At 66.0% G+C, this 112,120-nt stretch carries 103 protein-coding genes, 2 tRNA genes and 3 pseudogenes (1 of these 108 only partly in view); 56 read left to right on the forward strand and 52 right to left on the reverse strand.

All coding sequences use genetic code 11. The features are described from left to right. Window positions 1–859: 859 nt before the first annotated feature. The 5 genes and pseudogenes from ACYP5B_RS16070 to ACYP5B_RS16090 all read right to left on the reverse strand — a co-directional run bounded on the left by ACYP5B_RS16070 (window position 860) and on the right by ACYP5B_RS16090 (window position 7,476). Complete coding sequence (locus ACYP5B_RS16070) at window positions 860–1,390, reverse strand: chromate transporter (RefSeq protein ID WP_459570372.1); 531 nt, start codon at window positions 1,388–1,390, stop codon at window positions 860–862. Window positions 1,391–1,527: 137 nt separating this feature from the next. Further along, a pseudogene (locus ACYP5B_RS16075) lies at window positions 1,528–2,100 on the reverse strand (chromate transporter); the annotation flags it as partial. A gap of 102 nt (window positions 2,101–2,202) precedes the next feature. Beyond that, window positions 2,203–4,554 (reverse strand): DNA topoisomerase IV subunit A, encoded by a 2,352-nt coding sequence (gene parC, locus ACYP5B_RS16080; RefSeq protein ID WP_267603859.1) that lies wholly within the window; start codon window positions 4,552–4,554, stop codon window positions 2,203–2,205. An 80-nt stretch (window positions 4,555–4,634) separates the two neighbouring features. Continuing rightward, on the reverse strand, window positions 4,635–5,426 hold the full coding sequence (locus ACYP5B_RS16085; RefSeq protein ID WP_400095532.1) for a lytic transglycosylase domain-containing protein: 792 nt from the start codon (window positions 5,424–5,426) through the stop codon (window positions 4,635–4,637). A gap of 58 nt (window positions 5,427–5,484) precedes the next feature. After that, a complete protein-coding gene (locus tag ACYP5B_RS16090) occupies window positions 5,485–7,476 on the reverse strand; it encodes a DNA topoisomerase IV subunit B (protein ID WP_400095534.1) in 1,992 nt (663 codons plus the stop codon). A 315-nt stretch (window positions 7,477–7,791) separates the two neighbouring features. Between ACYP5B_RS16090 and ACYP5B_RS16095 the strand changes: the two genes are divergently transcribed. Together ACYP5B_RS16095 and ACYP5B_RS16100 are read left to right on the forward strand one after the other, a co-directional pair. Then, entirely contained in the window at window positions 7,792–9,024 is a 1,233-nt protein-coding gene (locus tag ACYP5B_RS16095) for an MFS transporter (RefSeq protein WP_459570373.1), read from the forward strand. Beyond that, window positions 9,021–9,167, forward strand: coding sequence for a hypothetical protein (locus tag ACYP5B_RS16100; RefSeq protein WP_459570374.1), 147 nt, complete (start codon window positions 9,021–9,023; stop codon window positions 9,165–9,167). The genes ACYP5B_RS16095 and ACYP5B_RS16100 overlap by 4 nt, the downstream gene beginning before the upstream one ends. A 91-nt stretch (window positions 9,168–9,258) precedes the next feature. On the opposite strand, the gene ACYP5B_RS16105 is transcribed toward ACYP5B_RS16100, so the two are convergent. Beyond that, complete coding sequence (locus tag ACYP5B_RS16105; protein ID WP_459570375.1) at window positions 9,259–11,181, reverse strand: ATP-binding cassette domain-containing protein; 1,923 nt, start codon at window positions 11,179–11,181, stop codon at window positions 9,259–9,261. Window positions 11,182–11,692: 511 nt separating this feature from the next. On the opposite strand from ACYP5B_RS16105, the gene ACYP5B_RS16110 reads away from it, so the two are divergent. Beyond that, the gene (locus ACYP5B_RS16110; RefSeq protein WP_459570376.1) at window positions 11,693–12,619 is read left to right on the forward strand and encodes an amino acid ABC transporter substrate-binding protein; all 927 of its coding nucleotides are present in this window, start codon (window positions 11,693–11,695) and stop codon (window positions 12,617–12,619) included. A 95-nt stretch (window positions 12,620–12,714) separates the two neighbouring features. Further along, window positions 12,715–13,905, forward strand: a complete 1,191-nt coding sequence (locus ACYP5B_RS16115; RefSeq protein WP_459570377.1) for a benzoate/H(+) symporter BenE family transporter — start codon at window positions 12,715–12,717, stop codon at window positions 13,903–13,905. A gap of 10 nt (window positions 13,906–13,915) precedes the next feature. On the opposite strand, the gene ACYP5B_RS16120 is transcribed toward ACYP5B_RS16115, so the two are convergent. Then, a complete protein-coding gene (locus tag ACYP5B_RS16120; RefSeq protein ID WP_440938138.1) occupies window positions 13,916–14,410 on the reverse strand; it encodes a hypothetical protein in 495 nt (164 codons plus the stop codon). A gap of 288 nt (window positions 14,411–14,698) precedes the next feature. On the opposite strand from ACYP5B_RS16120, the gene ACYP5B_RS16125 reads away from it, so the two are divergent. Beyond that, a complete protein-coding gene (locus ACYP5B_RS16125) occupies window positions 14,699–15,031 on the forward strand; it encodes a DMT family transporter (RefSeq protein ID WP_459570378.1) in 333 nt (110 codons plus the stop codon). 506 nt (window positions 15,032–15,537) lie between these two features. Here the strand turns inward: ACYP5B_RS16125 and ACYP5B_RS16130 are convergent. Next, window positions 15,538–16,038 (reverse strand): RcnB family protein, encoded by a 501-nt coding sequence (locus ACYP5B_RS16130; protein WP_459570379.1) that lies wholly within the window; start codon window positions 16,036–16,038, stop codon window positions 15,538–15,540. 725 nt (window positions 16,039–16,763) lie between these two features. Between ACYP5B_RS16130 and ACYP5B_RS16135 the strand changes: the two genes are divergently transcribed. Both ACYP5B_RS16135 and ACYP5B_RS16140 read left to right on the forward strand, forming a co-directional pair. Further along, window positions 16,764–17,459, forward strand: a complete 696-nt coding sequence (locus ACYP5B_RS16135; RefSeq protein ID WP_459570380.1) for a S24 family peptidase — start codon at window positions 16,764–16,766, stop codon at window positions 17,457–17,459. Window positions 17,460–17,471: 12 nt separating this feature from the next. Continuing rightward, the gene (locus ACYP5B_RS16140; protein WP_459570381.1) at window positions 17,472–17,801 is read left to right on the forward strand and encodes a hypothetical protein; all 330 of its coding nucleotides are present in this window, start codon (window positions 17,472–17,474) and stop codon (window positions 17,799–17,801) included. On the opposite strand, the gene ACYP5B_RS16145 is transcribed toward ACYP5B_RS16140, so the two are convergent. Then, window positions 17,795–17,917 carry a hypothetical protein gene (locus ACYP5B_RS16145; protein WP_459570382.1) on the reverse strand — a complete coding sequence of 41 codons (123 nt, stop codon included), beginning with the start codon at window positions 17,915–17,917 and terminating at the stop codon, window positions 17,795–17,797. The genes ACYP5B_RS16140 and ACYP5B_RS16145 overlap by 7 nt on opposite strands. A gap of 179 nt (window positions 17,918–18,096) precedes the next feature. On the opposite strand from ACYP5B_RS16145, the gene ACYP5B_RS16150 reads away from it, so the two are divergent. The 11 genes and pseudogenes from ACYP5B_RS16150 (at window position 18,097) to ACYP5B_RS16200 (ending at window position 22,765) form a co-directional block, all read left to right on the forward strand. After that, window positions 18,097–18,408: a hypothetical protein gene (locus ACYP5B_RS16150; RefSeq protein WP_459570383.1), complete on the forward strand. Its 312-nt coding sequence runs from the start codon at window positions 18,097–18,099 to the stop codon at window positions 18,406–18,408. Window positions 18,409–18,437: 29 nt separating this feature from the next. Next, a complete protein-coding gene (locus ACYP5B_RS16155) occupies window positions 18,438–18,611 on the forward strand; it encodes a hypothetical protein (RefSeq protein WP_267603872.1) in 174 nt (57 codons plus the stop codon). Between the two features lie 210 nt (window positions 18,612–18,821). Then, a complete protein-coding gene (locus tag ACYP5B_RS16160; protein WP_459570384.1) occupies window positions 18,822–19,178 on the forward strand; it encodes a hypothetical protein in 357 nt (118 codons plus the stop codon). Continuing rightward, window positions 19,175–19,438: a hypothetical protein gene (locus tag ACYP5B_RS16165; protein ID WP_459570385.1), complete on the forward strand. Its 264-nt coding sequence runs from the start codon at window positions 19,175–19,177 to the stop codon at window positions 19,436–19,438. The genes ACYP5B_RS16160 and ACYP5B_RS16165 overlap by 4 nt, the downstream gene beginning before the upstream one ends. Then, window positions 19,435–19,857, forward strand: a complete 423-nt coding sequence (locus ACYP5B_RS16170) for a hypothetical protein (RefSeq protein ID WP_459570386.1) — start codon at window positions 19,435–19,437, stop codon at window positions 19,855–19,857. The genes ACYP5B_RS16165 and ACYP5B_RS16170 overlap by 4 nt, the downstream gene beginning before the upstream one ends. A 118-nt stretch (window positions 19,858–19,975) precedes the next feature. Further along, complete coding sequence (locus ACYP5B_RS16175; RefSeq protein ID WP_459570387.1) at window positions 19,976–20,371, forward strand: hypothetical protein; 396 nt, start codon at window positions 19,976–19,978, stop codon at window positions 20,369–20,371. A gap of 175 nt (window positions 20,372–20,546) precedes the next feature. Continuing rightward, a complete protein-coding gene (locus ACYP5B_RS16180) occupies window positions 20,547–21,014 on the forward strand; it encodes a hypothetical protein (protein WP_459570388.1) in 468 nt (155 codons plus the stop codon). After that, entirely contained in the window at window positions 21,011–21,358 is a 348-nt protein-coding gene (locus ACYP5B_RS16185; RefSeq protein ID WP_459570389.1) for a hypothetical protein, read from the forward strand. The genes ACYP5B_RS16180 and ACYP5B_RS16185 overlap by 4 nt, the downstream gene beginning before the upstream one ends. Continuing rightward, the gene (locus tag ACYP5B_RS16190; protein ID WP_459570390.1) at window positions 21,355–21,603 is read left to right on the forward strand and encodes a hypothetical protein; all 249 of its coding nucleotides are present in this window, start codon (window positions 21,355–21,357) and stop codon (window positions 21,601–21,603) included. Before ACYP5B_RS16185 ends, ACYP5B_RS16190 begins: the two co-directional genes overlap by 4 nt. Continuing rightward, window positions 21,600–22,118: pseudogene (locus tag ACYP5B_RS16195) on the forward strand (tyrosine-type recombinase/integrase); the annotation flags it as partial. The gene ACYP5B_RS16190 and the pseudogene ACYP5B_RS16195, both read left to right, overlap by 4 nt. Further along, entirely contained in the window at window positions 22,115–22,765 is a 651-nt protein-coding gene (locus ACYP5B_RS16200) for a hypothetical protein (RefSeq protein ID WP_459570391.1), read from the forward strand. The pseudogene ACYP5B_RS16195 and the gene ACYP5B_RS16200, both read left to right, overlap by 4 nt. A gap of 23 nt (window positions 22,766–22,788) precedes the next feature. Here the strand turns inward: ACYP5B_RS16200 and ACYP5B_RS16205 are convergent, their stop codons facing one another. The 6 genes and pseudogenes from ACYP5B_RS16205 to ACYP5B_RS16230 form a co-directional block, all read right to left on the reverse strand. After that, entirely contained in the window at window positions 22,789–23,715 is a 927-nt protein-coding gene (locus tag ACYP5B_RS16205; RefSeq protein ID WP_459570392.1) for a phage Gp37/Gp68 family protein, read from the reverse strand. A 377-nt stretch (window positions 23,716–24,092) separates the two neighbouring features. Beyond that, window positions 24,093–25,607 (reverse strand): annotated as a pseudogene (locus ACYP5B_RS16210) (DNA cytosine methyltransferase); the annotation flags it as partial. Further along, window positions 25,561–25,974, reverse strand: a complete 414-nt coding sequence (locus ACYP5B_RS16215; protein WP_459570393.1) for a tyrosine-type recombinase/integrase — start codon at window positions 25,972–25,974, stop codon at window positions 25,561–25,563. The pseudogene ACYP5B_RS16210 and the gene ACYP5B_RS16215, both read right to left, overlap by 47 nt. Next, window positions 25,923–26,309 carry an integrase arm-type DNA-binding domain-containing protein gene (locus ACYP5B_RS16220; RefSeq protein ID WP_459570394.1) on the reverse strand — a complete coding sequence of 129 codons (387 nt, stop codon included), beginning with the start codon at window positions 26,307–26,309 and terminating at the stop codon, window positions 25,923–25,925. The genes ACYP5B_RS16215 and ACYP5B_RS16220 overlap by 52 nt, the downstream gene beginning before the upstream one ends. A 155-nt stretch (window positions 26,310–26,464) precedes the next feature. Then, window positions 26,465–26,539: transfer RNA gene (locus tag ACYP5B_RS16225), tRNA-Arg, on the reverse strand. Window positions 26,540–26,648: 109 nt separating this feature from the next. Then, window positions 26,649–27,044: a YXWGXW repeat-containing protein gene (locus ACYP5B_RS16230; RefSeq protein ID WP_459570430.1), complete on the reverse strand. Its 396-nt coding sequence runs from the start codon at window positions 27,042–27,044 to the stop codon at window positions 26,649–26,651. Window positions 27,045–28,043: 999 nt separating this feature from the next. On the opposite strand from ACYP5B_RS16230, the gene ACYP5B_RS16235 reads away from it, so the two are divergent. Continuing rightward, complete coding sequence (locus ACYP5B_RS16235; protein WP_459570395.1) at window positions 28,044–30,023, forward strand: DEAD/DEAH box helicase; 1,980 nt, start codon at window positions 28,044–28,046, stop codon at window positions 30,021–30,023. A gap of 160 nt (window positions 30,024–30,183) precedes the next feature. Here the strand turns inward: ACYP5B_RS16235 and ACYP5B_RS16240 are convergent, their stop codons facing one another. Further along, complete coding sequence (locus ACYP5B_RS16240; protein ID WP_459570396.1) at window positions 30,184–31,443, reverse strand: SUMF1/EgtB/PvdO family nonheme iron enzyme; 1,260 nt, start codon at window positions 31,441–31,443, stop codon at window positions 30,184–30,186. Window positions 31,444–31,586: 143 nt separating this feature from the next. After that, entirely contained in the window at window positions 31,587–32,687 is a 1,101-nt protein-coding gene (gene egtD / locus ACYP5B_RS16245) for an L-histidine N(alpha)-methyltransferase (protein ID WP_400095547.1), read from the reverse strand. Window positions 32,688–33,218: 531 nt separating this feature from the next. On the opposite strand from egtD, the gene ACYP5B_RS16250 reads away from it, so the two are divergent. The 3 genes from ACYP5B_RS16250 to ACYP5B_RS16260 all read left to right on the forward strand — a co-directional run bounded on the left by ACYP5B_RS16250 (window position 33,219) and on the right by ACYP5B_RS16260 (window position 35,385). Next, window positions 33,219–33,917, forward strand: a complete 699-nt coding sequence (locus tag ACYP5B_RS16250; RefSeq protein WP_400095548.1) for a TerC family protein — start codon at window positions 33,219–33,221, stop codon at window positions 33,915–33,917. 176 nt (window positions 33,918–34,093) lie between these two features. Beyond that, complete coding sequence (locus ACYP5B_RS16255) at window positions 34,094–34,888, forward strand: thymidylate synthase (protein WP_459570397.1); 795 nt, start codon at window positions 34,094–34,096, stop codon at window positions 34,886–34,888. Continuing rightward, complete coding sequence (locus ACYP5B_RS16260; protein WP_267603898.1) at window positions 34,885–35,385, forward strand: dihydrofolate reductase; 501 nt, start codon at window positions 34,885–34,887, stop codon at window positions 35,383–35,385. The genes ACYP5B_RS16255 and ACYP5B_RS16260 overlap by 4 nt, the downstream gene beginning before the upstream one ends. Before the next feature lie 82 nt (window positions 35,386–35,467). Here ACYP5B_RS16260 and pmbA read toward each other — a convergent pair whose 3' ends face one another. Further along, window positions 35,468–36,835 carry a metalloprotease PmbA gene (pmbA, locus tag ACYP5B_RS16265; protein ID WP_400095551.1) on the reverse strand — a complete coding sequence of 456 codons (1,368 nt, stop codon included), beginning with the start codon at window positions 36,833–36,835 and terminating at the stop codon, window positions 35,468–35,470. A 57-nt stretch (window positions 36,836–36,892) separates the two neighbouring features. Between pmbA and yjgA the strand changes: the two genes are divergently transcribed. Together yjgA and mog are read left to right on the forward strand one after the other, a co-directional pair. Further along, window positions 36,893–37,510, forward strand: coding sequence for a ribosome biogenesis factor YjgA (gene yjgA / locus ACYP5B_RS16270; protein WP_400095552.1), 618 nt, complete (start codon window positions 36,893–36,895; stop codon window positions 37,508–37,510). Between the two features lie 40 nt (window positions 37,511–37,550). Next, the gene (mog, locus tag ACYP5B_RS16275) at window positions 37,551–38,204 is read left to right on the forward strand and encodes a molybdopterin adenylyltransferase (protein WP_459570398.1); all 654 of its coding nucleotides are present in this window, start codon (window positions 37,551–37,553) and stop codon (window positions 38,202–38,204) included. Between the two features lie 39 nt (window positions 38,205–38,243). Here mog and ACYP5B_RS16280 read toward each other — a convergent pair whose 3' ends face one another. Next, window positions 38,244–39,125: an AEC family transporter gene (locus ACYP5B_RS16280; protein WP_400095555.1), complete on the reverse strand. Its 882-nt coding sequence runs from the start codon at window positions 39,123–39,125 to the stop codon at window positions 38,244–38,246. A gap of 67 nt (window positions 39,126–39,192) precedes the next feature. Then, a complete protein-coding gene (gene orn, locus ACYP5B_RS16285) occupies window positions 39,193–39,837 on the reverse strand; it encodes an oligoribonuclease (RefSeq protein WP_400095557.1) in 645 nt (214 codons plus the stop codon). Between the two features lie 195 nt (window positions 39,838–40,032). Between orn and ACYP5B_RS16290 the strand changes: the two genes are divergently transcribed. Genes ACYP5B_RS16290 through ACYP5B_RS16300 form a run of 3 tightly spaced genes read left to right on the forward strand, consistent with a single transcriptional unit; the run spans window position 40,033 to window position 42,671 of the window. Beyond that, window positions 40,033–41,280, forward strand: a complete 1,248-nt coding sequence (locus ACYP5B_RS16290) for a M48 family metallopeptidase (RefSeq protein ID WP_459570399.1) — start codon at window positions 40,033–40,035, stop codon at window positions 41,278–41,280. Continuing rightward, window positions 41,277–42,308 (forward strand): ribosome small subunit-dependent GTPase A, encoded by a 1,032-nt coding sequence (rsgA, locus tag ACYP5B_RS16295; protein WP_459570400.1) that lies wholly within the window; start codon window positions 41,277–41,279, stop codon window positions 42,306–42,308. The genes ACYP5B_RS16290 and rsgA overlap by 4 nt, the downstream gene beginning before the upstream one ends. Before the next feature lie 54 nt (window positions 42,309–42,362). Then, entirely contained in the window at window positions 42,363–42,671 is a 309-nt protein-coding gene (locus tag ACYP5B_RS16300) for a putative signal transducing protein (RefSeq protein ID WP_459570401.1), read from the forward strand. A 58-nt stretch (window positions 42,672–42,729) separates the two neighbouring features. On the opposite strand, the gene ACYP5B_RS16305 is transcribed toward ACYP5B_RS16300, so the two are convergent. Together ACYP5B_RS16305 and ACYP5B_RS16310 are read right to left on the reverse strand one after the other, a co-directional pair. Beyond that, window positions 42,730–43,722: a CobD/CbiB family protein gene (locus ACYP5B_RS16305; RefSeq protein ID WP_459570402.1), complete on the reverse strand. Its 993-nt coding sequence runs from the start codon at window positions 43,720–43,722 to the stop codon at window positions 42,730–42,732. A gap of 159 nt (window positions 43,723–43,881) precedes the next feature. Then, window positions 43,882–44,580: a pirin family protein gene (locus ACYP5B_RS16310; protein WP_459570403.1), complete on the reverse strand. Its 699-nt coding sequence runs from the start codon at window positions 44,578–44,580 to the stop codon at window positions 43,882–43,884. A gap of 151 nt (window positions 44,581–44,731) precedes the next feature. Between ACYP5B_RS16310 and ACYP5B_RS16315 the strand changes: the two genes are divergently transcribed. Both ACYP5B_RS16315 and gluQRS read left to right on the forward strand, forming a co-directional pair. After that, window positions 44,732–45,655, forward strand: coding sequence for a LysR family transcriptional regulator (locus ACYP5B_RS16315; RefSeq protein ID WP_400095563.1), 924 nt, complete (start codon window positions 44,732–44,734; stop codon window positions 45,653–45,655). Between the two features lie 26 nt (window positions 45,656–45,681). Continuing rightward, entirely contained in the window at window positions 45,682–46,614 is a 933-nt protein-coding gene (gluQRS, locus tag ACYP5B_RS16320; protein WP_459570404.1) for a tRNA glutamyl-Q(34) synthetase GluQRS, read from the forward strand. Between the two features lie 92 nt (window positions 46,615–46,706). Here gluQRS and ACYP5B_RS16325 read toward each other — a convergent pair whose 3' ends face one another. Beyond that, complete coding sequence (locus ACYP5B_RS16325) at window positions 46,707–48,200, reverse strand: DEAD/DEAH box helicase (RefSeq protein WP_459570405.1); 1,494 nt, start codon at window positions 48,198–48,200, stop codon at window positions 46,707–46,709. Between the two features lie 472 nt (window positions 48,201–48,672). On the opposite strand from ACYP5B_RS16325, the gene ACYP5B_RS16330 reads away from it, so the two are divergent. Both ACYP5B_RS16330 and ACYP5B_RS16335 read left to right on the forward strand, forming a co-directional pair. Next, window positions 48,673–49,167, forward strand: a complete 495-nt coding sequence (locus tag ACYP5B_RS16330; protein WP_400095567.1) for a hypothetical protein — start codon at window positions 48,673–48,675, stop codon at window positions 49,165–49,167. 61 nt (window positions 49,168–49,228) lie between these two features. Then, window positions 49,229–50,014, forward strand: coding sequence for a flotillin domain-containing protein (locus ACYP5B_RS16335; protein ID WP_459570406.1), 786 nt, complete (start codon window positions 49,229–49,231; stop codon window positions 50,012–50,014). Window positions 50,015–50,312: 298 nt separating this feature from the next. On the opposite strand, the gene ACYP5B_RS16340 is transcribed toward ACYP5B_RS16335, so the two are convergent. After that, window positions 50,313–51,311, reverse strand: a complete 999-nt coding sequence (locus ACYP5B_RS16340; RefSeq protein WP_267603913.1) for a Bug family tripartite tricarboxylate transporter substrate binding protein — start codon at window positions 51,309–51,311, stop codon at window positions 50,313–50,315. A 211-nt stretch (window positions 51,312–51,522) separates the two neighbouring features. Next, complete coding sequence (locus tag ACYP5B_RS16345) at window positions 51,523–53,151, reverse strand: acyl CoA:acetate/3-ketoacid CoA transferase (RefSeq protein WP_400095600.1); 1,629 nt, start codon at window positions 53,149–53,151, stop codon at window positions 51,523–51,525. Window positions 53,152–53,319: 168 nt separating this feature from the next. Here ACYP5B_RS16345 and ACYP5B_RS16350 point away from each other — a divergent pair, with 168 nt between their 5' ends. Further along, a complete protein-coding gene (locus ACYP5B_RS16350; protein ID WP_400095571.1) occupies window positions 53,320–54,114 on the forward strand; it encodes an IclR family transcriptional regulator domain-containing protein in 795 nt (264 codons plus the stop codon). A 107-nt stretch (window positions 54,115–54,221) separates the two neighbouring features. Beyond that, window positions 54,222–54,767 carry a GNAT family N-acetyltransferase gene (locus tag ACYP5B_RS16355; protein WP_400095573.1) on the forward strand — a complete coding sequence of 182 codons (546 nt, stop codon included), beginning with the start codon at window positions 54,222–54,224 and terminating at the stop codon, window positions 54,765–54,767. Window positions 54,768–54,774: 7 nt separating this feature from the next. On the opposite strand, the gene ACYP5B_RS16360 is transcribed toward ACYP5B_RS16355, so the two are convergent. Both ACYP5B_RS16360 and ACYP5B_RS16365 read right to left on the reverse strand, forming a co-directional pair. Beyond that, complete coding sequence (locus tag ACYP5B_RS16360; protein WP_459570407.1) at window positions 54,775–55,605, reverse strand: aldo/keto reductase; 831 nt, start codon at window positions 55,603–55,605, stop codon at window positions 54,775–54,777. A gap of 238 nt (window positions 55,606–55,843) precedes the next feature. Then, window positions 55,844–56,722: an NmrA family NAD(P)-binding protein gene (locus ACYP5B_RS16365; RefSeq protein ID WP_459570408.1), complete on the reverse strand. Its 879-nt coding sequence runs from the start codon at window positions 56,720–56,722 to the stop codon at window positions 55,844–55,846. 111 nt (window positions 56,723–56,833) lie between these two features. Here ACYP5B_RS16365 and ACYP5B_RS16370 point away from each other — a divergent pair, with 111 nt between their 5' ends. Beyond that, a complete protein-coding gene (locus ACYP5B_RS16370; RefSeq protein WP_459570409.1) occupies window positions 56,834–57,742 on the forward strand; it encodes a LysR family transcriptional regulator in 909 nt (302 codons plus the stop codon). A 126-nt stretch (window positions 57,743–57,868) separates the two neighbouring features. Further along, on the forward strand, window positions 57,869–58,336 hold the full coding sequence (locus ACYP5B_RS16375; protein WP_400095579.1) for a hypothetical protein: 468 nt from the start codon (window positions 57,869–57,871) through the stop codon (window positions 58,334–58,336). Between the two features lie 82 nt (window positions 58,337–58,418). Here the strand turns inward: ACYP5B_RS16375 and ACYP5B_RS16380 are convergent, their stop codons facing one another. Then, entirely contained in the window at window positions 58,419–58,946 is a 528-nt protein-coding gene (locus tag ACYP5B_RS16380; protein ID WP_459570410.1) for a DUF3455 domain-containing protein, read from the reverse strand. Between the two features lie 267 nt (window positions 58,947–59,213). On the opposite strand from ACYP5B_RS16380, the gene ACYP5B_RS16385 reads away from it, so the two are divergent. After that, entirely contained in the window at window positions 59,214–59,537 is a 324-nt protein-coding gene (locus ACYP5B_RS16385; protein ID WP_400095583.1) for a hypothetical protein, read from the forward strand. 124 nt (window positions 59,538–59,661) lie between these two features. Here ACYP5B_RS16385 and ACYP5B_RS16390 read toward each other — a convergent pair. From ACYP5B_RS16390 to ACYP5B_RS16415, 6 genes are all read right to left on the reverse strand, one after another. Further along, window positions 59,662–59,740 (reverse strand) — tRNA-Ile (locus ACYP5B_RS16390). A 27-nt stretch (window positions 59,741–59,767) separates the two neighbouring features. Next, window positions 59,768–62,044 carry an RNA polymerase sigma factor RpoD gene (gene rpoD, locus ACYP5B_RS16395; RefSeq protein WP_400095584.1) on the reverse strand — a complete coding sequence of 759 codons (2,277 nt, stop codon included), beginning with the start codon at window positions 62,042–62,044 and terminating at the stop codon, window positions 59,768–59,770. A gap of 476 nt (window positions 62,045–62,520) precedes the next feature. Next, window positions 62,521–64,335 carry a DNA primase gene (dnaG, locus tag ACYP5B_RS16400; protein WP_267603924.1) on the reverse strand — a complete coding sequence of 605 codons (1,815 nt, stop codon included), beginning with the start codon at window positions 64,333–64,335 and terminating at the stop codon, window positions 62,521–62,523. Window positions 64,336–64,559: 224 nt separating this feature from the next. After that, the gene (locus ACYP5B_RS16405) at window positions 64,560–65,009 is read right to left on the reverse strand and encodes a GatB/YqeY domain-containing protein (protein ID WP_267603925.1); all 450 of its coding nucleotides are present in this window, start codon (window positions 65,007–65,009) and stop codon (window positions 64,560–64,562) included. Window positions 65,010–65,139: 130 nt separating this feature from the next. After that, window positions 65,140–65,352, reverse strand: a complete 213-nt coding sequence (gene rpsU / locus ACYP5B_RS16410; protein WP_043348281.1) for a 30S ribosomal protein S21 — start codon at window positions 65,350–65,352, stop codon at window positions 65,140–65,142. A 110-nt stretch (window positions 65,353–65,462) separates the two neighbouring features. Beyond that, complete coding sequence (locus tag ACYP5B_RS16415; RefSeq protein WP_400095602.1) at window positions 65,463–66,737, reverse strand: NAD(P)/FAD-dependent oxidoreductase; 1,275 nt, start codon at window positions 66,735–66,737, stop codon at window positions 65,463–65,465. A 173-nt stretch (window positions 66,738–66,910) separates the two neighbouring features. On the opposite strand from ACYP5B_RS16415, the gene tsaD reads away from it, so the two are divergent. After that, window positions 66,911–67,951 carry a tRNA (adenosine(37)-N6)-threonylcarbamoyltransferase complex transferase subunit TsaD gene (tsaD, locus tag ACYP5B_RS16420; protein ID WP_267606466.1) on the forward strand — a complete coding sequence of 347 codons (1,041 nt, stop codon included), beginning with the start codon at window positions 66,911–66,913 and terminating at the stop codon, window positions 67,949–67,951. Window positions 67,952–68,022: 71 nt separating this feature from the next. Here the strand turns inward: tsaD and folE2 are convergent, their stop codons facing one another. The 4 genes from folE2 to ACYP5B_RS16440 all read right to left on the reverse strand — a co-directional run bounded on the left by folE2 (window position 68,023) and on the right by ACYP5B_RS16440 (window position 72,243). Continuing rightward, on the reverse strand, window positions 68,023–68,826 hold the full coding sequence (folE2, locus tag ACYP5B_RS16425; protein WP_400095587.1) for a GTP cyclohydrolase FolE2: 804 nt from the start codon (window positions 68,824–68,826) through the stop codon (window positions 68,023–68,025). A gap of 239 nt (window positions 68,827–69,065) precedes the next feature. After that, entirely contained in the window at window positions 69,066–70,976 is a 1,911-nt protein-coding gene (gene dxs / locus ACYP5B_RS16430; RefSeq protein WP_459570411.1) for a 1-deoxy-D-xylulose-5-phosphate synthase, read from the reverse strand. A 59-nt stretch (window positions 70,977–71,035) separates the two neighbouring features. Next, window positions 71,036–71,956: a polyprenyl synthetase family protein gene (locus ACYP5B_RS16435; protein ID WP_318232010.1), complete on the reverse strand. Its 921-nt coding sequence runs from the start codon at window positions 71,954–71,956 to the stop codon at window positions 71,036–71,038. Further along, window positions 71,953–72,243 carry an exodeoxyribonuclease VII small subunit gene (locus ACYP5B_RS16440; protein WP_267603927.1) on the reverse strand — a complete coding sequence of 97 codons (291 nt, stop codon included), beginning with the start codon at window positions 72,241–72,243 and terminating at the stop codon, window positions 71,953–71,955. Before ACYP5B_RS16440 ends, ACYP5B_RS16435 begins: the two co-directional genes overlap by 4 nt. A gap of 358 nt (window positions 72,244–72,601) precedes the next feature. Between ACYP5B_RS16440 and ACYP5B_RS16445 the strand changes: the two genes are divergently transcribed. From ACYP5B_RS16445 to ACYP5B_RS16455, 3 genes are all read left to right on the forward strand, one after another. Continuing rightward, window positions 72,602–73,705, forward strand: coding sequence for an aromatic ring-hydroxylating oxygenase subunit alpha (locus ACYP5B_RS16445; RefSeq protein ID WP_400095591.1), 1,104 nt, complete (start codon window positions 72,602–72,604; stop codon window positions 73,703–73,705). A gap of 256 nt (window positions 73,706–73,961) precedes the next feature. Further along, window positions 73,962–74,882, forward strand: a complete 921-nt coding sequence (locus ACYP5B_RS16450; RefSeq protein WP_400095593.1) for a DMT family transporter — start codon at window positions 73,962–73,964, stop codon at window positions 74,880–74,882. Window positions 74,883–74,968: 86 nt separating this feature from the next. Next, on the forward strand, window positions 74,969–75,826 hold the full coding sequence (locus tag ACYP5B_RS16455; RefSeq protein ID WP_459570412.1) for a sulfurtransferase: 858 nt from the start codon (window positions 74,969–74,971) through the stop codon (window positions 75,824–75,826). A 52-nt stretch (window positions 75,827–75,878) separates the two neighbouring features. On the opposite strand, the gene ACYP5B_RS16460 is transcribed toward ACYP5B_RS16455, so the two are convergent. From ACYP5B_RS16460 to polA, 4 genes are all read right to left on the reverse strand, one after another. Continuing rightward, window positions 75,879–76,670 (reverse strand): ZIP family metal transporter, encoded by a 792-nt coding sequence (locus ACYP5B_RS16460; protein WP_400095603.1) that lies wholly within the window; start codon window positions 76,668–76,670, stop codon window positions 75,879–75,881. A 234-nt stretch (window positions 76,671–76,904) separates the two neighbouring features. Continuing rightward, window positions 76,905–77,777 (reverse strand): dienelactone hydrolase family protein, encoded by an 873-nt coding sequence (locus ACYP5B_RS16465; RefSeq protein ID WP_459570413.1) that lies wholly within the window; start codon window positions 77,775–77,777, stop codon window positions 76,905–76,907. A gap of 192 nt (window positions 77,778–77,969) precedes the next feature. Then, window positions 77,970–79,298, reverse strand: coding sequence for an NAD(P)/FAD-dependent oxidoreductase (locus ACYP5B_RS16470; RefSeq protein ID WP_318232016.1), 1,329 nt, complete (start codon window positions 79,296–79,298; stop codon window positions 77,970–77,972). 200 nt (window positions 79,299–79,498) lie between these two features. After that, window positions 79,499–82,321 (reverse strand): DNA polymerase I, encoded by a 2,823-nt coding sequence (gene polA / locus ACYP5B_RS16475; protein WP_459570414.1) that lies wholly within the window; start codon window positions 82,319–82,321, stop codon window positions 79,499–79,501. Window positions 82,322–82,325: 4 nt separating this feature from the next. Between polA and ACYP5B_RS16480 the strand changes: the two genes are divergently transcribed. From ACYP5B_RS16480 to ACYP5B_RS16495, 4 genes are all read left to right on the forward strand, one after another. Further along, on the forward strand, window positions 82,326–83,264 hold the full coding sequence (locus ACYP5B_RS16480) for an LOG family protein (RefSeq protein WP_318232018.1): 939 nt from the start codon (window positions 82,326–82,328) through the stop codon (window positions 83,262–83,264). 201 nt (window positions 83,265–83,465) lie between these two features. Next, window positions 83,466–83,891: a hypothetical protein gene (locus ACYP5B_RS16485; RefSeq protein ID WP_318232019.1), complete on the forward strand. Its 426-nt coding sequence runs from the start codon at window positions 83,466–83,468 to the stop codon at window positions 83,889–83,891. Between the two features lie 198 nt (window positions 83,892–84,089). Beyond that, a complete protein-coding gene (locus tag ACYP5B_RS16490; RefSeq protein WP_318232020.1) occupies window positions 84,090–85,073 on the forward strand; it encodes a homoserine kinase in 984 nt (327 codons plus the stop codon). Window positions 85,074–85,078: 5 nt separating this feature from the next. Further along, window positions 85,079–85,879 carry a BPSS1780 family membrane protein gene (locus ACYP5B_RS16495; RefSeq protein WP_400099866.1) on the forward strand — a complete coding sequence of 267 codons (801 nt, stop codon included), beginning with the start codon at window positions 85,079–85,081 and terminating at the stop codon, window positions 85,877–85,879. 42 nt (window positions 85,880–85,921) lie between these two features. Here ACYP5B_RS16495 and ACYP5B_RS16500 read toward each other — a convergent pair whose 3' ends face one another. Beyond that, window positions 85,922–86,731, reverse strand: coding sequence for an amidohydrolase family protein (locus ACYP5B_RS16500; RefSeq protein ID WP_459570415.1), 810 nt, complete (start codon window positions 86,729–86,731; stop codon window positions 85,922–85,924). Between the two features lie 147 nt (window positions 86,732–86,878). Here ACYP5B_RS16500 and ACYP5B_RS16505 point away from each other — a divergent pair, with 147 nt between their 5' ends. Beyond that, on the forward strand, window positions 86,879–87,646 hold the full coding sequence (locus ACYP5B_RS16505; protein WP_459570416.1) for a GntR family transcriptional regulator: 768 nt from the start codon (window positions 86,879–86,881) through the stop codon (window positions 87,644–87,646). 72 nt (window positions 87,647–87,718) lie between these two features. After that, window positions 87,719–88,696: a tripartite tricarboxylate transporter substrate binding protein gene (locus ACYP5B_RS16510; protein WP_459570417.1), complete on the forward strand. Its 978-nt coding sequence runs from the start codon at window positions 87,719–87,721 to the stop codon at window positions 88,694–88,696. A gap of 32 nt (window positions 88,697–88,728) precedes the next feature. Here the strand turns inward: ACYP5B_RS16510 and ACYP5B_RS16515 are convergent, their stop codons facing one another. Further along, the gene (locus tag ACYP5B_RS16515) at window positions 88,729–91,098 is read right to left on the reverse strand and encodes a UvrD-helicase domain-containing protein (protein WP_267603940.1); all 2,370 of its coding nucleotides are present in this window, start codon (window positions 91,096–91,098) and stop codon (window positions 88,729–88,731) included. A 310-nt stretch (window positions 91,099–91,408) separates the two neighbouring features. Between ACYP5B_RS16515 and ACYP5B_RS16520 the strand changes: the two genes are divergently transcribed. After that, entirely contained in the window at window positions 91,409–94,276 is a 2,868-nt protein-coding gene (locus ACYP5B_RS16520) for a valine--tRNA ligase (protein ID WP_400099870.1), read from the forward strand. Between the two features lie 53 nt (window positions 94,277–94,329). After that, the gene (galU, locus tag ACYP5B_RS16525; RefSeq protein ID WP_459570418.1) at window positions 94,330–95,208 is read left to right on the forward strand and encodes a UTP--glucose-1-phosphate uridylyltransferase GalU; all 879 of its coding nucleotides are present in this window, start codon (window positions 94,330–94,332) and stop codon (window positions 95,206–95,208) included. A gap of 99 nt (window positions 95,209–95,307) precedes the next feature. Here the strand turns inward: galU and ACYP5B_RS16530 are convergent, their stop codons facing one another. The 6 genes from ACYP5B_RS16530 to ACYP5B_RS16555 form a co-directional block, all read right to left on the reverse strand. Then, window positions 95,308–95,535, reverse strand: coding sequence for a sulfurtransferase TusA family protein (locus tag ACYP5B_RS16530; RefSeq protein WP_043348346.1), 228 nt, complete (start codon window positions 95,533–95,535; stop codon window positions 95,308–95,310). Between the two features lie 83 nt (window positions 95,536–95,618). Then, on the reverse strand, window positions 95,619–96,206 hold the full coding sequence (locus ACYP5B_RS16535) for an NUDIX domain-containing protein (RefSeq protein WP_459570419.1): 588 nt from the start codon (window positions 96,204–96,206) through the stop codon (window positions 95,619–95,621). 58 nt (window positions 96,207–96,264) lie between these two features. Then, window positions 96,265–97,296, reverse strand: a complete 1,032-nt coding sequence (locus ACYP5B_RS16540) for a threonine aldolase family protein (protein WP_318232029.1) — start codon at window positions 97,294–97,296, stop codon at window positions 96,265–96,267. A gap of 111 nt (window positions 97,297–97,407) precedes the next feature. Beyond that, on the reverse strand, window positions 97,408–97,713 hold the full coding sequence (locus tag ACYP5B_RS16545; protein ID WP_459570420.1) for a 4-oxalocrotonate tautomerase: 306 nt from the start codon (window positions 97,711–97,713) through the stop codon (window positions 97,408–97,410). After that, the gene (locus ACYP5B_RS16550; RefSeq protein WP_267603945.1) at window positions 97,694–98,467 is read right to left on the reverse strand and encodes a class II aldolase/adducin family protein; all 774 of its coding nucleotides are present in this window, start codon (window positions 98,465–98,467) and stop codon (window positions 97,694–97,696) included. Before ACYP5B_RS16550 ends, ACYP5B_RS16545 begins: the two co-directional genes overlap by 20 nt. A gap of 130 nt (window positions 98,468–98,597) precedes the next feature. After that, window positions 98,598–99,809 (reverse strand): YbfB/YjiJ family MFS transporter, encoded by a 1,212-nt coding sequence (locus ACYP5B_RS16555; RefSeq protein ID WP_459570421.1) that lies wholly within the window; start codon window positions 99,807–99,809, stop codon window positions 98,598–98,600. 144 nt (window positions 99,810–99,953) lie between these two features. Here ACYP5B_RS16555 and ACYP5B_RS16560 point away from each other — a divergent pair, with 144 nt between their 5' ends. The 3 genes from ACYP5B_RS16560 to ACYP5B_RS16570 all read left to right on the forward strand — a co-directional run bounded on the left by ACYP5B_RS16560 (window position 99,954) and on the right by ACYP5B_RS16570 (window position 103,130). Further along, window positions 99,954–100,832 (forward strand): LysR family transcriptional regulator, encoded by an 879-nt coding sequence (locus tag ACYP5B_RS16560; RefSeq protein WP_459570422.1) that lies wholly within the window; start codon window positions 99,954–99,956, stop codon window positions 100,830–100,832. A gap of 94 nt (window positions 100,833–100,926) precedes the next feature. Further along, on the forward strand, window positions 100,927–102,372 hold the full coding sequence (locus ACYP5B_RS16565) for an NfeD family protein (protein ID WP_459570423.1): 1,446 nt from the start codon (window positions 100,927–100,929) through the stop codon (window positions 102,370–102,372). Between the two features lie 2 nt (window positions 102,373–102,374). Continuing rightward, window positions 102,375–103,130, forward strand: a complete 756-nt coding sequence (locus tag ACYP5B_RS16570; RefSeq protein WP_267603947.1) for a slipin family protein — start codon at window positions 102,375–102,377, stop codon at window positions 103,128–103,130. Between the two features lie 83 nt (window positions 103,131–103,213). Here the strand turns inward: ACYP5B_RS16570 and alaS are convergent, their stop codons facing one another. After that, a complete protein-coding gene (gene alaS, locus ACYP5B_RS16575) occupies window positions 103,214–105,838 on the reverse strand; it encodes an alanine--tRNA ligase (RefSeq protein WP_459570424.1) in 2,625 nt (874 codons plus the stop codon). A gap of 328 nt (window positions 105,839–106,166) precedes the next feature. On the opposite strand from alaS, the gene ACYP5B_RS16580 reads away from it, so the two are divergent. From ACYP5B_RS16580 to ACYP5B_RS16590, 3 genes are all read left to right on the forward strand, one after another. Beyond that, window positions 106,167–107,387: a CaiB/BaiF CoA transferase family protein gene (locus ACYP5B_RS16580; RefSeq protein WP_267603948.1), complete on the forward strand. Its 1,221-nt coding sequence runs from the start codon at window positions 106,167–106,169 to the stop codon at window positions 107,385–107,387. A gap of 167 nt (window positions 107,388–107,554) precedes the next feature. Continuing rightward, window positions 107,555–108,010 carry a DUF2214 family protein gene (locus ACYP5B_RS16585; protein WP_267603949.1) on the forward strand — a complete coding sequence of 152 codons (456 nt, stop codon included), beginning with the start codon at window positions 107,555–107,557 and terminating at the stop codon, window positions 108,008–108,010. A gap of 77 nt (window positions 108,011–108,087) precedes the next feature. Next, complete coding sequence (locus ACYP5B_RS16590) at window positions 108,088–109,107, forward strand: tripartite tricarboxylate transporter substrate binding protein (RefSeq protein WP_459570425.1); 1,020 nt, start codon at window positions 108,088–108,090, stop codon at window positions 109,105–109,107. A gap of 249 nt (window positions 109,108–109,356) precedes the next feature. Here ACYP5B_RS16590 and ACYP5B_RS16595 read toward each other — a convergent pair whose 3' ends face one another. Further along, window positions 109,357–111,081 (reverse strand): potassium/proton antiporter, encoded by a 1,725-nt coding sequence (locus ACYP5B_RS16595; RefSeq protein WP_459570426.1) that lies wholly within the window; start codon window positions 111,079–111,081, stop codon window positions 109,357–109,359. A 339-nt stretch (window positions 111,082–111,420) separates the two neighbouring features. On the opposite strand from ACYP5B_RS16595, the gene ACYP5B_RS16600 reads away from it, so the two are divergent. Together ACYP5B_RS16600 and ACYP5B_RS16605 are read left to right on the forward strand one after the other, a co-directional pair. Then, window positions 111,421–111,882, forward strand: coding sequence for a tripartite tricarboxylate transporter TctB family protein (locus ACYP5B_RS16600; protein ID WP_043348382.1), 462 nt, complete (start codon window positions 111,421–111,423; stop codon window positions 111,880–111,882). 12 nt (window positions 111,883–111,894) lie between these two features. Further along, window positions 111,895–112,120, forward strand: the start of a protein-coding gene (locus tag ACYP5B_RS16605) for a tripartite tricarboxylate transporter permease (RefSeq protein ID WP_174422528.1). It continues 1,277 nt past the right edge of the window; 226 of the gene's 1,503 nt are visible here — the first part of the coding sequence; the start codon lies at window positions 111,895–111,897; its stop codon lies beyond the right edge, outside the window.

The raw sequence follows: 112,120 nt of genomic DNA on the forward strand, positions 1-112,120 counted from the left end.
GACATCCCCCTGCGGGGGCTGCCGGTCACTCTTCTTTGCGTCGGCAAAGAAGACTAACGAGAAGAAAGCCGACCTGCCGGGGGCAGAGCAATAAGGCTATTCGATGGGGGTGGTTGCGTCGTACGGCCCTGAGTGTTGGCTGGCGTGCCTTACCGGCTTTAGGGTCATCGCAACTGCATGACCTACGGGTCTCGCCGTAAGGCCCCTGATCGCTTTGCTCGGTGACCATTCCCACATCTGCCGTACGCGGTGCGGAGGGCCACGATGCTCCCCACGTTGCTGGTTTCGTGGTTTTGTCTCTGGCGGCGAACGCCCGGCCATTTGAAGCCCTGCCGTACCGGATCATCCGGCAACTTGCTCTCAGCGCCCCTGGTTTCGTGGTGGGCGCCGTGGCCCGTCCGCGAGGGTTCACGCTCGAACATCACCGCGCCTGCCCTCCGAGACAAAACCACGAAACCAGCCACACCCGAAACGGCGCAGCCCCTTGCGCCGCGAACGGCAGATGGTCGAACGCGCACCGCACACGAGGTCAGGGGCCCCACCACGAAACCCATGGGTCATGCAGTTGCGATGACCTCCAGGCCGGTAGGACACGCCAGCCAACACTCAGGGCCGTACGACGCAACCACAGAGGCAAAAACAGCCTTATTGCTCTGCCCCCGGCAGGGCGGCTTTCTTCTCGTTAGTCTTCTTTGCCGCGCAAAGAAGAGTGACCGGCAGCCCCCGCAGGGGGATGTCGTACGGCCCTTGGGTGCAAAAGCCAATGCCGCAAAATTCAAAGCCCAACCACAAAACAAAAGCCAACGGTTCTGCCCTTGCCCCAACCAGCCAACACCACATCACCCATCCAAAATCAGACTCAAACCAACCCCAACAACCCCGCCCCAGCCCCCAACGCCACCAGCACCAGCGGATGCACCTTAGTCTTCAGCATCAGCACGATAGTGACCACCGTCACTGCCACCGCGGTCCAGCGGTGATCGACGCTCGCAGCAAGGATCCAGCCCGTTGCGAACAGCAGGCCAATGGTCAGCGTAGCAAGGCCGCGCCGGATCAGGCCGGGCCAGCGCGCCTGCGGTGAGCGGCCCGCAAAGTACTCGAAGCCGAGCGCGATCACGCTGGACGGCCCGCAGATGCCCATCATGCCGACGATGGCGCCGGCCAGGCCCGCCACCTGCCAGCCGAACAACGCGACGAACAGGATGTTGGGCCCGGGCGCGGCCTGCGAGATGGCGTACATGGCGGAGAACTGCGCGTCGCTCATCCAAGCGTTCGACTCCACCAGGAAGCGATGCATGTCGGGGATCGTGGTGCTGGCCCCGCCAATGGCAAGGAACGACAGCATCAGGAAATGCGTGAGCAGGCCGGAAAGCACGTTCGGTGAGCTCATGGCTGCGGCTCCCTGGTCACGGGCGGCACGGGGTCGATGCCATCATCGCTGGACGGCATGGCCGGCATGGAAGACGCCTCGATAGCAGCCGGCACCAGCGGCACCAGCGGCGCCTGCGCGCGCCGCGCAGGCTGCTCGCTGCGCCACTCCAGCACCAGGCCCATCGGCACCAGCACCGCCATCACCGGCACCAGCGGCCAGCGCAACAGCCCGATGCCGACAAACGCCGCGCCACCGATCATCAACCCGCGCACGGTGCGCGGCTGGCTCTGCGCCAGCTTGAAGCCAGTCGACAGCACCAGGCCCGCCGACACCGCCGTCATGCCCGTGAGCATGCGCTGCACCGCCGCCACGTCGCGGTAGTGCTCGTACAGCAGCATCAGCGCCAGCACGCCCACCATCGGCACCATCACCAGGCCCGCAAAGGCCGCCAGCGCGCCGCGCAGCCCGGCAAAGCGCAGGCCCAGCATCAGCGCGAGGTTGATCACGTTGGGGCCGGGCAGCACCTGCCCGAGGCTGAGGAGCTCGACGAAATCGCGGTCGCCGAGCCAGCGGTTGCGGTCCACCACGGCGCGCCGCACGAAGGGCAGCACGCCGCCGAAGCCGGACAGCCCCATGCGCGCAAATTCGATGAACAGGCGCCGCGGCGTGGGCGGGGGTGCTAGCGCTACCATCGGATCGTCGCCGGCGGGGGAAGGAGTAACGGGCATCGTGTGTAACGGGAGAGGCATGGCCGCCCGGGCGGTCCGGCATGCCGGTAAAGAAAAAAGCCCCGCGCATTGTCGCGCAGGGCCAGTTCGGGTTGACGCGGCTTAGTTGCCGCTCGCCGGAGGCACGATCCGTACCGGCTCGATGCTTGGCTCCTTGAGCCTGAGATCGAGCGCACGGCCCTTGCGGGCGCGCTTGCCGACATAAGGCAGCAGCAACTGGCCGTAGAGCTTCTGCGAGCTCGGCTTGCCGCCGCGCCCGGCACCGGACACCACCAGGCCCGGCGCGCCCACTGCGATCGCCTGCAACAGCGTCTCCTTGGGCTCCAGCTCCATCAGGATCACGCCGCGGCCACCGGCCGAGAGCGACTTGATCTCGTCGAGCGAAACCAGCAGCATGCGGCCGTTGGCCGACAGGCAGGCCACGTGCGTGGCTTCCTCGCCGATCGGCGCGGGCACCAGCGGCGCATCGCCTTCGTCCAGCGTCAGGTAGGCGCGGCCGCCCTTCTGCCGGCTGACCATATCGCCCACCTTGGTCTGGAAGCCGTTGCCGCCGCGCGTGGCGATCAGCAAGCGCTGGTCGACGCTGCCGGCAAAAGTGTGGGCGATCTGGCTGCCAGGCTGCAGCTCGATCAGCGTGGTCACGGGCACGCCGTCGCCACGCCCGCCGGGCAGACCGGCCACCGGCACCGTGTAAGCGCGGCCATTGGTGCCGAACACCAGCATCACGTCCACGCTGCGGCACTCGAAAGTGCCATAGAGCGCATCACCCGCCTTGAAGGTGAACTGCTGGGCGTCATGGCCGTGGCCCTGGCGCGTGCGCACCCAGCCCTTCTGCGAGACCACCACGGTGACGGGCTCGTCGACCACGCGCACTTCGGCGTTGGCGCGGCGCTCCTCCTGGATCAGCGTGCGGCGCGGATCCTTGTCCTCCGGGCTGTATTGCTTGGCGTCGGTCTCGATCTCCTTGATGATGCGCCGGCGCATCATGGTCTCGGACTTGAGCAGCACATCCAGCTCGGCCTGCTCGTCGCGCAGGCTCTTGAGCTCCTGCTCGATGCGCAGCGCCTCCAGCCTGGCCAGCTGGCGCAGGCGGATTTCCAGGATGTCCTCGGCCTGGCGGTCCGACAGGCCAAAGGCCTGCATCAGCGCCGGCTTGGGCTCGTCGCTCTCGCGGATGATGCGGATCACCTCGTCGATATTGAGCAGCACCAGCATCCGGCCTTCCAGGATGTGGATGCGGTCTTCGACCTTGCCCAGGCGATGGCGCGTGCGGCGGGTGACGGTGGCAAAGCGAAAGGCGATCCACTCGCGCAGGATGTCGGCCAGGCCCTTCTGGCGAGGGCGGCCATCGGTGCCGATCATCACCAGGTTGATCGACGCGCCGGACTCCAGGCTGGTGTGCGCCAGCAGCGTCTGGATGAATTCCTGCTGCTCGATGTTCTTGCTCTTGGGCTCGAACACCAGCCGCACCGGCGCGTTCTTGCCGGACTCGTCGCGCACCGCGTCGAGCACAGCCAGCATGCCTTGCTTGAGCTGCAGCTGCTCGGGCGTGAGTGACTTCTTGCCCGTGCGCACCTTCGGGTTGGTGATTTCCTCGATCTCTTCGAGCACCTTCTGCGACGAGGTGCTCGGCGGCAGCTCTGTCACCACCAGTTGCCACTGGCCGCGCGCCATTTCCTCGATGATCCAGCGCGCGCGCACTTTCAGGCTGCCGCGGCCATTCTCGTAGATCTGCGCGATGTCGGCCGCCGGCGAAATGATCTGGCCGCCGCCCGGATAGTCCGGCCCCGGCATCAGCGCCATCAACTCGGCCAGCGTGATGTTGGGGTTGCGGATCATCGCCACGGTGGCTGCCGCCACTTCGCGCAGGTTGTGCGGCGGCACCTCGGTGGCCATGCCCACGGCAATGCCCGATGCGCCGTTGAGCAGCACAAAGGGCAGGCGCGCCGGCATCAGCTTGGGCTCTTCCATCGAGCCGTCGTAGTTGGGGATGAAGTCCACCGTGCCCTGGTCGATCTCGTCGAGCAGCAGGCGCGCGATCGGCGTGAGCCGGGCTTCGGTGTATCGCATGGCCGCCGCGCCGTCGCCGTCGCGCGAGCCGAAGTTGCCCTGGCCGTCGATCAGCGGGTAGCGCAGCGAGAAGTCCTGCGCCAGGCGCACCAGCGCGTCGTAGGCCGACTGGTCGCCGTGCGGGTGGAATTTACCCAGCACGTCGCCCACCACGCGCGCCGACTTGACCGGCTTGGCGTCGGAGCGCAGGCCCATCTCGTGCATGGCGTACAGGATGCGGCGCTGCACTGGCTTCTGGCCGTCGGCCACTTCCGGCAGCGCGCGGCCCTTGACCACGCTGATGGCGTAGTCGAGATAGGCGCGCTCGGCATAGTGCGCCAGGGTCAGCGAGTCCGCTCCGTTGTCGGGCGAACCTGGGTCAAACGGAATGTCTTGTTGTTCCATGGATTGGCAAGAAGACGGCGCACCGCATCGTTGGCCGGTGCGCCGGTTGCATGTTGTTCGTTATGGTGTTCGGGATGGGATCAAGGCATGTTGCGGCGGCCGCCGATCACCATCTTGACGCGATTGACTCCCGCCCCGCCGAACCCCGCGGGCGCGCCGCCCGGACGGTAGAAGCGATAGAACTGCAGCACCGTGCTGACATATTGCTGGGTCTCGGGGAAAGGCGGAATCTTGTTGTTGTAGCGCTGCACCGCGCCCTCGCCCGCGTTGTACGCGGCCAGCACCAGTTCGAGGTCATTGGGGAACAGCTCCATCAGCCAGCGCAGGTAGCGCACGCCGGCCGAGATATTGGTGCGCGGGTCGGCCAGCTTCTGCTCGACCGTGCGCCGGGCATCGGCGCTCACGCCAAAACGCGCGCCGGTGTCGGGAATCACCTGCATCAGCCCGATCGCGCCCTTGGGCGAGACCGCGCCGGCATTGAAGCCGGACTCTACCGCCATCACTGCCTTGACCAGCGCGGGATCGACATTCTGCGCCGCCGCGATCTGGCGGATCATGGGCTCGACCGTGGCGATATTGGGATGGTTGACGACATAGCGGTAAAGCTTGTGCGTCTCCAGGTCGATCTGGCTGCCAGCGCCGGCACCCGCGCCAGCCCGGTAAGGCAGCGGGCTCTTGAGCTCGCCGCCGTTCTTCATGAACAGGGTGTAGCGCTCGTCCAGCTTCTCGTCCGAGAAATGCGCCACGCCGTCATCGTCGATATAGCCATACAGCGCCGCGTGGGCCGCAGGCATGAAGCCCAGGCAGGCCAGCAGCATGCCGGCGGCAATCCATTGCCGGGGACGGGTGCTGCCAGGTCTGGTCTTGGCCATCGGGACTCCTTGCGTCATGCAGGTATCGATCGGTTCGAACGTGGTGCGCCGGGATACATCAGATATCGGCAACCACTTCGTTGCCGCGCTCCTCGAGCCAGGTGCGCCGCTGCGCGGCTTCGCCCTTGCCCATCAGCATATTCATCACGCCCACGGTCTGCGGCAGGTCGAAATGGCCGAGCGCCACCGGCAACAGGCGGCGCGTGTCGGGATTCATGGTGGTTTCCCACAGCTGTTCGGCATTCATCTCGCCCAGGCCCTTGAAGCGCGAGATCTGCCAGCCGCCGTCCTTGATGCCATCCTTCATCAGCTTGTCCTGGATGGCCACCAGTTCGCCGTCGTCCAGCGCATAGAGCTTCTGGGCCGGCTTCTTGCCACGTGCAGGCGCATCCACCCGGTACAGCGGCGGGCGGGCCACGCACACGTTGCCGTTGTCGATCAGCCTGGGGAAATGCTTGAAGAACAAGGTCAGTAATAGCACCTGGATGTGCGCACCGTCCACGTCAGCGTCGGACAAGATACAGATCTTTCCGTAGCGCAGGTTGGACAGGTCGGGCTCGTCGCTGGGGCCGTGCGGGTCCACGCCGATCGCGACCGCGATGTCGTGCACCTCGTTGTTGGCGAACAGGCGGTCGCGCTCGGTCTCCCAGGTGTTGAGCACCTTGCCGCGCAGCGGCAGGATGGCCTGGAACTCCTTGTCGCGCCCCATCTTGGCCGAGCCGCCGGCGGAATCGCCCTCGACCAGGAAAAGTTCGTTGCGGGTGACGTCGGTGGATTCGCAATCGGTCAGCTTGCCCGGTAGCACGGCCACGCCGGAGCCCTTCTTCTTTTCCACCTTTTGCGCCGCGCGCGTGCGCGCCTGCGCCTGGCGGATCACCAGCTCGGCCAGCTTCTTGCCGTACTCAACGTGATGATTGAGCCACAATTCCAGTGCGGGACGGCTGAAGGTGGACACCAGCTTCACCGCGTCGCGGCTGTTCAGCCGCTCCTTGATCTGGCCCTGGAACTGCGGGTCCAGCACCTTGGCGGACAGCACGAACGAGGCGCGGGCGAACACGTCTTCGCTCATCAGCTTCACGCCCTTGGGCTGCAAGGCGTGCATCTCGATAAAGCTCTTGACCGCCTGGAACAGGCCTTCGCGCAGGCCGGACTCGTGCGTGCCACCGGCCGGGGTCGGGATCAGGTTGACATAGGATTCGCGCACCGGCGCGCCGTCCTCGGTCCAGGCCACCACCCAGGAAGCGCCCTCGCCCTCGGCGAAGCCGTCTTCCCCCGGATTGGCGTCGGGGTCGGCGAAATGCTCGCCTTCGAACATCGGCACCACCAGTTCGGCGCCGCTGCCCTGCGCCAGCGCTTCCACCAGGTAGCCCTTGAGGCCCTGCTCGTACTGCCAGGTCTGGCGCTCGCCATTTTTCTCTTGCAGCAGCGTGACCTTGACGCCCGGCAGCAGTACAGCCTTGCTGCGCAGCAACCGCTGCAGCTCGGCCATCGGGATCGTGGCGGAATCGAAGTACTTCGCGTCCGGCCAGACCTGCACGCGCGTGCCGCTCTTCTTCTCGCCGCGCTCGAGCTTGCGCGTGGCCAGCGGCACGGTGACGTCGCCGCCGGAGAAGGTCAGCGTGGAGCAGTTGCCATCACGCCATACGGTCACGTCGAGCCGGGTCGACAGCGCGTTGGTGACGGAGACGCCGACGCCGTGCAGGCCGCCCGAGAAGGCGTAGGCGCCGCCCTTGCCCTTGTCGAACTTGCCGCCCGCGTGCAGGCGCGTGAACACGATTTCCACCACCGGGACCTGCTCTTCGGGATGGATGCCGACCGGGATGCCGCGGCCATCGTCCTCGACGCTGATGCTGCCGTCGCGGTGCAGGGTGACCATGATCTCGGAACCGTGGCCGCCCAAGGCCTCGTCGGAGGCATTGTCGATCACCTCCTGCACGATGTGCAGGGGATTGTCGGTACGGGTGTACATGCCGGGTCGTTGCTTGACCGGCTCCAGGCCCTTCAGGACCCGGATGGAGGATTCGCTGTACTGACTGATTTTGCTCGCCATGGAGTCGCTTGCTTAGTGGGATTCTCGGCCAGCCTTGGCGAGGGCGCGGTTGCCGCACGCCAGCCAGGGGGGCCGGGCAGCCTGCATTGTAATGGAAGCGGGTAGCCGTCTTGATGCCAATCGTCACCAACGATCGCCGTGCACGATTCGACACATTCGGTGTCGCGGACGGCACCGGAGTGGCGCCCGACGTCCCCCCGGGATGCGGAGTACACTCGCTCGCACGGCGTGGCCAAGGCGGTTCCGGACCGCGCCGACAAAACTAAAACAGCACCACAACAGCACAAAGCACACCGAGCCAGGATGCAGGACGCCATGCAGAACACGATTCAAAACACACAAAGAAGACCACTCTCCCTCACGACAGTCTTGATTTGCGGTGGCCTACTCGTCACCTTGTCGATGGGTATCCGGCACGGCTTCGGCCTGTTCAACCTCCCGATCACGCAAACGCACGGCTGGAGCCGCGAGACCTTCGCCTTCGCGCTGGCGCTGCAAAACCTGATGTGGGGCGTGACCCAGCCGTTTACGGGCGCACTGGCCGACAAGTTCGGCGGGTTCCGCATCATGCTCGTCGGCATTGCGCTGTACGTGGCGGGCCTGGTCGTGATGGCCATGGCCACCTCGGGCACCGCCTTTGCCTCGGGCGCCGGCATCCTGATCGGCATTGCGCAGTCCGGCACTACCTATAGCGTGGTGTACGGCGTGATCGGCCGCGTGGCCAGCCCCGAGAAGCGCGTGTGGGCCATGGGCATCGCGGCGGCCGCGGGCTCGTTCGGGCAGTTCCTGATGATCCCGGTGGAGCAGACGCTGATCTCAACGGCCGGCTGGCAGAATGCGCTGTTCATCCTGGCGGTGCTGGCTTGCCTGATGCTGCCGCTGGCCTTCAGCCTGCGCGAACCGCAAGGCGCAACGCACGCGCCCGGCTTCCAGCAGACCATCGGCCAGGCCGTGCGCGAGGCGTTTGGCAACCGCAACTTCCAGTTGCTCACGCTCGGCTACTTCGTCTGCGGCTTCCAGGTGGTGTTCATCGGTGTGCACCTGGCGCCCTATCTCAAGGACCGGGGCCTGACCGACCCGAAGATCGCCACCGTGGCGCTGGCGCTGATCGGCCTGTTCAATGTGTTCGGCACCTATAGCGCCGGCGCCTTGGGACAGCGCGTGCCCAAGCGCTTCCTGCTTTCGCTGATCTACATCACCCGGTCCGTGGTGATCGCCGGTTACCTGCTGCTGCCGCTCACGGCCACCAGCACCTGGCTGTTCGCCGCGATGATGGGGTTCCTGTGGCTGTCCACGGTGCCGCTGACCAACGGCATCATCGCGCAGGTGTTTGGCGTGCAGTACTTGTCGATGCTGTCGGGCGTGGTGTTTTTCTCGCACCAGATCGGTAGCTTCCTGGGGGCATGGCTGGGTGGCTTCCTGTATGACCGGACCGGCACCTACAACACGGTATGGATGATCGCGATCGGGCTGGGCGTGGTAGCGGCCTTGGTCAACCTGCCGATCCGCGAGCATGCGATCGCGCGGCCGCAGGCGGCGGCGGCATGAGCACGGCACACCCCGCTGGCCTTGCGCTTCGGGCAGCAGGCATTGCGGCGCTGGCCGGGGTGCTGGCGCTGGCGTTCATGGCCTACCTGCGGCCGGCGTTCATGGTGGATCTGACGAACATGGTGCTCACCTGGTGCGGGTGAGCGCACGCGAAGACTAACAATCGCCCGTTGTTTCTCCCTTCTCCCCCTGAGGGGAGAGGGAGACAGCCATCGTCATGGCAGGCGATGTCGGCTACTGTGCCTCGGCCTTGGTCTTGGCTTCCAGCACTTCCCAGCGTTCCAGCGCCCCCAGCAGTTCCAGGTCGATCTCGTCGTGGCGGGCCGCCAGTTGTGCAGCCTTGCCCGCGTCGCTCACATACAGCGAGCCGTCCGCCAGCTGTGCGCTCACGGTCTTCTGCTCGTTTTCCAGCGAAGCGATGCGCTCCGGCAGCGTGTCCAACTCGCGCTGCTCCTTGTACGACAGCTTGACCAGACGGTTGGCCGCACGGGCTTCGCGCGGCTTCGTGGTTTCCGCGGCGGCCTTGCCCTCGCCACCGCGCGCGTCCTGCATGGCCGCGCTGCGCGCCGACTGCACCTGCCAGTCGGAGTAGCCGCCCACGTACTCGCGCCAGCGCCCGTCGCCTTCGGCAGCGATGGTGGAGGTCACCACGTTGTCCAGGAAGGCCCGGTCGTGGGATACCAGGAACACGGTGCCGCTGTAGTCCTGCAGCAGTTCTTCAAGCAGTTCCAGCGTGTCGATGTCGAGGTCGTTGGTCGGCTCATCCAGCACCAGCACATTGGCCGGGCGCGCGAACAGGCGCGCCAGCAGCAGGCGGTTGCGCTCGCCGCCGGACAGCGACTTGACCGGCGAGCGCGCGCGTTCCGGTGCGAACAGGAAATCGCTCAGGTAGCTCATGACGTGCTTGCGCTGGCCGTTGATCTCGACCCAGTCGCTGCCCGGGCTGATGGTATCGGCCAGCGAGCGCTCCAGGTCCAGCTGCGTGCGCATCTGGTCGAAATACGCCACCTGCATGTTGCTGCCGTTCTTGACCGTGCCGGCGTCCGCCGCCAGCTCGCCCAGGATCAGGCGCAGCAGCGTGGTCTTGCCCGCGCCGTTGGCGCCGATCAGGCCGACCTTGTCGCCGCGCATGATGGTGCCGGTGAAATCGCGCACCACCATCTTGGTGCCATAGGCTTTGCTGACATCGGTCAGCTCGGCCACGATCTTGCCGGAGCGCTCGCCTTGCGAGACCTCCAGCTTGACGTTGCCCTGCACGTCGCGGCGTGCCGCGCGGTCGGTACGCATCGTCTCCAGACGCTGGATACGGGCCACGCTGCGCGTGCGGCGCGCTTCCACGCCCTTGCGGATCCAGACTTCTTCTTGTGCCAGCAGCTTGTCGAACTTGGCCTGCTCGACCTGCTCGGCGGCCATCTGCTCGGCCTTGCGGGCCTGGTAGGCGGCAAAGTTGCCGGGGAAGGAAACCAGGCGGCCGCGGTCCAGCTCGACGATGCGGGTGGCCACGCGGTCCAGGAAGGCGCGATCGTGGGTGATCAGCAGCACGCTGCCGCGGAAGGCCAGCAGCAGGTCTTCCAGCCAGCGGATCGCTTCCACGTCCAGGTGGTTGGTCGGTTCGTCGAGCAGCAGGATGTCGGGCTCGGCCACCAGGGCCTGCGCCAGCGCCACGCGCTTCTGCATGCCGCCGGAGAGGGAATCCACGCGCACATCGGCGCTCAGGCTGAGCTGCGCCAGCGTGGTTTCCACCCGCGTGCGCAAGCCCCAGGCGCCGGCCGCATCGACTTCCGACTGCAGGCGGTGCAACTCGGCCAGCGAGTCCTCGTCGTGGTTGTCGTCCAGCGCCGCCAGCGCCGCTTCATAGGCGACCAGCAGGTCGTGGACCTTGCCCAGGCCCTGGGACACGGCATCGAACACGTTCACGCCGGGCTCGAACTGCGGCTCTTGCGGCACATAAGCCGAGGTCACGCCGCTCTGGCGCGCGATCAGGCCATCGTCCGGCGCGGACAAGCCGGCCACGATCTTGAGCAGCGACGACTTGCCGGAGCCGTTGCGGCCAATCAGGCCGACGCGCTCGCCGGCTTCCAGGGAGAAGTCGGCATGGTCGAGCAAGGCCACATGCCCGAAGGCAAGCTGGGCGTCGGAAATCGAAAACAGGGCCATGGGAGCAATACGAAAGGAGACAGCGAAAGGGAGGCAATTCAAGCGGCTTGAACCCGCGGCCGCGCGCCGGCGTCGGACAGCAACCGGGCGGCGGGGTGCCAGGTAGCCGGCATTGTAGACCACCTCCGCCCGCCCTCGCCGGAGGCGGCGCAAACCCCGCGCCTGCGGCCGCCACAAAAAAAGAAGGGCCCGCGCTCGCGCGGGCCCAAGAGTCTCTCCTCGGTGCCCTGCTCGCAAGGCACGGAAAGGAGCATAGCAAGCGACTCCGGCCGGCTCTAGTCGTACAAGTCCGTAAGGGAAAGCCCCGTCAACGCCCACCTGCGGCCCGCCTGTTGCGCGCCGCGCAACACCCCCCGCCGTGACGATTGTCGAGCCGCTCGCCCCCGTGGAACAATGGCCGCCGGCCCGCAGGCCGCAGCACAACGGCAGCAATACAAGAACCGGTCCGAACCGGTGCAGGCGACCCAACGCCAATTCCGCTTGACGCCTTTTTCTTTGTACGGGGAATTCCATGATCCATCCGCGTGCGCAGCGCCTGCCGCTGCTCCTAGTGCTATCGACCCTGCTTTTGCTTTCGCTCGCCATCGGCGCCGGGCGCGCCGCCGCACAGTCCGGCGGCACGCCGGTCCTGCAACGCATCGAACAGGCCGGCGTGCTGCGCATCGCCCACCGCGAAAGCTCGGTGCCGTTTTCCTTCGTGGCCGACGGCAAGCCCCATGGCTATGCCATCGACCTGTGCCTGCGGGTGGCCGATGCCCTGCGCGGCGCGCTCCGGCTCCCGGGCCTCAAAGTGGAATTCGTGCCGGTCACGCCGGCCAGCCGCATCGCCGCCATCGTCGACGGCAAGGCCGATCTCGAATGCGGGTCCACCACCAACAACCGCGAGCGGCGCGAGCAGGTGGCCTTTACCATCCCGCACTACATCGCGGGCAGCCGCATGCTGGTCAAGACCGACTCCGGCATCCGCAAGCTGGGCGACCTGCGCGGCAAGACGGTCGTCTCCACGGTGGGCACCACATCGCTAGCGGTGGTACGCCAGATCAACGGCGGCGGCGCCATGCAGATGCGCGTGGTGGAAGCCAAGGACCACGCCGAAGCCTTCACCATGGTCGAGCAAGGCAAGGCCGACGCATTCGTGATGGACGACGTGCTGCTCTACGGCCTGCGTGCCAACGCGCGCGACCCGGCCAGCTACACCGTCACCAACGAGCTGCTGACGATCGAGCCCTACGCCATCATGCTGTCGAAGCAGGACGCCGAGTTCAAGCGCCTGGTGGACAAGACCCTGGTCGCCTCCATCTATTCGCTCGATACCCAGAAGCTCTACAAGAAGTGGTTCCAGTCGCCGATCCCGCCGCAAGGGGTCAACCTCGACATCCCCATGAGCTACCTGCTGCGCGATTCCTTCAAGTTCCCGAGCGACAAGGTCGCCGACTGAGCGCGAGGCCAGAACGGCGCAACTCGTGCGAAGATGGCGGCCCAGCCACTTTTTCCGCACGCGTTGCGTCGAATGCCCGTCCCGTGCCCCGCCCCATGTCCATCGCTCCCCTGAAGCTGACCGATCTCTCCGTCTCCGCCCTGGTCGCCGGGCTGATCGCCATGCTGACCGGCTACACCAGTTCGCTGGTGCTGATGATCCAGGCCGGCCAGGCGGCCCATTTGTCGGACGCGCAAGTCGCCTCGTGGATCTGGGCGTTGTCCATCGGCATGGGAGTGACCACCATCGGGCTGTCCCTGCTGACGCGGGCGCCCATCGTCGTGGCCTGGTCCACGCCTGGCGCCGCCCTGCTGATCGCCAGCCTGCCCGGCGTGCCCTACGCGGAGGCCATCGGCGCCTTTGTCATGGCCGCCGTGCTGATGACCGCCGCCGGCATGACCGGCTGGTTCGACAAGCTGATGCGCGCGCTGCCCGCCAGCATTGCCTCCGCGCTGCTGGCCGGCATCCTGTTCCGCATCAGCGTCGACGTGTTCGTGCAAGCCCAGCATCAGACCCTGTTGCTGCTGGCGATGTTCGCGCTATACCTGCTGGGCAAGCGCTTCTGGCCGCGCTACGCGGTGCCGGGCGTGCTGCTGGTGGGCGTGGCGCTGGCCGGCGCGCTTGGCCAGCTGCATTTCGAATCGTTCCATTTCGCGCTGGCCAGGCCGGTATGGACCACGCCGGCATTCTCGCTGCAAGCCTTCGTCAGCATCGCGGTACCGTTGTTCATCGTCGCGCTGGCGTCGCAGAATATTCCCGGGCTGGCGGTGCTGCGCGCCGACGGCTATCACGTACAGGCCTCGCCACTGATCACCGTCACGGGCATCGCCTCCGCCCTGCTCGCCCCGTTCGGCTCGCACGGCATCAACCTGGCGGCCATTACCGCGGCCATCTGCACCGGCGCGCAAGCCGATCCCGACCGCAACCGGCGCTATACGGCAGCGGTGGTTTGCGGCATCGGCTATCTGGTCGCGGGGGCGTTGGCAGCCAGCATCGCCGCGCTGTTCGCAGCGTTCCCCAAAGCGCTGGTCGTGGCAGTGGCCGCGTTTGCCCTGCTCGGCTCGATCGCCAGCGGACTGACCACGGCCATGCAAACGCCGGCCGAGCGCGAATCCGCCCTGCTGACGTTCATGATCACGGCCTCAGGCATGACGCTGGCCGGCGTGGGGTCGGCTTTCTGGGGCGTGGTGGGCGGCATGCTGGCGCTGATGGTCTTGCGCCCGCGCGCCGCCCCTAAGGCTGGATAAGCGCGAGCGCTTACAGCAGCAGGAAAGCGATATCCGCCGCGCCGATCCCGGAAATCGGCGTGCCCTTGCGTCGCTGAAACAGGATGTGCTGCAGCACCCGGTCGCGGTGCTCGGCAAAGGTGGCAGGATCGAAGCGCAGCGCGGTGAGCGCGTAATGCTCGGAGAGCAGCTTGTAGACCCGGTGGCGGACCATCAGCATTTCGCTTTCGGCCCGCAGGCGGCTCATCTCGCCGGCGTTGTCCTCCTCCAGCTGCCGCATGCCAACCACCACGCGCGCATGCATGCCACGGTAGCGATCCAGTTCGCCGTGCGCCTTGCGCAACTCCTCGCGCAGCGCCCTCACCTCCTGCTGGAGCCTCATGTTGTGCTGCACGCCTCGCTGGATACGCGACGCCTCTTCCAGCGCAACATCGGCCGCGGCAATCGTGTTCTGCCAGACCCCCTGACCCATCGTCTGGCCATCCACCTGCGGCCACACGGTCTGAACCTCATCCTCGCCTTTCATGACGCCCCCCTAGAACCTGACTCACCCGCCGCTGGCTTTATCACGTCCGCCAGCTGGTCGGGGCAACCGCGACCACCTTACAACGAGACTCCGGACTACCGGCGCCTGAACAACGCGCTCTACTCCCGATTGAAGATGGCATCCCGGCACGGGACAACCACCCGAAAGGAGGGATCGTCAGCCCGCAAAGCGGCTTCGACCATGCTTTGCACTGTACACCTAGCGAGGCCAGCCGGGCAGCTATGGGAAAATGTGGCCCCAGCGACAGCCAATCAGAAGGACCCATCGATGAACGCCTACGTACTACTGGCCCTCGCCATCGCAGCCGAAGTCATTGCCACCAGCAGCCTCAAGGCTTCCGAGAGCTTCACGCGCCTATGGCCAAGCGTGCTGGTGGTGGCCGGCTATGTCGGCGCCTTCTTCCTGCTGATGCAAGTCATGAAGACCGTGCCCGTGGGCATCGCCTACGCGATCTGGTGCGGCGCGGGGATCGTGCTCGTGACGCTGATCGCCAGCGTGCTGTATCGGCAGGTGCCGGATCTGGCGGCTTGGGCGGGGATCGGGTTGATCATTGCCGGGGTGGCGGTGATTCAGCTGTTCTCGAAGATGGGGGCGCATTGAGGCATGCGCCATGTGGCGACAAGCCATCGCATTCCAATTTCTGGCGGCAGTCGCGGTGAAACGCTACGCTTTGTGCAGGAGTGGCGAGTTGCGGACATTGGAGGGCGGTCAAGCGTGCCATTGATTTGGGTGGAAGGCCTGCCAGGAACAGGCAAGAGCACCTTGGCTAAGCGCCTCTGGGACTTCGCGGCCTTGAACGGACGCGAGAGCGTTTGGTATATGGCATGCGTTGGGCCTGTTGTTGCCACTCCGCGACGGGAACGGCCTACACTGGTTGTATAGCCACCCAATAGGAGGCCGCCATGGTTGCCTCGCTAGTCGTCCTGCTTATCGGATTAGCGCTATGCGCGATCGTTGTCTGGGTACTCCGCGAGCGTGATCCGACCCTACTTTCGACACAGCAGCGTGCCGTTCAGACATGGTTTGACCATCTGATTCATCGGCACTAAGGCCGATCGTCAAATCATCACAGCCCGCCGCCAGGCGGGCTTTTTGTTCTCCGCAGTCTAGCGCCCGATGACCACCTGGAAGACTACGCCGGTCGGAATGGCGACCAGGAAATAATCCCCGCCGACCCCCACCCACTGGTATCCGCGCGGCGGAGGCGACAGCCGATAGGAGCGCCAGTCATCGATCACGTACTGACGCTGGCGGTATTCCGGGGGGACCCTTTCACCTCTATGCCAGCTGCCAGGGCCCGGGCGATCAGCGCGACGATCAGGACCATACCCCCTATCCACCTGTCCCCTGCCCCTGTCGCCTTCCCAACCTCTGTCACCTTGCCGGCTGTGGTCACCGTCCCGGCCGCGGTCGCCTTGCCGGCTATGGTCACCATCCCGACCGCGGTCGTTGTAGCCCCCTCTATCGTGATCTTGTCCCTGATCGTGGCCCATGGGCGGCCTTCCGCGATCATCGCCGCCAGGTCCCCTATCTTGGGCATAACCTGCAATCGAAGTGAGGGTACACGCCGCCATCGCCAGGCTGGCGAACATCTTGATCTTCCGCATCTCGATCTCCAAAAGCCCACGTGATTGAGGGGCCTGTACCGTTCAGTCTATTCGGGGTTCCCGAGCCACCCGGTAACGAAATCGTAACGCGTACCCATCACATACCCAGCGCGGCCCTCACTTGCGCATCTTTGCTCAGCCGATAGAGCGTGGCGCCCACCTCCGTCAGCAGCACCCTCAGCGGTTCTACGCGCTTTGGCCTTTCTTCATGGCACTGGATATTGTGTGGCAGTGGCCGGCGCCACGAACGATGCCGCGAAAAACGGCCGATGTAGGCGACCCATGACGAACTCCGGCGGACGTCGAAAGCCCGCGAGGCCTTGATTTACTTGGGAGTGGAGAGGCGCGGCAAAAGTCGTATTGGTCGGGTCGCTTTTAAGCGGCCTCGGGATGGTCTAGGTGGGTGGCAGACTTGGGGCGCCCCTTCTTCTTCGAGGGCTTCAGTTCCTCTCGGTCCGCCAGATCCATCTGATCCCAGTCAACGGCAGCTGGAAATCGCGCACGCAGAAACATCACCCAAGGCCGAGGAATGTGGTTGCTCGTCTGCCACTGCGAAATCCGTCCTTTACTGAGACCGGTCTCGCTGATGACAGCCTGGGGGCCGCCAAGGGCCTGGACGAGTTCGCGTGCGTTCATGCCCCGCAGTATAGCACTCTAAACCGTCGCTATCAAGCCCTCTAAACCCACTTTGGTTTAGATTTCTAAAAATGACTCTAAGCGAACGAATGCAAGTGATCCTGGACGAGACCGGCGCTGAAGCTGTGGCGCTGGCGAAGGCCGCCGGCGTTACCAAAGGAACGGTGAGCCAGTGGCTGAGCGGCCAGATCAAATCCATCAAGCTGGAATACGCCGTTGGCATCCAAGATGCGTACGGCTACAACGCCTTGTGGATCGTCATGGAGAAGGGTGAAAAGAAGGCCGCGGCAGCTGCGGCCAATGACGGCGAATCACAGGCGGACGACGAGCTCAGGGCATTTGCCGACAGCGACTTCCAGCGCATGCCCAGATGCCGACAAGTTCCGGTCGTGGGCCAAGCCCAAGGCGGCCCCGACGGCTACATCAGCATCCACGACTACCCGCCAGACCAGGGCGACGGCTGGATCGTCATGCCCACCCGTGACCCGTCGGCCTACGGCCTGCGTGTCCGCGGGGACAGCATGCGTCCACGGATCAAGAGCGGCGAGTTCATCCTGGTTGAGCCCAGCTTCGAGGCGCAACCCGGCGACGACGTCGTGGTCAAGTTCCGGGATGGCAGCGCGGTCGCGAAAGAGCTGCTCTGGGTCCGCGACGATGAGGTGTGCCTGGGCTCGATCAATAACGGCGTGCCCCCGATGACACGCCCCCTGGAATCGGTGCAGACGATCCATCGGATTGCCGCCATCATCCCGCGCGGATCCCCCCTCCATGTGCCAAGCGCCTGATGCGATCAGCCCATGAGTGCACCTAGGTGGCGCGCTCGAAAGACCCTGGAAGCCTGGCAGATCGAGGACGCTGAACGGCTGAGCGCCCTGTTCACGCAGCACAAGGGCCCCTTCAGCATTGCGGAATTCGCTCGCCGCCATGAGATCGGCCCCCAGATCTCGCAGTACCTGGCCGGGCAACTGCCGCTCAGCGTGAACATCGCCGCGGCCTTCGCGCGAGGCCTCGGTGTCGAGATCGACGTGATCAGCCCCCGCCTGGCAACGGAAAGCCGCCGACTGCCATCCGAACTAGACACCATCATCACGCTCACCTCCGTCAGCAATACCCTCTCCTTTCACTGAATAGCCGGATCACCCAGCAGCACCGCCAGACCGGCAATCGCGTCGTCGATCGGTAGTTCAGTTTCCTCATTCAGCGCCAGCTGCTCGAACTGGCGTATCACGTCGTCCGGTTCCATCCCCCAAGGCCGCCCCAGACTAGGCTAGGCGGCGGCGCGCCAGTTGGCGCGAACCCACCGTTCGCACCCCACCAAAGCAGGACACTAAACTTTTAGTTTAGTTCACTTTACTTTTGCAGATTAGCATTCTAAACTCAGTTCACGCCGCTGAAGTTCGCAGTGGTTCGCCGGAGACAGAAATGAGCAAGCAAGCCAAGCAGTCGTGGGAAGTGGGTCAACAGGTCAAGGTGGAGTTCCTGGCCGGCCTGACCGTCGTCGCCAAGATCCCGACCCCGGGTGACTTCGCCCCGGACGCCTATGTCCTGGTGCGCGGCGAGCAGTTCTATTCCTTCGTGCCGCACAACGGCATCTCGAAGATCACCGGCGCCGAAGCCCGCGAGATGGTCGCCGATGGCAAGCGCCTGCGCGCCGTCGCAGAAAGCCGTGTCGCCGAACAGGCCAACCGCGTCATCGCCACCGCCAGGCTCGCCGCCGAGCTGATGGCTGCCTAACCCCGCCTCGCGACCAAAAGGACCTGCCCATGCCCACCACCCACCTCATCCGCTTCATCGAATCCCACGGCGCCCCGTGCGTCGCCAACGTCGACGGCACGCTGACCGTGACCAGCGAAGTCGTGACGAACGGCGTCGTGTCGCTGGTGGAGGACACCATCCCGGCCACCATGGCCGCCGCCCGCGACCTGCTAGGCTACTGATTGGGGACTGTCATGGCTGCCACCAAGCGCGAACACCACTTCAAAGCGATCTCTCAGGGCAAAAACGCCTGGCTGGTCGTCCCTGGCTGGTCGTCCAGTTCTACGTCAGCCCGACCATGGGCGAATGCCACACCGGCTATTTCAACGTCGAGGCGCCCACCGAGCAGGCCGCGATCGAGATCGCCACGCAGGCAGCCTAAGGAAAGCCCGATGCCCTCCCTCAGCACCTACGCCCGAGTTTTCCGCCAGCCGCGCCTGCCCACCGACCAGGTCCAGGCCGTGGTGACCGCCGCCGGCCTGTTTTGGTCCGTCACGGGCGAGTTCACCACGCCCGGCCTCGGTCAAGCCCCGCGCTTCCAAGCGACGGACGTCCGCCTGGTCAACGCCGACGGCAGCGAGACCACCGAGATGCTGGACGACCTGCACCCCGACTTCATCGCGCACCTGGAAGAACAGGCCGTCGAGTCGCTCGAGGAAGACCGCGCAGACGCGCAGGCAGAGACCCAGCAGTCGTATCGCGAGCAGGACCTGTCCGACGTGATTGACGCGGCCAGGAGCGTGGCATGAGCGCGCGCAAAGGCGGTGTCTCGGCGTTCCCCTACTGCGCCCTCATCCTTGATCCGCAAACGCGCCAGCTCGTCGGCAGCATGTATCTGGACAGCACCGGCATGACCCAGCGCGCCTACATCGCGACCAAGGCCATGCAAGCCATCGTCTCGAACCCGGCGCTGGTGGACGTCTTCAGCGGCGGCACCACGGAGTTCATCTCGCGGCGCGCCGTTGAGATTGCCGACGCGATGCTGGCCGCCCTGGAGCAGCAATCGTGACCGGCATCACCAACGAGAAGGTCGAGCGCTTTGGCGTGCCCATCGAAGAGGCACTCGCGCTCTTCATTGGCATGTGGAAGAAGGCACAGATGCGCGTGGCCCACAACGAGTCGTTCGATCTGCGGATGGTGCGCATTGAACTGATGCGCCAACTCGGCCACGACGATGGGTTCCACGAGCAGTGGAAGACCGCGCCCGCCTTCTGCACGCAGTCGAAGAGCACCAAGATCATCAACCTGCCGCCGACCGATAAGATGCTGGCCGCCGGACGGCGCACGGCCAAGTCGCCGAATCTGGGCGAGACCTTCCGGCACTTCACCGGCACCGACCTGGTGGGCGCGCACAACGCCGCCGTCGACCTGGCCGCCTGCCGCACCGTGTACTACGGCATCAAGCGGCATCTCGCCACGGCGGCATGAACTGCCACACCGCATTGATCGTAACCGTCGCCGGCCTCTTCATTGCCCTTGGGGTCGGCGCGTACGCACAACACCGGTTCTTCAAGAAGATGACCGGTGACACGGGGGAGGATAAGGAATGAACGAAGAACAGAAACAAGCCGTGCGCGATGCCGTGACCAGCGCGCTTGGCCATGCCTATGACTGCCAGCGCGTATGGAGCGCCTGGGACGTAGGCACGATGAGCTCCAACGATTTTAGTCTGGTGGCGGAAGACGACGAACGCCTCAATGACATCCCCGACGCAGCGCTGGCGGCTATGCCGGCGCCATTTCAGGCGCGCGTGCAACCGCGGATGATGGCTTGCTTTGGCGCCGAGATCGCCGCTGACGCCCAGGAACGCAATCATCGCTTTCTCGAGAGGCGTTGGAACTGGTCGAGGCGTGTGGCGCCACGGCCAGCGAGGCGCACCAGTTGGTGGACTACGTCTATGGGCGGCCGGTCGGGGACAAGCATCAGGAAGTGGGCGGCGTGATGGTGACGCTTGCCGCCCTATGCCTGGCGCAAGGTCGGGGCATGCACGAAGCCGGCGATGCCGAACTGGCCCGCATCTGGACGGAGGTGGAGCAGATCCGTGCCAAACAGGCCGCAAAACCGAAGCACTCGCCGCTGCCACAACATGGCACCAGGCGCTCGGGCAGCTGGGGGCAATGGAAACCCGGTTCCTCCACACGGCACAGCCTGCCGCCGATGAGCCCAAGTACGCGTCCACCGAAGAAGGTCGGACTGACTCGCGCGTATTCTTCTGGCGCTGCGGCTGGAATGATGCCGTCAACCGATTCCGCACCCTGCTCGCCGCGCCCGCCGCTGCCGTGGATGCGCGCGATGCAGAGCCGATGTTCTACGTCCAGGACACACGCCAGTTCGTCGGCAATTGCGTGATGTGGTGGGGCAAGAATTGCAGCGGCTACGTGACCCGTCTCAACGAGGCAGGCAAGTACCCGCTGGACGAAGCGTCGCGCATCTGCGAGCGCGACACCGACCGAATGTGGCCGTGCGAACAGATCGACGCGCCAGCGCATCCGACGGTCGATATGCAACACCTGCCGAAGCCACTTCAATACAGGACGAAGTGCGCCGGCGTGGCCCACTCTCTCAACAAGAAGGACTACGCATGACCGCCCAAGTGCTCGCCAGCGCGGCGCTAGTAGCGCTGGCCGCCCTGCCCCCGATCTCTGTCACCACCGTAGTCCCGGTGATCGCCTCGGTTGCGATCGCCGTGGTCCCCTCGGCCATCTCCGCCGTAGTACGCGCCACCGCCCCGATAGTCGTCCCCATAGGGGGGAACAATGCAGCCGCTCAACAGTGCAACGGAAGCTGCAAGCAGTACAAAAATGGGCTTCATAGCTCTCTCCAATTGGATCTTCGCCTTCATCCAGGATACGCATTGAGTTGCATGTCGGATGTAGGAAGTGGTCGCGCCTACAACAAGGATTGCTCCTACAACGAGGCACGCGCATGATCCGCCGCGAATACAAAACCTTCGGCTTCTGCTGCGGCCTGGGCGGCGGTGCCAAGGGCTTCAAGAAGGCCGCCTCGCAGGTCGGCAACATGATCGCCACCTGGAAGTGCATCGGCGGAATCGATGTCGACCCGGCCGCCGCGCGCGACTTCGAGAAGCTGGTGGGCGTGAAGTGCACAGTCATGGACCTGTTCACCAGGGCCATGTACACCGCCTTTCACGGCAAAGAGCCGCCGGCAGGGTGACGCGCCTGGCGCTGCAGTTCACGGCGCTCACCTTTGCCCGCACCACCGAGATGATCCAGGCCCAGTGGGGGGAGATCGACGAGGACAAAGCCCAATGGCTGGTGCCGGCTGAGCGGATGAAGATGCGCGACTCGCACGTCGTGCCCCTGTCCACGCAGGCCCTGGCGGTAGTGGCAAAGCTGCGCGCGATCAACGGCCACCGCGACTTCATTTTCTACAGCCCCCGCGGCAAGACTGGCCATATCAGCAACAACACGATGCTCTATGCCCTGTACCGCATGGGGTACCACTCGCGCATGACCGGGCACGGCTTCAGAGGGGTGGCGCCGACCGCGCTGAATGAGCTAGGGTTTCGGGCGGACGTGATCGAGCGGCAGCTGGCGCACGTCGAGCGCAATAAGGTGCGCGCGGCCTACAACCATGCGCAGTACTTGCCCGAGCGCCGGCAGATGATGCAGGCGTGGGCGGATCACATCGGTGTTCTGCGTACGCCCAACGGAGGCATACAGAAATGAGGGATTTTCTACGTGGTTCTGTTGTTCCGTTCGTGCTTGCAGGACTCGGCTACCTCGCTTATGGCTTTTATTTGGCACCGCCAAAGGCGAGTCAGGATTGGGCGGCCTGGTCTCAGGCTTACGGCGCAACGGTGGCCCTGGCTATCGCAATCTATGTTCCCTACCGGCAGCGCGAGGACGCAAAGCGAGATCAGCTTGCGAGGGGAGCCGAACAGGCTGCATTGCACTCACAGATCTCGATCCTTATTCTGACCGATGTCATCGCCTTCCTGGAAAGGACGCTCGCATATCCCATCCACATGCCACGCGCGCTGTCTCGGATCCAACTGGAGGTGACCGGCGTGCGCCTCGAGCGGCTGAACGACTGCAGCGAGGCCGATGCGGCAGCCGAGGGCGTTGAACCCCTGGGCACCGAGCGCGAAGAGCGCGACTGGAGCGTATGCCCGCAATGCGGTGGGACTGGACTCTATGACGCTATCGGCCCGAACCTCGGCGTGATGCCCGACACCGACTGCACCGAGTGCGATACGCATGTGGAGCGATATCGGCACCTCTGGGACGCTATCAACGGCGCTGGCGCCTGGGCAGCGAACCCGTCCATACGCTCGAAAATTCACGCGAGATCTCGTTCGCGCGAATATGCGTGATCAGGGCATCAGGGATGGCGCGCTCATTCATGCCGCCACCGCCGGAAATCCATCGTGCTGCACGCCGTCGAGCAGGCGGCCTTCTTGCCGATCCTGGCGGCGCCGATACCATCGCCGAACTCATGAATCTCGCGCCAGTTCAGCGCAATGGTCGCCGGGTCAGCTCGCCAACTGGAGAGGCTCTCGTTCTCATATTCGTATGTGACCGGAGCCCACTCGCCGTGCTGCTTGAATAGGAACGGCACGCCGGCGTCCGCGCACTGGTCGCGCAGGTCCCGGGCCCAGTCCGGGTGCATCGGTCGCGCGTTGGCGCCGCTCTCGCCGCCGGCGATCACCCAGCCAATGGGCAGGGGCCCCCGCCAAGCGGAGCGCATCCACATGCGCAAATCGACCGGCCCCAGCAGCGGCTCCATGCTGAGGAAGCGCACGCGCGCTGGCGCGGCCAGCAGCTTTGGGATGCCGCGGTCAGCTTCCTCCTGGTTGCAGATCGTGGCGCCGAGCCAGACGTTCTCGGGCAGCGGCTTATGAATGCAGCCGATGGCGCCCATTGCCACCTGGGACATGGCGCGCGCATTTCCGATGCGTTTAGTCAGCAGCAGCCAATCCAGATTGGGCGTGGCCTCAATCAGTTTGAACAGGTCCGCACGCCAGGCCGGATCCACGGCGTTATCGAACACGTCGGCCAGGCTGGCGCAGAAGACGCGCTGGCGCCGCCGGTGCTGTGCGTAGAACACCCCGGCATCGCGGTTCCAGGCAAGCGGCTTGCGCCAGTTTGCGGCGCTCGTGCGCCGGCGCGGCGCGCCCGGGCCCCAATTCACCGCTTGCCCGCCGCCGAAGCGCGCGTTGCGCGTCTCGGCATAGCAGTGGTCGCAGCCGGGGCCGACTTTCTGGCAACCCTCCCACGGATTGAACGTGTGGTCGGTCCATTCGATTTTTGTGTTCTCGCTCATGCCAGATGCCTCAAGGTTTCCCGCCCGCTGCCGATATCGCAGTCATGGACGATAAAGAAAAATTCTTCAAAGAGCTCGCCGACTGCTCGGGCCCGACTTGGGTGCATCGCAATATTTCTTTACATCTCACCGCGTGATTTTTTGGTGATCGTTACTACCCTTAACCCTATTGCGATCGATAGCTGAAGGAGCCACGCAATGAGTTGGCGTGAAATTGCAGCCATCACCTCCGGCTGGGTTGTTGTCTGCCTCTTTGCCGGGTGGGCGCTTGCAGTTGCGGCGGACGCGATCAAATAGCCTCGGCTCGGGCGCTTTGCTACCAGCGCGATGGTGGTCGCGCACCCGGCGCGCCGGGCTCCATAATGTCTTGGGCTCGCTCATGCGACCTCCGCAGGCCGCGCCACCGCCACCGGCCGCACCCACACCGGCGTGGCCGACAGCATGAACGTCTCGCCGGCCTCGGCCAGCAGCAGGGTAGTGCCCATCACCTCCGCAATCGCGCGCGCGGCATCCGGCGGCACAGCGTTGCCGATTCGTTCACGCCAGGCTTGATCGCTCAGCCCGTCTAGCTCGAGGTATTCCTCCGGCTCGATCAGCGACGGCAGCGCGGCCAGTTCCAACGTAGTGAAAGGGCGGTGCCAGGTGCCGTCCAGCGCGCGGATGATCGCAACCAGCTTGTCGTTCGCCGCCGGCAGACGCGGATCAGCCACCGACCAGCGGCCGTTGTCATGGCCAGCAGCTGCCGACACCGCACCGCTCCGCTGATCCCAACCAATAACACCATAGTGGCCGCCGGTCAGGTAGTGGTCGCCGCGCTCCCGCCGCATGCCCGGGCGCGGGTCGGCCACAGCATAGGCACCCTGGCCGGTGTCGCTGCGCGCGATCACAGTGCCCGCCGGCTCGTCGAAACCGGTGATGCGGTACTTGCCCGCGCCCTCGAAGCCAGTCGACGCGCGCGGGTCCTGCACGCACTGGCCGGTGCCGTGGGAGACCGTGACAGCGCCGCCAGCTTGATTGTTGTGCTTAGCCGGACCAGCGTGGCGCGGATCGGCGACGGTGTAGTAGCCCTGGCCGGGCATCTGCTGCGCGGCGATGGCGTTTGCATGCTGCTCCCACGGCAGCACGCCATAGGCATGGCCGTCGCTCCACTTCGCGCTCTTGGCGAAACGCGGGTCCGCGACGCTGAACGTGCCGTTCGTCGGGCCACTGCGACCAGCGACGGTACCGCTCGGCTGGTCCCAGCGATTCACCCCCATGTAGCCGTCGCGATACTCGGGCACGATGAGGTAGTCTCGCAGCTGGCCATCCTCCACCGCTAGCTTGTTCAGGCTGCGCCAGTCGCTGCCGACCTCGACGAACGCCAGGCGCACCCAGGTCTTCCACTGCAGCGACGGCACGCGGCGCATCGGCCCGCCAGCCGGGTCGCCCGGCAGCGGCATGCGGCCCAGCACGGTGCCGACGCCCTGCAGACGGTGAATCTCGGGCTCATACAGGAAGGCCGGGACCTGTTCCATGTGCCGAGCCACCATGAGGAAGCGCTTGCGGCTCTGGGCCAGCTTGCCGATCTCGCCACAGTCGTGCGTCGTCTCGTTCACGGCATAGCAGTAGTGGCGCAGGATCTGGTTGATCTGGTCCAGCAGATGGCGGCCGCGCGTGGCGAGCCGCGGCACGTTCTCGAAGACGATCAGCTCGACCGGGTCATCCTTCCAGGCCTCGCACATCAGCCAGACGCAGCGCAGCGTGAGCTCGTTCAGCGCCTGGTACTTCGGCGTGCGGCTCAAGGCCTCGGACAGCAGCCCGGACGCACCTTTGCACGGCGACGAAATGAACACGCAGTTTGGCCGCTCACCGCCTGCGGCGCGCCGGATGTCGGCGGCCGTGGCCTCGCGCCACCGCGTCGCCCTCGTACGCATCGATGTCGCGCAGCAGCTGCGGCCGCTCGAGCGCGGACACGCGCGCTTGGTGCACGACCGCCGCGCCATTCAGCGCGGTGGCACTGTCGATGTCGGCGGCCGGGTTGCGGTCGCACGCCCCATAGATGATCCCGTACTGGAACACCGCGCGCACGCGTTGCAGGATGCGTTTGGTGGTGTCCCGCACGCCCCGCGCCTCGATCTTGCGCAGCATGTCCAGCAGCACCGGCGCCTTGATGTCAGCGATCGGCATGGCGCCGATGACGGGGAACACGTCGTTTTCTAGGGAGGCGATCACCTTGCCGGCGTAGTCGTCGTCCAGTTGCTTTTCTGGGTGGCATACCACTCGCGGGCGACAGCCTCGAACGAGTTACCCGCGGCGATCTTGATGGCGCGGCACTGTTCCTGCTTTACCGTGCTCGGATCCTGGCCGCTGGCCACAAGGGTCCGCGCGGCCTCGCGCCGCGCACGGGCCTGGGCGAGCGTGACCTCCGGATAGCCGCCGAAGCCGAGTCGATTCTCGCCGCCAGCGGGCCGGTAATACTTGAAACGCCAGAGCTTTCGGCCGTCGGCCATGACCTCTAGAAATAGGCCGCCACCGTCAAACAGCTTATCGGAACGGTCCTTCGGCTTCGCATTGCGGATTTTAGTGTCGCTTAATGGCTCGACGGTACGGGGCATCGTTTTGGGGCACCAGATATAGGGGCATTTGTTGATGCCCCTAAAACACGCGGATGCTAACGGTTCCCGGCGAACTTTGGCGGACGTCAAAAGCCCGCGAGGCCTTGATTTACTTGGGAGGGGAGAACTTCAGAGAACTTCTGCGAACTAGTTTGTGGTCCCGCCGGCAGGAATCGAACCTGCATTTCACGCTTAGGAGGCGCGTGTTCTATCCATTGAACTACGGCGAGGACGTTAGACACTCCCGGATATGTCAGTACACCTTGGCGGCGCACATCCTGGAGCAGGCACGGAGTATATCAAAATCCTCTCCGGCCCAGAAACGCGCGGGGACCCGCTTCAGCATTCGCCCTTCTTGGCGTGTCCCGGCGGGCAGTGATAGCCCTTGTCCTTCTTGCCGTACCCGCCGTCGCCGCGTCCGTCCCAGCGCTCCGGCACCAGCACCCAGCCACCGCTGGCCTGCACCCAGCGCGGCGCCTCGTACACGTAGCCGGCACGCTCGCGCTCCCATTTGCCCTTTTTCCATTTGTGCTTGTGACCGCGGTCGTCCCAATCCCAATAGCCGGGCGCCCAGACGTAACCCGGACGCGCGACCGGGACGGCTTCATAGACCGGTGCCGGTGGTGGAACGCCAATCGCCACATTGATGGATACCTGGGCAAGCGCTGCCGGCGCCATGGCCAGCCCACTCATCAAGCTCGTCACTGCCGCTGCGCACAACACAATCCTTCGCATCTTGCCATCCCATTTGCCAGTCTTGATTAGCACCAAGAATAGCCTGACCCGGGACTTCAGGCTGTTAGCAAAGGTATCAATGGACTACTTATGTCGCGAGAAGGAAACGCAGTGGCGTAGTGAGGTACGGCGTACAACGCGTCGCCCCACAAACGAGAAGCCCGCCAGGAAACTGGCGGGCTGGTTGCGGACGGTCCGGACCTTCCAGGTCAACGCCGGCGCTATCGCGGCAACAGTCGTTGCAAGCAGCGTTTCCCATGATTCCGCCCATGACGCGGACGTCCCTCCGGACCACCCGGAGAGTCGAAGGAAAGCTGGCAGTGACGCCGACTGCCGCGATATCAGCGGCTAGCAGCACTTAAAGCAAAGCGCCGAGGAAGGTCAGCGGGTATTCCAGGTCCGCTACCTTGCCGAGCAACCGTGTGCCCGACGGCTTCAGTATAGGCAGGCAGCCCGGGGATGCAACTTTGAATGCAAGGGCGTGGAATAGCCATAAAAGTGCTGCATGGAACGCAAAACGCGGCCTTTTGGTCCTAAAAAGGAATTCCTATCGCAGTGCAACAAACTTACTTTTGTTTCTGCTATAATTCGCGCCGTGAGTTCGCACTGTGAGTTGTGCAACACGCCAGCCGGGTTCTTCCGGCAGGCGATACCGCCCCCGCTCTCAAGCTCTGCTCCCCGGTCCCGCCGACTGGCCTGCTTTATGTTGCCGTGTTGTTTGCTGCATCAAGGCCAAGTGGTGATACCCGACAGAACGCATTTCTCACCGACGTCGCCTCGTCTCCGATCCTGTTGAATAGCTCTATAGAGCTGTTTGCCTGCCAGGGACTGTCGCCCGGCCTTGTGCCCGGTGCCACCCTGCCTGCCGCCGTACTGCCAGCTGTGTCTGTCGTAACGGCCTCACCGATTGGCGCCGAAGCCTTTTTAAGACTTTGCACTGCGCCCGCCCCTGTTCGCTAGTTCGGCATGGGGTGCCATGCATTTAAAGAAAATTACGACATGACCCAGCACGACATTCGTGCGGAGCAAGATTTTGCCTCCGCCGCCGACGCATCGATCGAAGCCGCAGCCATCGCCACCCCCGCTATCCAGGAACCGAGCCCGCTCGACAAGCTCGACGCCATCCTCAGCCCGGAAGCCACCGTGGCGCCTGCCGCTGTTGCCATCGATGCCGAAAACGGCTTCGCCAAGCTCGGCCTCGAAGAAGCCATTCTTCGCGCCCTGGTTGAACTGAACTACACCACGCCGACCCCGGTGCAGGCACAAGCGATCCCCGCCTTCCTGGCTGGCCGCGACCTGCTGGTTTCGAGCCAGACCGGCTCGGGCAAGACCGGCGCCTTCATCCTGCCGGCTATCCAGCGCATCAGCGAGAAGGCTTCGCCGAATCGCCCGCGTTCGGACGATCCGGTCAAGCGCATGAAGGGCAAGCGCCCCCGTCCGTCGCCGGCGCAACCCGCACTGCTGGTGCTGACCCCCACGCGCGAACTGGCCCTGCAAGTTACCGAAGCCACCGCCAAGTACGGCCGCCACCTGCGCCGCATCGTCTGCGCCAGCATCCTGGGCGGCATGCCTTACCCGAAGCAGCTCGCCGCGCTGTCCAAGATGCCTGACATCCTGGTGGCCACGCCGGGCCGCCTGCTCGACCACGTTGAAGCCGGCCGTATCGACCTGTCCCAACTGGACATGCTGGTATTCGACGAAGCCGACCGTATGCTCGACATGGGCTTCGCCGACGACATCGACGCCATCGTTGCCGCTACCCCGGCCACCCGCCAGACGCTGATGTTCTCGGCCACGCTGGACGGCCGCATCGCCCAACTGGCTTCGCGCCAACTGCGCGATCCGCAACGTATCGAGATCGCCGCGACCCGCGCCGACCAGAGCAATATCGAACAGCGCCTGCACTTCACCGACGACATGTCGCACAAGGAAAAGCTGCTGGACCACCTGCTGCGCGACACCACGCTCAAGCAAGCCATCGTCTTCACCGCGACCAAGCGCGATGCCGATTCGCTGGCCGAGCGCCTGTCGGACACCGGCTTCGCAGCCGGCGCGCTGCACGGCGACATGACCCAGGGCGCGCGCAACCGCACCCTGACCTCGCTGCGCCGCGGCAACCTGCGCATCCTGGTGGCAACCGACGTGGCCGCACGCGGCATCGACGTGCCCGATATCACCCACGTGGTCAACTTCGACCTGCCCAAGCAAGCCGAAGACTACGTCCACCGTATCGGCCGTACCGGCCGTGCTGGCCGCTCGGGCGTCGCCATCAACCTGGTGAACCACGGTGACATGTTCCAGTGGAAGCGCATCGAGCGCTTCACCAACAACCGTGTCGACGCATCGGTCATCGAAGGCCTGGAGCCGCGTCGCTCGCCGAAGCCGCGCTCGGGGTTCGCCGGCAAGCCGGGTGGCGACCGCGGTGGCTACCGTGGCAACAGCAATGGCGGCGGCTATCGCGGCGGTGAAAACCGCAGCTTTGGCGACCGCAAGTTCGGCGGCGGCGAAAGCCGCGGCTTCGGCAGCCGTGATGGCGCCGCGCGTCCCGCAGGCGATCGCCCGTTCGGCGACCGTGACGGCAACCGTGGCTTCGGCGACCGCAGCAGCCTGGGCAACCCCAATGGCAACAGCACCGGCTATCGTGGCCAGGGCGGCCAGGGCGCGGCCGGCGGCCAGCGCAGCTTCAACAACGAAGGCGGCGGCTACCGCGGCGGCGACAACCGTGGCTTCGGCAATCGTGACGGCGCGGCTCCCCGCAGCTTTGGCGACAGCAATCGTGGCGCCGGCTTCGGCGGCGGTGCAGCCGGCAATGGCGGCAACGGTGGCTACCGTGGCGGCGAAGGCCGCAGCTTCGGCAACCGCGATGGCAACCGTGACGGCGCGCCCCGCAGCTTCGGCGACGGCAACCGCGGCGGCTTCGGCGGCGGCCAGCGCAACGGCAACGGCAACACCGGCGGCCGCTCGCGTTTTGAGCGTTGATTCGGAGCGTTGATTCGGAACGTTAATGCGCCCGGCGCAATGGGTTCACCGCTTCGGCGGTGAGCTCTCGCAGCGCAAAGAAAAAGGCACCTTCGGGTGCCTTTTTCTTTGCGCTGGCCGCTTCAACCATCCACGCTCGCCACGGGCAGCCAGCGCCCCGCTACATCGAACAACTGCGAAAGCCGACGAACGCGAAATCGTCCTCGGGCAGCAGCGCCATGCGCGCACGCGCATGACGCTGGCGCGCCGGGCTGGCGAAAGAGGTGCCCCGCACCACCTGGTGGCTGGCAAAGCAGTACACGTATTCCATATCGGCGGGGCTCGCCTCGAATCCCGCGTAGGGCTCGTACGGCGTCGCCGTCCACTCGCGCACCATGCCCCAGCGCAGGCCGCCGCGATCCTGGACGGCCGCCAGCTCCCATTCCGTTTCCATCGGCAGGCGCCGGCCCGCCCAGGCGCACCAGGCTTGCGCCTCGAACAGGGTGACGTGACGCACGGCCTCATCAGGGTTCAACGTGCGCAGACTGCCGAAACGCAAGGCCATCCAGGCCCGCGACTCAGGATGACGGGCCCAGTAACGCGGCGCCGAGCGATCCTGCATCATCAGCCACTGGCGCCCCGCCGCCGACCACCACGACGCGCGCTCATAGCCGCCGTCCTCGACGAAATCGAGGAACTGAGCATTGCTGACCGGCGCGGCATCCATCTCGAAAGCCGGCACATAGGTGGGCTGCGCCGGCCGTTCATCGGGCAGCGCGAAGCCATCCGGCTCGTTCCAGCCCTGGATGAAACGCCCGCCGGGAAACTGCAACGTGCCGCCTTGCGGCACCGATACCGATGGCAGGGCAATCGCAGGCTCCACGGGGGCAACGCCCAGCGCCTGCAGCAGCGCGGCGATGGCCTCGCCCTGGCGGTCCTCGTGAAACAGCGCGCGGCGCCAGGCGTAGAGCGTGGCATCGCCATCGTCGGGCTGCGCCGCCAGCCGGCGCAGGACGGCATCGAGCACATCGGCGGCGTAACGCTTGACGACTGCCACGTCAGGCAGCGCCACCTCCCAGCGGGCATCGGAATCGATGCGATCGGGATCGAACCACTCATCCGCGCCGGTCAGCAGTGACGGCACACCAGCCACCTGCAGCCAGGCGCCATCGCGCTCGAGCGTGCGCACGTCGCGCAGGCACCACCATTCGGCATGCCAGGCCACGTGCCCGAGCGTCCAAAGCGGCGGGTCGGCAAACTCCTGGCGTGGCACCTCCCAGCCGCGCCGGGTCTGGCCAAAGGCTGCCAGCCAGGCCAGGGTGCGGTTGCGCGCTTCCACCAGTGCCTGTGCCAGGCCTTCGCGCGGCAGCCGCCGGGCGTCGGCCCAGACGGCCTTACCGCCGTTGAAATGAAGGTCGGGAAGCATGGAGAAGCCGCTCATCGAACACCCTGCCGGAGAATGGGATTCGCACCCGGTTGCGTGGCCCGGCGAGCCGCGTGCGCCATGCGCCGCACCTTTCGCCGGAGAGATGCGGGCATTATGACACCAGCCCCGCCCGCCCCCGCGCGGGCGGCCCGCAGGCTTCAGGCCCTGGCGTGGAACACCGCGAACCAGCCGCGCGGATCGGTCCACCAGACCGGATCGTCGAAGCCCGCAGCCTCGAGCAAGGCGGCGAAGTCGTCCGGGCGGTATTTATACGAATCCTCAGTGTGGATTTGCTCGCCCGCGTGGAAGTCGCGGCTGCCCTCGGCCCAGCGCACGGTGACCTCGCGCTCGGCTTGCAGGTGCATCTGGATACGCGAGCCCTCGCGGTCGAAGCTGGCCACATGACGCCAGTCCTCAAGCTGGAAGTCGCTGCCGACGATGCGATTCAGGTTGCGCAGCACATTGCGGTTGAAGGCGGAGGTCACGCCTAGCGGATCGTCATACGCGGCCACCAGCGCCTGCTCGTCCTTGAGCAGGTCCACGCCGATCAGCACGCCATCCCCCCTGCCCGCCGCGGCCCGCAGCCGCTGCAGCAAGGCCTGCGCCTGGGCCGGCGCGAAATTGCCGATGCTCGATCCCGGATAGAAGAACAGCCGGCGCCCGTGCCTGACTTCGGGCGGCAGGTCGAGCGGCACGCACAGGTCGGCGCCCAGGCCAAGCATGGGGATCTGCGGATGCTGCTGCTGCAGGCAGAACAGCGTGCCGCGCAGGAATTCCACCGAGATATCGAGCGCCACGTATTGTGCCGGCTGCAGGCTGCCGAAGAGCCGGGCCGCCTTCTGGCAGTTGCCAGCGCCAAGGTCGATCAGTACGCACCCACTGCCGGCGCGCGCGGCCATGGCGGGAGCAAATGCCGAAAAGACCGAGGCCTCGGTGCGCGTGGGGTAGTACTCGGGCAGGTCGGTGATGGCCTCGAACAGGCGGGAGCCGAGCACGTCGTAGAAGAATTTGGGGCTGATGCTGGCGGCGCCGGCAAGCAGGCCGCGCGTGATCTCGCCGCGTAGCGCGCCACTGTCCTCGTGGTACTGCTGGATGAAATCCAGCCGGGGCACCGGGTTCGGCTGTGCTTGGCCGTTGGCGACGACGACGCTGCTGGCGGGAGAGCCGTTGGGTTTCAGGGCAGAGGTGCCGTTGTGATTGGCTTGGGTGTGCTTGAGGCGTGCGTTCAGTGGATTCAGCGGGGTCGGGACTGCCGGCATGACGTTTCCTTGATGGTCGATGGGCACTACATAAAACCCCCAGGGGCCCGCACGTCACGGCATGCGCGGGGCTCGCACGGGATCCGCCTCCGGTGACGTCTGGGGCGCATCAGCCGATGCAAGTCTTCTCAGGATAGCTGGCGAGCGCGGAGTGTGCTTACCGCACTGCACCAAATCCTCCGCGCCGAAGCGCAAAAAGTGCTTCATGTTGCGCAGTAACAAGCCACCACAAAAAAGATGCAGCATCGTTTATAATCCGCCTCAGCGTATCTGCTTCGGGCCTGCCCCGAATTGGATCGCCCCTCAAAGGGGAGTAGCTCCGGGGCCATGCCCTTAGCACAATCGTCATTCCGGGACTGACAGTCTCCGGTTGTGCTGACCGCGCCAAGTACCATCGGCGGTCGAGCAAGACCTTTGCAACCTGGTTTCATGGTTTGCAAAGGCGCCTCCCAAGCCCCCCACACATCATGTCTCCAGGCCAAACCGGTGCATACGCACGGCTCTTAGCTATTCGTTGTTCGAGGAGATTTCATGGAATGGTTCACCGATTTGTTCACGATGCAGTTCCTGACGGCACTGCTGTCCATCGTCGTCATTGACCTGGTACTGGCCGGCGACAATGCCATCGTGATCGCACTGGCGGCGCGCAACCTGCCGCCCCACCTGCAGAAGAAGGCCATCATCTGGGGGACCGTCGGCGCGGTCGTGGTTCGTTCGGCCATGACGGTCGGGGTGGTGTGGCTGCTCAAGATCCCTGGCCTGCTGCTGATCGGCGGCGCGGCCCTGGTGTGGATTGCCTACAAGCTGCTGTCCGACGACGGCAATGGCGATGAGCATGGCGCGGGCGCGACCACCCTGGTGGGCGCGATGAAGACCATCATCATCGCCGACGCGGTGATGGGCGTGGACAACGTACTGGCTGTGGCCGGCGCGGCGCACGGCAGCTTCCTGCTGGTGGTGCTGGGCCTGCTCATCAGCATCCCCATCGTGGTGTGGGGCTCGAGCCTGGTGCTCAAGCTGATGTCTCACTTCCCCTCGATCATCTTCGTGGGTGCCGGCGTGCTGGCCTTCACGGCGGTCAAGATGATCGTGAGCGAGCCGCTGGTCAAGGCGTTCTTCAACACCAACGCCCTGGCTTACTACGGCCTGTTCGTGCTGGTCATCGGCGGTGTGCTGGGCGGTGGCTACCTGGTGCAAAAGCGCCGGGCTCCGGCTACGGCTGCGCAGTAATGCAGGATGAGGCCGGCGCCTGAGGGGGCTGGCCAATGAGAACGGGTCGCCGCGAGGCGGCCCGTTTTGCTTTGCGATAAAATGCCAAGTCTTTAGCAATTTGCTAATCGCTTGGCAGATTGCCCAGATACAGCGCACACTGCTGCCGCGTCACTTTTTCCCCAACACCCGCGCCGATGAAACAGTACCTCGACTTCATGCGCCATGTGCAAGAGCATGGCACCGAAAAGGCCGACCGCACCGGCACCGGCACGCGCTCGGTGTTTGGCTACCAGATGCGCTTCGACCTGCGCGAAGGCTTCCCGGTGGTGACCACCAAGAAGCTGCACATGAAGTCGATCATTCACGAGCTGCTGTGGTTCCTGAAGGGCTCGACCAATATCCAGTACCTGAAGGAAAACGGCGTCAGCATCTGGGATGAATGGGCCGACGCAAACGGCGAACTCGGGCCGGTCTATGGCTCGCAGTGGCGCGCGTGGCCTACGCCGGACGGCCGCCACATCGACCAGATCAGCGACCTGATGACGCAGATCCGCAGCAATCCCGATTCGCGCCGGCTGATCGTGTCGGCCTGGAACGTGGGCGAGATCGCGCAGATGAAGCTGCCGCCCTGCCATGCTTTCTTCCAGTTCTACGTGGCCGACGGCCGGCTGTCCTGCCAGCTGTACCAGCGCAGCGCCGATATCTTCCTCGGCGTGCCGTTCAATATCGCCAGCTACGCGCTGCTGACGCACATGATCGCGCAGCAGACCGGGCTCGATGTGGGCGATTTCATCTGGACCGGTGGCGACTGCCACATCTACAGCAACCACGCCGAGCAGGTGGCCACCCAGCTCGCGCGCGCGCCGATGGCGCTGCCGCAGCTGAAGATCCTGCGCCAGCCGGACAGCATCTTCGATTACAAGTACGAGGACTTCGAACTGGTGGGCTACGAATCGCATCCGGCCATCAAGGCACCGGTGGCCGTATGACGCTGTTGACCCTGATCGTGGCAAAGGCCCGCAACGGCGTGATCGGCCGCGACAACACCCTGCCCTGGCGTCTGCCGGAAGACCTGGCGCATTTCAAGCGCACCACCATGGGCGCACCCATCGTGATGGGCCGCAAGACGTGGGAATCGATTGGCCGGCCGCTGCCGGGCAGGCGCAATATCGTGGTCAGCCGCAACCGCGACCTGCGCATCGAAGGCTGCGACGTGGCGAACTCGCTGGAAGACGCGCAGCGGCTATGCGTGGGTGTGGAGCAGATCTTCCTGATCGGCGGCGCGCAGCTATATGCCGAGGCCCTGCCCAGCGCGGACCGGCTGGTGGTGACGGAGATCGATGCGGATGTGGAAGGCGACGCGGTGTTTCCGCCCATCGACCCGCAGCAGTGGATCGCGACGCAGCGCGAGCGGCATCATTCGGAGGCGAACGGTTTCGACTACGCGTTCGTGACGTATGAACGCCCGCCCTCAGGCGAGGAATAACGGTCGGCTCAAACGCCTGGTTTGAACGACCCTGACGTTGTTACCCGCGCGGCGGCCTGTCTCCAGGCCGCCGCTGTCGTTTTTAGTTGCCGGCGATAGTCATCTGCTCGATCAGGACCGAGCCCGTTTCCTTGGTGCCGCGCACCAGCGAATCGGCGCCAATGGCCACGATCTGCTGGAACATTTCCTTCATGTTGCCAGCGATGGTGATCTCTTCCACCGGATACTGGATCACGCCGTTCTCGACCCAGTAGCCCGACGCACCGCGCGAGTAATCACCCGTCACGTAGTTCACGCCCTGCCCCATCAGCTCGGTCACCAGCAGGCCGGTGCCCAGCTTGCGCAGCATGCCGGCGAAATCGTCTTCCGGCGTGGTCAGCGTGCTGGAAAGCGTCAGGTTGTGCGAGCCGCCGGCATTGCCGGTGGTCTTCATGCCCAGCTTGCGCGCCGAGTAGGTGGAGAGGAAATAGCCCTCCACCACGCCGCCGCGCACCACATCGCGCGCGTGGGTCTTCACGCCTTCTTCGTCGAAGGGCGCGCTGCCCATGGCGCCCGGCAGGTGGGGCTGCTCATGGATATGGATATGCGGCGCAAACACCGCCTTGCCCAGCGTGTCATGGAGGAAGGTCGACTTGCGGTACAGCGCGCCGCCGGACACGGCCTGCACGAAAGCGCCGAGCAGGCCGGCCGCCAGAGGTGCCTCGAACAGCACCGGGCAACGGCGCGTCGACAACTGGCGCGCATTCAGGCGGGCCAGCGAGCGTTCGGCGGCATAGCGGCCGATGTCCTCAGGCGCGGCCAGCGCGCCGGGCGCGCGCTTGGACGAGTACCAGTCGTCGCGCTGCATGCCGCTGCCGGTGCCGGCGATCGGCGCGCACGAAATAAAGTGGCGGGAATACGGGTAGCCGCCCGTGAAGCCGCGCGAGGTGGCCAGCACGAACTGCGAATGCTGGGCCGAGACGCTGGCGCCGTCGCTGTTGCGAATGCGCGGCGAGACCGCGAAGGCGGCCGCCTCGGAGCGGCACGCGAGCTCGATGGCTTGCTCGGCGTCGATATTCCAGGGGTGGAACAGGTCGAGGTCTTGCGGGTCGCGCTCGAGCAGTTCCTCTTCAGCCAGGCCGGCGCAATCGTCTTCCGCGGTGAAGCGGGCGATGTTGTAAGCCGCCTCGGCCGTGGCGCGCAGGGCAGCCGGCGAGAAATCCGAGGTGCTGGCGTTGCCGCGCCGCTGACCGATCATGACCGTGACGCCCATTACCTTGTCGCGGTTTTGCTCGATGGTTTCCACCTGGCCCTTGCGCACCGACACCGACAGGCCGCTACCCTCGGAGATCTCGGTAGCCGCGTCGGTGGCGCCCAGCTCGCGTGCCACCCGCAGCACATCGGCGGCCATCTCGCTCAGCTGGGCCTGGGTATAAGTGAAATGGGTGGTCTGGTCTGCGGATTGATCCATTGTGGGCGCGGTCATCAAAAGTCCAAACAGGAATCATAGCAAGATAAAATGCCAACCATGACGCGAAACACCCGCCCCTCCCCCCGGAACGCCTCCGGCTTCCCCGACCCGTTCACCCCCGAACCGGCCGACGACGACGACATGCTCAAGAGCAAGTCGCAGAAAAAGCGCGATATGCTCGCCCTGCAGGACCTGGGCGTGGAACTCGAAGCCCTGCCCAAGGACCGCCTGGCGCGCGTGCCCATGCCCGAAGCGCTGGCCGACGCCATCCGCGACGCGCGGCGCATCACCAACCACGAAGGCAAGCGCCGCCAGATGCAGTTCGTCGGCAAGGTCATGCGCAGGCTGGACGATGACGAGGTGGCAGCCATCCAGCGCGTGCTGGAAGGCTTCAAGGGCACCAGCAAGGCCGAGACGGCCAAGCTGCACCTGGTCGAGCGCTGGCGCGAACTGCTGCTGGCGGACGACGCCGCGCTGACGAAATTCCTGGCCGAGCATCCGGCCAGCGACGTCCAGACGCTGCGCAACATCATCCGCAATGCGCGCAAAGAGCACGAGATGAGCAAGCCGCCGCGCTATTTCCGCGAGCTGTTCCAGGCCATCAAGACCGCGCTGGAAAGCAAGCAGGCCGCAGCCACCGGCGAGCAGGAACCCGAGCCGGAAGCCGGCGAATAACCGACAACCAACAAGCAGCAACCAAGGAAATGGGGACAAGATGACGCAATCCACAACGCCCGCGCTGGTCCATCCCGTTGCCCGCAGGCACCCGGAAGAACTGCTGGTTGGCTTTGTCGCGATCTCCGACCGTGCCTCGAGCGGCACCTACCAGGACGAGGGCATCCCGGCGCTGCGAGACTGGTTCGGGCGCGCCCTGACCTCGCCCTGGCAGGCCGTGGAGCGTCTCATCCCCGACGAGCAGGCGCTGATCTCGCGCACGCTGATCGAGCTGGTCGACGTGGCCGGCTGCGATCTGGTGCTGACCACCGGCGGCACTGGCCCGGCCCGGCGCGACGTCACCCCCGAGGCTACGCTGGCGGTGGGGACCAAGGAAATGCCCGGCTTTGGCGAGCAGATGCGCCAAGTGAGCCTGCACTTCGTGCCCACGGCCATCCTGTCGCGGCAGGTGGCGGTGATTCGCGAAACCGCCAGCCGCGCAGCCCTGATCATCAACCTGCCGGGCCAGCCGCGCGCCATCCGCGAAACCCTGGAAGGCCTGCGCGGCGAAGACGGCAAACCCATCGTGCAAGGGATCTTTGCCGCGGTGCCCTACTGCGTCGACCTGATCGGCGGCCCCTATATCGACACCGACGAAGCCGTGGCCAAGGTGTGGCGCCCGAAGCACGCGACCCGCGCCAAGCCCGCGGCGTGAGCCAACTGGGGGGGCTTGAAGCTAGCGCGGTTAGTGCAGTTAGCGCAGCCCCAGATACAACCCCACCGGCACGAACACCACGGCAGCGACATTGCCCAGCAGCACGATCGACGCCACCTGGTCCGGCTCCTGCCGGAAATGATCCGCCACCAGGAAGTTGAGCACGGCCGGCGGCAGCGACGCGAACACGAACAGCAGCCCGCGCTGGAGCTGGGTCAGCGGCACCACCTGCGCCAGCAGCAACGCGCAGGCGATGCCGGTCAGCGGACAGACCACGGCGCCGATCGCGCCCATGCCCCAGTTGCGCAGGCTCACGTCCTTCATGCGCACGCCGAGCGCGAACAACATCAAGGGCACGGTAGCGTCGCCCAGCAGCTTGATCGACTGGAACACAGGCTCCGGCAACGAGAACCATGGCCGCGCCAGCGACAAACCCACCCCCGCCACCGTTGCCAGCACCATCGGATTGCGCGCGATCTGCGTCATCGATGCGTGACGGTTGACGACCTTCATGCCGATGGTGAAATGCATCAGGTTGGACGCGGCGAACAGCGCCACCGCGGGAGCCAGCCCGACCGGCCCGAACGCGAACACCGATAGCGGCAAGCCCATGTTGCCGCAGTTGTTGAACATCATCGGCGGCACGAAGGTGCGCGGATCCGCCCCCAGCAGCCGCGCGCCAAGCCAGGCCAGCAGCCCCGAGCCCAGCACCACGGCGACCGCGCAACCGAGCAGCACAAGCTGGTCGGCCAGCACGAATTCCTTGCTGACGAAGGCGGACACCACCAGCAGCGGCGCGATCACATCGAGCGTGGCGCGGTTGATCCCGGACATGTCGGGATGCGCGCGGCGCCCGTATAGCCAGCCGACCAGGATGATCAGGATGACCGGCGTGATGATCGAGACGATGCGCGCGAGCATGGGCGGGCTGCCGTTAAGCCAAAGCGCCCCGCAGGGCGCCTTGGCAATGACATGGGTGGGGGAAGAATCAGGCGGCCGGGGAAGCCGGCGTTGCGCTCGCCTCGGCCGCGGGGGCGGCCGCCGGCGCCGACTGGCGGATGAAGTGCGTGCGGTAGTAGCGCAGCTCTTCCACGGACTCCAGGATATCGGCCAGCGCGGTGTGCAGCTGGCGCTTGATGAAGCCCTTGTGGATGGCCGGCTCCCAGCGCTTGCACAGTTCCTTCAGCGTGGAGACGTCGAGGTTGCGATAGTGGAAGAACGCCTCCAGCTTGGGCATGTAGCGCGCCATGAAGCGGCGGTCCTGGCAGATCGAGTTGCCGCACATGGGCGACTTGCCGGCCGGCACCCAGCGCTTGAGGAAAGCCAGCAGCTCGACCTCGGCCTGCGCCTCGGTCAGGGTCGAGGCCTTGACCCTGTCGATCAGGCCCGAGCGGCCGTGGGTGCCCTTGTTCCAGTTGTCCATGCCATCGAGCACGGCGTCTTCCTGGTGGATCACCAGCACCGGGCCTTCGGCCAGGATGTTGAGTTCGGAGTCGGTCACCACGATCGCGATCTCGATGATGCGGTCCGTGTCAGGCATCAGGCCGGTCATCTCCATGTCCAGCCAGATCAGGTTGTTTTCGCTCTTGACGGATTTGACGCCGCTGGGGACGTGGGTATTTTGGCTGGTCATCTGGACTGCAATCGAAAGAGAAGCAAAAGGGGGCGCGCCCGAGCCCCGGATCAGGAACACGGGGCTGCGGGCACGAACAACTTATAATTCTCGCATATCCGCCGCCGCAGCCGGTTCCAATGCGCCCGGAAACCCGCTTCGGCGGTCCGGCCGCCACCGCGCACGCCAAGGCTTCACACGACAAGGCTCTGCCCGATGTTCACGTTTCTGTTCCTAGCCGCCCTGATGCTGATGGTGCTGACCAAGCTCTGGCTGGCCGCCCGCCAGGTGCGCCATGTGGCGCAACACCGTCATGCGGTCCCTGCCCGCTTCGCCGACACCATTTCGCTGTCCTCGCACCAGAAGGCAGCCGACTACACCATCGCCCGCACCCGGCTGTCGATGCTGGAGGTGCTGGCCGGCGCCGCGCTGCTGATCGTGCTGACCATGCTGGGCGGGCTGCAGTGGATCAACCAGTTCTGGATCGACACCTTTGGCCCGGGATACGCCTACAGCGTGGCGCTGATTGCCAGCGTGGCCGTGATCGGCGGCCTGGTCGACCTGCCCTTCTCGCTCTACGGGCAATTCGGCATCGAGCAGCGCTTTGGCTTCAACCGCATGAGCTGGAAGCTGTACCTGGCCGACATGCTGAAGATGACCGCCGTTGGCTGTGTGCTCGGCCTGCCCTTGCTGCTCGCCGTGCTGTGGCTCATGGCCCATATGGGCGAGTACTGGTGGGCGTGGACCTGGCTGACGTGGATCGCCTTCACGATCTTCGTGCAGATGATTGCCCCGTCGGTGATCATGCCGCTGTTCAACCGCTTCGAGCCGCTCGCCAACGCTACGCTGGAAGCCCGCATCATGCGCCTGCTGCAGAAGTGCGGCTTTCGCAGCCGCGGCCTGTTCGTAATGGACGGCAGCAAGCGCAGCGCGCACGGCAATGCTTACTTCACCGGGTTCGGCGCGGCCAAGCGCATCGTCTTCTTTGACACCCTGATGGAGCGCCTTGCCGACGACGAGATCGAAGCGGTTCTCGCGCACGAGCTTGGCCACTTCAAGCGGCGCCATATCCTCAAGGGCATGCTGGTCAGCTTTGCACTGAGCCTGGTCTTCCTCGCCGCGCTGGGCTGGCTTTCCAGCCGCACGTGGTTCTACACCGGCCTGGGCGTGCTGCCCAATCTTGGCACCACCAATCACGCCCTTGCCCTCGTGCTCTTCTTTCTGACCTTGCCGGTGTTCACCTTCCTGCTCGGTCCCCTGGCGAGCCAGACCTCGCGCCGCCATGAGTTCGAGGCGGATGCGTTTGCGGCCGGCCAGACCGATGCCGGCCACCTGGTCTCGGCCCTCGTCAAGCTCTACAAGGACAATGCCTCTACTTTGACCCCCGACCCGATCTATAGCGCCTTCTATTACTCGCACCCACCAGCAGCACAGCGGATCGACCGCCTGCTGGCGCACGCATGAGCCGCGCCGCCAGCCGGGGAGGCCCGCAGCGCGCCGCAAGCCCTGCCAAAGCCAATGCCAATGGCGCCGCCGCCGAGGAAGCGCTGATCGTTGCCGCGCACGGCCGCCACTATGTGATCGAGCTGGACGACGGCAGCCGCCTGCACGGCTTCCCGCGCGGCAAGCGCAGCGAATGCGCGGTCGGCGACCGCGTCACCATCGAGCGCGCCGCGTCCGACCAGTGCGTGATCACCGGCTTCAAGCCGCGCAAGAACCTGCTGCATCGATCGGACCAGTTCAAGTCCAAGCTGCTCGCCGCCAATATCGACCAGGTGGTGATCGTGCTGGCGACCGAGCCGGGCTTCTCGGAAGACCTGCTGGGCCGCGCGCTGGTGTCCGCCGAAGCACTGGGCATCCGCCCGCTGATCATCCTCAACAAGATCGACCTGACCGAGCGGCTGGAAGAAGCGCGCGGCCGGCTCGAGCTGTACCGCGGGCTGGGCTACGAGACGCTGTTCCTGTCGGTGCACGGATCGCCGGAAGATACGCTGGCGCAACTGCGCCCGCAGCTGGCGCACCGCGCCAGCATCCTGATCGGTCAGTCGGGCATGGGCAAATCCTCGCTGCTGAACCTGCTGATCCCGGGCGTGGAAGCGCAGACGCGCGAAATCTCCGCCAAGCTGGATTCGGGCAAGCACACCACCACCTTCACGCGCCTCTACCACCTGCCCGCCAGCGTGGATGGCGAAGTGGACGGTGAAGTGGACGGCAAGGACGGCGTGGATCCGCAAGCGCGCCAGCGCGGCTGCCTGATCGATTCGCCGGGCTTCCAGGAGTTCGGCCTGCACCACCTGAGCGAAGGCATGCTGGAGCGCGCGTTTCCCGAGTTCCGCCCGCGCCTGACCGAGTGCCGCTTCTACAACTGCCACCACATCAACGAGCCTGGCTGCGGCGTGCTGGCGTCGATGAAGGCCGGCGAGATCTCGGGACGGCGCCACCAGCTCTACACGCAACTGCTGCACGAATCCCGCCAGCAAAAGCCGTGGTAAGGTAATCGGGTGCGCCGCATGCGGGCATACGAGCATACGGCGCACCCGATCCCGATGAAACTACTGCTATCCACCCCATCGCTGGTCTATGCGGCGCACTGCCAGAACGTGCTGGAGGCCGCCGGCATCCGTGCCGACCTGCGCAATACCTGGCTGGCCGGCGCCATGGGCGATATCCCGTTTCGCGAGAGCGCGCCCCAGGTCTGGCTGATCGACGATGAACGGGAGGCCGAGGCCTGGGAGGTATTGCGCGCCGCCGCCAATCCGACGCCGGGGCCGCGATGGGCCTGCGTGTCCTGCGGCGAATGGCACGAGGCGCAGTTCGGCTCGTGCTGGCAGTGCGGCGCGCCGCGGCAACCCTGAAGCAAAACGCCCGCGGCAAGCGCGGGCGTCGATGGTCAACGGGTACAGCGGGATTGGCTCAGCCCACCCAGAGCGCCAGTGACAACATCGCCAGCAGCAGCATCCACAGCACCACCGCACGCCACACCAGGCCGATGGCCGATTGCAGCGTGCGCACGTTTGGCTCCATGCCGAATTCCGGCGCAACTGCCTCGGGCTCGGTGTCGTCTTCCATGCCTGGCGCATAGTCCACCGCCGGACCGGCCAGGCTGGTGCGCAGCACCACTGTAGAACTTTCCTCTGCCAGCGGCACGCCCAGGCGCACGCCAAGCGCGCCGCCGCCGCTGGCAAGCAGGATGCCGTTGACGGCATCGTTCCACTTGCGCGCGTGGTTGCGCCATGCGTAGACCGCGTCCTCAAAATTGCCGACGATGGCAAAGCCGACCGAGGTCAGCCGCGAGGGAATCCAGTCCAGCAGGTAGAAGGCGCGCGCGGCAAAGCGGCCCAGCGCGGGGCTGCGCTCCGTGGACGGGATATTCCAGTGACGGGTGAGGTACTCGGCGATGCGGTACAAGACCACGCCGCCCGGGCCGATCGGCACCAGGAACCAGAAGAACACCCCGAACACATGCCGGTGCACCGCCACGATGGCGGCTTCCAGGGTGTGCCGGACGATTTCCGTGACCGGCATTTCGATGGTTTCGAGGCCGGTCCACTGGTGCAGCAGCGCGCGGGCGCGCGGCAGGTCGTCGCGGTTGAGCGCTTCGTGGATATCGGTGAAGAAGTGGCTGAACTGCCGGAAACCGAGGGTGAGGTAGAGCAGCAGGACATTCCACACCAGCGTGAGTGCCACGCTGATGGAGGCCAGCAGGTAGTGCACCACCATGGCGGTCAGCGTGAGCGGCAGCACCACAGTGAACCAGGCCAGCGCGGTATCGCGCGGCCGCCCGGTGTCAAAGGCATGCTCGGCGCGCTCGGCAAGAACGCGCACGATGTCGTAGATCGGATTGTTGCGGCCCAGGGCGCGGAACTGCTCGGCGATCAGCGCGAGGAGAACGGATACAAATGTCATCTCTGGTCTGGGTGTCGATGGCCAGGGCGCATCAGGCGGCGCGTGTGCCGGGCTGATCGCTTATCTATAGCAAGACGATAGCATACGGCAAACCCGCCCAGACAAGGCACCGCAGCCCGCCGGCTGAGCGGGCGGGCTGCAGGCTGCCGAAGCAACGCCTCAGGGCAGATCAAATACCAGCACTTCGGCACCATCGCCGTGGGTCAGGGTCACGGCCTCGGCGCCTTGCAGCTGTGCGGCATCGCCCGCTTCCAGCGCCTTGCCATTGACGGTGACGCGGCCACGCGCCACATGCACATAGGCGCGCCGCTTGGGCGCCAGCGCCAGCGTGGCGGACTCGTCACCATCGAACAAGCCGGCATACAGGCGCATGTCCTGGTGGATCACCACCGAGCCCTCGGCGCCGTCACGGCTGCCCACCAGGCGCAGCCGGCCGCGCTTGTCGGCCGCCGGGAAGTGCTTTTCCTCATAGCCGGGCTTCAGGTCGGCCTTCTCCGGCAGGATCCAGATCTGCAGGAAGTGCGTGGTGTCGTGCGCAGCGTGGTTGTACTCCGAGTGCCGCACGCCGGTGCCCGCGCTCATGCGCTGCACGTCGCCGGGGCGAATCACGCTGCCGTTGCCCATGCTGTCCTTGTGGGCCAGCTCGCCTTCCAGCACATAGCTGATGATTTCCATGTCGCGGTGGCCATGGGTGCCAAACCCCATGCCCGGGGCTACACGGTCTTCGTTGATGACGCGCAGCGGCCCGAACTGGACGTGCCTGGGATCGTAGTAATCCGCGAAGGAAAACGTATGGTACGACTTGAGCCAGCCATGATCGGCATAACCACGTTCACCCGCCTTTCTGATTTCAATCATTTTGACGGCCCTCCTTCAGGCCACATCGGCATCAGGAACCGGTCTAAACCTAGTCCTGGCCTTGCGCTACGTTTCAATACTAGGCAGTTTAGAGCGGCAGGCGTATATTAAGCAGGTCGATCTTAGAAGCATTCATTCAGAATTTCTGAACATGGCACTCTCTCTCGAATCCCTGGAAGTTCTTGACGCCATCGAGCGCAAGGGCAGCTTTGCCGCCGCCGCGCACGAGATGGGCAAAGTGCCCTCCGCGCTCACCTACGTGGTGCGCAAGCTGGAGGAAGACCTGGACGTGCTGCTGTTTGACCGCCGCCGCCACCGCGCCGAGCTCACGCCCGCCGGGCGCGCCCTGCTGGACGAAGGCCGCCACCTGCTGCATGCCGCCGACGACCTGGCCCGCCGCGTCAAGCGGCTGGCCACCGGCTGGGAAGCCGCGCTGACCATCGTGGTGGACGACCTGATCAACTTCCGCGCCCTGCTGCCGGTGATCCAGGACTTCTACAACGAGAACGATGCCACCCGGCTGCGCTTTGCCAAGGAAGTGCTGGGCGGCGCCTGGGATGCGCTGGTCAGCAGCCGCGCCGACCTGGTGATCGGCGGCGCCTACGATGCGCCCAGCACCCAGGGCTTCCAGGTGCGCCCGCTCGGCTCCATGCCGTTTGTCTTCGCGGTGGCCGCGCATCACCCGCTGGCGACCGAGCCCGGCCCGCTGACCACGCTGCAGATCGCCAAGCACCGCATCGTGGCCGTGGGCGATACCTCGCGCAACCTGCCGGCCCGCACCCATGGCGTGCTCGCCGGGCAGGACGTGCTGGTGGTGCCCACCATGCGCGACAAGCTCGAAGCCCAGATCCGCGGCCTGGGGTGCGGCTGGCTGCCGGCGCCCATGGCGCAGCCCTTTATCGAAAGCGGCGTGCTGCAGGCGCGCGAAACCCTGGAGGTGCGCGCCCCCGGCAACTTCAAGGTAGCCTGGCGCACCAACACGCGCGGCAAGGCGCTGCAATGGTGGGCCAACAAGCTGGAAGACCCGCGCCTGGCGCAAGCCCTGCTCCAGCAGCAACCGGGCCAGCCTGACTAACCGCCCGACCCACACCTGTTTTCGCCATGCCTACCCGACCGAGCCCGGCGCCCGGCTACCGGGGCCGCTTTGCGCCCTCCCCCACCGGCCCGTTGCATATGGGCTCGCTGGTCACCGCGCTGGCCAGCTGGCTCGACGCGCGCGCCCACCTTGGCAGCTGGCTGGTACGCGTCGAGGACATCGACTATCCGCGCTGCGTGCGCGGCGCGGACCAGCAGATCCTGCGGGCACTGGCGCGCCTGGGCCTGCATCCGGACGAGCCGCCGCAATGGCAGAGCCGGCGCGAAGCGCTGTACGCCGAGGCACTGCGCAAGCTCGATGCCGACCACCGGACTTATCCCTGTGGCTGTTCGCGCAAGGAGATCGCCGACTCGCTGCTGCACGCGCGCGCGCGCCACCAGACGCTGGGCTATCCCGGTACCTGCCGCGACGGCCTGCATGGCAAGCCGCCCCGCGCCTGGCGGGTGCGGGTGCCGGACGGCGACGCCGCGCTGATCTGCTTCGACGACCGCTGGCAAGGCCGGCAATGCCAGGACCTCGCGACCGAGCTCGGCGACTTCGTGCTGCGCCGTGCCGATGGCTTGTGGGCCTATCAGCTGGCGGTGGTGGTCGACGATGGCCACCAGGGCATCACGCATATCGTGCGTGGCGCCGACCTGCTCGACTCCACGCCGCGGCAGATCCACCTGCAGCATCTGCTAGGGTTGCCCACGCCGTCGTACCTGCACGTGCCGGTGGTGACCAACGCGCTAGGCGAGAAGCTCAGCAAGCAAAGCGGCGCGCAGGCCATCGACGATCTCGATCCGCTGGCGGCACTGCGCATGGCCGGCGCGCACCTGGGCCTGGCGAGCGCGGCGCAATCGGTGCAGAGCTGGCTGAGCGACGCCACGACCGGCTGGGCGGCCTTGCTGGAACGCCTGCCTGCCCAAGCGCACGGCGAAGCGACGACACACACCTGAATGGCATGAAGTCCAAAACAAGAAAGGCGCCCGAGGGCGCCTTTCTTGTTTGCTGCAGCGGCAGCGATTCGCTACGTGTCGCGCCGGCCCGTTCAGGACTTGCGCGGCACGCCGCCGAGCAGTGCCGCCAGCTGCCGCTTGGGCGCCGGACGGCCGCGGCCAAAGGCGGCGGCATTGTTGTCCGTCACGTCGGGCTGCGCGGCAACCGCCGCGGCGCTCGGCTCGTAAGGACGCGTGAAGAAGGAATCGTCGGAGGACGGGCGGAACGCATTGCGCGAGCTGGCCGGATCGTTGCGGCGCGCACGCGGCTCTTCGCCGTCGCCATTGGCGCGCGGGCGGCGCACTTCGGTGCGGGCACGGCGGCGGTCGTTCTCTTCGGCGCGGGTGCCAGCGCCGGTGGGGTCGAAGCCTTCCAGCGGCGTACGCGGGATGCTGCGCTTGAGCAGCTTCTCGATATCGACCAGCAGGCGCTCGTCGCCCGGCACGTAGATCGACATGGCATCGCCGCTGGCGCCGGCACGGCCGGTACGGCCAATGCGGTGGATGTAGTCTTCGGCGCTGAACGGCAGGTCGAAGTTGATCACGCAGGGCATGTCGGGAATGTCGAGGCCGCGCGCCGCCACGTCGGTGGCGACCAGTGCGTCGATCGAGCCTTGCTTGAAGCCTTCCAGCGTCTGCATGCGCTCGGTCTGGGTCTTGTCGCCGTGGATGGCGGCGGCGTTGATGCCCTCGCGCTCCAGGTGGCGCGCCAGGCGCGAGCAGCCGATCTTGCTGTTGACGAAGACGATGCACTGGCGCGACATGCCTTCGGCGGCGCGCTTCTTCAGCAGGTGCACCACGGCGCCCTGCTTGTGGCCGTCTTCGACCTGGAACACGGTCTGGCGCACGTTCTCGTTGGCAGAGTTGCTGCGCGCCACTTCGATGGTGACCGGCTGGCGCAGGTAGCTGGCGGCCAGCCGCTTGATTTCGTTCGAGAAGGTGGCCGAGAACAGCAGCGTCTGGCGCTGTGCCGGCAGCAGGTTGATGATGCGCTGCAGGTCGGGCAGGAAGCCCATGTCGAGCATGCGGTCGGCCTCGTCCAGCACCAGCATCTGCACTTGCGACAGGTTCACCGACTTTTGCTGCACGTGGTCGAGCAGCCGGCCCGGGGTTGCCACCAGGATTTCCACGCCGCGGCGCAGGGCCTCGGTCTGCGGGTTCATGTCGACGCCGCCGAACACCACCGTGCTGCGCAGGTCCGTGAAGCGCGCGTAGCGGGCCACGTTGTCGTAGACCTGGTCGGCCAACTCGCGGGTGGGGGTGAGCATCAGGGCGCGCACCGGATGGCGGGCCGGCGAGGCGCTGGCGCTGGCCAGCGGCAGCAGGCGCTGGATGATCGGCAGCGCAAAGCCAGCGGTCTTGCCGGTGCCGGTCTGGGCCGCGCCCATCACGTCCTTGCCCTGCAGCACCACGGGAATCGCCTGCTCCTGGATGGGAGTGGGCTTGGTGTAGCCCTGCTCGGACAGCGCGCGCTGGATGCGAGCATCTAGCCCGAAGCTGTCGAAGGTGATCTCGGGGGTGGTCTGGTCAGTGGTCGTAGTCGTCATGGTTTCCGTGTCTTGCAGGAGGCGAACCCGGCGCCAACGGACACGCGTCTTGAACCGAGCGGGCGAGATCTGCGCATGGATTTAAGGGCCGGCCACGTGGGGCGCGCTGTGCTGGCGCACGCCACTGCAAACCGTCGTCTGTCCGTGCCTTGCGTGGGCCCTTGCGTGGGCCCTTGCGTGGGCAATTCCGCCGCGCGATCAATAGCTCATGTAAATCAAAGACTTAGATTGTAGCATTAGCGGCCCATTTAAGGGTAGTACGGGTGTGGCGGCAACGCCAGTTTCGGCGTTGCGGATTTCAACTTTATGTCACCAGCCGTGTTGCCGTTAAGTCCCGGCGCCTGGCCGCCGCCCTTATCCGGCAAGCGCGCTGGATCGTAGTTGTCATTTTTTGTTTTCAAACGTATACAAACGATGACGCGCGACCTATGCTTGGTTCCAGTGAGTCACTTCAGGCCGCTGGCCGATCCCGATGCAAACCGTCTCCGTCCGAATCCCCGAAGAAGACCTCGCCTGGCTGGCCGGCATCCAGCTGGCCGGCGCCAGCAGTCCCAGCGACAAGATCCGCGCCCTGCTTGCCGATGCGCGCCGGCGCGCCGACGGCTCAGGCGACTACGTCGGCTGCGTCTCGCTGCTGCGCGAGCAAGTGCGCCCCCTGCTCGAGGCCACGCAGGCCCTGGAGCACGACCACCAACTGCACTCAGCCATCGTCCCGCTGCTGGCCATGCAGCTGCCCGAGCTGATGGCCAGCCTGATTGCCGGCGTGCCTGCCGGCGACCAGGCCCCGGCGCAGGCGCGCGACCTGGAGGCGCGCCTCACCGCCCGCGCCATGCGCATGCTGCTGGGCCTGCTGCGCCTGGGGGTGACCCAGCGCACGCCAGCCTACGACCCCGCCGTACTGGACGCCTATATCCCGGAAGTGTTAGAACTGGCAAAACTGATCCAGAGCGCCCGGCAAGCCACCTGAAATTCCTTACTTTTGTGTTGCGCCATCGCCGCCCAAGCGGCGTCTTATCGAGCAGGCCAAGGTGACGGAAATCGCCGAGCAGGAAAAGGCCATCGTGATCGCTGCCAAATCGGAGGCGCAATCGCAGGCGCAGGGCCGCGCCAATGAGGCGCTGGCCGAAGCCGTCAAGGCCGAGCAGATGGTGGAGACCACGCGGCGCACGGCGGAGGCCGACCGGGCCAAGCAGGTGGCCCTGATCGAGGCGGCGCAGGAAGCCGAGACGCAGGCCGTGCACGTCACCACCAAGGCCCGCGCAGAGCGCGAGGCCGCGCAGATGCAGGCCACTGCCATCGTCGAACTGGCGGAGGCCGCGCGCAAGAAGGGCCTGGCCGAGGCCGAAGCACAGCGCGCGCTCAACGACGCCATCAACGCGCTGTCGTCCGACCAGACCAGCCTGAAGTTCAAGCTGGCGCTGCTGCAGGCGCTGCCGGGCGTGATCCAGCAGACCGTGGAGCCGATGAAGGCGATCGACGGCATCAAGATCATCCAGGTCGACGGCCTCAATCGCGGCGGCTCGGCGGGATCCGGCGACGCGGGCAACGGTGGCGGCAATGGCAGCAACGGCAATGGCAACGGCAATTTCGCCGAACAGGCGATGTCCGCCGCGCTGTCCTACCGCGCGCATGCGCCGCTGATCGATTCGCTGCTCAAGGAAGTGGGCCTGACCGGCGGCTCGCTGCAGGGCCTGGTTCCCGGCCTGGCCGCGGCAGCCTCGCACACGGACGACGCGCAGGTCTTGCCGCTGAAGCATGCCAACTATGCAGGCAACGCGTCGAAGGTCGAGCCGGGAAGCAACGCCAGCAACTGATGGCTGGCTGACCAGCTAGCGGGCTAGACAACGGGCCGCATGCATCCACTGCATGCGGCCCGTTTTGCTTTAGCGGCTCTGGCGCTTGATCCAGCTTCGCGCCCGACTCCGCCACCAGCGACGACCAGCCATGAGGCCCGGACAAGCGGCACGTAACGTATGGAAACGTCTGTCTCTTGAGGGCACGCCGAAACCGCGGTTGGGTTGAAAAGAAAAAGGCCGGACCAACTCGCGTGTCCGGCCTTCCTCCACGACCGATCCAGTCGAGGCCGGCAACGATCGATTCAACCTGTCAATCTCAGTCGCTCTTGATGCCGTTGTCCTGGATCACCTTGCCCCACTTCTTGTAATCGCTGCGCATGCGCGACGCCAATTGCTCCGGCGGCTGGTAGGCAGCGACCGTGCCCGCGCCCAGCATCTTTTCCTGCACCACGGGATCCGCCAGTGCCGCCTTCAGTTCGGCCGACAGCTTGGCGATCACGTCCTCGGGCGTGCCGGCGGGTGCCAGCAGGCCGCCCCAGGCGGTTGCCTCGAAGCCGGGGAAGCCTTGCTCCGCCACCGTCTTCACATCCGGCGTGAAGCTCACGCGCTTGGCCGAGCCCACCGCGATGGGGCGCAGCTTGCCGGCGTTGATATGCGGCAGCGCCGCGATCATGTCCGAGAACATCATCGGCACCTGGCCGGCCAGCAGATCGGAGATCGCCGGCGCGCTGCCCTTGTAAGGCACGTGCTGCACATCGAAGTGCCCGAGGCTCTTGAGCAGCTCGGTGGACAGGTGACCGAAGCTGCCGTTGCCCGCGCTGGTGTAGTTGAGCGCGCCGGGCTTGGCCTTGGCGCGGGCGATGTACTGCTGCAGGCCGGTCACGTCCGGCATGGCCTGCGGATTGACCACCATCACGATGGGCAGGTCGTAGGCGGAGCCGATCGGCGTGAAATCCTTGAAGATGTCATAGCCCTTGCGGCTGATCAGGTGCGGCGCCAGCAACGTGGGCGTGGCCAGCACCATCAGCGTGTAGCCATCCGGCGCGCTCTTGGCGACGGCTTGCGCCCCGATCGTGCCGGAGGCGCCCGGGCGATTGTCCACCACCACGGTCTGCTTCAGCGATTCGCCCATCTTCTGGCCGATGATGCGCGCGGCGGTATCGGTCGGGCCGCCCGGCGGGAACGGCACCACCAGGCGGATCGGCTTGGTGGGATAGGCCTGCGCGAATGCCTGGGGCGCGCACAGCGGCAGGGCTGCGCCCAGGATGGCCGCGCCCAGGCGGCGCGAAAAGATACGACGGTTTGTCTTCTGCATGATGAACTTGAAACGTAATCCAGCAATGACGCGTGCCGGCTCCACAGCCCGCGCGTGTCGACGATCCAGCAAAAACCAACGGGAAAGACGGGACAAAGCTTCGATGGCCTCCTCCATGACCGGTCATGGCCGGTCGCTTGTTATCGGGCCGCTGGCCGGCGGGCCAAGGCTCGCCGGCTTCATGGCATCAAAGCGTTGGAGCGTTAGGGCGTCAGAGCTTCAGCGGCCCGGCGCGGAACAGCCGCGCATCCATGGTGCGCAGGTCAGGCGCCACGCTGACCGCGGTGGCGCACTGGTCCAGCACATCGCGCTGCAGGTCGATGCCCGGCGCGATTTCGATCAGGGTCAGGCACTCCGCGCCGATGGCATCGGGCCGCATCTCGAAGACGGCGCGCTCGGTGATGTAGAGCACGGGGATGCCCAGCGAGGCCACATAAGGGCCGTTGAAGCTGAGGTGCGAAACCTGCGGCACGATCTTTTTCACGCGGCCTTCGCGCGTGATGCGCAGCGAGCCATTCTCGGCGCGCACCTCCAGGCCGCCGGCGGTGAGCGTGCCGACGAAGACCACGGCCTTGGCGCTCTGCGTGATGTTGATAAAGCCGCCGACGCCGGCAATCAACGCTTCGGCGCCTTCGCCGAACTTGCTGACATTGACGTTGCCGTGCCCATCCAGCTCGGCCAGCCCGAGGATGGCGAGATCGATGCCGCCGCCCTCATAGAAATCGAACTGCGCCGGCTGGTCGACGATCGCTTCCGGATACGCCGACGCGCCAAAGCTGAGGCCGTCGGCCGGCGTGCCGCCGATCGGGCCGGCTTCCACCGTGAGCGTGAAGCCGTCGACGCCGGCCTCCACCGCCAGCATGCCGACGGCGGCTGGCATGCCAACCCCGAGGTTGACCACGCGCGGCTGCCGGCGCGCCAGCTCCAGCACCGCGCGCCGCTGCACGATGGTGCGGGCGTCGAGCACGGACGGCATCTCGGGCGCAGGGGCGCCGGCGGTGCTGGCACCTTCCCCTTGCCAGGGCGTCACGTAGGCCGGATTGAACTGCTCCGCGAACGTCATCTGGTGATGCGCCGGGTTCTCGCTCACCACCACGTAGTCGACCAGGATGCCGGGCACGTGGATGGCCTGCAGGTTGTCGTGGTGATCCACCAGCGACTCCACCTGCGCGATCACGATGCCGCCGGAGTTGTGCGCCGCCTGCGCCATCGCCAGCAGTTCGTGGTGGAAGGCCTCGCGGTGCGTGCTCAGGTTGCCGCGCGTATCGGCGGCGGTGCAGCGAATCAGCGCGCAGTGGATCGGGAAGCTCGGATAGAACAGGTATTCGTCGCCGCGGAAATCGACCGCCTCGACCCAGTTCGCACGGCCCTCGGCAATCGCCGCTTGCGCGCTGCGGTTGATGGCGCCGCCGTGGTAGCGGCTGTCCTGCGCGGTGCGCGGATCGACAAAGGTGTGCAGGCCGATCTTGGTCAGCACGCCGGGCTTGCCGCCGGCGATGGCGCGGTACAGGTGCGTGAGCACGCCTTGCGGCAGGTTGTAGCCCTCGCACGCCTCGGCCATGGCGAGCGTGGCCAGGCGCGTGGCGGAGCGCCAGTGCCCGCCCACGATGCGCCCGGTCATGCCGGCATTGCCGAAGTGGTTGACCCCGCGCGCGCCCCGGTCGCCCTGCCCCGCCGAATACACCAGCGTCAGGTCGCGCGGCATGCCCGTCTCCAGGAAACGGCGCTCTAGCGCGTCCGTCACCGCTTCGGCATGGCCGGCGCCAACGAAGCCTGCGCTGGCCACGGTCCACTGGGATTGCACGAGCGCAGCAGCCTGCTGCGCGCTGATGACCTTCATGGCTGTCTCCATCGTGTTCTTCTTGGCGCCACGTGCTGCCTGCACGCGCTGCGCCGGACCGAATTCCGCGAACATTTGTTCGCAAAAAGCCTATCATACGTAGTCATGCCGGCATCGCGCAAGTGCGTTCAGCGCACTAAAATCACCCTATTTCCGCCTCCTCACTCCATGAACAGCCCCGAAACGCCCCTGGCCAACCCGCAGAAAAAGGAAGAGCTGCTCGATTCGCTGACCAATGGCCTGGCACTGCTGCGCCTGTTCGCCTCCGGCGCCGGGAGCCTCACCATGCAGGATGTAGCGGAGCAGCTCGACGTGACCCGCGCCGCGGCGCGGCGGCTGCTGCTGACCCTGCAGCACAACGGCTATGTCGCGCAGGATGGCCGGGACTTTTCCATCACCCCGCGCGTGATGGACCTGGGATACGCGTACTTTGCATCGATGAACCTGCCGCAGCTGGCCGGGCCTTACCTCAAGGCGCTCTCCGAGCAGGCGGAGGAAACCTGCTCGCTGGGCGTGCTCGACGGCGAAGCGGTGGCGCTGGTGGCGCGCGAGGAACCGCCGCAGATCCTGCGGGTCGACATGGGCGTAGGGCGGCGCATGCCGGCCTACGCCCACTCGCTCGGCCGCGTGCTGCTGGCCGGGCTGGACGACAAGGCGCTGGAGGCTTACCTTGCCACCGCGCAGTTGCGCAAGCTCACCCCGTTCACGGTCAGCTCGCGCACGGCGCTGGCGCGCACGCTCAAGCAGGTGCGCAGCGACGGCTACTGCACGTTGATCAGCGAACTGGTCGACGGCTTCGCCGGCATCTCGGTGCCGGTGCGCGCGGAGTCCGGCAAGGTGGTGGCGGGATTGGGGTTCAGCATGGTGCTCGGCAGCCGGGATGCGGCGCACCTGGAGCAGCACTACCTACCGGCGCTCAGGCACGCCGCAGGAGAGATCGAGGCGTTGCTGCGACGGCGCTGAAGGCTTGAGTGCCCAAGCGAGGCACAACCGAGGCACAACCGCTGCACGAAGCCTAGAATGGGAAACGGGTCAAGGCCGGCATGAAACGCACTTGAAAGCATCACCGCATGACTATCAGACCGCTCGACTGGGCGCGTGACGGCGCCGGCATCCTCAAGCTCGACACCACCTACGAGACCGATCGCATCTATGCGGTCAAAAGCGGCCCGCTGGGCATCTGGCTCGTGGAGCAGGTGCTGGGCCAACCCGTGCTCAACCACTACGACCCATCCGGTTTCGAGCAGGACTGCGCCAGGGCCGACCATGCGCTGGTCTTCGAGAGCGCGAGCGGCGATATCGGCGGCTTTGCGGCCGTCAGGCTGGAGGCCTGGAACCGGTCCGCGCTGCTGAGCGCGATCTTCGTGGCGCCCGCGTTCCGTGGCACCGGCATCGGCCGCGTGCTGCTGGGGGAGATCAATCGCCTGCTGCAAGGTACGCCGGCGCGCTGCCTGCGCGCCGAAACACAGAACACCAACTACCCGGCCATCGGCTTTTACCGCGCGCTGGGATTCTCACTGTGCGGGATGGACTGGGACTTATACGACCCCGACACCGCCGGCACGGAGACGGCGCTGATCTTCACCCGGCCCGTGGTGCGCAAGAGCGCCGGCTAGTTGCTGGTTAGTCGCCGGCGCGGTCCCAGGCGGGCGCAAAGGGCGGTGTGACAAAGCGCTGGTCCTTCGGCAAGGCGCAAAGCGCGCGGCGGTCCTCGTCGTCCAGCCGCAGCTTCAGCGCATCGAGGTTGGCTTGCTGGCTCTCGCGCCGCTGCGCCTTGGGAATCGCGGCCACGCCGTCCTGGTCGAGCAACCAGCGTAGCGCGACCTGCGCGGGCGTGGCGCCATGCCGGGCCGCGACGCTGACCAGCGCCGCATGCTCCGCCAGCCGCCCTTGCGCCAGCGGGCAATGCGCCACCAGCGCCATCGAATGGCTGGCGAGGTAGCGGCGCATCACCGTCTGCTCCAGCAGCACGTGGTACTCGACCTGGTTGCAGGCCAGCGCAATGCCGATCTCCTCCACCACCGCGCGCACCATGCCCACCGTGAAATTGCACACGCCGATGGCGCGCGTGCGGCCCGATTCGCGAAGGCGCTCCAGCGTTTCGAAGATGGCGGGCAGGTTCATGTCCGCCGCCGGCCAGTGCACCATGAACAGGTCGACGTAGTCCAGACCGAGCTGACCCAGGCTGGCATCGAACGAGCGGTGGATCGCATCCGGCGCCAGCTGGTCGTGCCAGACCTTGGTGGTGACATGCAGCGCCGCGCGCGGCAGCGCCGACGCCGCCAGCGCCGCGCCCACGGCGTCCTCGTTGCCATACATCGCGGCCGTGTCGATGTGGCGATAGCCAAGTTCCAGCGCGCTTTCCACCGCGGCACGGCAGACCTCGCCCTGCATGCGGAAGGTGCCAAGGCCCAGGCGCGGCATGTTCAAGCCATTCGATTGCAGGTATTCCATAGCGTGGCTCCAATATCGCTTGATGAACCGTGTGCTTGGCGTCTGCCCGGCGGCGCCGGACGGTCATCACCAAGGCAGTATTTCGTTGCGGTAGTCGACAAACACCAGGCCCCGCGAAGATATTCACGCGCGAGTCCCCAGCCAAGGCCGCGGGAGGCGCCCAGGATCAGGACGGTACGAGTCGCATGCATCAGGCTGGCCCCAGGTTGAACCCAGGTTGAAGGGTGAACTCCGGCATTCAGTGCCCGCGCTCAAGCAGCCCGGCCAGCACGGTACGCAGCGTCACGGTGCCCTTGCGGGTCGCCGCCTCGCCGGCCTCGAAGCCGATCCAGCCGGCGTTGAAGCCATCGAGCATCTGCATGCGCGGCACGGGGTTGCGCATCCCCTGCGCGCGGAACACCGCATCCCAGGTGTCGCGCGGCACCGGCTGCGCCGCTACCGGGCGGCCCAGCAGCGCCGACAGCGTATCCGCGATCTCCAGTGGCGTGACGCGGCGCGGGCCTTCCAGCTCGACCACCTGCCGGCCCTGCCACGCTTGCTGCAACAACGCTGCCGCGACCCGGCCGACGTCGGCGGTGGCGACCATCGGCACCGGCCGGTCCAGCGGCTGCAGGTAGCTGGGGATGATGCCGCTGCTGCGGGCGGGCTCGATATCCCACACGGTGTTCTCCATGAACCAGCCGGCGCGCAGGAAGGCCACAGGCATCGATATCGATGTCGCCAACGCACCCAGCTCGCGCTCCATGTGCGAGAGCTGCTGCAGCAGGTTGGGCTGGCTGGCCTGCGCGCCGATCGTCGACAGGCAGACTACGCGTGGCGGCCGCGCCGCTTGCAGCGCCTCGCGCAAGGCCGCCACGACGCCGCGCGACTCGCGCAGGTCGGCGCTGGAATCGAACGTAGGCGGCAGCAGCACGAACACGCCCTCCACGCCGCTGAAGGCGCGCCGCAGCGCCTGCGCATCGTCCATCGCGGCGAGCGCGACCTCGCAGCCCTGGGCCGCCCAGGCGTCGCCCTTGTGCGCCGAGCGCACCACCGCGCGCACGTCCTTGCCTGCCGACAGCAGCGCGCGAGCCACCACGCCGCCAACTTGTCCGGTAATGCCAGTCACTGCGAACATCCTCTTCTCCAGTCGCTTGCGGCTTGTGCCGCGGTGACGGGATTGTGGTTCGCGGCGCGGCATTTAGCGATAACATGCCCGTCACTTGATTGATGACTGCGGGGCATCGATATGGGATTCGACGAGCGGATGCTGGACGGTATCGGCGTGCTGATGGCGGTGGTGGACCACGGCAGCTTCGCGCGCGCCTCCGCCTCCCTGGACATGACGCAGTCCGGCGTCAGCCGCGCCATTGCACGGCTGGAGAACCGGCTCGGCATCCGCCTGTTCGACCGCACCACCCGCAGCGTCACGCTGACCGACGACGGCCGGCGCTTCTTTGATGACATCGTGCCGTTGCTGGCGCAGCTGGAGGAGACCACGGCCGGCGCCGCCCAGGGCGTGGCCGCGGTACGGGGCCGCTTGCGGGTCAACGTCGATCCGCTGTTCTCGCGCCTCGTGCTGGGCCCGCAGCTAGGCAGCTTCGTCGACGCGCACCCACACCTCACGCTGGACCTGGTGGTGCGCGACCATCTCGGCGACATGATCGCGGACGGCTTCGACCTGGCCTTTCGCTTTGGCTTTCCGCGCGTGTCCACGCTGGTGGCGCGCAAGCTGATGGATATCCCGGTGATCACCGTGGCCGCACCGTCCTACCTGAAGCGCCGCGGCACGCCGCGCACGCCGGCGGATCTGGAACGCGGCGAGCATGCCTGCATCCACTATCGCGACCCCGAGACCGGCCGGCCCTTTCCCTGGGAATTCCATCGCGGCGCCGAGCGCCTTGTCGTCCAGGCCAGGGGCCGCCTGATCGTCAACGACGCCAGCGTCATGCACACCGTGTGCCTGGGCGGCCACGGCATCGCGCAGGTGCTGCAGTTCGGTTCGGAGGCGCTACTGGCCGAGGGCCGGCTGGTGCCGGTGCTGACCGACTGGCCCGACGAGCGCTTTCCCCTCTACGCCCTGTATCCGTCGCGGCAGCACCTGCCGGCGAAGGTGCGGGCCTTCGTGGATTTCGTGGTGTCCTTGTGCGAGCGATAGGTGCGGTGCCCATCAGCAACACCAGAATAACGGGTGATCGCTGCGGGCGTCGCAGCGGCCATAGCCGCCATAGCCGCCATAGCGGCGGGCCAATCCATTCACCGCAATATCTTTAAAGGAAAAGACGTGCCATTCATCATCGCCGGCCTCGCCTTGATCGCCGCCCTCATCTACGGTGCGGTCCGCCTGTACGCAACGGTGGCCGCGGCCTATGGCGCGATCGCCGGGACCGCCGCAGTCGCGTTCTGCGCGGCGCTGCTCGCGGTATTCGTCGCGAGCCTGGTCCGCCGCTATCGCGCGATCCACGGGGTCAAGATCAAGGGCGAGCGCATCCTGTCGCTGGAGGGAGCGTGGGGGACGATGCGCGTGGATCCGGAGCGCAAGCGTGGCGTGCTGGATGTCGGCGGGCAGCAGGCGAAGTTTATTTTTGCGGATATAGCGGGTGCCAGCGCGTTGGAGAACGGCGGCAAATGGATGCTTGCATTACGTCTTGAACACAATGCGCAAGGCAGTTGGCATATCCCCATGGCGAGTCGGAAAGAAGCATTGCGCTGGGCAAAGATATTCGACCTTGCCGCCGTGCAGAAGCTCTGAAAACCTGGCGCGTCAAGACTCATCCAAGCATCATGGATGGCAACGCAATAAGAGCGAACGCACCTGCCTCGGCGAGGCCTGGCTACTCGAGGAATATGTAATCCGCGCGATACGGCACGCGGCTTTCCTGTCCTTCCTGGGTGCAGGCCTGAGCGGGCGCGAGGCCGCCTTGGGTGTTCAATCGCTGAACGTAATGCACGGCCGCAAGCAGGCCTGTCCCCCCGGAACTCGTCGCCTGCAACAGCAATAGCGCAATGCTGTCCGGCGCCCGCGCATTTGCCGCCTGCCGCAATACTTTGCCGGTCACCTTGCTGCCGTCAGGCGCCTCCCAGGTCGGCCCGGCGTAATGCTTGGCGATGAGCTTGCCGGAAGCGTCGCGCAGATCCGCTTCCGGGGATTTGAACGCCCACGCCAATGAATTGCCCTGATCGCGCTTGCACACATAGATCTGCACGCCGGATGCGTGCAGGGTCGCGATCGTACGACGTGCGTCGGCGGGCTGGAGTTCGGGCGGAGCCGTCTCCCGGGCAATGGCGCAGGAGGCCAACAAGCATGCCCCGGCGAGGGCGATGCGATGCGATTTGCGACTACTGCGGAAATCTTGCCACATACAGCCTCCTTGCCCGAGGCTGGTCAGAATAGTACCCCCGGCTCGATGACAAGGAAACGCCGGCAATCGCGGCATTGCCAATCGCCCGCATTGCGGCTGGATACGGTTGGACACGGTTGAAGTAGCGAACTACATACTTGGGCTCACCGCAAAACGACCACTGGAACTTTGCAAGGCTGACGGCTACGCTAATAAGCGGACCGCCGCGCCAGGTGAGCGCGCGAGGGCCATCGGCTTTGCATCGACTTTGATTGGAAGGAGTCATCCATGAAGATCGCTATCGCACTGGCAATTGCAGTTCTCCTACCTGGTACCGTCTACGCCGCCGGCCCCGCAAATCCGGCGGATCGCTACGACTACAACATGCGTAGTACCAACAAGGAAGGCTACGTGCCGGACCCCCAGCGCACGACCAACAAAGACGGCTACGTGCCAGACACAGCAAAGGCCAATGACAAGTTTGACCCGTACACCCAGGGTGCCAATCAGAACACGGCTTCGGCGCTCACCGACTCAAAGACTCCGAGCAAGAAAGCGGCTGGCAAGGCACCAAGCCACAAGAAAGCGCCCGCTACCGGCATGGACAAATAGCAGCGCCGCCTGATTTGATCCGGGACGGCAATATGGCGGCGGCCAGGCTGCGATACGCAAGTCAGCGGAAACGCCGCGGCAAAGAAAAAGCCCCGCAGAAAAACCTGCGGGGCTTTTTCAACAATGGTGGGCCTCCCGTGAGTCGAACACGGCACCAACGGATTATGAGTCCGCTGCTCTAACCAGGCATGAGCTAGAGGCCCAGGAAAGTCAGACCGGCATGATACCGATCAACTACCTTCGAGGAAACTCTTAAGCTTATCAGAGCGGCTCGGGTGACGCAGCTTGCGCAATGCCTTGGCTTCTATTTGCCGGATCCGCTCGCGGGTGACGTCGAACTGCTTGCCGACTTCTTCCAGCGTGTGGTCCGTGCTCATTTCGATGCCAAAACGCATGCGCAGCACCTTGGCTTCGCGCGGCGTGAGCGAGTCCAGCACGTCCTTGACGACGTCGCGCATGGAGCCGTGCAGTGCCGCCTCGGCCGGGGCCAGCGTGTTGGTGTCTTCGATGAAGTCGCCCAGATGGGAGTCGTCGTCGTCACCGATCGGCGTTTCCATGGAGATCGGTTCCTTCGCGATCTTCATGATCTTGCGGATCTTGTCTTCCGGCATCTCCATCTTCTCGGCCAGCGTTGCCGGATCCGGCTCATTGCCGGTTTCCTGCAGGATCTGGCGCGAGATGCGGTTCATCTTGTTGATCGTCTCGATCATGTGCACCGGGATACGGATGGTGCGCGCCTGATCGGCGATCGAGCGGGTGATGGCCTGGCGGATCCACCACGTCGCGTAGGTCGAGAACTTGTAGCCGCGGCGGTATTCGAACTTGTCCACCGCCTTCATCAGGCCGATATTGCCTTCCTGGATCAGGTCGAGGAACTGCAGGCCGCGGTTGGTGTATTTCTTGGCGATCGAGATCACCAGGCGCAGGTTGGCCTCGGTCATCTCGCGCTTGGCTTCGCGGGCGCGCTTCTCGCCCTCGCTCATCCTGCGGTTGACTTCCTTGAGCTCCTTCAGCGGCAGCACCACGCGCATCTGCAGGTCGATCAGCTTTTGCTGCAACTCGCGCACGGCCGGCACATTGCGCTCGACGATGGTGCTGTACGACTTGCCGTCCTTGATGATCGTGTCGATCCACTCGAGGTTGGTTTCATTGCCCGGGAAACGGGCGACGAAATCCGCACGCGGCATGCCGCACTTGTCCACCACGATCTTCAGGATGGAGCGCTCGAGCTTGCGCACTTCGTCCACCTGGCCACGCAGCGTGTCGCACAGGCGTTCGACGTTGCGGGCGGTGAAGCGGATGCTCATCAGTTCGTTCAGGATGGCTTCCTGGGCCTTGACGTAGGACTTGGACTTGTAGCCTTCCTTCTCGAACGAGCGGCGCATCTTGTCGAACTGCTCGGCGATCACGCGGAATTTTTCCAGCGCGGCCTGCTTCAGTTCCTCGAGCTGGCGCGCGGAGGCAGCCAGGCCGCCGGCATCGTCGTCCTCGTCTTCGTCGGCATCTTCGCCGTCCGATTCCAGGTCGTCTTCCTCGGCGGCCACCACCACGGCCGGCGCCGGGGGAGCCGCGGGCACGTCCACGGCGTTCGGGTCGATCAGGCCGTCGACGAACTCGTCGATCTTGATTTCATCGCTGGCAACGCGCTCGGCCAGCGCCAGGATCTCGGAGATCGTGACCGGGCAGGCGGAGATCGCCATCACCATGTCTTTCAGGCCGGCCTCGATACGCTTGGCGATCTCGATTTCGCCTTCGCGCGTGAGCAGCTCCACCGTGCCCATCTCGCGCATGTACATGCGCACGGGGTCGGTGGTGCGGCCAAACTCGGAATCAACGGTGGAAAGTGCAGCCTCAGCTTCTTCTTCGGCTTCTTCTTCGCTGGTGGCCGACGGTGCGTTGTCGTTGAGCAGCAGCGTCTCGGCGTCGGGCGCTTGTTCGTAGACGGCGATGCCGATGTCGTTGAGCGTGGCGACCAGCGTGTCGATCGTTTCCGAATCGACCATGTCGTCCGGCAGGTGATCGTTGATTTCCGCGTACGTCAGGTAGCCGCGCGACTTGCCGAGCTTGATCAGCGCCTTGAGCTTCTGGCGGCGTGCTTCCAGTTCTTCCTCGGTACCCTGCTGCGTCGAGGCGAACTCCTTGAGCAGGGCCTTTTCCTTGGCCTTGCGGTCACGCGCCTTTTGCTTCTCGCTCTTGGGCGCGGCAGTCGGCGTTGCGGCCGCGGGGATCTCGTCTTCGTAAAGCTCTTCAGTCACGTCGTCTGGTGTGCTGTCGTCGTGCTGCGCTCCGGCCTTGGGCTTGCGGCCACGCTTTTTCGGCTCCGGCTTGACGGCCGGAGCGGCGGGACGCTCGGATGCAACGGGGGCGGAAGTTGTGGCATGCGGCGTGGCCTCGGGCTCGGCAGCGCCTGGCTTGGCGTTTCCGGTCTTGGCGCTGGTCGCTGCCGTTTTCTTGCTCTCGACTTCGGTATTCTGCTGTTTCGCCACGGTAATACTCTTGCCTTTCACAGGTACAGACGCGGCGTTGTTGCCGCTTGTATTGGCGCTATCGCCGCTCTCGTGTGCCGAAGTCGAGGGCCTCAGGTTTTCGGATAGGCGGGTCCCGGTGGAAGTGGACGCAGCGGGCGCCTTGGCGCTCCGAGCGGTCTTAGCTGGCACAGGCTGGGCTGGCGCCTTGACTGACGCGGCTGTCTTCGCAGCCGCCGTTGTTTTCACGGACGCCTTGCCGCTCCCCGATTGGGGAGTTTTAGTGGAAACCTTTTCGGTTGCTTTGGCCTTTGCCATTGGCACGCTCACTTTCACCAGAAGGGGAGAGAAAGATTTCGCTATCCAAACCGACTATTGTAGCACTAGCAATTAGCCGGCTTCCCAACAGGTGAGGTTTTCACCTGAAAAATCAAGGCTTAAGCGTAGCCAGGCCGCGCCAAACCTTCACTTATTTGTCACCACCCACCTTGCCCGACCTACCGGACGGTCAACCCGCATCAACCCAACTGCCGCCGCCGGTTGATCTCGCTGACCAGCCATCGCATGCGGCTCTTGCCGGCCTCATCCGCCGTGCCCATGATCACCGACTGCTGCAGCATGTCGAGCTCGCGGCGCAACGGCCCTGCCAGCAACTTGGCGATGGCGGTATCGAACTCCTGCTCCGCGGGTTCCTCATCGATCTCTTCGCGCAGTACCGCTGCGCGCACATTGGCGTAGACCTCGGCATACGGCGACTGCGCTAGATGCTCGCTAAAGGCGGCGAAGTTCACCTCGCCCTGCAACTCGTCGCACGCGGACACCAGGTGCGCCAGCACCTCGGCGTCGGCCTGCTCGTCTTCCAGCAGCAGTGCCCGGCTGTCGGCGTCGAGCCGGCTCGAGAGCTGCGGGTAGCGCATCAGCAACTGCAGCACCCGCTGCTCCAGCCCGGTGGGGGCCTGGCGCTTGGTGCGCGGCCGCGGCTGGGCAAAGCGCCCGACCCGCGCCGGGTCGCTCGCCAGCCCGCAGACGGCTTCGATTTCGGCCGGCGTCGTGCCGGTGGCATCGGCCAGCTCGCGCACGATCTGCAGCCGCAGGCCGCCGCTGGGCATGGACTGCAGCAGCGGCTTGGCCTCGTACTGGGCGCGGGCGCGGCCTTCGGCCTGGCGCAGTTCCTGCCCCTCCGACACCACCTGCAGCAGGAAGCGCGACAGCGGCATGGCATCGCGCACCTGCGCGGCAAACGCATCGGTGCCTTGCTCGCGCACATAGCTGTCCGGGTCGTGCTCGGCAGGCAGGAACAGGAAGCGGATGGTCTTGTTGTCCGCCACGTATGGCAGGCAGGCCTCCAGGGCCCGGCGCGCCGCGCGGCGGCCCGCGGCGTCTCCGTCGAACGAGAACACCACGGCGTCGGTCTGCCGCAACAGCTTTTGCACGTGCACCGCCGTGCAGGCCGTGCCGAGCGTGGCCACGGCGTTGGCAAAACCCAGCTGGGCCAGCGCAACGACATCCATATAGCCTTCGACCACCAAAACGTAACCGGTTTCCCGGATCGCGTGGCGGGCCTCGAACAGGCCATACAGCTCTGTGCCCTTGCTGAACAGGGGTGTTTCCGGTGAATTCAGGTACTTGGGCTCGCCCTGCCCCATCACCCGCCCGCCAAAGCCGATCACCTGGCCCTTGGTGCTGCGGATGGGAAACATGATGCGGTCCCGGAAGCGGTCGTAGCGCCGCGGCTTGCCATCGGCGTCGCGCTTCTCGGCGCTTTCGATCATCAGGCCGGCCTCCACCAGCGGCCCGGCGATGGCGTCGTCGCGATAGCTGCCGAACACCGACTCCAGCCCCTGCCAGTCGTCGGGGGCATAGCCCAGGCCGAACTGCGCCGCGATCTCGCCGGTCAGGCCGCGGCCCTTGAGGTACTGGATCGCCTGGGGCGCGCTGCGCAGTTGCTTGCGGTAGAACTCGGTCGCGCGGGTCATGGCATCGGACAGCGCCAGCGAGCGCGCCTGCGCTTCGGCGCGCTGGGCCGGCGGCAGCCGGTCGCGCTCCTCGGGCACGGACAGGCCGACCGATTGCGCCAGTTCGCGCACCGCATCGGGGTAGGACTGCCCGGAATATTCCATCAGGAAGCCGATGGCCGAGCCATGCGCCGCGCAACCAAAGCAGTGATAGAACTGCTTGGTCGGCGAGACCGTGAATGACGGCGACTTCTCGTTGTGGAAGGGGCACAGCCCCATGAAGTTGGCGCCGCCCTTCTTCAACTGCACGTACTTGCCCACCACATCGACTATGTCGACACGGTTGAGCAGGTCCTGAATGAAGGATTGCGGAATCACCCGGCTTGTCGTCCTATGGCCGAGCTGCCCGTGGAACCGGGCAGCGGCGATATCTTGTTCATGAAGTGCGTGACCGGCACTGCGCTTTCCGGCCTCTTAACACTACATTGTAGTGCAGACGCAACGGATTGCAGCCAGCGCCGGCGAGAGGGGCCGGGAGAAAGCGCCTTAAATGACACTCAGTCGCCTTCGCTCGCCAGGCGCCAGCTGGCGCCCGGGCCCGCTCAACGCCCCGTCAGCGCGGCCTTGACCAGGCCGGAGACGGCGGTCATGTCGGCGCGGCCGGCCAGCTTGGCCTTGAGCACGGCCATGACCTTGCCCATGTCCTGCGGGCCGGCGGCGCCGGTTTCCGTGACCGCGGCCTGCACTTCGGCAGCAACTTCCGCATCCGACAGGGCCGCCGGCATGTAGACCTTGAGCACTTCGATTTCCGCGCTCTCCTTGTCCGCCAGGTCGGTGCGGCCGGCTTGCGTGAACTGGGAAATGGAATCCTTGCGCTGCTTGATCAGCTTTTCGATCACGGCCTGCACGGCGGTGTCGTCGAGTTCGATGCGCTCGTCCACTTCCCGTTGCTTGATGGCGGCCAGCAGCAGGCGGATGGTGCCAAGGCGCTCGGTCTCGCGGGCACGCATGGCGGCCTTCATGTCTTCGGTTACACGGGCTTTGAGGGACATTGCATTATTCCAGGAAAGTGTGGGCGGGACGGTGCCGGCCAGGCGCTGCGCCGGCCGTCGGACCGCCAATGCAAAAACCCGCCGGAGCCTTGCCCACAGCGGGTTTTGATGCGGAACGCGAAGAGTACGCTCAGTACATCTTCTTCGGCAGCATCAGACTGCGGATGCGCTTGTAGTGGCGCTTTTCGGCGGCGGCCTTCTTGCGCTTGCGCTCAGCCGTCGGCTTTTCGTAAAACTCGCGAGCCCGCAATTCAGTCAGCAAGCCGTTTTTCTCGATGGTGCGCTTGAAACGACGCATGGCAACTTCAAACGGCTCGTTTTCTTTAAGGTGGATCGTGGTCATTTTGCTGAAATAAGTAGCAGCTGTTAGCGGTTTTACGAAAGCTACAAGTGTAGCACAACCGCTGTCAAGCCCGTATGGCGGTTTTTTCGTCGCCGTGCCGCTTACGACGCTCAGGCCGTCCCCGCCACCATGGCCCTTGCGTTCTCCGCCACGGCCTGGCCGGCGGCCACGCCGGATGCCCACGCCCACTGGAAGTTGTACCCGCCCAGCCAGCCGGTGACGTCGACCACCTCGCCGATAAAGTACAGGTTCGGCACGGTGCGCGCCATCATGGTGGCCGACGACAGCGCCCGCGTATCCACGCCGCCGAGCGTGACCTCGGCCTTGCGATAGCCCTCGGTGCCTGCCGGCACCAGTTGCCAGCTGTTGAGCGCGGCGCCGAGCCGGCGCAGTGCCTTGTCCGGCATGTCGTGCAACGGCTGGGCACCGTTGAGGCCCGCCGCCGCGCACCAGGCGTCTGCCAGGCGGGCCGGCAGGCGCTCGGCCAGCAGGTTGGCCAGGTGCTTGCGGCTGCCCCCCTTTTGCTCGAGCAGCCAGGCGCTGGCGTCATTGCCGTCGAACAGGTCGATGGTAATCGGCGTGCCGGGGCGCCAGAAGCTGGAGATCTGCAGCACGGCCGGGCCGGACAGGCCGCGATGGGTCCACAGCAAGTCCTCGCGGAAGGCGCCGGCCGTCTTGCCGTTCCCTGTCGCGATGTCAACCTCCATCGACACCCCGGCCAGCGGCACGAACGGCGCCCAGCCCTGCCCGTCGAAGGTCAGCGGCACCAGCGCCGGGCGTGTTTCGACCACGCTCAGCCCGAACTGGCGGGCAATGCGGTAGCCGATGTCGGTGGCGCCGATCTTGGGGATGGACAGGCCGCCGGTGGCCACCACCAGCGCGCCGGCGCGTACCGGCCCGCTGGCCGTCATCAGCAGGAAATCGTCGCCCTCGCGCCGGACCTCGTCCACGCCGCAGCCGGTGCGCCAGTGCACATTGCCCGCGCCGCATTCGGCACGCAGCATCTCGATCACCTGCTCGGCGCTGTCGTTGCAGAAGAGCTGGCCGCGGTGCTTCTCATGCCAGTCGATCTCATGCTTGCGCATCAGCGCGAGGAAATCCTGCGGCGTGTAGCGAGCGAGCGCGGAACGGCAGAAGTGCGGATTAGCCGACAGGAAATTGGCCGGTCCCGCCTGCAGGTTGGTGAAATTGCAGCGCCCGCCACCGGAAATACGGATTTTCTCCGCCACCTTGGTGGCGTGGTCGATCAGCACCACGCTGGCACCGCCCTGCCCTGCCACGGCGGCGCACATCATGCCGGCGGCCCCGGCGCCAAGCACCGCCACATCGAAGCGCCCTGCGCGCGTGCCGGCCTGGCCGGTCTCTGCGGTCTGCTTGCTGCCCATGTCTGTCTTGCCCACTCAATGCCTGCTGAAGAAGCGGCGATTGTAGCGAAAAGCATGGCCAGCGCCGCTGTGCTACCCTGCTGGCCTCATGCCAGGCTGCAGGCCCGATGGTCCGCAGCCCGCACCAACCCCTTGATTTGCCGGCCTCGCTTGATGCCGGCCTTGCCTCTCCCATGCTTGTCCTCGGCATCGAATCCTCCTGCGACGAAACCGGCCTCGCGCTCTACGACACGCAAGCCGGCCTGCTCGCCCACGCCCTGCATTCGCAGATCGCCATGCACCGCGACTACGGCGGCGTAGTGCCTGAACTCGCCTCGCGCGACCATATCCGCCGCGTGCTGCCGCTGTTGCAGCAAGTGCTCGACGAAGCCGGGCGCACCCGCGCCGACATCGGCGCGATCGCCTTTACCCAAGGGCCCGGCCTGGCCGGCGCGTTGCTGGTGGGCGCATCGGTGGCCAACGCCCTGGGCTTCGCGCTCAATGTGCCGATGCTGGGCGTGCACCATCTCGAAGGCCACCTGCTGTCGCCGCTGCTGGCGCCCAATCCACCGCCGTTCCCGTTCGTTGCCTTGCTGGTTTCCGGCGGCCACACGCAGTTGATGGAAGTGCGCGGCATCGGCGAGTACGCCTTGCTGGGCGAGACCCTGGACGACGCCGCCGGCGAAGCGTTCGACAAGACCGCCAAGCTGCTCGGCCTGAGCTACCCGGGCGGCCCCGAAGTCTCGCGGCTGGCCGAGTTCGGCGTGCCGGGCACGTACGCCCTGCCGCGTCCGATGCTGCATTCGGGCAACCTCGATTTCTCCTTCGCCGGCCTGAAAACCGCCGTGCTCACGCAAACCCGCAAGCTGGGCAATGTGTGCGAGCAGGACAGGGCCAACCTGGCGCGCTCCTTTGTCGATGCCATCGTCGACGTACTGGCCGCCAAGTCGATGGCCGCGCTCAAGCAGACCGGGCACCGGCGCCTGGTCGTCGCCGGCGGCGTGGGTGCCAACCGGCAGTTGCGCGAGCGGCTGGACCAGCTCGGCGCGCAGAAGAAGATCGCGGTCTATTACCCGGACCTGGCTTTCTGCACGGATAACGGCGCCATGATTGCCTTCGCTGGCGCAATGCGGCTGCAAGCCGCGCCGGAACTGGCCAAGCGCGACTACGGTTACGGCGTGACGCCGCGCTGGGAGCTGTCGGATATCCGGCTGCCAGAGCGCCCCCACGCCTGAAGCCAAAGTTTCGATGCCCAGTAAAAAAAAAAGCCACCTCGCGGTGGCTTTTTTGACAGGGCCCGGCGGGCTTACTGCGCGCGCTTGTCGCGCTCGATCACGGCATAGGCGCTGTGATTGTGGATGGACTCGAAGTTCTCGGCCTCCAGCACATAGGCCACGATGCGATCGTCCGCATTCAGGCGCATGGCGATATCGCGCACCAGGTCCTCGACGAACTTGGGGTTCTCGTAAGCGCGCTCGGTGACGAACTTCTCGTCCGGGCGCTTGAGCAGGCCCCACAGCTCGCACGAGGCTTCTTCCTCGGCCATGCGCACCAGCGCCTCGACCGGCAGGTCGCCCGCCAGCTCCACGTTCATGGTGATGTGCGAGCGCTGGTTGTGCGCGCCGTACTGCGAGATCTTCTTCGAGCACGGGCACAGGCTGGTGACCGGCACCAGGGCTTTCAGGAAGACCTTGGAGGCGCCGTCGCGCACTTCGCCGATCAACGTGACCTCATAGTCCATCAACGATTGCACGCCCGATACCGGCGCGGTCTTGTTGATGAAATACGGGAAAGTCACTTCGATGCGGCCAGCCTCGGCTTCCAGCTTGACCAGCATCTTGTCGAGGAGCGAGCGGAATGTCGCCAGCTCCAGCGGCTCGCCCTCTTCTTCCAGCAAGGCGACGAAACGCGACATGTGCGTGCCTTTCTGGTCGGCGGGCAGGTGCACGTCGAGATTGAAGGTGCCAACGGTGGCCAGCACGCCGGCCGGCGTCTTCAGCGACAGGGGGTAACGCACGCCCTTCACGCCAACCCGCTGGATGGGGATCTGGCGGGTATCGAGGCTCGACTGCACGTCGGGCATCACAAAGGCGGGATTGATGTCATTCATACCGGTTAGGTTTCCTCTACGGTCGCGGCATTTTTCGCAGTCAACCTTGCCGCGCAACGAGTGTGAAACCGCGGGGATGGCAAAGCCGATGCCTTCCCGCAGCTGCGAACACAGAACCTGGGATTCTAAGGGAAATTGCCTTTGACTGCCCACGAGCGGGGCGATACCCGTACGCGGAGCACGGATTGCCAGGCATCAGGAAAACCGGCGCGCCCGCAAGCCGCGGGCGCGCCGCTGGCTCAGGCCGCGCGCGTGGCGACGGCCGGCTTTGCCAGGTTGAAGCGCTCGCGCACCGAGTGCTCGATGCCTTTGGCGTCCAGCCCGCATTGCGACAACAGGAAGGCCGGATCGCCATGATCGACAAAACGGTCGGGCAGGCCAAGCTGCAGCACCGGCACGGCGATGCCGGCGGCGGCCAGCGCTTCAAGCACCGCGCTGCCAGCGCCACCCATCACGCAGCCTTCTTCGACGGTGACGAGGTAGTCATGCTCGCTCGCCAGCTTCTTCACCAGCGCTTCGTCCAGCGGCTTGACGAAACGCATGTTGGCCACCGAGGCGTCGAGCGCCTCGGCCGCGCCCAGCGCCGGATGCAGCATCGAGCCGAACGCCAGGAAGGCCACGCGCTGGCCGGCGCGAGCGCCACCCGTGCGGCGCATCTCGCCCTTGCCCACCGGCAGCGCCGTGAGCGCGGCCTCGGTCGCCACGCCGGTGCCGGCACCGCGCGGGTAACGCACGGCGGTCGGGCAATCCTGCTGGAACGCAGTGGTCAGCAGCTGGCGGCATTCGTTCTCGTCGGCCGGCGTCATCACCATCATGTTGGGGATGCAGCGCAGGAAGGCGATGTCGTAGGCGCCCGCATGGGTGGCACCGTCGGCGCCGACCAGGCCGGCGCGGTCGAGTGCGAACACCACCGGCAGGTTCTGCAGCGCCACGTCGTGGATCAGCTGGTCATAGCCGCGCTGCAGGAACGTGGAGTAGATGGCCAGTACGGGCTTGAGGCCTTCGCAGGCCAGCCCGCCCGCGAACGTCACGGCATGCTGCTCCGCGATGCCCACGTCGTAGTAGCGGTTGGGGAAGCGCTTCTCGAACTCGACCATGCCGGAGCCTTCGCGCATGGCCGGCGTCACCGCCACCAGCTTGGGCTCGGCGGCGGCCATGTCGCACAGCCATTCGCCGAACACCTGCGTGTAGGTCTTGCGGGCCGGCTTGGTCGACGGCCGAATGCCTTCGGCCGGGTTGAACTTGCCGGGGCCGTGGTACAGGATCGGGTCGGCCTCGGCCAGCTTGTAGCCCTGGCCCTTCTTGGTGACCACGTGCAGGAACTGCGGGCCGCCGCCCTCGAGGGCGCGCTGGCGGATGTTCTGCAGCGTCGGCACCAGCGATTCGAGATCGTGGCCGTCGATCGGGCCGATGTAGTTGAAACCGAATTCCTCGAACAGCGTCGCCGGCACCATCATGCCCTTGGCATGCTCCTCGAAGCGCTTGGCGAACTCGAGCACCGGCGGGGCCACCGACAGCACGCGCTCGATCCCCTTCTTGGTGGCCGCGTAGAACTTGCCGCTCATCAGCCGCGCGAGGTGGCTGTTGAGCGCGCCCACCGGGGGCGAGATCGACATGTCGTTGTCGTTGAGCACCACCAGCAGCGGCAGGTCCTTGTAGACGCCGGCGTTGTTCATGGCCTCGAAGGCCATGCCGGCGGTCATCGCGCCGTCGCCGATCACGGCAATGGAAACGCGCTTCTCGCCCAGGGTGCGGGCGCCCAGCGCCATGCCCAGCGCAGCCGAGATGGAGGTGGAGGAATGCGCGGTGCCGAAGGTGTCGTATTCGCTTTCCGAGCGGCGCGGGAAACCCGAGATGCCGCCCCACTGGCGCAGCGTATGCATGCGGTCGCGGCGCCCGGTCAGGATCTTGTGCGGATAGCTTTGGTGCCCCACGTCCCAGACGACCCGGTCGTCCGGCGTATCGAACACATAGTGCAGGGCGATGGTCAGCTCGACCGTGCCAAGGTTGGACGACAGGTGGCCGCCGGTTTGCGACACCGATTCGAGCACGTAGGCGCGGAGTTCGTCGGCCAGCGTCTTGAGCTGGCGGCGGTCCAGCCTGCGAAGGGCTGCGGGGTCGTCAATAGTTTTGAGCAGTGCGTAGGTCATGATGTCCGTTCGGCGGCCGGATTCTTGTGCCCGGTTGTCAGTGTTTCCTGCTTGTCCATTCAATTCGAGCGCAGCACGATGAGATCGGCCAGTTCGCCCAGGCGTCGGGCGCGCGCGCCGAACACCGCCAACGCTTCGTGCGCCGTGGCCCGAAGCTGCTGCGCCAGCTGGCGTGCAGGCTCGAGCCCCATCAGCGACACGTAGGTCGGCTTGTCGTTTGCCGCATCCTTGCCGGCGGTCTTGCCCAGCGTGGCGGTATCTGCGGTCACGTCGAGGATATCGTCCACCACCTGGAACGCCAGGCCCACGGCAGCGGCGTAACGGTCGAGCGCGGCCAGGCCGGCCTCGTCCACCGTACCGCAGTAGGCGCCCATGCGTACGCTGGCACGCAGCAATGCGCCGGTCTTCATGCGGTGCATGCCTTCCAGTTCTTCCAGCGACATGGCCAGGCCGACATGCTGCAGGTCAATCGCCTGCCCGCCCGCCATGCCTACCGAGCCAGAGGCCCGGGCCAGTTCGGCTACCAGGCGCATGCGTGCGGCGGCGTCGAGCGAGGCCAGCGAGGCCGATTCGGCCAGCACCACGAAGGCCTGGGTCTGCAGCGCGTCGCCCACCAGCAGCGCCGTCGCTTCATCATAAGCCTTGTGCACGGTGGGACGGCCACGACGCAAATCGTCATCGTCCATGCAAGGCATATCGTCGTGGACCAGCGAGTAAGCGTGGATCATCTCCACCGCGCTGGCCGCCGCGTCGCAAGCCTCGGGGGCCGCGCCCGCCACTTCACCGGCCGCATGCACCAGCAAGGGGCGAACCCGCTTGCCACCGCCGAGCACAGCATACCGCATGGCTTCGTGCAGCGTGCACGGCACTGTTTCCACCGCCGGTAGCCCGGCGTCGAGCGCGGCCTCGGTCCTGGCGCCCGTGGCGCGCATCCAGGCGGCGAAATCGCCGGCTTCGATGGCTTGATGCGATTCGCTCATTCCAGGTCTCCAGCGTCGGCCGACATGGGCTTGAGCACATCGCCATCCAGTACTTTAACCTGTTGTTCCACGCGTTCGAGCATCTGCTGGCAGTACCTGACCAGTTCAGCCCCGCGCTTGTACGCGGCCAAAGAATCTTCCAGCGGCAAGGCGCCGCCCTCCATGCTGGCTACCAGCGCCTCCAGTTCGGCCATGGCGGCCTCGTAGGAGGCGGGCGGCGTGGAGGCGGACCGCTGGTCGGTCGCGGCCGGATCGGTCTGGGCCGGGGAGCTCGTAGTCTTTGGCATTGCGGACATTGAATCTGGGGAAGGTGGGATTTTACGCCAAAGCGGGGCGTTGGCCGCATCCATGCAATCAGGGGGCATGGACAGCGTTGCCGGAAAGTGACTTGTGCGCTCGGGTCGTCTTTCCGAATGCGCCCTGAACGACACCTAAATGACGACCCGGGTCGACTTTTTCGCTAAAAAGGCTAAATAATCAGTCCCTTAAGTTTTTCGCTCGGGTACAATCCGCGGTTCGTCAGCGCGATCTCCATCCATCGGTCCGGAAGCGGGCCAGGGCGCGGCTGACTGTCTTTCCCATATCGATTTCTTTTTCGATGGTTGGGTTGTTCACTGCTTTCGCCTGTCATAGGGAGTGGGGATAATGTCCAATCTCAGCACCGCGCTGAAACTGGTGCCGGCTGATACGCAGTTGCCCGTAAACGTCTACATCGACGAGGCACTGCATCAACAAGAACTGGAACTGCTGTTCAAGAAGGGCCCGGGTTATGTCGGCCACGAGCTGATGATCCCCGAAACGGGCGATTATCACACGCTGGCTGCCGAGGACGAGGGCCGCATCCTGGTACGGAATGCCGACGGGATCGAGCTCATGTCCAATGTCTGCCGCCACCGGCAGGCCATCATGCTCAATGGCCGCGGCAATGCGAAAAACATTGTCTGCCCCTTGCACCGCTGGACCTACGACCTCAAGGGCGAGCTGCTCGGCGCACCGCATTTCGCCGAGCGTCCGTGCGTCCATCTGAACCGCTCGCCGCTGCAGAACTGGAACGGCCTGCTGTTCGAGGGACAGCGCGACGTGCGCGCCGACCTGGCACGCCTGGGCGTGGCCGAAGACCTGAACTTCGAAGGCTACCTGCTCGACCACGTCGAGATCCACGAGTGCAACTACAACTGGAAGACCTTTATCGAGGTCTATCTGGAGGACTACCACGTCGTGCCGTTCCACCCGGGCCTCGGGAGCTTTGTCTCCTGCGACGACCTGAGCTGGGAGTTCGGCGACTGGCACAGCGTCCAGACTGTCGGGTTGCACGCGGGCCTGAAGCGCCCGGGCAGCCCCACGTACCAGAAGTGGCATGAGGCCGTGCTGCGCTTCAACAACGGCGTTCTGCCCAAGTATGGCGCGATCTGGCTCACCTACTACCCCAACATCATGGTGGAGTGGTATCCGAACGTGCTCGTGGTCTCCACCCTGCACCCGCTCGGGCCGAACAAGACGCGCAACGTCGTGGAGTTCTACTACCCCGAGGAAATCGCGCTGTTCGAGCGCGAGTTCGTCGAGGCCGAGCGCGCCGCCTACATGGAAACCTGCGTCGAGGACGACGAGATCGCCGAGCGCATGGACGCCGGGCGCCGGGCGCTGGCAAAACGCGGCGTCAGCGAGACCGGCCCGTACCAGTCGCCCATGGAAGACGGTATGCAGCACTTTCATGAATGGTATCGCCGCGCCATGTCCTTCACGGACTGACCCGCCAGCCAAGGCCCAGCGGGCCGCGGCAGCGACACCGCAGTGACGACGCAAGCAAAACGGACCGCCCAGGCGGTCCGTTTTGCCTTTGGTGCAGTGCACACTCGCTGCTACAATCGCCGCTTCCGGTGTGCGCCCGGCGCCTCGCCGCCTGTCGTGCCGGCCATCCGCCTCATGCGGAGCCTTTCGCGATCCGGCTCCCCGCCCCCCGCCAGGAGCCGGCTCGCGCGCTGCCCATTCTTCCTTTCGCCTCACCATGCAATCGCTCTGGATGCTGTTCGCCGCCTTCGCCTTCTCGTTAATGGGGGTGGGCGTCAAGCTGGCATCCGAGATCTATGCCACGGGCGAGATCGTTTTCTACCGCAGCCTGATCGGCGTGATCATCATGTGGACAGTGCTGGCTTCGTCGGGCACCTCGGTGCGTACGCCCCACATGGCCATGCATATCAAGCGCAGCCTGTTCGGCGTGACCGCCCTGCTGCTGTGGTTCACCTCGATCACCATGCTGCCGCTGGCCACGGCAATGACCCTGAACTACATGTCGCCGGTCTGGATCGCGCTGATCCTGGGCGCCGGCGCGGCCTTGACCGGCACCGGCGGCGCCGACCGCAAGCTGATCGGCGCCATCCTGATGTCGTTCGGCGGCGTGATCTGCCTGTTGCAGCCGTCTGTCGGCCAGAACCAGCTCACCGGCGGCCTGATCGGCCTGATCTCCGGCATGTTCACCGCGCTGGCCTACGTCGAGGTACGCCAGCTCGGCCAGCTGGGCGAGCCCGAAGGCCGCATCGTGTTCTATTTCTCGGCAGTCGGGATGGTGGTGGGCCTGGCCTGGATGCTGTTCACCGGCCCAAGCACCCACACCTGGCGTGGCGCGGGCCTGCTGCTGGCCATCGGCATCCTGGCCACCCTCGGCCAGACCGCGATGACGCGCGCCTACAAACGCGGCAACACACTGCTCACCGCTAACCTGCAGTACGCCGGCATCGTGTTCTCCAGCCTGTGGGGCATGATTGTCTGGCGCGACCAGCTCAACTGGCTGTCCTGGGTCGGCATGGCGCTGATCATCGCCAGCGGCATCGCCACCACGCTCACCCGGGCGCGCGAAGGCTCCAACCGGCAGCCGACCGCCGATACCCCGGTCAAGTCGGCCGAGGCGGAAGTGCACCCCGAGGTGTAGCATCGGGGGTGGCCGACGGTGCTCACCTCGCCGCCCGCGCCTGCCCGTGCCGTTGCAGCGCGACTATCCCAACCCAAGGTTATGCCATGTTCACCACCCTGATCTCCAGCCAGGACCTGCGCGCGCTGCGCGAAGACGGCAGCCGCCACAGCGTCGTGATCGACTGCAGTTTCGACCTGGCCAACCCAGCCGCCGGACGCGAGGCCTATCTCGTGGGCCACCTGCCCGGCGCCTTCTACCTGCACCTGGACAACGAGCTGTCCGGCGAGAAGACCGGCACCAACGGCCGGCACCCCTTGCCGGACCCCGACACGCTGACCGCGCGCTTGCGCATGCTGGGCGTGAGCGAAGACACCCAGGTCATTGCCTACGACGCACAGGGCGGCATGTACGCGGCACGCGCCTGGTGGCTGCTGCGCTGGCTGGGCCACGGCGCGGTGGCCGTGCTGGATGGCGGCAAGAATGCGTGGGTGGCGGCCGGCCTGCCGCTCGAGGCGGACAACACGCCTGATCCCGAAATCCCGGGCAACCTGACGCGCAAGGCCTCGCTGGTCGCCATGGTGGACGCCGACGCCGTGCTGGCGAACCTGGCAAGCCCGACGCGGCTGGTGGTGGACGCCCGCGCGGCGGACCGCTTCCGTGGCGAGAACGAAACGCTGGATCCCGTGGGCGGGCATATCCCCGGCGCGGCCAATCGCTTCTTCAAGGACAACCTGGAGGGGAACGGCAGCTTCAAGCCGGCCGCTGCGTTGCGCCAGGAGTTCGGGCAGGTGCTGGGCAGCAAGCCGGCCAGCGAGGCGATCATGCAGTGCGGCTCGGGCGTGACCGCCTGCCACAACTTGCTGGCACTGGAAGTGGCTGGCATGCCGGGCGCAGCGCTCTACCCGGGCTCGTGGAGCGAGTGGTGCGCCGACCCGGCTCGGCCGGTGGCAAGCGGCGCCTGATGGTGGCGTGATGGTGGCCTGATGGCGCCGTGACAGCGGGCGCCGGTCAGCCTTATTTGGTGGCAGCCGCCACGCCGTGCGCGTGGCCATGACCATGGTCATGCGCTTCGTGCACGCCATTGGTGATGAAGAAGATGGCGCAGATCCCGGTGGCGACCAGCGCCACCTGGATGATCGACTCGCGCCAGCGCGGCTTGCGCTGCATCTGCGGCATCAGGTCGCTCACGGCGATATAGACGAAGCTGCTTGAAGCAATCACCAGCACGTAGGGAATCCAGCCACTCATCTGGTCGAGCAGGTAATAGCCGACCACCCCGCCGGCGATGGCCGCCAGGCTGGACAGCAGGTTGAAGGCAAAGGCGCGCGCCTTCGAGAACCCAGCGTTGAGCAGCACGATGAAATCGCCAACTTCCTGCGGGATCTCGTGCGCGGCGATGGCCAGCGCGGTGACCAGGCCAATATGCGGATCGGCCAGGAAGGCAGCGGCGATCACGATGCCGTCGGCGAAGTTGTGGAAGGTATCGCCCACCAGGATGGTCATGCCGCTACGGCCCGCTTCCTCGCGGTCATGGCCGTGGTGGTGGTGGTGCCCATCCCCTTCGTGATGGTGAGAGTGGCGCAGCAGCGCGACCTTTTCCAGCAGGAAGAAACCAAGCAGGCCGGCCAGCAGGGTACCGAACAAGGCACGCGGATCGGCGCCGGACTCGAAGGCCTCGGGCAGGGAATGCAGCAGCGCCGTGGCCAGCAGCACCCCCACCGAGAAACTCACCATGCGCTCGACCACGCGGGATGCCACCGTCAGCGACAACAGCGCCGCGCCAAAGATACTGCCCACCCCCGAGATGGTGGCGGCAAGCAGGATGTAGACAAGCGTGGAATCGATGATGGGCTCCTGGGATCGGCTTTTCCGCTCGCGGGGAGCAGCATCGATCTCAAACGCAACAGTGTTGCAAGAAACGAAGCCCGCATTGTACGTAGGTTGCAGCCGGTTTTGCAAATCCCGCGGCACAAGTCGAGCTTGGCCGCGGGCCCGGCGCCGCCGGGCCTTGCCGCAAACGCGTGCCAATGCGCGCCCGCGTCAAACCCCGTGCTGCTTGAACCAGGCCAGGCAGCGCTGCCAGCCGTCCTTGGCGTCGGCCTCCCGATAGCTCGGGCGGTAGTCCGCGTTGAAGGCATGGCCGGATTCCGGATAGACCACGAAGGTCGATGCCTTGGCAAAGGGATCGTGCGATGCCGCCAGCGCCGCCCTCATCTTCTCGACCTGCTCCTGGGTGATCCCAGTGTCCTTGCCGCCATAGAGCCCCAGCACAGGCACCTTGAGCTGGCCGGCCAGGTCGATCGGGTTGCGCGGCTTGATCGGGGTCGGCTCGCCCACCAGCTGGCCATACCAGGCCACGCCGGCCTTGATCTGCTGGCTATGCGCGGCGTACAGCCAGGTAATGCGCCCGCCCCAGCAAAAGCCGGTGATGGCCAGCCGGCTGGTATTGCCGCCGTTGCCCTTGGCCCAGGCCACGGCAGCATCGAGATCGCCCATCACCTGCTCGTCGGGCACCTTGGAGATGAGCTTCGCCTGCAGTTCCTGGATAGTGCCGAAGCTGCTGGGGTCACCCTGGCGCGCGAACAGCTCCGGCGCGATGGCGAGGTAGCCCAGCTTGGCAAAGCGCCGGCAGATGTCGGCGATGTGCTCATGCACGCCGAAGATCTCGCTGACCACCAGCACCACCGGCAAGTTGGTCTTGCCTTCCGGCTGGGCGCGGTACGCCGGCATGTTGAAGCCGTCCGAGGGAATCGTTACCTCGCCGGCGGTGAGGCCGTTGAAATCGGTCTTGATGGCCTGCGCCATCACGGGCAAGGCAGCGGCAGCAAACGCCGAACCCAGCGCCGTCTTGACGAAGGCGCGGCGGTCAAAGGACTGGCTAGGTACGAGGCTTTCGACTTCTGGCTTCAGCATGCGGTCTCCTGTCAGGCGTGGATGGCTTGAATGGCTTGAATGGCTTGGATTGCGGATCCGGAAGGGGCAAGGCACGCCGACGCCACCGGCGCCGGGAGATCCGATTCTAAGCAAACATGGCGTGAAACGCACGCGCCCGGCAGGAGGGGCGAGCCTCTGCCCTCCTGCGGCACCCGTTAGCTGGTCAGCTGATCAGTGCAGCTTGACGCGCGGGCTGGTCTTGCTGCGCAGCCAGTGGGTCACGGTATCCAGCCCCATGCCCACGGCGCCGTGCAGCGCCATGACGTGCATGCGGTACAGGGAGCTGTACATCACGCGCGCCAACAGGCCTTCGATGAACATGGAGCCGCCGATCAAGCCGCCCATCAGGCTGCCGACCGCGCTGAAATGCCCCAGCGACACCAGCGACCCCAGGTCCTTGAAGGCAAACGACGGCAGCGGCTTGCCGTCCAGTCGCGCGCGCAGCGCGCCGTAGAGGAACATGGCCTGCTGGTGCGCGGCCTGGGCGCGCGGCGGCACCGCGCCCTGCTTCTCGGGCCAGGGGCAGCTGGCGCAATCGCCAAAGGCGAAGATATCGGGATCGGCCTCGCTTTGCAGCGTGGGCTTGACGATGATCTGCCCCATCCGGCTGACCGGCAGGCCCAGGGTGGACAGCACCGCCGGCGCGGTAATGCCGGCGGCCCACACCGTCAGGTCGGCGTCGATGCGCTTGCCGCTGGCGGTCAGCACCGCGTCCTCGGTGACTTCGGTCACGCGCTCGGCAGTGAGGACTTCGATGTCGAGCTTGTGCAGCAGCTTGGTGGTTTCGGTGGACACGCGCTCGGACAGCGCGGGCAGGATGCGCGGGCCGGCCTCGATCACGTGGATGCGCACATCGCGGCGCGGATCCAGCTGATGCAGCCCGTAGGCGCTGAGCACGTGCGCGGTATTGCGCAGCTCGGCGGAGAGCTCGACGCCGGTGGCGCCGGCGCCGATGATGGCAACGTCCACGCGCGGGCGGCTGTCTTCGCCAATGCGCCCGCGCCCGTTCTGGGCACGCACGCAGGCCGAGATCAGCTTGCGGCGGAAGCGCTCTGCCTGGTCCACGGTGTCGAGCGCGATGGCGTTCTCGGCCGCGCCGGGCACGCCGAAGAAATGCGTGACGCAGCCGATCGCCAGCACCAGGGTGTCATAGGGCAGTTCGCGCGCGGGCAAGAGCTCCGTGCCGTCGAGGTCGACGCAGGCCGCCACCGAGATGGTCTTGCGGGTCCGGTCGATGCCGGTCAGCTCGCCTTGCTGGAATTCGAAATGATGCCAGCGCGCCTGCGCGACGTATTCGAGTTGATGGGTGTGGGGATCCATGCTGCCGGCGGCCACTTCATGCAGCAGCGGTTTCCAGATATGCGTGGGGGAGCGGTCCACCAGTACCACCTGCGCGGCCCCGCTCTTGCCGAGCTTGTCGCCCAGCCGCGTGACCAGCTCCAGCCCGCCTGCTCCTCCTCCCACTACGATGATGCGATGCGCCCTTCCCTCTGTGCTCATGATCTACCCAGTGTCGTCGATATTCTTTTGCCGGGGCACGACGCGAGCCAGTAGCCACGGCTTTTCGCCAGTTTGCTGCACAGCAGCACAACTGGCAAGGCGCCATTCACCGATTCAGCGGTCGCTTCATTCGATACCAGGATGCAGGAATACGGGACCGTGGGCAATCCCGGAGCGGCCCGAGGGGCCGCCCCGTGCGCTTAGTGGGCCTCCTCCCAGTTGCTGCCGGTGCCGACTTCGGCCACCAGCGGCACGCGCAGTTCGGCCACATTGCACATCAGTTCCGGCAGCTTGACCTTGACCAGCTCCAGCTCGGCCTGCGGCACTTCAAGCACCAGTTCATCATGCACCTGCATGACTTGGCGCGTGCCCAGGCCATCGCGTTCCAGCCAGCCCTGCACGGCGATCATGGACAGCTTGATCAGGTCGGCGGCGGTGCCCTGCATCGGCGCGTTGATGGCGGCACGCTCGGCGCCCTGGCGGCGCGGGCCGTTGCCGCCATTGATGTCGGGCAGCCACAGGCGGCGGCCGAACACGGTCTCGACGAAGCCCTGCTCGCGCGCGGTCTGCCGCGTTTCTTCCATGTACCTCGCCACGCCGGGGTAGCGCATGAAATAGCGATCGATATAGTGCTTGGCGGCCTCGCGCTCGATGCCGAGGTTGCTGGCCAGGCCAAAGGCGCTCATGCCGTAGATCAGGCCGAAATTGATGACCTTGGCGTAGCGGCGCTGCTCGCTGCTGACCGCATCCGGCGCCACGCCGAAGATCTCCGCCGCGGTGGCGCGGTGCACGTCCTCGCCCTCGGCGAACGAGCGCATCAGGTTCTCGTCGCCGGAGATATGGGCCATGATGCGCAGCTCGATCTGCGAGTAATCGGCCGACACGATCACGTTGCCCGGACCGGCGATAAAGGCCTCGCGGATACGCCGGCCTTCTTCGGTACGCACGGGGATGTTCTGCAGGTTGGGCTCGGTCGAAGCCAGCCGGCCGGTCACCGCGGTGGTTTGCCCATAGCTGGTATGCACGCGGCCGGTAGCCGGGTTGACCATCTTCGGCAGCTTGTCGGTATAGGTGGACTTGAGCTTGGCCAGGCCGCGGTAGTCCAGCAGCAGCTTGGGCAGCGGGTAATCCTCGGCCAGCTTCTGCAACACCTCTTCGTCGGTGGACGGCGCGCCGCTGGCGGTCTTCTTGACCACCGGCAGCTTCATCTGGCCGAACAGGATCTCGCCGATCTGCTTGGGCGAGCCAAGATTGAAGGGCTGGCCCGCGGCCTCATAGGCGGCCTGTTCCAGCTCCAGCATGCGCTGGCCAAGCTGCGCGCTCTGCGCGCCCAGGCGCGCGGCGTCGATCAGCACGCCATTGCGCTCGATCTTCTGCAGCACCACCGAGACCGGCATCTCGATCTGCTCATAGACGTAGTGCACGCCCCGCAAGGCCTCGACCTGCGGGTACATATTGCGGTGCAGGCGCAGCGTGACGTCGGCATCCTCGGCGGCGTACTCGGTGGCGCGCGCGATGTCGATCTGGTCGAAGCCGATCTGGCTCGCGCCCTTGCCGCACACTTCCTCGTAGCTGATGGTCTTGAGGCCGAGCAGGCGCTCGGCCAGGCTGTCCATGCCATGGTTGCGGTGGGACGCCAGCACGTAGCTCTGCAGCATGGTGTCGTGCACGATGCCGCGCAGGTTCACGCCATGATTGGCAAAGACATGGGCGTCGTACTTCAGGTTCTGACCGACCTTGCCGCGCAACGGGTCTTCCAGCCAGGCGCGCATGCGCGCCAGCACGGCCTCGCGCGTGAGCTGGCCATTGGCTTCCAGCCCCACCACATCCGGGCCGCGATGCGCCACCGGGATATAGCAGGCTTCGCCCGGCTCGATGGACAGCGAGATGCCGACCAGCTGCGCCTGCAGCGGGTCCAGCGAGGTGGTCTCGGTATCGATGGACACCAGCGGCGCGGTTTCGATGCGACGCATCCAGGCCTCCAGCGCCGCCTCGGTCGCCACGGTCTCGTAGCGGATCTGGGCCGGGGCCGGGGCGCTGTCGAACAGGCCGCCCTGGGCCGGGCCCGGATCGGCCGCACCCGCACCCGCGCCCGTGCCGGCCGCGGCAGGCGCAGCAGCGCTGGCGCGCGCCTGGGCGCGCGGGTTGGGCAGGCTTTCGCCGGTGGCCTCGCGCAGCCAGGTCTTGAAGCCATAGCGCGCGAAGAAGTCGATCAGCTTGTCCTTGTCCTCGCTCCCACCCTTGAGCTGGTGGAAGTCGGCCAGCGAGCTCGTCAGGTCGCAATCGGTCTTGACCGTCACCAGCTCGCGCGCCTTGGGCAGCCACTCCAGCGTATTGCGCAGGTTCTCGCCCACCACGCCCTTGATGCCGGGGGCGCTGGCCATGACATCGTCGAGCGTGCCGTACTCGGTCAGCCATTTGACCGCGGTCTTCGGGCCCACCTTGGGCACCCCGGGCACGTTGTCCACGGCGTCGCCGATCAGCGAGAGATAGTCGACGATGCGATCCGGTGGCACGCCAAACTTGGCGACCACGCCGGGCGGGTCGAGGACTTCGCCGCTCATGGTGTTGACCAGCGTGACATGGTCGTCGACCAGTTGAGCCAGGTCCTTGTCGCCGGTGGAGACCACCGTGCGCATGCCTTCGGCGGTGGCCTGGCGCGCGAGCGTGCCGATCACGTCGTCCGCCTCCACGCCTTCCACCACCACGATGGGCCAGCCCAGCGCGCGCACGGCTTCGTGGATCGGCTCGATCTGCTTGGCCAGGTCTTCGGGCATCGACGGGCGATGCTCCTTGTAGGCCGGATAGAGGTCGTCGCGGAAGGTCTTACCCTTGGCGTCGAACACGCAGGCGCTATACTCTGCCGGGAAATCGCTGCGCAGCTTGCGCAGCATATTGATCATGCCGTAGATTGCCCCTGTGGGCAGGCCCTCACCGTTCCTCAGGTCCGGCAGAGCGTGATACGCACGATACAGATAGCTCGATCCATCGACGAGCAAGAGTGTTTTTGGACTATCCGACATTCACATGGACTCAAAATTGACTGGTGCCGCCGCAGGCGGTGCGAACGCCGCCCCCCCTTCCGACGCAGCCGGCGCCGATAACCCGGCGGCGGCCCTCAAGCAGGCCGCGCAAGGCAGTATTACCACCGCGGCCGATATGGACGTGAACGTGACGGTCAGCGCCGCTGCCGATGGCCCGGGAGATACATCCCCCGCCGCCGGCATCCGCGCCAACCCACGCAAGATGATTCCCAGCCTGCGTGCGCTGGCCGACGAAGACCGCGCGACTGCAAAAAAAGCGCGCGCTTCGTGGCAAATGTTCACGATTATGGCAGAGTTCATCGAGGCGACCGAGTACCTTTCCGAGATCCGCCCGGCGGTCTCGATCTACGGAAGTGCTCGCTTGCGCGAGGATTCGCCTTACTACCAGCGCACCATCGAGATCGCCCGCCTGTTCTCCGACGCGGGCTTCGCGGTGATCTCGGGCGGCGGCCCGGGCATCATGGAGGCGGCCAACAAGGGCGCCCACGCGGGCAAGTCGGCCAGCGTCGGCCTGAACATCGAGCTTCCGCACGAGCAGCAAGGCAATCCCTACCAGGACATCGCCATGCGCTTTCGCCACTTCTTCACGCGCAAGGTCACTTTCGTCAAGAATTCGGACGCCTTTATCGTGATGCCGGGCGGTTTCGGCACGCTGGATGAACTGGCCGAGGTGCTGACGCTGGTGCAGACCGGCAAGTCCCGCGCCGTCCCGGTGGTGCTGTTCGGCAGCCGCTTCTGGAAGGGCCTGCTCGACTGGTTCCGCTTCACGCTGCTGCCGATGGGCCTGATCGCCGAGCACGACCTCGACCTGATGAAGATCGTGGATGAGCCGCACGAAGTGCTCGAAGCGGTATATGAGTACTACGAGCAGCGTGGCGGCGACAACCCGATGCCGCCCAAGGAAGAGATGTTCTACCTCTGACCCGGGTCGGCCATGCGGCTTCCTTCCGGGCCCGCCGCCCGTCCAGCAAAGGTGCCCGCCGGGTCACCGCGAGGGGCCCGGTGCGGGCAGGAATTGCTAGAATGGAACCCTGACACACTGCGAAAGCCTGGCGTCGCCGGGCTGCAGCGCCATTTGTGGCGCAGCATGCCCCTGGCCTGCTGCACTGCACAGGAGCCTTCGATGACCTCCCCCTCACTCCTGGCCACCGCACGCGCGGCAGCGCCGGAGCCGTTCCGGGCCGCCGCCCGCGCGCTCGGTTTTGCAGCCTTGCTGGCGCTTTGCGCCCCCGCCGCGGTAATGGCGCAGCCGAGCACCGAACAGGCAGGCGGCGCCCTGACCCAGCAAGAGCTGAACCAGATCAACGACCGGCCGATCACCACGCCCGCCAAGACCCAGCTGAACCAGCCGCGCGAACCGAGCTTCCAGCTCAATGAGCGGGATGGCACCCAGGTCCGGGAATACAAGAACAAGGGCCAGGCCACCGATATTGAGGTCAAGTCCGGCATGGGCACCAAGTACCAGATGAGCAAGCCGGAAGACAGCTCGCCGAAGATCCGGGACCACGACACAAACCGCGTGCCGTCGGTCAAAGTGTTGCAATTCTGAGTGACGGCAATCCGGGGCTTGACGTCCCGGGTCCGGCGTCCCGATTTTCGCTTTCTGTTTTCTGCTTGCTGTTTCCTGATTTCCCACGACCCCGCCAGAAGATCACGGCGGGGCCGCGCCGGCGCTTCCGGCATCCATGCCGCGAAAGCCAAGCTCTGCTTGCGCCCGCCGCCATCCGTTTCGATTCACACAAAGAGTATGGCCGTATTCACCACGGTCTCGCCGGACGAGATCGCCAGTTGGCTCCTTGATTACAACCTGGGCGAAATGCGCGACTTGCGCGGCATTGCCTCGGGCATCGAGAACAGTAACTTCTTCCTGACCATGGAGCAGGACGGCGTCACGCGCGAATACGTGCTGACCATCTTCGAGCGCCTGACGTTCGAACAGCTGCCGTATTACCTGCACCTGATGGCCCACCTGGCCGCGCACGACATCTGCGTGCCAGCGCCTGTCCCGGGCCGCGACGGCGAGATCCTGCGTGCCCTCAAGGGCAAGCCGGCGACCATCGTCACGCGGCTGCCGGGCGGCTCGCAGCTGGCGCCAGGCGTGGGGCATTGCGCGCAAGTGGGCGACATGCTCGCCCGCATGCACCTTGCCGGCCAGAGCTATCCGCGCCAGCAGCCGAACCTGCGCAGCCTGCCGTGGTGGCAGCAGACGGAAGGCGAGATCCTGCCGTTCCTGGATGCCGGCCAGCAAGCGTTGCTGCGCGAGGAACTGGCCCACCAGACCGCGTTCTTCGGCGGCGCGGGTTACGCGGCGCTGCCCGGCGGCCCTTGCCATTGCGACCTGTTCCGCGACAACGCGCTGTTCGAGGATGGCCCGGCCGGGCAGGACAAGCTGGGGGGCTTCTTCGATTTCTACTTCGCCGGCAACGACAAGTGGCTGTTCGACCTGGCCGTCACCGTCAACGACTGGTGCATCGACCTGGCCAGCGGCACGCTCGACGCCGAGCGCGCCCAGGCTCTGCTGCGGGCTTATCATGCCGTGAGGCCGCTGGGCCCCATCGAGGCGCAACACTGGCGCGACATGCTGCGCGCCGGCGCACTGCGCTTCTGGATTTCCCGCCTGTGGGACTTCTACCTGCCACGCGAGGCCGACATGCTGCAACCGCATGACCCGACCCACTTTGAACGCATCCTGCGCCGGCGCATCGAAGCCGCCGCGCTGCCCTGGACCTGACCGTCATGCAATTACTGGAAGTCTCCGCCAAGGAAGGTTATGTCTGGTTCCGCCAGGGTGTCTGGCTGTTCCGCAAGAACCCGCTCGCCTTCCTGATGCTGTTGTTTGTCTACTTGATCGCCGCGCAACTGGCCGTGTTCGTGCCGTTGATCGGCATCATCGCGCTGCTGGTGGTCACCCCGGGCCTGTCGGTCGGCATCATGACCGCCTGCCGCGAGGTGATCCTGAACAAACGCGTGCTGCCCACCGTGTTATTGGCGGGATTCCGCGGCAACGGCAAGCAAGCCAGCCGCAACCTGCTGGTGCTGGGCGGCATCTATGCCGGCCTGGTCTTCGTGCTGAGCCTGATCGCTGGCAGCCTGGTGGACATCAGCACGCTGGTGCCTATCCTGCTCAAGGAAGAAGCACCGTCGGCGGATTCCGTGCGGCAGCTGTACTTTGCGCTGATGATCGGCGCGGCGCTGTACACGCCCATCGCCATGCTGTTCTGGTTTGCGCCGTTGCTCACCGCGTGGCACAACGTGCCGCCGGTCAAGGCGCTGTTCTTCAGCTGGACCGCGTGCTGGCGCAACCGTGGCGCGTTCCTGGCCTATGGCGTGGTGTTCGCGGTCTTGCTGGTGGCGGTACCTTTTTTCCTCGAGGCGCTGTTCGGCGCATTGGGGGCTGAGGCGGTGCTGTCCTTCCTGGTCACACCGTACTCCCTGCTGATGCTGGCGATCATGTATTGCTCGTTCTACGCCACCTACCGCGGCTGCTTCAATGTGGTACCGGAAGAAGCCGCCGGCAAGACGGACCTGGCAGCCTGAAGACCTGACGGCTGGCCCCGGCCCGGGCGCAGCCGCCCCCCGTCACACGGCCGGCAGGCCGAACAGCCGGGCCGCGTTGCGGTCCGGCGCCTCGCACAGCGGCCCCAGCCACTCCCACACCTTGCGCTGCAGGCCGGCATAGCCGGCCTCGGCCTCGTGATTGGTCCACGGCCAGTCCGATCCCCACAGCAAGCCTTGCTCGCCCAGGCAGTGGTACCAGCCGGCCACCACGCCTGCCAGGTCCGCCGCCACGCGATACGGCGCGCTCAGCTTGACGTAGACCTCCCTCTGCCCGCGCCAGTGCGCGGCGCAAGCCAGCATCGGCGCGTCTGCCTGCACCCCGGACGCGGGCTTGCCGAAATGATCCAGCACCAGCGCAATCGGCACCGGCGGCAGCCAGGCATGCAGCTCAAACAGCCGGCCCGGGTCGGTATGCAGCTCCAGGTGCCAGCCCAGCGCGTGGGCCGCCTCCAGCAACGCAGGCCAGCGCGCGTCGCGCCAGGACGCGTCGTTGTGCCGCCCCACCATGTTCCAGCGCAGCCCGCGCACGCCCAAGCCATGCAGCCGCGCCAGCTCGCCAACGGATGCCTCCGGGCCAACAACGCAAACGCCTCGCAGCGAGGGCGAAGCCGCCAGCGCCGCCTCCAGCTCGCTGTTGTCGCTGCCGAAAAAACTCGGCTGCACCACCACGCCCGCGCGCACGCCATGCGCCCCGGAAATGGCTTGCCACTGCGCCAGGCTGGCGCCGTAGGCGGGCCGGTAGCGCGCCCCGCCCACGGCGGGGGCATCTGCGGAAAACACGTGGAAATGGGTATCGATCTGGAACATGTTCTGGCCCAAGGAACGGCGCATGCCGCCATGAATGGTAGCGCCGGCCACTTTGTGCCGGCCAGACGCCCGGCGGTTGACACCAGTGCCCCTCCATTCTATGCTCTAGTCCTATAGATGACTAGAGCCCTCGGCAATGCTCAGCCGCCGGGGCACGCACGAAGGACACGAATGCCCGACCGTTCCGCCCTGCCCGACCCGACGGGCGCCGACCTCGACGCCTCGCCAGCCAGCCTGGCGGCGCCACGCTGGGCCCGCATCGCGACCGCGCTCAAAGGCCGCATCCTGGCCGGCGAATGGGCCTCCGGCACCGCCATTGCGGCCGAGAGCGCGCTGGCCGAGCACTACGGCGTGGCGCTGGGCACCATGCGCGCTGCCATCCAGGCACTCGTGGACGAAGGCCTGCTGGAACGCGTGCATGGCCGCGGCACCTTTGTGCGCGGCGCGCTCACCGGCGCCACCATGGCGCGGTTTTTCCGCTTCGGGGATGCCGGCTCGGAGATCCCCGAGTCGCGCATCGTGTCGCTGCGCACGCTGGCCGCGCCGGCGGATGTGGCGGTGCAACTGGGGCTGGCGGCGGGCACGCCGGTGCTGCGCGTACTGCGCCAGCGCGGCTGGGAAGGCCAGGTCCGCCTGCTCGAGACCATCTGGCTGCCGGCGGCGCTGTTCAGCGCGCTGGCCACGCTCAAGCCGGCCGAGTTCGCGCCCCTGCTCTACCCGATGTATGCCGAGCGTTGCGGCGTCACCGTCGGCCGCGCCGTCGACGACTTGCGCTTCACCCGGCTGGGCGCACGCGAGGCCGCCCAGCTCAGCTTGCCGGAGGGCCATCCCGCGCTGGCGGTCAGCCGCGTGGCATTCGACCTCGCGGGCCGGTGCGTGGAGTTCCGCCAGACGCTGGGCAATGCCGACGATTTCCACTATCGCGCCGAGGTTCGCTGAACCGCGCAAGAGCGCGCCGCCGCGAAGTGCGGGCCGGCGCAGCACCCAGACCTGCACATCCCGAGGAGACCCATGCGATTCCCGATCCGTCTTTGCGCCAGCGCCCTATGCTGGCTCGCCGCTGGCACCAGTGGCCTTGCGCAGGCCCAGGCCTGGCCCGCCGCCAAGCCCATCCGGCTAGTGGTCACCTACGCGCCCGGCGGCGGCGCCGACACCATGGCCCGCATGATCTCGCCGCGCCTGGGCCAGGAACTGGGCCAGACCATCGTGGTGGACAACCGGCCCGGCGCGGGCGGCCAGATTGGCACGGACCTGGTCGCCAAGTCGGCGCCGGACGGCTATACGGTACTGCTCGATGCCGCCTCGTTTGCCGCCAATCCCTCGCTCTACAAGCGGCTGCCCTACGACCCGGTCAAGTCCTTCGTCCCGGTCTCGGTGCTGGCGCTCTATCCCAATATGCTGGTGGTGAACCCGCGGTTCCCGGCCAAGACCACGCAGGAGCTGATCGCGATGGCGCGCGCCAAGCCGGGCAGCATCGCCTATGCGTCGTCCGGCAACGGCTCGGCCCAGCACCTGGCGGGCGCGCTGTTCGCGCAGCGCATGAAGCTGGACCTGCTGCATGTGCCGTATAAAGGCGGCGGCCCGGCCATGGCCGATGTGATTGCGGGGCAGGTGCCGGTGTTCTTTGCCAATACGGCCTCCGGCCTGCAGCATGTGCGCGCCGGCAAGCTGCGCGTGCTCGGCGTGACCGGCGCCAAGCGCACGGCCATCCTGCCCGACACGCCGACGCTGGCCGAGGCAGGCGTGCCGCACTATGAGGTCTACGAGTGGAATGGCGTGTTCTTGCCCGCGGGCACGCCGCCGGAGATCGTCAAGCGCCTGTCGGATGCGATCCGCAAAGTCATCAACCTGCCGGAGAACCGCGAGCGCGTGACCAGCCTGGGCGGGGAGATCGTGGCCGGCACGCCGGCCGAAGCGGCCAGGTTCATCCAGGCCCAGACCACCGAATGGGCCAAGGTGATCAAGGAAGGCAACATCCAGCTGGACTAGCCGCCTCCCTGGTTGCTTAGCCGATCATCCGATCAGTCGATCGGGTCCAGCTTGGCGACCGACAGCATCAGCCATTTGGCGCCGTGGCGCTTGAACTTGATGTTGGCGCGGGCGGCCTCGCCCTCGCCTTCCAGCCCGGCGATCACACCTTCGCCAAACTTGTTGTGGAACACGCTCTGGCCGATGCGCAAGCCCGCGCCGGCCTGGCGCTTGGCGTCGGCGTAGCCGTTGCCGGTGTCCATGCCGCCGGTGGGCTGGGTGCCCGAGTAGGGGACGTCCTCAGGCCGCTTGAACCAGTCGCGGCCCCAGCCGCCCTCGTTCTGCTGGCGGCGCTGCGAACCACCACCGCCACCGCCATAGGCCTGCGCAGGCGGCATCAGCCACTTGAGCGATTCCTCCGGCAGCTCCTCGAAAAAGCGCGAGCGCACGTGGTAGCGCATCTGCCCGTGCAACACGCGGCTTTGCGCAAACGAGAGATAGAGCCGCTCGCGCGCACGCGTGATCGCCACGTACATCAGGCGGCGTTCTTCCTCCAGCCCGTCGGCTTCGGTGGCGCTGTTCTCGTGCGGGAACAGCCCTTCTTCCAGCCCGGTGATGAAGACCGCGTTGAACTCCAGCCCCTTGGCCGCGTGCACCGTCATCATCTGCACGGCGTCCTGGCCGGCCTGCGCCTGGTTGTCGCCGGCTTCCAGCGACGCATGGGTGAGGAAGGCCACCAGCGGGGTCATCACCGCCGGCAGCGCCTCGGGGTCCAGTACCTGCTGGGCCTGGTCGCCCTCGGCCAGCGCGGGCAGCGGCTGCGCGCCATCGCGCCCGACGGGAATCGCGCTGGCCAGCGCGTCCAGGCCAAATCCTTCTTCCATCACGAACGCCTGCGCGGCCGTCACCAGTTCCTGCAAGTTCTCGATGCGGTCCTGGCCTTCTTTTTCAGCGCGATAGTGCGTGATCAGGCCGCTGGTGTTGGTCACGTACTCGACCGTTTCCGGCAGCGTCATGCGGCGCGTCTCGGCGCGCATCTGCTCGATCAGCCGCACAAAGGCGCCCAGCGTGCTGCCGGCCTTGCCGGGCACGAAGGCCACGGCTTCGGCCAGTGAGCAGTTGTACTGGCGCGCCGCATCCTGCAGGGATTCCAGCGAGCGCGCGCCAATGCCGCGCGTTGGAAAATTCACCACGCGACCGAAGGCGGCGTCGTTGCGCGGGTTTTCCAGCAACTGCAGGTAGGCCAGCGCGTGCTTGACTTCGGCACGCTCGAAAAAGCGCAGGCCGCCGTACACGCGATAGGAAATGCTCGCCGAGAACAGCGCGTGCTCGATCACCCGCGACTGCGCATTGCTGCGGTAGAGGATGGCGATTTCCGAGCGGCTCATGCCCTGCGCGATCAGGTCGCGGATTTCCTCGACGATCCAGCCGGCTTCCTGGCCGTCGGTGCCGGCCTGGTACACCCGCACCGGCTCGCCGTGGCCGGCATCGGTGCGCAGGTTCTTGCCCAGGCGGCGTGAATTGTGCGCGATCAGGTGGTTGGCCGAATCCAGGATGTGGCCATGGGAGCGGTAGTTCTGCTCCAGCTTGATCATGTGGCGCACGCGGAATTCGTGCTCGAAGTCGCGCATGTTGCCGACATTGGCGCCGCGGAACGCGTAGATGCTCTGGTCGTCGTCGCCCACCGCGAACACCGCGGCGGGATTCTGCGTGCCGAAGCCAGCCAGCATCTTGAGCCACTGGTACTGCAGCACGTTGGTGTCCTGGAACTCGTCCACCAGCACATGGCGAAAACGGTGCTGGTAGTGCTGGCGGATCGCGTCGTTGTAGCGCAGCAGCTCGTAGCAGCGCAGCAGCAACTCGGCGAAATCGACCACGCCTTCGCGCTGGCACTGCACGTCGTAGGCGGCGTAGAGGTCGACGAAGCGGCGGTTGAAGTCGTCGTTGGCCTCCACGTCGGCCGGGCGCAGGCCTTGCTCCTTGGCGTTGTTGATGAAGTACTGGAGGTTCTTGGCCGGGTACTTCTCGTCGTCGACATTAAGCGACTTGAGCAGGCGCTTGAGCGCGGAGAGCTGGTCCTGGCTGTCGAGGATGGCGAAGGTCTGCGGCAGGCCGGCGTCGCGGTAATGCGCGCGCAGCAGGCGGTTGCACAGCCCGTGGAAGGTGCCGATCCACATGCCGCGCGTGTTGATCGGCAGCATCGACGTCAGCCGCGTCATCATCTCCTTGGCGGCCTTGTTGGTAAAGGTCACCGCCAGCAAGCCGGCGGGCGACACCCGGCCGTTCTGGATCAGCCACGCGATGCGGGTGGTCAGCACGCGCGTCTTGCCGCTGCCCGCGCCAGCCAGGATCAGCGCCGGCTCGTCAGGCAAAGTGACGGCGGCTAGTTGTTCAGCATTGAGATTGGCAAGCAGGTCGGACATCGGGGAGGCCTTGTGGAGTGCCCCGAATTATACCGGGGCGCCCCTCGTGCCCGTGCGGCCCGTGCTAGCGGACGCGGGGATCGTCCGGCGACGGGTTGGAAAAGCCACTAAACAGGGGCGGATCCCCTCGCGAGAGGTAAGCCGCGCACTTTCAGGCAGGGCAAAGCGCCGGCAAAATGACGCCGCGACGCCGGCTGCGGGCCGAAATCGCGCACCCTCCACCCGCCTCCCCTATAATTTGACGTTTTCCCGGCGCGTTGCCCCTGCCCGCCTGGCCCGCAGAATCCGACGTAATCATCGACATCCGAGCATGACCGCCCAAGACCAGTCCCTTGCCAAGAGCTTCGAACCCGCCGCCATTGAGGCCAAGTGGGGCCCCGAGTGGGAGAAGCGCGGCATCGCGAAGCCGACCCTCGACCCGGACCGTCCGGACTTCTGCATCCAGCTGCCCCCGCCCAATGTGACCGGCACGCTGCACATGGGCCATGCCTTCAACCAGACCATCATGGACGGCCTGGCCCGCCACGCCCGCATGAGCGGCGCCAACACCCTGTGGGTGCCGGGCACCGACCACGCCGGCATCGCCACCCAGATCGTGGTGGAGCGCCAGCTGGAAACGCAGGGCGTGTCGCGCCATGAGCTCGGCCGCGAGAAGTTCACCGAGAAGGTGTGGGCCTGGAAGGAGGAGTCCGGCTCGACCATCACGCGCCAGATCCGTCGCATGGGCGCCTCGATCGACTGGAGCCATGAGTACTTCACGATGTCGCCGGAGATGTCCAAGGCGGTCACCGAGGTCTTCGTGCGCCTGTTTGAGCAGGGCCTGATCTACCGCGGCAAGCGCCTGGTGAACTGGGACCCGGTGCTCGGCACCGCAGTGTCCGACCTGGAAGTGGACAACGTCGAGGAAGAAGGCTCGATGTGGCACATCCGCTATCCGCTGGCCGAGGCCGATACCGTGCACGGCCTGACCCACCTGACGGTGGCCACCACCCGCCCCGAGACCATGCTGGGCGACGTGGCCGTGATGGTGCACCCGGAAGACGAGCGCTATGCGCACCTGATCGGCAAGTCTGTGCGCCTGCCGCTCACCGGCCGCGATATCCCGGTGATCGCCGACGACTACGTCGACCGCGAATTCGGCACGGGCGTGGTCAAGGTCACGCCGGCCCACGATTTCAACGACTATGCGGTTGGCCAGCGCCACAAGCTGCCGCAGCTGTCCATCCTGACGCTCGACGCCAAGATCGTCGCCGACGCGCCCGCGGCCTATGCCGGCCTGGACCGCTTCGAGGCGCGCACGCGCATCGTGGCGGATCTCGAAGCGCAGGGCCTCCTGGCCGAGGTCAAGAAGCACAAGCTGATGACGCCGCGCAGCGAGCGCACCGGCAGCGCCATCGAGCCGATGCTGACCGACCAGTGGTTCGTCGCCATGAGCAAGCCGGCGCCGGAAGGCACGTTCCACCCCGGCCGCTCGATCGCCGAAGTGGCGCTGGATGCCGTGCAGAGCGGCGAGATCAAGCTGATCCCCGATAACTGGAACAGCACCTACAACCAGTGGCTGGAGAACATCCAGGACTGGTGCATCTCGCGCCAGCTGTGGTGGGGCCACCAGATCCCGGCCTGGTACGACGAGGCCGGCAAGTGCTTTGTCGCCCGCACCGAGGAAGAGGCCCAGGCCCAGGCGCGCGCGGCCGGCAGCACCGGGCCGCTGCGCCGCGAGGACGACGTGCTCGACACCTGGTTCTCGTCGGCGCTGGTGCCGTTCTCGTCGCTGGGCTGGCCAGCCGAGACGCCGGAGTTGCAACATTTTCTGCCGTCGTCTGCACTTGTTACCGGTTACGACATCATTTTCTTCTGGGTGGCACGCATGGTCATGATGACCAAGCATTTCACCGGAAAGGTGCCGTTCCACACCGTGTATGTGCACGGCCTGGTGCGGGATTCGGAAGGCAAGAAGATGAGCAAGTCCGAGGGCAACACCCTGGACCCGGTCGACCTGATCGACGGCATCGACCTCGACACCCTGCTCAAGAAACGCACCACCGGCCTGCGCCGTCCCAAGGACGCGCCCAAGATCGAGAAGAAGACGAAGAAGGAATTCCCCGAGGGCATTCCCGCGTTTGGTGCGGATGCGCTGCGCTTCACCTTCGCCTCGCTAGCCACGCTGGGCCGCAATATCAACTTCGACACCGGCCGCTGCGAAGGCTATCGCAACTTCTGCAACAAGCTGTGGAACGCCACGCGCTTCGTCCTGATGAACACCGAAGGGCACGATTGCGGCATGGGCCCGTGCACCAATGACTGCGGCCCCGACGGCTACCTGCATTTCTCGCAGCCGGACCGCTGGATCGTGTCGCTGCTGCAGCGCGTGGAGGCCGAGGTGGAGAAAGGCTTTGCCGAGTACCGCTTCGACAATATCGCCAGCGCCATCTACAAGTTCGTCTGGGACGAATACTGCGACTGGTACCTGGAGCTGGCCAAGGTCCAGATCCAGAACGGCACGCCCGCGCAGCAGCGCGCCACCCGCCGCACGCTGTTGCGTGTGCTGGAAACGGTACTGCGCCTCGCCCACCCGATCATCCCCTTCATCACCGAAGAGCTGTGGCAGAAGGTAGCGCCGCTGGCCGGCCGCGCCAAGGGCGACGGCAGCGAGACGCTGGCACTGCAGGCCTACCCGCTGCCCGCCATGGCCAAGATCGACGAGGCCGCCGAGCAATGGACCGCGCAGCTCAAGGCCGTGGTCGATGCCTGCCGCAACCTGCGCGGGGAAATGAACATCTCGCCGGCCCAGCGCATCCCGCTGTACGCCGAAGGCGACAGCGCGTTCCTGACGTCGGCCCAGGCCTATGTGCAGGCTCTGGCGAAACTTTCCGAGGTCAAGGTGTTCGAAGATCAGAATACCCTGATGGCTGAAGGTGCCGGCGCGCCGGTGGCCATCGTCGACGGCAACCACCTGTTGCTCAAGATCGAAATCGACGTGGCCGCGGAACGCGTGCGGCTGTCCAAGGAAGTAGAGCGCATCAGCGCCGAAATCGGGAAATGCCGCGGCAAGCTCTCCAACGAGAGCTTCGTCGCCAAGGCCCCCCCCGCTGTTGTCGCGCAAGAAACCCAGCGTCTGTCGGACTTCGAACAGACCCTGGTCAAGCTGCAGGATCAACTACAGCGAATGCCGGCATGAGCTTTGCATCACCAGCAGGGTTTTGTACACCGCAATGATAAGGAAAACCTGATATGGAAACCCGCGTCACCAAGGCTGTCTTCCCGGTAGCCGGTCTCGGCACTCGTTTTTTGCCGGCTACCAAGGCAAGCCCGAAGGAAATGCTGCCGGTGGTCGACAAACCCCTGATCCAGTACGCCGTGGAAGAAGCCATGGCTGCCGGCATCACCGAGATGATCTTCGTGACCGGCCGCTCCAAGCGGGCCATCGAGGATCACTTCGACAAGGCCTACGAACTCGAGGCGGAACTCGAAGCCAAGAACAAGCAGGATCTGCTCTCCCTGGTGCGTTCGATCAAGCCGTCGCATGTGGAGTGCTTCTATGTGCGCCAGCCCGAGGCGCTCGGCCTCGGCCACGCCGTGCTGTGCGCGGAAAAGCTGGTGGGCGACGCGCCGTTCGCCGTGATGCTGGCCGATGACTTGGTGGATGGCGAGCCGCCGGTCATGAAGCAGATGGTGGACCTGTACGGCCACTACAACTGCTCGGTGCTGGGCGTGGAAGAGATCGCGCCGGAGCAAAGCCGCTCCTACGGCGTGGTGGATGGCCGCGAGTGGGAGGAAGGCGTGATCAAGGTGTCGGACATTGTCGAGAAGCCCGCACCCGAGGACGCACCGTCCAACCTGGGCGTGGTTGGCCGCTACATCCTGACCCCGCGCATCTTCGACCATATCCGCAACCTCAAGCCGGGCGCGGGCGGCGAGTTCCAGCTCACCGATGCGATCCAGTCCCTGCTAAGCCAGGAGCAGGTGCTGGCCTACCGCTACAAGGGCGTGCGCTACGACTGCGGCAGCAAGCTGGGCTACCTGAAGGCCACCGTGGAGTTTGCGCTCAAGCACCCGGAGGTGATGGACGAATTCGGCACCTACCTGCGCGCGCGCACCGAAAGCGTCTGAAGGACTGAGGATCGGCGGGTCTGAAACAATGAAAAAAGCCGCGGAAACGCGGCTTTTTTCAATTGGCGCGGGGCGCGCCCGCGCCGCGCTGGCGTTGATTTAACGCCGGCGCATATAGAACACGAACACCTTGTCCACTTCCTGGTGCGACAGCAGCTCGTTGCCGGTCTGCTTGGCAAACGCCTGGAAATCCCGCGTGGCGCCGGGATCGGTGGCGAGAATCTTGAGAACGTCGCCGCTGGGCATGTCGGCCAGCGCCTTCTTGGTACGCAGGATCGGCAGCGGGCAGTTCAGGCCGCGCGCATCCACTTCTTTCTGGAACTCCATTCCTCTCTTCCTTGGTTCTGGGCGCTCAGGGCCGCCATGGCCGTTGGGGCCATGCCTGCCGCTGTCGCATCCATGACTGATGACTATGGCCGGTATTGTAGCGAAATGCCCGGTTGCCCCAGGCCATCGCGCCGGCGCGGGTCGGGGATGTCCTCGCCGGTCTGGCGATCGAAGAAGCGCACCGGATGGCCACGCGAGGCAAGCCAGTCCGCCACCGCAAAGCCCGTGCCCGCCGACCAGATGCGCATGTCCTCGGGCGCCACCAGCTTGTAGTCGACCAGTTCTTCCGACAACGCGATCGTGCCGCTCGCCTGCACATGGTAGGCGATGATCAGCTCGTTCTTGCGCATGAACTCGTACACGCCGATCAGCGATACCGAGTGCGCGTCCAGGTTGGTTTCTTCCTTCAGCTCCCGCGCCACGCCCTGCTCCGGCGTCTCGTCGCGCTCCATGAAGCCGGTCACCAGCGCGAACATTTTTTCCGGCCACGCGGCGTTGCGCGCCAGCAGCAGCTTGCCTTCATATTCCACCACCGCGGCCAGCACGGGCAGCGGGTTGTTCCAGTGGACAAAGCCGCACTCTGGCTGGATGCAAGCATCGCGCTCGCGGCCGGAATGCTGCAGCAATTCCAGCGGCGAACCACATTGCGGACAATATCGGTAAACGGCCATGCGGGAGCTCCTGTCTTTGTAGTCTTGTTATGTTGTCATTTTATAAGCGCGGCGCCGTTCACGCGCCGCAGGCCACGCGCATATCCGCAGCCAGCGCCTCGACGGTTTCCGGATGCAGGTCCCACGAGCACATGAAGCGGCAGCCACCGGCACCGATAAAGGTATAGAAGCGCCAGCCCTTGGCACGCAGCGCCTCGATGGCCGGCAACGGCAGCTCGGCAAAGACGGCGTTGGACTCGGTCGGAAACATGATGCGCACGCCGGGGATGCTGGCGATGCGCTGGTGCAGCAGCTGCGCCATGGCATTTGCATGGCGGGCGTTGCCGAGCCACACATCGTTCTCGAGCAGGCCCAGCCAGGGCGCCGAGATAAAGCGCATCTTGGAAGCCAGTTGCCCGGCCTGCTTGACGCGGTACGCAAAGTCCTCGGCCAGCTTGCGGTCGAAAAACACCACCGCCTCGCCTACCGGCAGGCCGTTCTTGGTGCCGCCAAAGCACAGCACGTCCACCCCCGCGCGCCAGGTGATCTCCGACGGATGCACGCCGAGTGACGCCACCGCATTGGCAAAGCGCGCGCCGTCCATATGCACCCGCAACTGGCGGCGCTTGGCGATGGCAGCAATGGCACGCACCTCTTCCACCGTGTACACGGTGCCGACCTCGGTCGACTGCGTCAGCGACACCACCTTGGGCTTGGGATAGTGGATGTCCGAGCGGCGCGTCACCAGCGCTTCCACCGCATCGGGCGTGAGCTTGCCGTTGGCGCCCGGCGCGGTCAGCAGCTTGGAGCCGTTGGAGAAAAACTCCGGGCCGCCGCACTCGTCGGTCTCGATATGCGCCAGTTCATGGCAGATCACCGAATGGTAGGACTGGCACAGCGCGGACAGCGCCAGCGAGTTCGCCGCGGTGCCGTTGAAGACGAAGAACACCTCGCAATCGGTCTGGAACAGGTCGCGGATCCGGTCGCAGACTTTTTGCGTCCACGAATCGTCGCCATAGGCCTGCTCGTGACCGCTGCCGTTGGCTTCGAGGAAATACTTGAGCGATTCTGGACAGAAGCCGGCGTAGTTGTCGGAGGCGAAATGCTGCATCGGGAGATCCGTGGCGGGTGGCGAGGCGCGTGCCGTGGGCGTCGGGGCTTGTGCCCTTTGGCCCGTGGCGGGTTTTGGTCTGAGGCTGTCTGTTGCGTAGCTGCGTGTGGCTTACTTCTTGTCAGCCCACAGCTGGCCGCCGGTGGACCAGTTCTCGCGCTTGATGTCGGTGATGATGATATCCACGGCCGAGGCCGAGCAGCCGAGCGTCTCGCAGGTGACGCGGGTGACTTCCTCGACCAGCTTGCGCTTTTGCTCGATGGTGCGGCCTTCGAAGAGTTCTACGTGGTAAGTCGGCATGGCTTGTTTCCTGTTTCCTGTTGTCGTTTTGGTTTTTTGTTGTCCGTGGCTGATTGCCCTGGCGATGCGTGGATGGATCTGCCAGCAGCCGTTAAGGTCAATCGCGGTACGAAGCATCGATTCTATCGAGTTTGCGCAACAGCGACGGCCATTCCAGTTCGCCCTCGACGGCGCCGCCGTCGTCAAGCTGCTCGGAAGCCCGCTGCGCCAGCGCGTGCGGCGGCTGCACGACCTGCCCGCCGGCCTGCGCGCCAAGCTGGATCTCGCAGGCCTTGATGAGCGTCGCCATCAGCACGTAGGCCTCGGCCACGGTCCGGCCCACGGTCAGCGTGCCATGGTTGCGCAGCAGCATGGCGGGATGCTGGCCGAGCGACGCGGTTAGCCGCGCGCCCTCGGCAGGCGTGAACGCCAGGCCTTCGTAGTCGTGATAGGCCAGCCGGCCATAGAAGCGCAAGGCGTGCTGCGAGAGCGCCAACAGGCCGCAGGCCTGGGCCGATACCGACACGCCGGCGCTGTTGTGCAGGTGCATCACGCACACCGCATCGGGGCGTGCGGCATGCACCGCGCCATGCAGCGCGAAGCCGGTGACGTTGACCGCATGCGTGCTGTCGCCCACCACCTCGCCGCGGCCATTGATCTTGACCAGATCGCTGGCGCGGATCTCGTCGAAGGCAAAGCCGAACGGGTTGATCAGGAAGTGATCGGGCTCATCCGGCACGGCGGCCGAGATATGCGTGTAGATAAGGTCGTCCCAACCCTGCAAGGCGCACAGGCGGTAAGCCGCCGCCAGGTCGAGGCGCATGCGCGACTCGGCTTGCGTGACGGGGTGAATGGGTCCCGCGGCACGGGCGGGCTGCAAGGCAAAGGACATGTTCGGCTCCTGCGCCGCGCGTGTCTCGCGCGCCGGTTCAGCCTACCGGCGCCGGGGGCGGCAAAGGCGATACTGTAGCGCAAGGCAGGAGCGGCGTCAGGACGTGCCCGCGTGCCGTGGAAGGGCCGGGTTATCCGCGTTGTTGCCGGCTCATCCAGGCGAAGATCGCGCCACCCAGCAACAGGGCCGCCACCGCGCAGCCAAGCGAGGCGGCAAAGCCGCCGGTGCGCGCCACCAGCGCCGTGGCCAGAGGCGGCCCGACGATCTGGCCGAGGCCGTAGCTGGCGGTCATCAGGCCCATCAGGCGCTGCGCCTGCGCGCCCCACAGCCGCCGCGCCTCGCGCATGGCGAACGACACCAGGGCATTGAACGGCAATCCGGCCAGCATGCTGCTGAGCGCGAACCCCGCCACCGTTGGCCAGACCACCGCGATGGCCACGCCAATTGCCTGCATCACATAGGTAAAGGCCAGCAGGCGGCGATTGTCGCGCTCCGTACTGACGTGCGAGGCGACGAAGGCGCCAATGGTCACCCCCACGCCGAAAATGGGCCAGAACAGGTCGGCCCACAGCGAGCCCGGCATGGCTTGACGCGCAATCACCGGCAGGAAGGTGGCGGTGATGATGTAGCCGAATCCCGCCAGGCCGTAGGCAAACGTCAGCAGCCAGGTCTCGCGGCTCAGCCGCGGCGCCACTTGCACCGGCGCGGCCGGGTCGGCAGCGTGCGCGCCGCGCGGCGCGGGCGTGAAGACATGCCAGACCGCGCCGACCAGCAGCACTGCCAGCGCGCCGAAGGCCAGCCAGCCCCAGCTGGCCCGCCAGCCGGCGCTCACCATGGCAAAGACGGAAACACCCGTGACGACGATGCCGATGCCCGGCCCGCAAAAGATCACGCCGCCCAGCGGCGCCCGGCCCAGTTCGGCCAGCCGGTGCATGCACCAGGCCGAGCCGTAGACCATGACCATCGCGCTGGCCACGCCGGCCGCCGCGCGCGCGAGGCCCCAGGCCGCCATGCCGCCGGGCGAGGCCATGCCAAGCGTCAGCACGACGGTGGCCACCATGCCAATCCGGACCATGCGCGCCGGGTCGGGCAGGATGAACAGGCAGGCGGCGGCGCCGGCGAAGTAGCCCAGGTAGTTCAGCGTGGCCAGCCAGCCGCCCTCGCCCAGCGTGACGCTGCCGTCGTGCAGCATCATGGGCAGCAGCGGCGTAAAGGCGAAGCGGCCAACGCCCATCGCCACGCCCAGCGCCACCAGCCCCGCCAGGGCCACGGCCCAGACGCCGGGCTGTGCCTGCGCCGGCGCGGCGGCGTCGCGGGACGACAGTGTGGATGTGGATTTCATAGGCGCATGCTACGCTCGGATCCGCGAACCGAAAAATGAATAATTGAGAACTCAATCATCTTTTCCCGAGATGATTGTTTGTTTGTCATCACTTCGCCACCCGTTCGCCGTCACTTCATCATCACACCCTGCAAGGGGACCGCAATGGACCTGGCTTCCCTGGAAATCTTCCGCTCCGTGGTGGAGGAAGGCGGCATCACCCGCGCCGCCACCCGGCTGCACCGCGTGCAGTCCAACGTCACCACCCGCATCCGCCAGCTGGAGGCCTCGCTCGGCGTCGAGCTGTTCCTGCGTGACGGCAAGCGCATGGTGCTGACTCCGGCCGGCCAGACCTTGTTCGACTACGCCCGGCGCGTGCTGGACCTGGCCGAGGAAGCCCGCCAGGCCGTGCTGCCGGCCAGGCCGCAAGGCCGCCTGCGCATCGCATCGATGGAGAGCACGGCGGCCAGCCGCTTGCCCACCGTGCTGGCCGCCTATCACCAGGCGTGGCCGGACGTACAGCTAGAGCTGGTGACCTGCCCCACGCGCCAGGCTTTGCAGGCGCTGGCGCGCTTCGAGGTGGACTGCGCCTTCGTGGCGCAGCCGCTGGACGACCCGGCGCTGGCGTCGCTGCCGGCGTTCGAGGAAGAGCTGGTGCTGATCGCGCGCGAGCGCCATGCCCCCATCCACAGTGCGGCCGACCTGGAAACCCGCACCATGCTGTCGTTCGAGTCCGGATGCAATTACCGCGGTCGGCTCGAAGCCTGGTTTGGCGCCAACGGCAGCCCGCCGCGCCGGGTGCTGGAGCTGGGCTCGTATCACGCCATCATTGCCTGCGCGGCAGCCGGCATCGGCGTGGCGATTGTGCCGCGCTCGGTACTTGGGTTGTACCGCGACCTGCCCAAGATCAGCCTCCATGACCTCGGTCCGGCGGGCCAGGTCACCACGCTGCTGGCCTGGCATCCGGCCATGGCCAACACCGCGCTGGGCGCATTGGCCGACACATTCAGGGTGGCCCCGTCCGGGCTGGCAGCGGCGGCCTGAGTCCCATCGGCTGGCGCCGCGCCAGCAAGATGTGCCCGGTCGCCTACACTGGAAGTGGCGCCGCGTTTGCACTCCATGTGCCGGCGTCAATGTCATGAAGCATGTCCCGATGCTCCCGCGATGGCTTGTCACGGCCTTCTGGCTGGCCCTCGTTGCCTTGGTGGCGACACCGCTGGTCCCCGCCACGCCCGCCAATGCGCAGGCGAGCGCGCCCACGGCCGCCGGCGCCATCCCCCCCGTCTTCGTCATTCCGCTCAAAGGCGCGATCGGCCCGGCCAGCGCCAGCTTTATCGAGCGTGGCATGGCCCGCGCGCGCGATGCCGGCGCGCAGCTGATCGTGCTGGAAATGGACACCCCGGGCGGGCTGGACCTGTCGATGCGCGAGATCATCCAGGGCATCCTGGCCTCACCGGTACCGGTGGCGGGCTATGTCTATCCGGGCGGCGCCCGCGCGGCCAGCGCCGGCACCTACATCCTCTACGCGAGCCATATCGCCGCGATGGCGCCCGGCACCAACCTGGGCGCCGCCAGCCCGGTGCAGATCGGCATCGGCGGGCCGCAGAAGCCGGAGGCGACCCCGGCCTCGGCCCCTGCCGGCGCGCCGCCGCAGGACACCATGGAGCGCAAGCAGATGCACGACGCCTCGGCCTATATCCGCGGCCTGGCGCAATTGCGCGGGCGCAATGCCGAGTGGGGCGAACGCGCGGTGCGCGAGGCGGTCAGCCTGTCGGCCAGCGAGGCGGTCGCGCAGAAGGTCGCGGACCTGATCGCGCCCGACCTGCCCGCACTGCTGCGCGCCGTGGACGGCAAGCACATCCAGGCCGCCGGCGTGGACCGCGTGCTGCGCACGGCGCAGGCGCCGGTGCAGATGCTGGAGCCGGACTGGCGCGACAGCTTCCTGGAGGTCATCACCGATCCCAGCGTGGCCCTGATCCTGATGATGGCCGGCATCTACGGCCTGATCTTCGAGTTCTCCACGCCGGGCATGGTGGTGCCTGGCATTGGGGGCGCGATCTGCCTGCTGCTCGCGCTGTTTGCGCTGCATATGCTGCCCGTCAGCTACGCGGGCCTGGGGCTGATCGCACTAGGCATCGGCTGCATGGTGGCGGAGCTATACCTGCCCACCTTTGGCGCGCTGGGCGTGGGCGGCATCATCGCCTTTATCTTCGGGGCGGTGATGCTGATCGATACGAATGTGCCCGGCTTCGGCATTCCGCTATGGCTGATCGGCAGCCTGGCGCTGGCCAGCGCGGTGTTCCTGTTCGCCGTCTGGTCGCTGCTCTGGCGCGCGCGGCGCATGCCCGCGATCAACGGCGGCGACGCGATGATCGGCACGCCTGGCGTGATCCTGGACGATCTCCAGGAAGACGGCTGGGCCGAGGTGCGCGGCGAGCGCTGGCGGGTACATAGCGCGCGGCCGCTGGCGCGCGGCGAACCGGTGCTGGTCATCGGGCGCAATGGGCTGCTGCTCGAAGTGCGCGCCCTCCACGCGTCTGGAACGACAGCCGGCCCGATTCCCCCATCCACCCAAGGAGCATGATCATGGCATTTGGATTCAGCGCAGGCGGTCTGGTCTTCATCATTGCCCTGCTCATCGTTTCCTCCATCCGCGTGCTGCGCGAATATGAGCGCGGCGTGGTGTTCATGCTAGGACGCTTCTGGAAGGTGAAAGGGCCGGGGCTGGTGATCCTGATCCCGGCGGTGCAGCAGATGGTGCGCGTGGACTTGCGCACGGTGGTGATGGACGTGCCGCCCCAGGACGTGATCTCGCGCGACAACGTGTCGGTGAAAGTGAATGCGGTGGTGTATTTCCGCGTGATCGACCCGGAGCGCGCCATCATCCAGGTGGCGAACTTCCTCGAGGCCACCAGCCAGCTGGCGCAGACCACGTTGCGCTCGGTGCTGGGCAAGCATGAGCTCGACGAGATGCTGGCCGAGCGCGAGCAACTCAATATCGACATCCAGAAAGCGCTCGATGCCCAGACCGATAGCTGGGGCATCAAGGTCTCCAACGTGGAGATCAAGCACGTCGACCTCAACGAAACCATGATCCGCGCCATCGCGCGCCAGGCCGAAGCCGAGCGCGAGCGGCGCGCCAAGGTGATCCATGCCGAGGGCGAGTTGCAGGCATCGGTGAAGCTGCTGGAAGCCGCGCAGATGCTGGCAAGGGAGCCGCAGGCGATGCAACTGCGTTATCTGCAGACGCTGACGCAGATTGCCGGGGACAAGAGCTCGACCATCGTGTTTCCGCTGCCGATCGATATCCTGACGCTGATCGGGAAGCTCAGCCGGCAATAGACGTAGAAAAAAGGCGCCGAAGCGCCTTTCTTGATGCAGCAGCAGGGAGACTCAAATTCCCGGCCGATGGTTTTGGCCCAGCATCAGACCTTGCTCGCGACCCACTCGCCGACACCTGCCAGTGCCTGCGGCAGGTTGGCCGGCTCGGTGCCGCCAGCTTGCGCCATGTCCGGACGGCCACCGCCCTTGCCGCCGACCTGCTGCGCGACAAAGTTGACCAGCTCGCCGGCCTTGACCTTGGAGGTAGCATCGGCGGTCACGCCGGCGATCAGGCTGACCTTGCCGTCAGCCACGGCGCCCAGCACGATGGCCGCGGTACCCAGCTTGTCTTTCAGCTTGTCCATGGTCTCGCGCAGCGTCTTGACGTCGGCGCCATCGAGCTGGGCGGCCAGCACCTTGATGCCCTTGACGTCGATGGCTTGCGTCGCCAGTTCGTCGCCTTGCGAGGCGGCCAGCTTGCTCTTGAGGCGTTCCAGTTCCTTCTCCAGCGCGCGCACCTGCTCCTGCACCTGCCCGATACGCGGCACCAGTTCGGACGGCTGCGCCTTGAGCGCGGCGGCGGCTTCGTTCAGCTTGGCGTCCAGCGCTTGCAGGTAGTGCAGCGCGTTGTCGCCGGTGATGGCTTCGACGCGGCGAATGCCCGCTGCCACGCCACCTTCCATCACGATCTTGAACACGCCGATATCGCCGGTACGGGTCACGTGGGTGCCGCCGCACAGTTCCTTGGAGCTGCCGATCGACAGCACGCGCACGTCGTCGGCGTACTTCTCGCCGAACAGCGCCATGGCGCCGCTCTTGACGGCGTCGTCGAACGGCATGACTTCAGCGCCGGTGGCTGCGTTCTGCAGGATCTCGGCGTTGACGATTTCCTCGACGCGACGGATCTGCTCGTCGGTCATCGGCGCGTTGTGCGAAAAGTCGAAGCGGGTCTTGTCGGCGTCGACAAGCGAGCCCTTCTGCTGCACGTGGCTGCCCAGCACTTCACGCAGTGCCTTGTGCATCAGGTGGGTGGCCGAGTGGTTGCGCACGGTGCGCGCGCGGCGTTGCGCATCCACCTGCGCGGTGACGCTGTCGCCCACCTTGAGCGCGCCGCCAGCCAGGGTGCCCTGGTGGCCGAACACATCGGCCTGCACCTTGGTGGTATCGACCACGGTGAACACCGCGCTGCCGCTCTTGAGCTCGCCCTGGTCGCCGGCCTGGCCGCCGGACTCGGCGTAGAACGGCGTGTTATCCAGCACGATCACGCCGGTCTGGCCGGGCTGCATGGTATCGACGGACGCGCCGTCCACATACAGCGCGGCGATCTTCGCGCCGTCCACGCCCAGCTTCTCGTAGCCGTGGAAGGTGGTCTTGTCGCCCTTGTACTCCAGGCCGGCCGCCATCTTGAACTTGCCGGCGGCACGAGCCTGCTCGCGCTGGCGATTCATGGCCGCGTCGAAAGCGGCCTCGTCGACGCTGATTTCCTGCTCGCGGCACACGTCCTGCGTCAGGTCGAGCGGGAAGCCGAAGGTGTCGTGCAGCTTGAAGGCGAGTTCGCCGTCGAGCACCTTGCCGCCCTTGAGCTTGATGTCGGCCAGCGCGCCCTCGAGGATGGACATGCCGTTCTCGATGGTCTCGAAGAAGCGTTCCTCCTCGGCCTTGAGCACTTCCACCACGCGCGACTCGGCCTCGGCCAGCTCCGGATAGGCTTCGCCCATCTGCGCCACCAGGTCGGCCACCAGCTTGTGGAAGAACGGCGTCTTCTGGCCCAGCTTGTAGCCGTGGCGGATGGCACGGCGGATGATACGGCGCAGCACGTAGCCGCGGCCTTCATTGCCGGGGATCACACCGTCGACAATCAGGAAGGCGCAGGCGCGAATATGGTCGGCGATGACCTTGAGTGAATTCTGGTTGAGGTTGTCGGTATGGGTCTCGCGCGCAGCACCCTTGATCAGTGCCTGGAACAGGTCGATCTCGTAATTGCTGTGCACGTGCTGCAGCACCGCGGCGATGCGCTCCAGGCCCATGCCGGTGTCGACGCAGGGCTTGGGCAGGCGCGGCATGTTGCCTTGCTCGTCCCGGTTGAACTGCATGAACACCAGGTTCCAGATCTCGATGTAGCGGTCGCCGTCTTCCTCGGGAGAACCCGGGGGGCCGCCCCACACTTCGGGTCCGTGGTCGTAGAAAATCTCCGAGCACGGGCCGCAGGGGCCGGTGTCGGCCATCTGCCAGAAGTTGTCCGAGGCGTAGCGCGCGCCCTTGTTGTCGCCGATGCGCACGATGCGCTCGGGCGGCACGCCGACTTCCTTGGCCCAGATGTCATAAGCCTCGTCGTCTTCCGCGTATACCGTGACCCACAGCTTCTCGGCGGGCAGCTGATAGACCTTGGTCAGCAGCTCCCACGCGTACTGGATCGCCTCGCGCTTGAAATAGTCGCCAAACGAGAAGTTGCCGAGCATTTCAAAGAAGGTGTGGTGACGCGCGGTGTAACCCACGTTCTCCAAGTCGTTGTGCTTGCCGCCGGCGCGCACCGAGCGCTGCGAGGACGTTGCGCGGGTGTAGGGGCGCTTGTCGGTGCCCAGGAACACGTCCTTGAACTGCACCATGCCGGAATTGGTAAACAGCAACGTCGGATCGTTCCCCGGCACCAGGCTGGACGAGCGGACCACGGTATGGCCCTTCGATTCGAAGTACTGCAGGAACTTGCTGCGGATGTCGGAGACTTTCATGTTCTGGGCAGGGCGTCCCACGGCGTGGCAGGGCGCTGTCGGTCAAGATGGATTTGCAAACCATTGATTATACGGGGAAGCCTGACGGCGCGGCAGTCCGCCGGGGATTCGTCGCGCGCCGCCTGCAACACCGCGCCCCGCCGCGATCCGGGCCGGCCGCCATGTGCTCCCGGCGGCTTGCCGGTGGTAAAGTGCTGCCTGTCCCCGCCGGACGCCCCCGAGCCTGGTTTCGCGCCAGCCTCCGATTGCCCTGCAAGCCGCCACCCAGACTAGACGGCGGGGCCGCCCGGCTTCCCTCGCCCACCTTGCCGGATCCGCCTGACACCCCATGGGAGCTTTAAGCCACCTCCGCGTCCTCGACCTGACCCGTGTTCTCGCCGGGCCATGGTGCGCCCAGAACCTTGCCGACTTCGGCGCCGACGTGATCAAGATCGAGCGCCCCGGCGCCGGCGACGACACCCGCACCTGGGGCCCGCCCTGGCTGCAGGACGGCGAAGGCCGCGATACCGCGGAAGCCGCCTACTACCTGGCCGCCAACCGCAACAAGCGCTCCGTCACCTGTGATATCAGCACGCCCGAAGGCCAGGAACTGGTGCGCGCGCTGGCCGCCCAGAGCGATGTGGTGCTGGAAAACTACAAGGTCGGCCAGCTCAAGAAGTACGGGCTGGACTACGACTCGCTCAAGGCAATCAAGCCCGGCCTGATCTATTGCTCGGTGACCGGTTTCGGCCAGACCGGCCCCTACGCGGCGCGCCCGGGCTACGATTTCATCATCCAGGGCATGGGCGGCTTCATGAGCCTGACCGGCGAGCGCGACGACCTGCCCGGCGGCGGCCCGCAGAAGGCCGGCGTGGCCATCTCCGATCTGATGACCGGCCAGTACGCCACCATTGCCGTGCTGGCCGCCCTGGCCCACCGCGAGCGCACCGGCGAAGGCCAGTACATCGACATGGCGCTGCTCGACGTGCAGGTGGCCATGCTGGCCAATATGAACACCAACTACCTGGCCAGCGGCGTGGCGCCCAAGCGCTGGGGCAACGCCCATCCCAATATCGTCCCCTACCAGACCTTCCAGGCCGCCGACGGCTGGATCATCGTGGCGGTGGGCAACGACGGCCAGTTCCGCAAGTTCGTCGATGCCGGAGGCCGGCCCGAGCTGTCAGCCGACCCGCGCTTTGCCACCAACCCGCAGCGGGTTGCGCATCGAGACGTGCTGGTGCCGATCCTGGCCGAGATGGTCAAGCCACGCACCCGCGCCCAGTGGATCCTGGACCTGGAAGCCGCCGGCGTGCCGTGCGGCCCGATCAATACGCTGGACGACGTGTTCGAGGATGCCCAGGTCAAGGCCCGCGGCCTGCGCGTGGACCTGCCGCACCCCAGCGCCGGCGAGGTCAAGCTGGTGGGCAGCCCGATCAAGATGAGCGCGACGCCGCCCGAGGCCGTGCGCCACCCGCCGCTGCTGGGCGAACACACCGACGCGGTGCTCGGCGGCATGCTGGGCTACACGCCGGAGCAGATCGCCGCGCTGCGCGCCAAGGGCGTGCTGTAAGGCGCTTGCCGCCTGTGCCCGCAGTGGCGGCAAGCGGGCGGCAAGCTGGAGTTTGTAGTGGCAGTTGTTTGCCTTAGCCTTAGCCGTTGCCATAGCGAAAAAAAGCAAGAACCCTGACCCCGCGTGTGCCGGCGTACGGCGCATGCCCAACCACAAGAGGAGTTTGGATGCTGACCGACGCCCTGCTGGCCTTCCTGCACTACGCCTTCATCTTCCTGCTGATCACCTTGATGACCGCCGAAGCGCTCGTGCTGCGCCCGGGCATCACGCCGCCCGTGCTCAAGCGCCTGTCGGTCTACGACCTGCTCTACTTCCTCACTGCCATGGCGGTGCTGGCAACCGGCCTGCTGCGCCTGTTCTATGGCGCCAAGGGCGCCCAGTTCTACCTGCACAACCCGTGGTTCCACGCCAAGATCACCGTGTTCGTGGTGATCGCCTTGTGCTCGCTGCCACCCACCTTCGCCATCCAGCGCTGGCGCCGCCAGGTGCGCAGCCTGCCGGACTTCGTGCCAATGCCCGCCGAGCTGAAGTCCGCGCGGCGCTGGGTCATGATCCAGGCCCACCTGCTGATCCTGCTGCCGCTGTGCGCGGTGATGATGGCGCGCGGCATCGGCATGAAATAGGCCGCAGAGCCTTCGCCGCCAGGTGCCCCAAGGGCGCCTGGCGCACCCAGATTCCCAATCCATCCCGACGCACCTTCATGCTCAAGAAAAAACTCGCCGCGGCGTTGCTCGCCGCCGCCCTGCCCGCCATCGGCACCTTTGCCGCCTTTAGCGCCACGCCTGCCGCCGCAGCCGCCTACCCGACCAAGCCGCTCAAGTTCGTCGTGCCCTACCCGGCCGGCGGCCCGCTGGACACCGTGGCGCGCGCCATCGGCGACAAGCTCAAGGACAGCCTGGGCCAGCCCGTGGTGGTGGAAAACCGCCCGGGCGCCGGCGGCAATATCGGCGCCGACTACGTGGCCAAGCAGCCCGCGGACGGCTACACCATCGTGATGGGCGCCGTGGCCACCCACGCCATCAACCCCAGCCTGTTCGCCAAGATGCCGTACGACCCGGTGAAGGACTTCAGCCCGATCACGCTGGTGGCCGACGTGCCCAACGTGCTGGTCATGCACCCCGGCAAGGCCGCCGAGCTGCATATCAACAATGTGCGGGAGCTGGTGGAATACGCGCGCAAGAACCCCGGCAAGCTGGACTACGCCTCGGGCGGCAACGGCAGCGCGGGACATTTGTCGGGCGAGCTGTTCAAGAGCATGGCCAAGGTCAGCATGGTCCACATTCCCTACAACGGCGCCTCGCCCGCGCAGCTGTCGGTGCTGTCCGGCCAGACCGACATGATCTTCGACAACCTGGCCTCCGCCTCGGCCAATATCAAGGCCGGCAAGCTCAAGGCCTTCGCCGTCACCACCGCCACCCGCGCCGCCGCCCTGCCCGAGTTGCCCACCATTGCCGAAGCCGGCAAGGGGCTCGGCCTGGAAGGCTTCGACATCTCCACCTGGTTCGGCGTGTTCGCCCCGGCCAACACCCCGAAAGAGATCGTCGATCGCCTCAACCACGAGATCGTCGCCATTCTCAAGACCGACGATATGAAGGCCAAGCTCGCCCGCATCGGCGCCCAGCCGGCACCAACCACGCCGGAGCAGTTCGCATCGCTGGTGCAGCGCGAGCTGAAGAAGTACGGGCAGATCGTGAAGGTGTCGGGCGCCAAGGTGGACTAAACCACCAAACCTGCACAAGACCGGTTCAAGCCGTGTGGCCCGCCCCAAGGCGGGGAACACACCAGCGCGATGCGCAGCGAGCCGTGAAGGTTTTCATCTCCCGTTATGGGTCGCCTTCTTTGCCTACTTTCTTGGCGAGACAAGAAAGTAGGTCGCCTCCCCGCAGGGGAGGTGAAACTGCCTTTGACTTTAAGCAGTTGCAGTTAAGCCCTTGAAGTTGAAGCTGATTTTGCAATTGCAGCCACCAGATCAAGCACCCCCCTCCCGCGGCAACAACAATCCCACCTGAATAATCCGCGGCCCATCCATCCGCATCACAGTCAGCTTCAGCCCGGCAATTTCCACCGCATCACCCTCCACCGGCGGTGTTGTAAAAGCCTCCTGCATAGCGCCTTCCAGCGTCCGCGCCGCCTCGGCAGGACTCAACTCCCGCGTCCCATAAAGCCCCGCCACATCCCGCAACATAGCCTCCCCGGACAGCAGGAAATCATGGCTAGCCTTGCCCCAGGCAGGCGCCGGCCCAGGCCGATGAAACAACAGCGCCAACATCGGCACGCTGGTCCCCGGCGCCAGGATCGACACCACATCCCCAGCCCGCAGCACAGTCTGCTCGGGCGCAGCCAGCGCCTCGTTCCGCACCACAGTCAGCAGCCGGCAGCGCGGCGGCAATTCAAGCTGGTCGGCGCGCAGGTTTTCCGCAGGCGAATCGGCCTCGACCCGGAACTGCATCACCTCCAGCGCCGGCGCATGGGTGCCCTGCAGCCGCGCACGTGCCAAGGGCTCCGGATAGGCAGGACGCAGCACACGCGCCAGCCGGGCGGCCAGCGGCACGGTGGTGCCTTGCAGCAGCAAGCTGGCCAGCACCACCGCAAAGGCAATGCGGAACAGCAGCCCGGACTCCGGCAGCCCTTGCAGCATCGGGAACAGCGCCAGTACGATCGGCACCGCCCCGCGCAGCCCCATCCAGGCCACAAAGCCCTTCTCCCGGGCACTGAAGCGAAACGGCAGCAACGCCAGCCAGACCGCCGCCGGGCGCGCCACCAGCATCAGGAATGCCGCCACCGCCACTGCCGGCAGCGCCACCTCCCAGATCCGGTGCGGCGCCACCAGCAGGCCAAGCAGCAGGAACATCACGGACTGCGACAGCCAGGCCATGCCGTCCATCGCCCGCATGGTGTCGGGGCCGACCGCGCGGTCGCGGTTGCCCACCAGGATGCCGGTCAGGTAGACGGCCAGGAAGCCGCTGCCGCCCGCCGTCTGCACAATGGCGAATACCATGGCGCCGCCCGAGCACAGCAGGATGGCCTGCAGGCCTTCGGCCACGCGGATGCGCTCCATCACGTTGGCCATGCAGTAGCCCAGGCCCAAGCCGAGCAATCCGCCTACCCCGAACTGCACCACCAGGCGCCACAGGAGCGCGCCGGGGCTGAGCCCCGCGGGCGCGGCGATCCAGTCGATCAGGGTGAGGGTCAGGAAGATGGCCATCGGGTCGTTGATGCCGGATTCGATCTCCAGCACGCTCGCCACCCGCTCCTTGAGCCGGATGCCGCTGGTATTGAGCAGCGAGAATACCGCCGCGGCATCGGTCGAGCCGACGATGGCGCCCAGCAGCAGGCCCAGTTTCCAGTCGATCTCCAGCACCCAGGCGGCAAACATGCCCACCAGGCCGGTCGTCACCAGCACGCCTACGGTCGCCAGCGACAGCGAGGGTTTCAGCGCCACCCGGAACGTGGTGAGCCGGGTGCGCAGGCCGCCATCGAGCAGGATCACCGCCAGCGCCAGGTTGCCGACCAGGAAGCTCAGCCAGGTATTGGAGAAGCGGATGCCACCGGGGCCATCCACGCCGGCCAGCATGCCGACCGATAGAAAGACAAGCAGGAAGGGCACGCCCACGCGCGCCGAGAAGGCGCCCACCACAATGCCCAGCGACATCACGACAGCGCCGATCAGGATGACATGGTCAATGCTTTCCAAAGCGGCTTTCCCTTTCCTTTTCAATGCCGTGCCGCACCGGCCACAGGTTGCGGACGCGTCGGCAACGGCAGTGCAGCCGTTGATGATAGCGCAGCCCCATGACCACGCTGCCGCGCAGGATGTGAAAGCGGCACCCGGCAACGGTGCAAGCGGCCCCTGGATGTCTCCTAGGGAGATACCCGCACATTGACCATTTTTGCAGACATCTGAAAGGTAGCTGAAAGGTCTTCCCCTTAATTTCCATCCTGCCAGCGGCGGGACGGTTGCGCGCGCGTTTTTGACGCACCGCAACATCCGTAGCCGCACGGATTTCAAGCAGTTTTTTCGAGGAGAATCATTTTGCGCATTCGTAGCCAAAAGGACTTTGCCTCCGGCCTGATGTTCATCCTGGTCGGATTCAGCTTTTCCTGGGTCGCACGCGGGTATTCCATGGGTACTGCCGCGAAGATGGGCCCGGGGTATTTCCCGTTCTGGCTCGGCATCGTGCTCGCCTTGCTGGGCGCGCTGGTGCTGTGGAGTTCCCTGTCCGCCAAGAAGGAAGAAGACCAACTCGCACGCTGGGACATCAAGACCCTGCTGTGGATCCTGGGTTCGGTGGTGCTGTTCGGCCTGATGCTAAAGCCGCTCGGCATGGTGCTGTCGGTGCTGGTGCTGGTGCTGGTGTCGTCGATGGCCAGCCATGAATTCAGCTGGAAGGGTGCCGTTGTCAACGCCATCGTCCTGGTGATCATCAGCCTGGGCGCCTTCGTCTACGGTATCAATCTTCAGATGCCGGTGTGGCCGGCATTCTTGGCAGGATAAGGAGACGGCCATATGGAACTACTAGCCAACCTGGGCCTCGGCTTCTCGACCGCCCTGACCCTGCAAAACCTGGCATACGCCTTCCTGGGCTGCGTGCTGGGCACCCTGATCGGCGTGCTGCCGGGCCTGGGGCCTCTGGCCACCATCGCCATGCTGCTGCCGGTGACCTACACGCTGCCGCCGGTGGCCGCGCTGATCATGCTGGCCGGTATTTACTACGGCGCCCAGTACGGTGGCT

The sequence above is a fragment of the Cupriavidus sp. 8B genome (assembly GCF_054589115.1).

Bases quoted from the DNA above. Each gene is read 5' to 3' on its own strand.
- ACYP5B_RS16070 (WP_459570372.1), bottom strand. From the start codon at position 1,390: ATGAGCTCACCGAACGTGCTTTCCGGCCTGCTCACGCATTTCCTGATG.
- parC (WP_267603859.1), bottom strand. From the start codon at position 4,554: ATGGAACAACAAGACATTCCGTTTGACCCAGGTTCGCCCGACAACGGA.
- ACYP5B_RS16085 (WP_400095532.1), bottom strand. From the start codon at position 5,426: ATGGCCAAGACCAGACCTGGCAGCACCCGTCCCCGGCAATGGATTGCC.
- ACYP5B_RS16090 (WP_400095534.1), bottom strand. From the start codon at position 7,476: ATGGCGAGCAAAATCAGTCAGTACAGCGAATCCTCCATCCGGGTCCTG.
- ACYP5B_RS16095 (WP_459570373.1), top strand. From the start codon at position 7,792: ATGCAGAACACGATTCAAAACACACAAAGAAGACCACTCTCCCTCACG.
- ACYP5B_RS16100 (WP_459570374.1), top strand. From the start codon at position 9,021: ATGAGCACGGCACACCCCGCTGGCCTTGCGCTTCGGGCAGCAGGCATT.
- ACYP5B_RS16105 (WP_459570375.1), bottom strand. From the start codon at position 11,181: ATGGCCCTGTTTTCGATTTCCGACGCCCAGCTTGCCTTCGGGCATGTG.
- ACYP5B_RS16110 (WP_459570376.1), top strand. From the start codon at position 11,693: ATGATCCATCCGCGTGCGCAGCGCCTGCCGCTGCTCCTAGTGCTATCG.
- ACYP5B_RS16115 (WP_459570377.1), top strand. From the start codon at position 12,715: ATGTCCATCGCTCCCCTGAAGCTGACCGATCTCTCCGTCTCCGCCCTG.
- ACYP5B_RS16120 (WP_440938138.1), bottom strand. From the start codon at position 14,410: ATGAAAGGCGAGGATGAGGTTCAGACCGTGTGGCCGCAGGTGGATGGC.
- ACYP5B_RS16125 (WP_459570378.1), top strand. From the start codon at position 14,699: ATGAACGCCTACGTACTACTGGCCCTCGCCATCGCAGCCGAAGTCATT.
- ACYP5B_RS16130 (WP_459570379.1), bottom strand. From the start codon at position 16,038: ATGCGGAAGATCAAGATGTTCGCCAGCCTGGCGATGGCGGCGTGTACC.
- ACYP5B_RS16135 (WP_459570380.1), top strand. From the start codon at position 16,764: ATGCAAGTGATCCTGGACGAGACCGGCGCTGAAGCTGTGGCGCTGGCG.
- ACYP5B_RS16140 (WP_459570381.1), top strand. From the start codon at position 17,472: ATGAGTGCACCTAGGTGGCGCGCTCGAAAGACCCTGGAAGCCTGGCAG.
- ACYP5B_RS16145 (WP_459570382.1), bottom strand. From the start codon at position 17,917: ATGGAACCGGACGACGTGATACGCCAGTTCGAGCAGCTGGCGCTGAAT.
- ACYP5B_RS16150 (WP_459570383.1), top strand. From the start codon at position 18,097: ATGAGCAAGCAAGCCAAGCAGTCGTGGGAAGTGGGTCAACAGGTCAAG.
- ACYP5B_RS16155 (WP_267603872.1), top strand. From the start codon at position 18,438: ATGCCCACCACCCACCTCATCCGCTTCATCGAATCCCACGGCGCCCCG.
- ACYP5B_RS16160 (WP_459570384.1), top strand. From the start codon at position 18,822: ATGCCCTCCCTCAGCACCTACGCCCGAGTTTTCCGCCAGCCGCGCCTG.
- ACYP5B_RS16165 (WP_459570385.1), top strand. From the start codon at position 19,175: ATGAGCGCGCGCAAAGGCGGTGTCTCGGCGTTCCCCTACTGCGCCCTC.
- ACYP5B_RS16175 (WP_459570387.1), top strand. From the start codon at position 19,976: ATGAACGAAGAACAGAAACAAGCCGTGCGCGATGCCGTGACCAGCGCG.
- ACYP5B_RS16180 (WP_459570388.1), top strand. From the start codon at position 20,547: ATGGAAACCCGGTTCCTCCACACGGCACAGCCTGCCGCCGATGAGCCC.
- ACYP5B_RS16185 (WP_459570389.1), top strand. From the start codon at position 21,011: ATGACCGCCCAAGTGCTCGCCAGCGCGGCGCTAGTAGCGCTGGCCGCC.
- ACYP5B_RS16190 (WP_459570390.1), top strand. From the start codon at position 21,355: ATGATCCGCCGCGAATACAAAACCTTCGGCTTCTGCTGCGGCCTGGGC.
- ACYP5B_RS16200 (WP_459570391.1), top strand. From the start codon at position 22,115: ATGAGGGATTTTCTACGTGGTTCTGTTGTTCCGTTCGTGCTTGCAGGA.
- ACYP5B_RS16205 (WP_459570392.1), bottom strand. From the start codon at position 23,715: ATGAGCGAGAACACAAAAATCGAATGGACCGACCACACGTTCAATCCG.
- ACYP5B_RS16220 (WP_459570394.1), bottom strand. From the start codon at position 26,309: ATGCCCCGTACCGTCGAGCCATTAAGCGACACTAAAATCCGCAATGCG.
- ACYP5B_RS16230 (WP_459570430.1), bottom strand. From the start codon at position 27,044: ATGCGAAGGATTGTGTTGTGCGCAGCGGCAGTGACGAGCTTGATGAGT.
- ACYP5B_RS16235 (WP_459570395.1), top strand. From the start codon at position 28,044: ATGACCCAGCACGACATTCGTGCGGAGCAAGATTTTGCCTCCGCCGCC.
- ACYP5B_RS16240 (WP_459570396.1), bottom strand. From the start codon at position 31,443: ATGAGCGGCTTCTCCATGCTTCCCGACCTTCATTTCAACGGCGGTAAG.
- egtD (WP_400095547.1), bottom strand. From the start codon at position 32,687: ATGCCGGCAGTCCCGACCCCGCTGAATCCACTGAACGCACGCCTCAAG.
- ACYP5B_RS16250 (WP_400095548.1), top strand. From the start codon at position 33,219: ATGGAATGGTTCACCGATTTGTTCACGATGCAGTTCCTGACGGCACTG.
- ACYP5B_RS16255 (WP_459570397.1), top strand. From the start codon at position 34,094: ATGAAACAGTACCTCGACTTCATGCGCCATGTGCAAGAGCATGGCACC.
- ACYP5B_RS16260 (WP_267603898.1), top strand. From the start codon at position 34,885: ATGACGCTGTTGACCCTGATCGTGGCAAAGGCCCGCAACGGCGTGATC.
- pmbA (WP_400095551.1), bottom strand. From the start codon at position 36,835: ATGGATCAATCCGCAGACCAGACCACCCATTTCACTTATACCCAGGCC.
- yjgA (WP_400095552.1), top strand. From the start codon at position 36,893: ATGACGCGAAACACCCGCCCCTCCCCCCGGAACGCCTCCGGCTTCCCC.
- mog (WP_459570398.1), top strand. From the start codon at position 37,551: ATGACGCAATCCACAACGCCCGCGCTGGTCCATCCCGTTGCCCGCAGG.
- ACYP5B_RS16280 (WP_400095555.1), bottom strand. From the start codon at position 39,125: ATGCTCGCGCGCATCGTCTCGATCATCACGCCGGTCATCCTGATCATC.
- orn (WP_400095557.1), bottom strand. From the start codon at position 39,837: ATGACCAGCCAAAATACCCACGTCCCCAGCGGCGTCAAATCCGTCAAG.
- ACYP5B_RS16290 (WP_459570399.1), top strand. From the start codon at position 40,033: ATGTTCACGTTTCTGTTCCTAGCCGCCCTGATGCTGATGGTGCTGACC.
- rsgA (WP_459570400.1), top strand. From the start codon at position 41,277: ATGAGCCGCGCCGCCAGCCGGGGAGGCCCGCAGCGCGCCGCAAGCCCT.
- ACYP5B_RS16300 (WP_459570401.1), top strand. From the start codon at position 42,363: ATGAAACTACTGCTATCCACCCCATCGCTGGTCTATGCGGCGCACTGC.
- ACYP5B_RS16305 (WP_459570402.1), bottom strand. From the start codon at position 43,722: ATGACATTTGTATCCGTTCTCCTCGCGCTGATCGCCGAGCAGTTCCGC.
- ACYP5B_RS16310 (WP_459570403.1), bottom strand. From the start codon at position 44,580: ATGATTGAAATCAGAAAGGCGGGTGAACGTGGTTATGCCGATCATGGC.
- ACYP5B_RS16315 (WP_400095563.1), top strand. From the start codon at position 44,732: ATGGCACTCTCTCTCGAATCCCTGGAAGTTCTTGACGCCATCGAGCGC.
- gluQRS (WP_459570404.1), top strand. From the start codon at position 45,682: ATGCCTACCCGACCGAGCCCGGCGCCCGGCTACCGGGGCCGCTTTGCG.
- ACYP5B_RS16325 (WP_459570405.1), bottom strand. From the start codon at position 48,200: ATGACGACTACGACCACTGACCAGACCACCCCCGAGATCACCTTCGAC.
- ACYP5B_RS16330 (WP_400095567.1), top strand. From the start codon at position 48,673: ATGCAAACCGTCTCCGTCCGAATCCCCGAAGAAGACCTCGCCTGGCTG.
- ACYP5B_RS16340 (WP_267603913.1), bottom strand. From the start codon at position 51,311: ATGCAGAAGACAAACCGTCGTATCTTTTCGCGCCGCCTGGGCGCGGCC.
- ACYP5B_RS16345 (WP_400095600.1), bottom strand. From the start codon at position 53,151: ATGAAGGTCATCAGCGCGCAGCAGGCTGCTGCGCTCGTGCAATCCCAG.
- ACYP5B_RS16350 (WP_400095571.1), top strand. From the start codon at position 53,320: ATGAACAGCCCCGAAACGCCCCTGGCCAACCCGCAGAAAAAGGAAGAG.
- ACYP5B_RS16355 (WP_400095573.1), top strand. From the start codon at position 54,222: ATGACTATCAGACCGCTCGACTGGGCGCGTGACGGCGCCGGCATCCTC.
- ACYP5B_RS16360 (WP_459570407.1), bottom strand. From the start codon at position 55,605: ATGGAATACCTGCAATCGAATGGCTTGAACATGCCGCGCCTGGGCCTT.
- ACYP5B_RS16365 (WP_459570408.1), bottom strand. From the start codon at position 56,722: ATGTTCGCAGTGACTGGCATTACCGGACAAGTTGGCGGCGTGGTGGCT.
- ACYP5B_RS16370 (WP_459570409.1), top strand. From the start codon at position 56,834: ATGGGATTCGACGAGCGGATGCTGGACGGTATCGGCGTGCTGATGGCG.
- ACYP5B_RS16380 (WP_459570410.1), bottom strand. From the start codon at position 58,946: ATGTGGCAAGATTTCCGCAGTAGTCGCAAATCGCATCGCATCGCCCTC.
- ACYP5B_RS16385 (WP_400095583.1), top strand. From the start codon at position 59,214: ATGAAGATCGCTATCGCACTGGCAATTGCAGTTCTCCTACCTGGTACC.
- ACYP5B_RS16405 (WP_267603925.1), bottom strand. From the start codon at position 65,009: ATGTCCCTCAAAGCCCGTGTAACCGAAGACATGAAGGCCGCCATGCGT.
- rpsU (WP_043348281.1), bottom strand. From the start codon at position 65,352: ATGACCACGATCCACCTTAAAGAAAACGAGCCGTTTGAAGTTGCCATG.
- ACYP5B_RS16415 (WP_400095602.1), bottom strand. From the start codon at position 66,737: ATGGGCAGCAAGCAGACCGCAGAGACCGGCCAGGCCGGCACGCGCGCA.
- tsaD (WP_267606466.1), top strand. From the start codon at position 66,911: ATGCTTGTCCTCGGCATCGAATCCTCCTGCGACGAAACCGGCCTCGCG.
- folE2 (WP_400095587.1), bottom strand. From the start codon at position 68,826: ATGAATGACATCAATCCCGCCTTTGTGATGCCCGACGTGCAGTCGAGC.
- dxs (WP_459570411.1), bottom strand. From the start codon at position 70,976: ATGACCTACGCACTGCTCAAAACTATTGACGACCCCGCAGCCCTTCGC.
- ACYP5B_RS16435 (WP_318232010.1), bottom strand. From the start codon at position 71,956: ATGAGCGAATCGCATCAAGCCATCGAAGCCGGCGATTTCGCCGCCTGG.
- ACYP5B_RS16440 (WP_267603927.1), bottom strand. From the start codon at position 72,243: ATGCCAAAGACTACGAGCTCCCCGGCCCAGACCGATCCGGCCGCGACC.
- ACYP5B_RS16445 (WP_400095591.1), top strand. From the start codon at position 72,602: ATGTCCAATCTCAGCACCGCGCTGAAACTGGTGCCGGCTGATACGCAG.
- ACYP5B_RS16450 (WP_400095593.1), top strand. From the start codon at position 73,962: ATGCAATCGCTCTGGATGCTGTTCGCCGCCTTCGCCTTCTCGTTAATG.
- ACYP5B_RS16455 (WP_459570412.1), top strand. From the start codon at position 74,969: ATGTTCACCACCCTGATCTCCAGCCAGGACCTGCGCGCGCTGCGCGAA.
- ACYP5B_RS16465 (WP_459570413.1), bottom strand. From the start codon at position 77,777: ATGCTGAAGCCAGAAGTCGAAAGCCTCGTACCTAGCCAGTCCTTTGAC.
- ACYP5B_RS16470 (WP_318232016.1), bottom strand. From the start codon at position 79,298: ATGAGCACAGAGGGAAGGGCGCATCGCATCATCGTAGTGGGAGGAGGA.
- polA (WP_459570414.1), bottom strand. From the start codon at position 82,321: ATGTCGGATAGTCCAAAAACACTCTTGCTCGTCGATGGATCGAGCTAT.
- ACYP5B_RS16480 (WP_318232018.1), top strand. From the start codon at position 82,326: ATGGACTCAAAATTGACTGGTGCCGCCGCAGGCGGTGCGAACGCCGCC.
- ACYP5B_RS16485 (WP_318232019.1), top strand. From the start codon at position 83,466: ATGACCTCCCCCTCACTCCTGGCCACCGCACGCGCGGCAGCGCCGGAG.
- ACYP5B_RS16490 (WP_318232020.1), top strand. From the start codon at position 84,090: ATGGCCGTATTCACCACGGTCTCGCCGGACGAGATCGCCAGTTGGCTC.
- ACYP5B_RS16495 (WP_400099866.1), top strand. From the start codon at position 85,079: ATGCAATTACTGGAAGTCTCCGCCAAGGAAGGTTATGTCTGGTTCCGC.
- ACYP5B_RS16500 (WP_459570415.1), bottom strand. From the start codon at position 86,731: ATGCGCCGTTCCTTGGGCCAGAACATGTTCCAGATCGATACCCATTTC.
- ACYP5B_RS16505 (WP_459570416.1), top strand. From the start codon at position 86,879: ATGCCCGACCGTTCCGCCCTGCCCGACCCGACGGGCGCCGACCTCGAC.
- ACYP5B_RS16510 (WP_459570417.1), top strand. From the start codon at position 87,719: ATGCGATTCCCGATCCGTCTTTGCGCCAGCGCCCTATGCTGGCTCGCC.
- ACYP5B_RS16515 (WP_267603940.1), bottom strand. From the start codon at position 91,098: ATGTCCGACCTGCTTGCCAATCTCAATGCTGAACAACTAGCCGCCGTC.
- ACYP5B_RS16520 (WP_400099870.1), top strand. From the start codon at position 91,409: ATGACCGCCCAAGACCAGTCCCTTGCCAAGAGCTTCGAACCCGCCGCC.
- galU (WP_459570418.1), top strand. From the start codon at position 94,330: ATGGAAACCCGCGTCACCAAGGCTGTCTTCCCGGTAGCCGGTCTCGGC.
- ACYP5B_RS16530 (WP_043348346.1), bottom strand. From the start codon at position 95,535: ATGGAGTTCCAGAAAGAAGTGGATGCGCGCGGCCTGAACTGCCCGCTG.
- ACYP5B_RS16535 (WP_459570419.1), bottom strand. From the start codon at position 96,206: ATGGCCGTTTACCGATATTGTCCGCAATGTGGTTCGCCGCTGGAATTG.
- ACYP5B_RS16540 (WP_318232029.1), bottom strand. From the start codon at position 97,296: ATGCAGCATTTCGCCTCCGACAACTACGCCGGCTTCTGTCCAGAATCG.
- ACYP5B_RS16545 (WP_459570420.1), bottom strand. From the start codon at position 97,713: ATGCTTCGTACCGCGATTGACCTTAACGGCTGCTGGCAGATCCATCCA.
- ACYP5B_RS16550 (WP_267603945.1), bottom strand. From the start codon at position 98,467: ATGTCCTTTGCCTTGCAGCCCGCCCGTGCCGCGGGACCCATTCACCCC.
- ACYP5B_RS16555 (WP_459570421.1), bottom strand. From the start codon at position 99,809: ATGAAATCCACATCCACACTGTCGTCCCGCGACGCCGCCGCGCCGGCG.
- ACYP5B_RS16560 (WP_459570422.1), top strand. From the start codon at position 99,954: ATGGACCTGGCTTCCCTGGAAATCTTCCGCTCCGTGGTGGAGGAAGGC.
- ACYP5B_RS16565 (WP_459570423.1), top strand. From the start codon at position 100,927: ATGAAGCATGTCCCGATGCTCCCGCGATGGCTTGTCACGGCCTTCTGG.
- ACYP5B_RS16570 (WP_267603947.1), top strand. From the start codon at position 102,375: ATGGCATTTGGATTCAGCGCAGGCGGTCTGGTCTTCATCATTGCCCTG.
- alaS (WP_459570424.1), bottom strand. From the start codon at position 105,838: ATGAAAGTCTCCGACATCCGCAGCAAGTTCCTGCAGTACTTCGAATCG.
- ACYP5B_RS16580 (WP_267603948.1), top strand. From the start codon at position 106,167: ATGGGAGCTTTAAGCCACCTCCGCGTCCTCGACCTGACCCGTGTTCTC.
- ACYP5B_RS16585 (WP_267603949.1), top strand. From the start codon at position 107,555: ATGCTGACCGACGCCCTGCTGGCCTTCCTGCACTACGCCTTCATCTTC.
- ACYP5B_RS16590 (WP_459570425.1), top strand. From the start codon at position 108,088: ATGCTCAAGAAAAAACTCGCCGCGGCGTTGCTCGCCGCCGCCCTGCCC.